Origin of the sequence: Pseudomonas sp. 37 R 15 (assembly GCF_900004865.1) — a bacterium.
GTDB classification, from domain to species: Bacteria; Pseudomonadota; Gammaproteobacteria; order Pseudomonadales; family Pseudomonadaceae; genus Aquipseudomonas; species Aquipseudomonas fluorescens_AM.
The window spans coordinates 1-113588 of record NZ_CVTV01000018.1 but is presented as its reverse complement, the minus strand read 5'-3'; the positions used below and the strand labels follow the sequence as shown (position 1 = coordinate 113588).

109 protein-coding genes, 1 pseudogene and 1 riboswitch (1 of these 111 running past the window's edge) are annotated in these 113588 nt (G+C 61.5%); of the genes and pseudogenes, 81 read left to right on the top strand and 29 right to left on the bottom strand.

Annotated elements, in window-relative coordinates:
- Positions 1-574: the end of a DEAD/DEAH box helicase gene (locus tag BFQ04_RS04410; RefSeq protein WP_065949877.1), read on the top strand. The gene continues 773 nt to the left of window position 1, outside the view; only the last 574 of its 1347 coding nucleotides appear in the window; the start codon falls outside the window, past its left edge; it ends in the stop codon at positions 572-574.
- Between the two features lie 80 nt (positions 575-654).
- Here the strand turns inward: BFQ04_RS04410 and BFQ04_RS04405 are convergent, their stop codons facing one another.
- A complete protein-coding gene (locus BFQ04_RS04405; protein ID WP_065949744.1) occupies positions 655-930 on the bottom strand; it encodes a hypothetical protein in 276 nt (91 codons plus the stop codon).
- A 154-nt stretch (positions 931-1084) separates the two neighbouring features.
- Here BFQ04_RS04405 and BFQ04_RS04400 point away from each other — a divergent pair, with 154 nt between their 5' ends.
- Positions 1085-1486 (top strand): transcriptional regulator, encoded by a 402-nt coding sequence (locus BFQ04_RS04400; protein ID WP_065949743.1) that lies wholly within the window; start codon positions 1085-1087, stop codon positions 1484-1486.
- Positions 1487-1725: 239 nt separating this feature from the next.
- On the opposite strand, the gene BFQ04_RS04395 is transcribed toward BFQ04_RS04400, so the two are convergent.
- The 3 genes from BFQ04_RS04395 to BFQ04_RS04385 form a co-directional block, all read right to left on the bottom strand.
- Complete coding sequence (locus BFQ04_RS04395; RefSeq protein WP_065949742.1) at positions 1726-2592, bottom strand: DUF6279 family lipoprotein; 867 nt, start codon at positions 2590-2592, stop codon at positions 1726-1728.
- Positions 2593-2658: 66 nt separating this feature from the next.
- Entirely contained in the window at positions 2659-3381 is a 723-nt protein-coding gene (locus tag BFQ04_RS04390; protein ID WP_065949741.1) for a TorF family putative porin, read from the bottom strand.
- A gap of 207 nt (positions 3382-3588) precedes the next feature.
- The gene (locus BFQ04_RS04385; RefSeq protein ID WP_003193095.1) at positions 3589-3768 is read right to left on the bottom strand and encodes a hypothetical protein; all 180 of its coding nucleotides are present in this window, start codon (positions 3766-3768) and stop codon (positions 3589-3591) included.
- Between the two features lie 323 nt (positions 3769-4091).
- On the opposite strand from BFQ04_RS04385, the gene BFQ04_RS04380 reads away from it, so the two are divergent.
- The 3 genes from BFQ04_RS04380 (at position 4092) to BFQ04_RS04370 (ending at position 7020) form a co-directional block, all read left to right on the top strand.
- Positions 4092-4928, top strand: coding sequence for a CvfB family protein (locus BFQ04_RS04380; RefSeq protein ID WP_065884480.1), 837 nt, complete (start codon positions 4092-4094; stop codon positions 4926-4928).
- 53 nt (positions 4929-4981) lie between these two features.
- Positions 4982-5380: a DUF2177 family protein gene (locus BFQ04_RS04375; protein ID WP_065949740.1), complete on the top strand. Its 399-nt coding sequence runs from the start codon at positions 4982-4984 to the stop codon at positions 5378-5380.
- 197 nt (positions 5381-5577) lie between these two features.
- Positions 5578-7020, top strand: a complete 1443-nt coding sequence (locus BFQ04_RS04370; protein WP_065949739.1) for an NCS1 family nucleobase:cation symporter-1 — start codon at positions 5578-5580, stop codon at positions 7018-7020.
- On the opposite strand, the gene BFQ04_RS04365 is transcribed toward BFQ04_RS04370, so the two are convergent.
- Positions 6932-8131, bottom strand: coding sequence for an MFS transporter (locus BFQ04_RS04365; protein ID WP_065949738.1), 1200 nt, complete (start codon positions 8129-8131; stop codon positions 6932-6934). The two genes, BFQ04_RS04370 and BFQ04_RS04365, sit on opposite strands and share 89 nt — an antisense overlap.
- 104 nt (positions 8132-8235) lie before the next feature.
- Here BFQ04_RS04365 and BFQ04_RS04360 point away from each other — a divergent pair, with 104 nt between their 5' ends.
- Together BFQ04_RS04360 and BFQ04_RS29895 are read left to right on the top strand one after the other, a co-directional pair.
- Positions 8236-9129: a putrescine utilization regulator PtrR gene (locus BFQ04_RS04360; protein WP_065949737.1), complete on the top strand. Its 894-nt coding sequence runs from the start codon at positions 8236-8238 to the stop codon at positions 9127-9129.
- A 143-nt stretch (positions 9130-9272) separates the two neighbouring features.
- On the top strand, positions 9273-9395 hold the full coding sequence (locus BFQ04_RS29895) for a PA1414 family protein (RefSeq protein WP_017737772.1): 123 nt from the start codon (positions 9273-9275) through the stop codon (positions 9393-9395).
- Positions 9396-9512: 117 nt separating this feature from the next.
- Here the strand turns inward: BFQ04_RS29895 and BFQ04_RS04355 are convergent, their stop codons facing one another.
- Together BFQ04_RS04355 and speB are read right to left on the bottom strand one after the other, a co-directional pair.
- Positions 9513-10895, bottom strand: a complete 1383-nt coding sequence (locus BFQ04_RS04355; protein WP_065949736.1) for a sodium:solute symporter — start codon at positions 10893-10895, stop codon at positions 9513-9515.
- Positions 10896-11061: 166 nt separating this feature from the next.
- Complete coding sequence (gene speB / locus BFQ04_RS04350; RefSeq protein ID WP_065949735.1) at positions 11062-12012, bottom strand: agmatinase; 951 nt, start codon at positions 12010-12012, stop codon at positions 11062-11064.
- A 154-nt stretch (positions 12013-12166) separates the two neighbouring features.
- Between speB and BFQ04_RS04345 the strand changes: the two genes are divergently transcribed.
- The 7 genes from BFQ04_RS04345 to BFQ04_RS04315 all read left to right on the top strand — a co-directional run bounded on the left by BFQ04_RS04345 (position 12167) and on the right by BFQ04_RS04315 (position 20075).
- On the top strand, positions 12167-13060 hold the full coding sequence (locus tag BFQ04_RS04345) for a LysR family transcriptional regulator (protein WP_065949734.1): 894 nt from the start codon (positions 12167-12169) through the stop codon (positions 13058-13060).
- Positions 13061-13068: 8 nt separating this feature from the next.
- Entirely contained in the window at positions 13069-13668 is a 600-nt protein-coding gene (locus BFQ04_RS04340; RefSeq protein WP_065949733.1) for a tRNA-uridine aminocarboxypropyltransferase, read from the top strand.
- Positions 13669-13905: 237 nt separating this feature from the next.
- Complete coding sequence (gene cysM / locus BFQ04_RS04335; protein WP_065949732.1) at positions 13906-14808, top strand: cysteine synthase CysM; 903 nt, start codon at positions 13906-13908, stop codon at positions 14806-14808.
- On the top strand, positions 14808-16160 hold the full coding sequence (rlmD, locus tag BFQ04_RS04330; protein ID WP_065949731.1) for a 23S rRNA (uracil(1939)-C(5))-methyltransferase RlmD: 1353 nt from the start codon (positions 14808-14810) through the stop codon (positions 16158-16160). The genes cysM and rlmD overlap by 1 nt, the downstream gene beginning before the upstream one ends.
- 120 nt (positions 16161-16280) lie before the next feature.
- The gene (gene relA / locus BFQ04_RS04325; protein WP_065893746.1) at positions 16281-18527 is read left to right on the top strand and encodes a GTP diphosphokinase; all 2247 of its coding nucleotides are present in this window, start codon (positions 16281-16283) and stop codon (positions 18525-18527) included.
- A 143-nt stretch (positions 18528-18670) separates the two neighbouring features.
- Positions 18671-19504: a nucleoside triphosphate pyrophosphohydrolase gene (gene mazG / locus BFQ04_RS04320; protein ID WP_065949730.1), complete on the top strand. Its 834-nt coding sequence runs from the start codon at positions 18671-18673 to the stop codon at positions 19502-19504.
- Positions 19505-19529: 25 nt separating this feature from the next.
- The gene (locus BFQ04_RS04315; protein WP_014719402.1) at positions 19530-20075 is read left to right on the top strand and encodes a DUF2058 domain-containing protein; all 546 of its coding nucleotides are present in this window, start codon (positions 19530-19532) and stop codon (positions 20073-20075) included.
- 65 nt (positions 20076-20140) lie between these two features.
- On the opposite strand, the gene BFQ04_RS04310 is transcribed toward BFQ04_RS04315, so the two are convergent.
- The 7 genes from BFQ04_RS04310 to purM form a co-directional block, all read right to left on the bottom strand.
- Complete coding sequence (locus tag BFQ04_RS04310) at positions 20141-22258, bottom strand: TonB-dependent receptor (protein WP_065949729.1); 2118 nt, start codon at positions 22256-22258, stop codon at positions 20141-20143.
- Positions 22255-23481 (bottom strand): MFS transporter, encoded by a 1227-nt coding sequence (locus tag BFQ04_RS04305; protein ID WP_065949728.1) that lies wholly within the window; start codon positions 23479-23481, stop codon positions 22255-22257. Before BFQ04_RS04305 ends, BFQ04_RS04310 begins: the two co-directional genes overlap by 4 nt.
- On the bottom strand, positions 23471-25396 hold the full coding sequence (locus BFQ04_RS04300; RefSeq protein WP_065949727.1) for an IucA/IucC family protein: 1926 nt from the start codon (positions 25394-25396) through the stop codon (positions 23471-23473). The genes BFQ04_RS04305 and BFQ04_RS04300 overlap by 11 nt, the downstream gene beginning before the upstream one ends.
- 215 nt (positions 25397-25611) lie before the next feature.
- Positions 25612-25800, bottom strand: coding sequence for a hypothetical protein (locus BFQ04_RS28255; protein ID WP_083217915.1), 189 nt, complete (start codon positions 25798-25800; stop codon positions 25612-25614).
- Positions 25801-26159: 359 nt separating this feature from the next.
- Complete coding sequence (locus BFQ04_RS04290; RefSeq protein WP_065949725.1) at positions 26160-26873, bottom strand: DUF3108 domain-containing protein; 714 nt, start codon at positions 26871-26873, stop codon at positions 26160-26162.
- Positions 26874-26881: 8 nt separating this feature from the next.
- Complete coding sequence (gene purN, locus BFQ04_RS04285) at positions 26882-27532, bottom strand: phosphoribosylglycinamide formyltransferase (protein ID WP_139111895.1); 651 nt, start codon at positions 27530-27532, stop codon at positions 26882-26884.
- Between the two features lie 11 nt (positions 27533-27543).
- Positions 27544-28602, bottom strand: coding sequence for a phosphoribosylformylglycinamidine cyclo-ligase (purM, locus tag BFQ04_RS04280; RefSeq protein ID WP_065949723.1), 1059 nt, complete (start codon positions 28600-28602; stop codon positions 27544-27546).
- Between the two features lie 338 nt (positions 28603-28940).
- On the opposite strand from purM, the gene BFQ04_RS04275 reads away from it, so the two are divergent.
- The 5 genes from BFQ04_RS04275 to BFQ04_RS04255 all read left to right on the top strand — a co-directional run bounded on the left by BFQ04_RS04275 (position 28941) and on the right by BFQ04_RS04255 (position 33560).
- Entirely contained in the window at positions 28941-29981 is a 1041-nt protein-coding gene (locus BFQ04_RS04275) for a DUF2066 domain-containing protein (RefSeq protein ID WP_065949722.1), read from the top strand.
- A 68-nt stretch (positions 29982-30049) separates the two neighbouring features.
- Positions 30050-31123 (top strand): AI-2E family transporter, encoded by a 1074-nt coding sequence (locus BFQ04_RS04270; protein WP_065949721.1) that lies wholly within the window; start codon positions 30050-30052, stop codon positions 31121-31123.
- Between the two features lie 205 nt (positions 31124-31328).
- Positions 31329-32033 (top strand): DnaA regulatory inactivator Hda, encoded by a 705-nt coding sequence (hda, locus tag BFQ04_RS04265; RefSeq protein ID WP_065884498.1) that lies wholly within the window; start codon positions 31329-31331, stop codon positions 32031-32033.
- Positions 32034-32246: 213 nt separating this feature from the next.
- On the top strand, positions 32247-32876 hold the full coding sequence (locus BFQ04_RS04260) for a C40 family peptidase (protein ID WP_065949720.1): 630 nt from the start codon (positions 32247-32249) through the stop codon (positions 32874-32876).
- A 144-nt stretch (positions 32877-33020) separates the two neighbouring features.
- Positions 33021-33560 (top strand): C40 family peptidase, encoded by a 540-nt coding sequence (locus tag BFQ04_RS04255; protein WP_065892596.1) that lies wholly within the window; start codon positions 33021-33023, stop codon positions 33558-33560.
- Between the two features lie 139 nt (positions 33561-33699).
- On the opposite strand, the gene BFQ04_RS04250 is transcribed toward BFQ04_RS04255, so the two are convergent.
- Positions 33700-35013, bottom strand: a complete 1314-nt coding sequence (locus BFQ04_RS04250; RefSeq protein WP_065949719.1) for a PQQ-dependent sugar dehydrogenase — start codon at positions 35011-35013, stop codon at positions 33700-33702.
- A gap of 99 nt (positions 35014-35112) precedes the next feature.
- A riboswitch (cobalamin riboswitch) is annotated at positions 35113-35370 on the top strand.
- A 79-nt stretch (positions 35371-35449) separates the two neighbouring features.
- On the opposite strand from BFQ04_RS04250, the gene cobO reads away from it, so the two are divergent.
- From cobO to BFQ04_RS04185, 13 genes are all read left to right on the top strand, one after another.
- A complete protein-coding gene (gene cobO / locus BFQ04_RS04245) occupies positions 35450-36061 on the top strand; it encodes a cob(I)yrinic acid a,c-diamide adenosyltransferase (RefSeq protein WP_065949718.1) in 612 nt (203 codons plus the stop codon).
- Positions 36058-37464 carry a cobyrinate a,c-diamide synthase gene (locus tag BFQ04_RS04240; RefSeq protein ID WP_065949717.1) on the top strand — a complete coding sequence of 469 codons (1407 nt, stop codon included), beginning with the start codon at positions 36058-36060 and terminating at the stop codon, positions 37462-37464. Before cobO ends, BFQ04_RS04240 begins: the two co-directional genes overlap by 4 nt.
- Positions 37461-38111 (top strand): 5,6-dimethylbenzimidazole synthase, encoded by a 651-nt coding sequence (gene bluB / locus BFQ04_RS04235; protein ID WP_065949716.1) that lies wholly within the window; start codon positions 37461-37463, stop codon positions 38109-38111. Before BFQ04_RS04240 ends, bluB begins: the two co-directional genes overlap by 4 nt.
- On the top strand, positions 38108-39016 hold the full coding sequence (gene cbiB, locus BFQ04_RS04230) for an adenosylcobinamide-phosphate synthase CbiB (RefSeq protein WP_065949715.1): 909 nt from the start codon (positions 38108-38110) through the stop codon (positions 39014-39016). Before bluB ends, cbiB begins: the two co-directional genes overlap by 4 nt.
- Positions 39009-39998: a threonine-phosphate decarboxylase CobD gene (gene cobD, locus BFQ04_RS04225; protein WP_065949714.1), complete on the top strand. Its 990-nt coding sequence runs from the start codon at positions 39009-39011 to the stop codon at positions 39996-39998. The genes cbiB and cobD overlap by 8 nt, the downstream gene beginning before the upstream one ends.
- Positions 39995-41446: a cobyric acid synthase gene (locus BFQ04_RS04220; protein WP_065949713.1), complete on the top strand. Its 1452-nt coding sequence runs from the start codon at positions 39995-39997 to the stop codon at positions 41444-41446. The genes cobD and BFQ04_RS04220 overlap by 4 nt, the downstream gene beginning before the upstream one ends.
- 592 nt (positions 41447-42038) lie before the next feature.
- A complete protein-coding gene (gene cobU / locus BFQ04_RS04215; protein ID WP_065949712.1) occupies positions 42039-42560 on the top strand; it encodes a bifunctional adenosylcobinamide kinase/adenosylcobinamide-phosphate guanylyltransferase in 522 nt (173 codons plus the stop codon).
- A complete protein-coding gene (gene cobT / locus BFQ04_RS04210; RefSeq protein ID WP_065949711.1) occupies positions 42557-43612 on the top strand; it encodes a nicotinate-nucleotide--dimethylbenzimidazole phosphoribosyltransferase in 1056 nt (351 codons plus the stop codon). The genes cobU and cobT overlap by 4 nt, the downstream gene beginning before the upstream one ends.
- On the top strand, positions 43609-44184 hold the full coding sequence (cobC, locus tag BFQ04_RS04205) for an alpha-ribazole phosphatase family protein (RefSeq protein ID WP_065949710.1): 576 nt from the start codon (positions 43609-43611) through the stop codon (positions 44182-44184). The genes cobT and cobC overlap by 4 nt, the downstream gene beginning before the upstream one ends.
- Positions 44185-44186: 2 nt before the next feature.
- Complete coding sequence (locus BFQ04_RS04200; protein WP_065949709.1) at positions 44187-44915, top strand: adenosylcobinamide-GDP ribazoletransferase; 729 nt, start codon at positions 44187-44189, stop codon at positions 44913-44915.
- Between the two features lie 42 nt (positions 44916-44957).
- Complete coding sequence (locus tag BFQ04_RS04195; protein ID WP_065949708.1) at positions 44958-45362, top strand: MarR family winged helix-turn-helix transcriptional regulator; 405 nt, start codon at positions 44958-44960, stop codon at positions 45360-45362.
- 54 nt (positions 45363-45416) lie between these two features.
- On the top strand, positions 45417-46625 hold the full coding sequence (locus BFQ04_RS04190; protein WP_065949707.1) for an MFS transporter: 1209 nt from the start codon (positions 45417-45419) through the stop codon (positions 46623-46625).
- Positions 46626-46775: 150 nt separating this feature from the next.
- A complete protein-coding gene (locus BFQ04_RS04185) occupies positions 46776-47327 on the top strand; it encodes a glutathione peroxidase (protein ID WP_065949706.1) in 552 nt (183 codons plus the stop codon).
- Positions 47328-47396: 69 nt separating this feature from the next.
- Here BFQ04_RS04185 and BFQ04_RS04180 read toward each other — a convergent pair whose 3' ends face one another.
- The 4 genes and pseudogenes from BFQ04_RS04180 to BFQ04_RS04165 all read right to left on the bottom strand — a co-directional run bounded on the left by BFQ04_RS04180 (position 47397) and on the right by BFQ04_RS04165 (position 50550).
- Entirely contained in the window at positions 47397-48674 is a 1278-nt protein-coding gene (locus BFQ04_RS04180) for an OmpP1/FadL family transporter (RefSeq protein ID WP_065949705.1), read from the bottom strand.
- Positions 48675-48819: 145 nt separating this feature from the next.
- Positions 48820-49302: pseudogene (locus tag BFQ04_RS04175) on the bottom strand (hypothetical protein).
- 275 nt (positions 49303-49577) lie between these two features.
- On the bottom strand, positions 49578-49802 hold the full coding sequence (locus BFQ04_RS04170; protein WP_005790139.1) for a hypothetical protein: 225 nt from the start codon (positions 49800-49802) through the stop codon (positions 49578-49580).
- 442 nt (positions 49803-50244) lie between these two features.
- Positions 50245-50550 (bottom strand): hypothetical protein, encoded by a 306-nt coding sequence (locus tag BFQ04_RS04165; protein ID WP_065949704.1) that lies wholly within the window; start codon positions 50548-50550, stop codon positions 50245-50247.
- Between the two features lie 455 nt (positions 50551-51005).
- Between BFQ04_RS04165 and BFQ04_RS04160 the strand changes: the two genes are divergently transcribed.
- Together BFQ04_RS04160 and rmuC are read left to right on the top strand one after the other, a co-directional pair.
- Entirely contained in the window at positions 51006-51329 is a 324-nt protein-coding gene (locus tag BFQ04_RS04160; RefSeq protein WP_065884517.1) for a hypothetical protein, read from the top strand.
- 175 nt (positions 51330-51504) lie between these two features.
- Complete coding sequence (gene rmuC / locus BFQ04_RS04155; protein WP_175413248.1) at positions 51505-52869, top strand: DNA recombination protein RmuC; 1365 nt, start codon at positions 51505-51507, stop codon at positions 52867-52869.
- A gap of 59 nt (positions 52870-52928) precedes the next feature.
- Here the strand turns inward: rmuC and BFQ04_RS04150 are convergent, their stop codons facing one another.
- The 3 genes from BFQ04_RS04150 to BFQ04_RS04140 form a co-directional block, all read right to left on the bottom strand.
- Complete coding sequence (locus BFQ04_RS04150; protein WP_065949702.1) at positions 52929-56399, bottom strand: hybrid sensor histidine kinase/response regulator; 3471 nt, start codon at positions 56397-56399, stop codon at positions 52929-52931.
- A 114-nt stretch (positions 56400-56513) separates the two neighbouring features.
- Positions 56514-56897, bottom strand: a complete 384-nt coding sequence (locus BFQ04_RS04145; protein ID WP_065949701.1) for a YbaN family protein — start codon at positions 56895-56897, stop codon at positions 56514-56516.
- 20 nt (positions 56898-56917) lie between these two features.
- Positions 56918-57505 (bottom strand): UPF0149 family protein, encoded by a 588-nt coding sequence (locus BFQ04_RS04140; protein ID WP_057721316.1) that lies wholly within the window; start codon positions 57503-57505, stop codon positions 56918-56920.
- A 277-nt stretch (positions 57506-57782) separates the two neighbouring features.
- Here BFQ04_RS04140 and recQ point away from each other — a divergent pair, with 277 nt between their 5' ends.
- Both recQ and BFQ04_RS04130 read left to right on the top strand, forming a co-directional pair.
- The gene (gene recQ, locus BFQ04_RS04135; protein ID WP_065949700.1) at positions 57783-59909 is read left to right on the top strand and encodes a DNA helicase RecQ; all 2127 of its coding nucleotides are present in this window, start codon (positions 57783-57785) and stop codon (positions 59907-59909) included.
- A gap of 121 nt (positions 59910-60030) precedes the next feature.
- Positions 60031-60465 (top strand): MarR family transcriptional regulator, encoded by a 435-nt coding sequence (locus BFQ04_RS04130; RefSeq protein WP_065884521.1) that lies wholly within the window; start codon positions 60031-60033, stop codon positions 60463-60465.
- 132 nt (positions 60466-60597) lie between these two features.
- On the opposite strand, the gene BFQ04_RS04125 is transcribed toward BFQ04_RS04130, so the two are convergent.
- Positions 60598-62787, bottom strand: coding sequence for a patatin-like phospholipase family protein (locus BFQ04_RS04125; RefSeq protein WP_065949699.1), 2190 nt, complete (start codon positions 62785-62787; stop codon positions 60598-60600).
- Between the two features lie 83 nt (positions 62788-62870).
- Between BFQ04_RS04125 and BFQ04_RS04120 the strand changes: the two genes are divergently transcribed.
- The gene (locus BFQ04_RS04120; protein WP_065893778.1) at positions 62871-63158 is read left to right on the top strand and encodes a SelT/SelW/SelH family protein; all 288 of its coding nucleotides are present in this window, start codon (positions 62871-62873) and stop codon (positions 63156-63158) included.
- A gap of 2 nt (positions 63159-63160) precedes the next feature.
- On the opposite strand, the gene BFQ04_RS04115 is transcribed toward BFQ04_RS04120, so the two are convergent.
- Both BFQ04_RS04115 and BFQ04_RS04110 read right to left on the bottom strand, forming a co-directional pair.
- On the bottom strand, positions 63161-64042 hold the full coding sequence (locus tag BFQ04_RS04115; protein WP_065949698.1) for a DMT family transporter: 882 nt from the start codon (positions 64040-64042) through the stop codon (positions 63161-63163).
- Positions 64043-64136: 94 nt separating this feature from the next.
- Complete coding sequence (locus tag BFQ04_RS04110; RefSeq protein ID WP_065893776.1) at positions 64137-64886, bottom strand: AraC family transcriptional regulator; 750 nt, start codon at positions 64884-64886, stop codon at positions 64137-64139.
- A 137-nt stretch (positions 64887-65023) separates the two neighbouring features.
- On the opposite strand from BFQ04_RS04110, the gene BFQ04_RS04105 reads away from it, so the two are divergent.
- On the top strand, positions 65024-65833 hold the full coding sequence (locus BFQ04_RS04105; RefSeq protein WP_065949697.1) for a UDP-2,3-diacylglucosamine diphosphatase: 810 nt from the start codon (positions 65024-65026) through the stop codon (positions 65831-65833).
- Positions 65834-65959: 126 nt separating this feature from the next.
- Here the strand turns inward: BFQ04_RS04105 and BFQ04_RS04100 are convergent, their stop codons facing one another.
- From BFQ04_RS04100 to phhA, 3 genes are all read right to left on the bottom strand, one after another.
- A complete protein-coding gene (locus tag BFQ04_RS04100; RefSeq protein WP_065949696.1) occupies positions 65960-67153 on the bottom strand; it encodes an amino acid aminotransferase in 1194 nt (397 codons plus the stop codon).
- Positions 67153-67509, bottom strand: a complete 357-nt coding sequence (locus BFQ04_RS04095) for a 4a-hydroxytetrahydrobiopterin dehydratase (protein WP_065949695.1) — start codon at positions 67507-67509, stop codon at positions 67153-67155. The genes BFQ04_RS04100 and BFQ04_RS04095 overlap by 1 nt, the downstream gene beginning before the upstream one ends.
- Positions 67510-67607: 98 nt before the next feature.
- On the bottom strand, positions 67608-68399 hold the full coding sequence (gene phhA / locus BFQ04_RS04090) for a phenylalanine 4-monooxygenase (RefSeq protein ID WP_065949694.1): 792 nt from the start codon (positions 68397-68399) through the stop codon (positions 67608-67610).
- Between the two features lie 257 nt (positions 68400-68656).
- Here phhA and BFQ04_RS04085 point away from each other — a divergent pair, with 257 nt between their 5' ends.
- The 36 genes from BFQ04_RS04085 (at position 68657) to BFQ04_RS03910 (ending at position 105234) form a co-directional block, all read left to right on the top strand.
- Positions 68657-70219 carry a sigma-54-dependent transcriptional regulator gene (locus tag BFQ04_RS04085; protein WP_065949693.1) on the top strand — a complete coding sequence of 521 codons (1563 nt, stop codon included), beginning with the start codon at positions 68657-68659 and terminating at the stop codon, positions 70217-70219.
- A gap of 327 nt (positions 70220-70546) precedes the next feature.
- On the top strand, positions 70547-71287 hold the full coding sequence (locus BFQ04_RS04080) for a flagellar basal body rod protein FlgF (protein WP_065949692.1): 741 nt from the start codon (positions 70547-70549) through the stop codon (positions 71285-71287).
- 70 nt (positions 71288-71357) lie between these two features.
- Positions 71358-72143, top strand: coding sequence for a flagellar basal-body rod protein FlgG (gene flgG / locus BFQ04_RS04075; RefSeq protein WP_057721328.1), 786 nt, complete (start codon positions 71358-71360; stop codon positions 72141-72143).
- A gap of 52 nt (positions 72144-72195) precedes the next feature.
- Positions 72196-72891, top strand: coding sequence for a flagellar basal body L-ring protein FlgH (gene flgH, locus BFQ04_RS04070; protein ID WP_065949691.1), 696 nt, complete (start codon positions 72196-72198; stop codon positions 72889-72891).
- Between the two features lie 27 nt (positions 72892-72918).
- Positions 72919-74007: a flagellar basal body P-ring protein FlgI gene (locus BFQ04_RS04065; RefSeq protein ID WP_065949876.1), complete on the top strand. Its 1089-nt coding sequence runs from the start codon at positions 72919-72921 to the stop codon at positions 74005-74007.
- Positions 74008-74011: 4 nt separating this feature from the next.
- Entirely contained in the window at positions 74012-75277 is a 1266-nt protein-coding gene (gene flgJ, locus BFQ04_RS04060) for a flagellar assembly peptidoglycan hydrolase FlgJ (protein ID WP_065949690.1), read from the top strand.
- A 10-nt stretch (positions 75278-75287) separates the two neighbouring features.
- On the top strand, positions 75288-77333 hold the full coding sequence (gene flgK, locus BFQ04_RS04055) for a flagellar hook-associated protein FlgK (protein WP_065949689.1): 2046 nt from the start codon (positions 75288-75290) through the stop codon (positions 77331-77333).
- A 14-nt stretch (positions 77334-77347) separates the two neighbouring features.
- Positions 77348-78949 carry a flagellar hook-associated protein 3 gene (locus BFQ04_RS04050; protein WP_065949688.1) on the top strand — a complete coding sequence of 534 codons (1602 nt, stop codon included), beginning with the start codon at positions 77348-77350 and terminating at the stop codon, positions 78947-78949.
- Between the two features lie 278 nt (positions 78950-79227).
- Complete coding sequence (locus BFQ04_RS04045; RefSeq protein WP_065949687.1) at positions 79228-80157, top strand: ketoacyl-ACP synthase III; 930 nt, start codon at positions 79228-79230, stop codon at positions 80155-80157.
- Between the two features lie 264 nt (positions 80158-80421).
- Positions 80422-81837 carry a flagellin N-terminal helical domain-containing protein gene (locus BFQ04_RS04040; protein ID WP_065949686.1) on the top strand — a complete coding sequence of 472 codons (1416 nt, stop codon included), beginning with the start codon at positions 80422-80424 and terminating at the stop codon, positions 81835-81837.
- Between the two features lie 79 nt (positions 81838-81916).
- Complete coding sequence (locus BFQ04_RS04035) at positions 81917-82267, top strand: flagellar protein FlaG (RefSeq protein WP_065949685.1); 351 nt, start codon at positions 81917-81919, stop codon at positions 82265-82267.
- 81 nt (positions 82268-82348) lie between these two features.
- The gene (fliD, locus tag BFQ04_RS04030) at positions 82349-83758 is read left to right on the top strand and encodes a flagellar filament capping protein FliD (protein WP_065949684.1); all 1410 of its coding nucleotides are present in this window, start codon (positions 82349-82351) and stop codon (positions 83756-83758) included.
- A gap of 140 nt (positions 83759-83898) precedes the next feature.
- The gene (fliS, locus tag BFQ04_RS04025; RefSeq protein WP_065949683.1) at positions 83899-84303 is read left to right on the top strand and encodes a flagellar export chaperone FliS; all 405 of its coding nucleotides are present in this window, start codon (positions 83899-83901) and stop codon (positions 84301-84303) included.
- Between the two features lie 25 nt (positions 84304-84328).
- A complete protein-coding gene (locus BFQ04_RS04020) occupies positions 84329-84625 on the top strand; it encodes a flagellar protein FliT (protein WP_065884542.1) in 297 nt (98 codons plus the stop codon).
- 170 nt (positions 84626-84795) lie between these two features.
- Positions 84796-86271: a sigma-54 dependent transcriptional regulator gene (locus BFQ04_RS04015; protein WP_065949682.1), complete on the top strand. Its 1476-nt coding sequence runs from the start codon at positions 84796-84798 to the stop codon at positions 86269-86271.
- A gap of 110 nt (positions 86272-86381) precedes the next feature.
- Positions 86382-87593, top strand: a complete 1212-nt coding sequence (locus BFQ04_RS04010; protein ID WP_065949681.1) for a sensor histidine kinase — start codon at positions 86382-86384, stop codon at positions 87591-87593.
- Between the two features lie 6 nt (positions 87594-87599).
- Entirely contained in the window at positions 87600-88976 is a 1377-nt protein-coding gene (locus BFQ04_RS04005; protein WP_065949680.1) for a sigma-54-dependent transcriptional regulator, read from the top strand.
- 271 nt (positions 88977-89247) lie between these two features.
- A complete protein-coding gene (gene fliE, locus BFQ04_RS04000) occupies positions 89248-89577 on the top strand; it encodes a flagellar hook-basal body complex protein FliE (protein WP_017134937.1) in 330 nt (109 codons plus the stop codon).
- A 16-nt stretch (positions 89578-89593) separates the two neighbouring features.
- On the top strand, positions 89594-91369 hold the full coding sequence (fliF, locus tag BFQ04_RS03995) for a flagellar basal-body MS-ring/collar protein FliF (protein WP_065949679.1): 1776 nt from the start codon (positions 89594-89596) through the stop codon (positions 91367-91369).
- On the top strand, positions 91362-92378 hold the full coding sequence (fliG, locus tag BFQ04_RS03990) for a flagellar motor switch protein FliG (RefSeq protein WP_057721344.1): 1017 nt from the start codon (positions 91362-91364) through the stop codon (positions 92376-92378). Before fliF ends, fliG begins: the two co-directional genes overlap by 8 nt.
- A 10-nt stretch (positions 92379-92388) precedes the next feature.
- Entirely contained in the window at positions 92389-93153 is a 765-nt protein-coding gene (gene fliH, locus BFQ04_RS03985; RefSeq protein WP_065949678.1) for a flagellar assembly protein FliH, read from the top strand.
- A complete protein-coding gene (gene fliI, locus BFQ04_RS03980) occupies positions 93143-94501 on the top strand; it encodes a flagellar protein export ATPase FliI (protein ID WP_065949677.1) in 1359 nt (452 codons plus the stop codon). The genes fliH and fliI overlap by 11 nt, the downstream gene beginning before the upstream one ends.
- A gap of 3 nt (positions 94502-94504) precedes the next feature.
- The gene (fliJ, locus tag BFQ04_RS03975) at positions 94505-94954 is read left to right on the top strand and encodes a flagellar export protein FliJ (RefSeq protein WP_065949676.1); all 450 of its coding nucleotides are present in this window, start codon (positions 94505-94507) and stop codon (positions 94952-94954) included.
- 184 nt (positions 94955-95138) lie between these two features.
- Positions 95139-95444: an STAS domain-containing protein gene (locus BFQ04_RS03970; protein WP_065884552.1), complete on the top strand. Its 306-nt coding sequence runs from the start codon at positions 95139-95141 to the stop codon at positions 95442-95444.
- Positions 95441-97159: an ATP-binding SpoIIE family protein phosphatase gene (locus BFQ04_RS03965; protein ID WP_065949675.1), complete on the top strand. Its 1719-nt coding sequence runs from the start codon at positions 95441-95443 to the stop codon at positions 97157-97159. The genes BFQ04_RS03970 and BFQ04_RS03965 overlap by 4 nt, the downstream gene beginning before the upstream one ends.
- 30 nt (positions 97160-97189) lie before the next feature.
- Positions 97190-97534: an Hpt domain-containing protein gene (locus BFQ04_RS03960; RefSeq protein WP_065949674.1), complete on the top strand. Its 345-nt coding sequence runs from the start codon at positions 97190-97192 to the stop codon at positions 97532-97534.
- Positions 97535-97617: 83 nt separating this feature from the next.
- The gene (locus BFQ04_RS03955) at positions 97618-98901 is read left to right on the top strand and encodes a flagellar hook-length control protein FliK (RefSeq protein ID WP_065949673.1); all 1284 of its coding nucleotides are present in this window, start codon (positions 97618-97620) and stop codon (positions 98899-98901) included.
- Between the two features lie 212 nt (positions 98902-99113).
- A complete protein-coding gene (fliL, locus tag BFQ04_RS03950) occupies positions 99114-99614 on the top strand; it encodes a flagellar basal body-associated protein FliL (protein ID WP_065949672.1) in 501 nt (166 codons plus the stop codon).
- Between the two features lie 9 nt (positions 99615-99623).
- The gene (gene fliM / locus BFQ04_RS03945) at positions 99624-100592 is read left to right on the top strand and encodes a flagellar motor switch protein FliM (protein WP_010166091.1); all 969 of its coding nucleotides are present in this window, start codon (positions 99624-99626) and stop codon (positions 100590-100592) included.
- Positions 100593-100626: 34 nt separating this feature from the next.
- On the top strand, positions 100627-101094 hold the full coding sequence (gene fliN / locus BFQ04_RS03940) for a flagellar motor switch protein FliN (RefSeq protein ID WP_065949671.1): 468 nt from the start codon (positions 100627-100629) through the stop codon (positions 101092-101094).
- Position 101095: 1 nt separating this feature from the next.
- Positions 101096-101530 (top strand): flagellar biosynthetic protein FliO, encoded by a 435-nt coding sequence (gene fliO, locus BFQ04_RS03935; RefSeq protein WP_065949670.1) that lies wholly within the window; start codon positions 101096-101098, stop codon positions 101528-101530.
- Positions 101530-102273 carry a flagellar type III secretion system pore protein FliP gene (fliP, locus tag BFQ04_RS03930; protein WP_032895954.1) on the top strand — a complete coding sequence of 248 codons (744 nt, stop codon included), beginning with the start codon at positions 101530-101532 and terminating at the stop codon, positions 102271-102273. Before fliO ends, fliP begins: the two co-directional genes overlap by 1 nt.
- Before the next feature lie 4 nt (positions 102274-102277).
- Complete coding sequence (fliQ, locus tag BFQ04_RS03925; protein ID WP_057721355.1) at positions 102278-102547, top strand: flagellar biosynthesis protein FliQ; 270 nt, start codon at positions 102278-102280, stop codon at positions 102545-102547.
- Positions 102548-102551: 4 nt separating this feature from the next.
- Complete coding sequence (gene fliR / locus BFQ04_RS03920) at positions 102552-103337, top strand: flagellar biosynthetic protein FliR (RefSeq protein ID WP_065949669.1); 786 nt, start codon at positions 102552-102554, stop codon at positions 103335-103337.
- A gap of 3 nt (positions 103338-103340) precedes the next feature.
- Complete coding sequence (gene flhB, locus BFQ04_RS03915) at positions 103341-104477, top strand: flagellar biosynthesis protein FlhB (protein ID WP_065949668.1); 1137 nt, start codon at positions 103341-103343, stop codon at positions 104475-104477.
- Positions 104478-105012: 535 nt separating this feature from the next.
- On the top strand, positions 105013-105234 hold the full coding sequence (locus BFQ04_RS03910; protein WP_241669087.1) for a cold-shock protein: 222 nt from the start codon (positions 105013-105015) through the stop codon (positions 105232-105234).
- Between the two features lie 142 nt (positions 105235-105376).
- Here the strand turns inward: BFQ04_RS03910 and BFQ04_RS03905 are convergent, their stop codons facing one another.
- A complete protein-coding gene (locus BFQ04_RS03905) occupies positions 105377-105631 on the bottom strand; it encodes a DUF6124 family protein (RefSeq protein WP_065949666.1) in 255 nt (84 codons plus the stop codon).
- Between the two features lie 581 nt (positions 105632-106212).
- Between BFQ04_RS03905 and flhA the strand changes: the two genes are divergently transcribed.
- The 7 genes from flhA to BFQ04_RS03870 all read left to right on the top strand — a co-directional run.
- A complete protein-coding gene (flhA, locus tag BFQ04_RS03900; protein ID WP_065949665.1) occupies positions 106213-108327 on the top strand; it encodes a flagellar biosynthesis protein FlhA in 2115 nt (704 codons plus the stop codon).
- A gap of 12 nt (positions 108328-108339) precedes the next feature.
- Positions 108340-109656: a flagellar biosynthesis protein FlhF gene (gene flhF / locus BFQ04_RS03895; protein ID WP_065949664.1), complete on the top strand. Its 1317-nt coding sequence runs from the start codon at positions 108340-108342 to the stop codon at positions 109654-109656.
- Positions 109657-109761: 105 nt separating this feature from the next.
- On the top strand, positions 109762-110595 hold the full coding sequence (fleN, locus tag BFQ04_RS03890) for a flagellar synthesis regulator FleN (protein ID WP_003192912.1): 834 nt from the start codon (positions 109762-109764) through the stop codon (positions 110593-110595).
- The gene (fliA, locus tag BFQ04_RS03885; RefSeq protein ID WP_065884564.1) at positions 110592-111332 is read left to right on the top strand and encodes an RNA polymerase sigma factor FliA; all 741 of its coding nucleotides are present in this window, start codon (positions 110592-110594) and stop codon (positions 111330-111332) included. Before fleN ends, fliA begins: the two co-directional genes overlap by 4 nt.
- A gap of 167 nt (positions 111333-111499) precedes the next feature.
- On the top strand, positions 111500-111874 hold the full coding sequence (locus tag BFQ04_RS03880; protein ID WP_015885173.1) for a chemotaxis response regulator CheY: 375 nt from the start codon (positions 111500-111502) through the stop codon (positions 111872-111874).
- 18 nt (positions 111875-111892) lie between these two features.
- Positions 111893-112681 carry a protein phosphatase CheZ gene (locus BFQ04_RS03875; protein ID WP_065949663.1) on the top strand — a complete coding sequence of 263 codons (789 nt, stop codon included), beginning with the start codon at positions 111893-111895 and terminating at the stop codon, positions 112679-112681.
- 11 nt (positions 112682-112692) lie between these two features.
- Positions 112693-113588, top strand: an 896-nt coding sequence (locus tag BFQ04_RS03870; RefSeq protein ID WP_175413245.1) for an Hpt domain-containing protein, incomplete at its 3' end; no start/stop codon positions are given.

Here is a 113588-nt window from a genome sequence, read left to right as displayed (position 1 = left end):
TATCTACGGCCGGCTGGTGGCGCAGGAATACAAGGCGTTCGTGCTGCACGGCGAAAAGGACCAGAAGGATCGCAAACTGGCCATCGACCGCCTCAAGGCCGGCGGCGTGAAGATCCTGGTCGCCACCGACGTCGCCGCGCGCGGTCTGGACGTGGATGGCCTGGACCTGGTGATCAACTTCGACATGCCGCGCAGCGGCGACGAATACGTGCACCGTATCGGCCGTACCGGGCGTGCCGGCAACGATGGCCTGGCCATCTCGCTGATCTGTCACGGCGACTGGAACCTGATGTCGAGCATCGAGCGCTACCTCAAGCAATCATTCGAGCGCCGTACCATCAAGGAAGTCAAAGGCACCTACACCGGGCCGAAGAAGGTCAAGGCCTCGGGCAAGGCGGTTGGGGTGAAGAAGAAAAAGACCGACGCCAAGGGCGACAAGAAGAAAGCCGGCGCCAAGTCGCCGACCAAGCGCAAGATCGCCAACCGGCCGAAGACCGACAACCTGTCGCTCGTCAGCAAGGACGGCATGGCCCCGCTCAAGCGCCGCAAGCCGGAAACGCCGGCTGCCGAATAAGATCGGTTGATATGAAAAAACCGGACGATGTCCGGTTTTTTTTTGACCGTTCCCAGGACGCTCCGCGTCCACTCCTGCATTCAGCTTTTGGCTTTGGCCGCCGCTTCCTTGAGTTCCTTGAGCCGGGCATCGATCAACTGGCACTTGTCGGGGAATTCCGCGCTTTCGGTGTCCAGGTCCATTTTCTGCAACTCGTCGTTCATCTCTTTGGCCTTGGTCGGGTTCTGCTCAGTGAGCTGGGTGACTTCCCGCGCCAGTTGCTCACGCTTGGCGGTGGCTTCTTCCGGCGTGCAGGCCCAGGCGGGCAGCGTGCTCAGCAGCGTGGCGGCGATGGCCAGGTTCATCAGGGTTTTCATCGGGGACCTCCTTGGCGATTGTGTACGGTTGAGGGGGCGAACGTCGGGAAAGTTCAGCGAAATGACAGCCGTCGATCCGGCTGAACGGCGGCCGACCTGGCGTGTCACACCTGCAGACGGGCTACTTTTTCGTGGGCCTGCAGGAGGAATCAGGATGACGACTTACAACTGGGATCTGATCGAACGTCTGCTGCACGAAGTGCAGAATGGTGAGGGCAGCTTTGCCCCGCGCAAGTACGCCGAGCAGGAAGCCGCCGAGAAAGCCACGGCGGGCGAGTCCGTAGGTAACTTGGATACGCTGAAAAAGACTGCTGCCGATTACGAAGCGCTGTTGCTCAAGCGTGGGTTTATCGAATCGCGTCCGCAGGAGGAAGGCGGCAATGGGGAGAACTTCATTTTGACGCCGCGCGGTTCTAGCCTGCTCTCCCTGATCGACAGTTCCATTCCAGGCGAACACCATCCACGCCATGTGCTGGACCAGCAGGAAGATGCGCTGGACGAAGCGACCTTCGATCACGTGGCCTCCAAGGCGGCAATTGCCGGCGGCGCGATCTGAAGACCTCGCACAACCCTGTGGGACGGGGCTTGCCCCAATCCCGGTCAGTGTAGGCGCGAGCTTGCTCGCGAAAAACTCACAGGCGCCGCGCTCATTCAGACAGCACGCGTTATCGTTGACGTTTTTTTCGCGAGCAAGCTCGCTCCTACAGATGGCGGTAGGGCTTGCCCCCGATAGCAGTTTGTCAGTCGCTGAGAAGAATCTGACCCGCTGCTATCGAGAGCACGCCCTTTCCCACATCACGCAGAGGCAGCCTTGAGGCATTTGAGGGCCTGAAAGTCGCTGCGAACCTTGTCGATTTTCTGGCTCAGCTTCATGCGCTGTTGCTCAGTGCTCTGCGCCATCAAATCCACGATCAGGCTACGCGCCGCAGCTTCGGTCTGTGCATAGGCAGCACGGTATTGCGGTGTCCAGAGGCTTTCCCGATCGACCAACAATCGCTGCATTTTTTGCGCAAACTCAGCGCTGTTGCGCTGCTGCACCGCCTCGCTGAACTGCGCCTGCCAGTGGGCACGGTTGCCGATCCACGCGTTGTTCTGATCCCCCAGCGCCACAGACCAGGCCATCACCCGCTGCTGCTGGCTGGCGCTGAGTGGGCCGATCCAGGCGTCCAGACGCTTGCTCATGCGCTCGGCGCGCTCCTTGATCTGCTGGGCCAACGGCGGCTTGAGGTATTCGTCCTGGCGTTTGCGCAGGTCTTTGGCCAGGGCGTCGTTCATCTCCTTGACCTGCTGATCGTCCAGGCCTTGCAGCAGTTGAACCGCAGACGGGGTGATTTCACGCGCGATCTCGGCGATGGCCTGTTTGGCTTCGACGGTGCGGGCCTGCAAGGCGGCGTCGGTGACCTGATTGCTGTCGACCATCTGTTGCAGGCGGTCCAGCCAGTCCAGGTAACCCGGCAATTGCGTGGTGCAGTGCCAGGTCAGGTGCTCCTTGAGTGTGTCGTTGAACCAGCTCTTCTGCCCGGCATTCATCTCCAGATAGTCGCTGAGGGTCCAGGGGATGATCACGTCAAGATTACGGTAGGCCAGGCCCACGCGATTGCAGCCGGCGAGCACCAGGCTCAGGGTCAGCAATAACACCAGAAGTTTGAGCCGACGCAACATGGGCGGTTCCTTGCACGGGTGGGGTTAATGCATGTGAACCTGCACAGGGTGCGACAGTTCAGCCCATCAATAAAACGACCGAACAGCCTTCAAGGTCAACAGACCGTCACATTGCGAATTGTGTCCGGAGTAGGCCGAGCAGTCACCGCCACTGAGGCTGGAGTCGCTGTAGATCAGGTCCAGGTCGACCCCTTTCCAGGCCCGGGAAAGTTGCACCGACCAGTCGCTGAAGCTGCTGATGGCGCCGTTCTCCACCGACACCGGTGTGCCCAGTTGATGGGTGGTGTACTTCATGCTGACGCCGATGCCGAACGGCTGGGTGCCGCCGAGGTCGGCAAACAGCGTGCTGTCCTGGCGGTCGGGGTCGTTGCTGAAGGACACGCCGAAACGGTTGCCCAGCAGGTTGAGGCCACCATAAAACGCCTGGCTGTCGAGGGGGCTGACCTTGGGGTAGCTGTAGTGAATCAACCCCACTTCGTAGCCCAGGGTCTGGTCGAAGGGGTGTTTGAAGCCCATATAGGAGTCGACTTCAAGGGTGCTGGGCGAGGACAACCCCATGTTCGGTGAAAACTGGCCGACGTACAGGCCGCTGTCGTGACTCAGGTCCAGCCCGCCATGGAACGCATCGCTGCCGGGGGAGGTCGGCTTGACCAGGCCCTGTGCCATGCTGCGGCTGGGAGTGGTGCCCAATTTCAGGTCGAAGTCGCCCAATTCGCGCTGAAAAATCTGCGCGTCGGCGAGCGGACAAGCGACAAGCGCGCTGACCAGTAGAATGCAGGATTTGAGCATGCTTCACTCCATGAAAAGCGAGGAGCAGTGACGAAGAAAGACGAGCAGATGCCCGTGCTAGACGTGTGCAAGGATACCGGCGAAAGCTCGCAGGTGAGGCCCGTTCGTCGATTGATGTGAGGATCAAGGTGTTGCGAAGGTGTTTCGGGCTCTAGTCCTAGCGCCTTGAAGGCAAGACGCATAGGGACCAGGTGCGTTGCGCAGGTATTACTTCTTGCCCAGGCTGATCTGCTTGGACGGGCCGAAAGTCTGGCCGCTCACGCCCTTGGCAATTTGCTGGATTTCGCCACCGGACTTGAGGAACGCAGCAATCTGGCTGTTGATCGATTCGCTGGTTTCAACGGCGGGAGCTGGCTTTGCTTTGCTGTTGGATGCTTTTACGCGCATGGCGGCCACTAACCTGTAGAAAATTAACTTGGCCAGGCATCGTACAGGAAATACTTGACAATTGCTTGGCAAATATCCCCGAGGAATTAAATGTCGCGTCTGCAAAAGACCGAACTTGATCAACCCATTAACCCGCTAACTGACTGTTTTAATTCGAAAGCTTGAGACGTACGGATGCTGGCCGCGGGTAAAATTCGCAGGATTGATCAGACGAGCGGGCGGTGCCATTGGCGCGCCACGTCAGCCCGCGGATTTTTCAGGCGCGCGCGCGTGTCTGGCTCAACTCGGGTAGAATGCCGCCCACGCAATGAGGGTATCTGGAAATGGCTTTAGTCGGGCGCTACAACAGCTTGCAAGTGGTTAAACACACTAACTTCGGTTTGTACCTGGATGGTGCGCAGGACGGTGAAATCCTCTTGCCTAATCGGTATATCCCCAAAGACATTCCCAGTGAAGATGAAGACTGGCTCAACGTTTTCATTTATCTGGACAGTGATGACAAACTTATCGCCACCACGGAAAAACCCAAAGTGCAAGTGGGCGAATTTGCCAGTTTGAAAGTGGTGGAAGTCAACAGCATCGGTGTGTTCCTCGATTGGGGGCTGCCCAAGGATCTGTTGCTGCCCTATTCGGAAGAAAAACGTCAGTTGAGCGCCGGTGAATACTGCGTGGTGCATGTCTACCTCGACAAGCACACCCGGCGCATCACCGCCACCGCGCGCCTTGATCGCTACCTGGACAAAACGCCGGCCAATTACCAGGTGGGCCAGGAAGTCGACCTGCTGGTGGCCGAAGCCACGGACATGGGCTTCAAGGCGATCATCAACAACAAGCACTGGGGCCTGATCCACAAGAACGAAGTGTTCAAGTTCCTGCGCCCGGGCAAGGAAGAGAAAGGCTTTATCAAAGAGATCCGCGCCGATGGCAACATCAGCCTGAGCCTGCAGCCGGTTGGCCAGGAAGCGGCTTCGAGCCTCAACTCGAAGATCCTCGCCAAATTGCGTGACAACAACGGCACCTTGCCGGTCAGTGATAAAAGCGATCCCGCCGTCATCAGCAACTTGTTCGGCGTGAGCAAAGGCAACTTCAAAAAGGCTATTGGTGCGCTCTACAAGCAGGGGCAGATTGTGATTCATGCCGATCGCATTGAACTAAGCTGAGTGCGCCTGGCTCTGCTGTAGGAGCATGTTTGCTCCTACAGTGGACCGGTCAAATGTCTAAGAAAACGCTGTTTGCCTACCTCGGCACGCTGGTCGCCTTTCTGGTGCTGGACGGGCTCTGGCTGGGCGTCCTCATGGGCCCTACCTATAAGAGCCTGCTCGGCTCGCTGATGCTCGATCAGCCCCGACTGTTGCCCGCCGTCGTGTTCTATCTGCTGTATGTCCTCGGTTGCGTGATCTTCGTTGTTCTGCCCAGCGCGAGCTGGCAACGCGCTGCGCGTTTGGGCGCCTTGCTTGGGTTGGTGGCCTATGGCACTTACGACCTGAGCAATTGGGCCACACTGCAAGGCTGGTCCGCCGGCTTGGCGGTAATGGACATGGCGTGGGGGACTGTTCTCACAGCGATCTGTTGCACAGTCGGCTACCTCTGTGCACAACGGGTGCGCCAGTGATTGTGTACAGGATTGTCGTGCACCGTTGCTGCGCATAACTGTTTTATCTAAACCATCATAGTGTCTTTGGAGCGCCGTTCCACAGGTATTGTGTGCCGTTGGCACGCATTCTGCTGACTACCTCGTATACAACCCGTATTGCCTACCGTATGCATATCGCTACGGCAGCGCAGGGCGATATTTCGAGGAGTTTCGCGATGACCGACCCATTGCCCAAAGGCTACAGCCCACGCCTGTATAACCAGGACCTGGGTCCACTGCCGCAAAAATGGACCTGGTACAACATCTTCGCCTTCTGGATGAGCGACGTGCACAGCGTCGGCGGGTACGTGTTCGCCGCCAGTCTGTTTGCCCTGGGGCTGGCCAGTTGGCAGGTGTTGATTGCCTTGCTCGCGGGCATTTGCATTGTGCAATTGATCGCCAACCTGGTGGCCAAGCCGAGTCAGCAAGCGGCGGTACCTTATCCCGTGATTTGCCGACTGGCATTTGGTGTATTTGGCGCAAATATTCCTGCGGTGATCCGTGGCCTGATCGCGGTTGCCTGGTACGGGATTCAGACGTACCTGGCGTCGAGTGCCTTGATCATTGTGGTGCTGCGCTTTTTTCCGTCGATGGCCGTGTATGCCGAGCCGCACTTTGCCGGGTTGTCGTACCTGGGCTGGTTCGGCTTTCTTACCCTGTGGGTGCTGCAGGCCGCTGTGTTCTGGGCCGGCATGGAGTCCATCCGCCGCTTTATCGACTGGGCCGGCCCGGTGGTGTACGCGGTGATGTTTGCCCTGGCCGGCTGGATTGTGTGGAAAGCGGGCTGGGCAAATATCAGCTTTACCCTGGTGGAAAAATCGCTGTCGGGCTGGCAGGCGTTCGGCCAGGTGATCGTGGCGACGGCGCTGGTGGTGTCGTACTTCTCCGGGCCTACCCTGAATTTTGGCGATTTCAGCCGCTACTGCCGCAGCATGCAGGACGTGCGCCGGGGCAACTTCTGGGGGCTGCCGGTGAACTTCCTGGCATTCTCCCTGGTAACTGTGGTGATCGTCTCGGGCACCTTGCCAGTATTTGGCGAAATGTTGCACGACCCCATCGCCACCGTGTCGCGTATCGACAACAGCATGGCCGTGTTGCTGGGCGCCTTCGCTTTCGTCACCGCCACTATCGGCATCAATATCGTCGCCAACTTTGTCTCGCCGGCGTTCGACTTCGCCAACATCGCGCCGAATAAAATCAGCTGGCGTGCGGGTGGAATGATCGCGGCCGTGGCGTCGATCTTTATCACGCCATGGAACCTGTTCAATAACCCGCTGATGATTCACTACACCCTGGATATCCTGGCCGCGTTTATCGGGCCGCTGTTCGGCATCCTCCTGGTGGATTTTTACCTGGTCAAAAAGCAGCGCATCGACGTGGATGCGCTGTTCGATGACAGTCCGAGCGGGCGCTATTACTTCGACGGCGGAGTGAACTGGACGGCGGTCAAGGCCCTGGTGCCGGCGACGCTGGTGGGCGTCGCCATCACCTTCACGCCGGCGTTGCAAGGCATGGCCAATTTCGCCTGGTTTACCGGCTGCTTCCTGGGTGGGCTGTTTTTTCTGGTACTGGCGCGGCGTGAGCAGGTGCGTTTGCCCACCCCTGTGGTCGCTGGCTGAGCACTACACCGCCCGCCACCAACAGGCCGCAACCGGCAATCACCAACGCCGGTTGCAGGCCGCCGCTCAAGTGGCTGCTCACCGAGGCCAGCAGCGGCCCGCTCAATTGGCCAATGGCAAAGCTGGCCGTCAACAACCCGGTGCTGCGCTGGTAGCCGTGGGGCGCTATCTCGCGCAGGCGCGCCATGACCAATTGCATGCAGGCCAGAAACGGTGCTCCGCACAGCAACACCCCCAACGCCAGCCCCCAGCCATTGCCCAGCAGGCAAGTGAATACGCCGGCCGCTTGCAGCCACAGCGTGGTCATCAGCCAGCGCCGGGTGGTGTTCGGGTCCTTGCGGCGCAGGCTGGCAATCACCACGCCCATCGCTGCGGCCAGGCCAAAGCACGGCCAGAACACGTCGGCCTGCCAGGCGCCCTTGAACTGCGCACTGGCCATCTGCGACAGGAAGGTCGCTGGAATGATGTAGCCCAGGCCGTACAGGAAGTAGATCCAGCCCAAGTGCGCGATGCTGCCGTTATTGCCGGCGGTGGAGGCGGGTGCAGCCAGTGTGGTCGGCTTCGGCAGGAAGGGCAGGATCGCCAGCAGCATCGCCAGTGCCACCGCGCCATACACCAGCCACAGCGTCGCGGAGCTTTTCCCCAATAGATTGGCGCCCAGCGCCAGCAGTCCGGTGAGCACAATGCCCAAGCCAGGCCCTGCGAACACCAGCGCTCCCAGGCGTGGCCGGCCGGCGGCAATCGCCAGCGGCTGGCTCAGGCTGGTAATCATCACCAGGGCCCAGGCGCTGGCGACACCAGTGCCGAAACGCAGCAGCAGGTGGGGCCAGAAGCCCTCGGCCCAATAGGACGCCAGTGTCAGCAGCACGCACAGCCACAACCCGCCGTACAAGCGGCCTTTGATATGTTGATGACTGCGGGCGAAGATCGAGTCCACCGCACCGACGAAGTAACCCAGGTAATTGGCGGCCGCGATCACCCCGGCGCCGGTCAGGTCGATCTGACCTTCGCTGAGCAAATGCGGCATCTGCGGGGTCAGGGCAAAGCGACCAATGCCCATGGCCATCATCAGGGCGACAAAGCTGGCGGTTAAGCGAATCAACGGTGACATGTTCAAGTGTCCTGCGAGAAAGCGAAGACCTTCAGGCTAAAGCGGATTGACTTTCTGTAAAAATGAATAATAGTGAGTAACTTGTTCAGTTTTGGAGAAAGGCTATGGAGTTCAGTCAACTGCGCATCTTCCAGGCGGTGGCGGAGGAGGGCTCCATTACCCGCGCCGCCGAGCGCTTGCACCGTGTGCCGTCGAACCTGTCGACCCGGCTCAAGCAAATGGAAGAACAGCTTGGCGTCGAGCTGTTTGTGCGTGAACGCCAGCGCTTGCAACTTTCTCCTGCGGGTAAAGTGCTGCTGGACTACAGCACCCGTCTATTGGCGCTGCACGACGAAGCTCACGGCGCCGTGCAGGGCGGGCAACCGGCGGGTGATTTTGTCCTTGGCAGCATGTACAGCACGGCGGCGATTCACTTGCCCACCCTATTGGCGCGTTATCACAAGGCTTACCCGAGGGTGAACCTGCAGGTGCAATCTGCGCCGAGCGGCGAACTGCTGGAAGGCTTGATCACCGGGCGGCTGGATGCGGCGCTGGTGGATGGTCCATTGACGATTGCCACGCTGGACGGCGTGCCGTTGTGCGAAGAGCGCCTGGTGATCATTTGCGAGGCCGACCACCCGCCGGTGCGCGGCCCCCAGGATGTGGCCGGCCGCTCGGTCTTCACGTTCCGCCGCAGTTGCGCCTATCGCACCCGCCTGGAGACGTGGTTTTCCCACGAGCGTGTGGCCATGGGCCGCGCCATCGAGATCGAGTCCTACCAAGGCATGCTCGCCTGTGTCATCGCCGGTTCAGGCGTGGCGTTGATGTCCGAATCCATGCTCGACAGCCTGCCGGGCAGGGACAGCGTGTCCGTTCATCCGCTGACTGGGCCTTTTGCCACTGCCACCACCTGGTTGATGTGGCGAAAGGGTATGCTCGGCGCTAACCTCAATGCATGGATCGAGTTGCAGCAGGCGAGCCAGGCAGACAGCGTGCAAGACAGGCGCGAGATTGCTTGAACGATTCGACAGGATCCTGATCCATTCAGTAATAGTTCGTTGTGGTTTCGCGCAAGCAATACGTAGGACTTAGGGCTACTATCAGTGTAGGAAAGGGCGACAAAACGGGCGCCTACACGCATTACCCTCAAAGGGGGCACATCATGAAAGAGAAAATTCAAACCTGGCTCCATGACCTTGGCGTTGCGCTGGGCTTGATCGAGCCTCCACTGCAGCCGGTGCCGATTCGCACCGATGACGAGCAACGCCGTCCCCGTCGGCGTTGAGCCCCAGCCAACTCGGGATTGAGGTGGGAGCGGGCTTGCTTGCCAATACGTTGAGTCAGTCGATAAATAGTTGACTGATTTACCGCATTCGCGAGCAAGCCCGCTCCCACATTTGTTTCAAGCCACCCGTGCCGCCACCGAGCCCGGTTTACGCGACACCACACTCACCAGCACAAAACTCACCGACGCCACCGCGAGGCTGTAATAAATCGGCGTGTTTGCATCCAGCCCATCCTTGAACATAAATACCAGCGCGGTGAAGAACCCCAGGCCCATCGACGTAATCGCCCCGGCGGTGGTCGCGCGTTTCCACACGATCGCTCCGATCAGCGGGATCAGCATGCCGCCCACCAGCAGGTTATAGGCCAGGGTGAGGGCGCTGATTACATCGTTCACCACCAGTGCGATGCCGAGCACGGCGATGCCGGTCAGCAAGGTGAACAAGCGGTTGACGCCCAGGCTCGACTGCTTGCCGCCGCGCAAACGTGGCAACAGGTCTTCGGTCAGCACGGTGGAGGCGGCGAGCAAGCCGGCGCTGGCCGTGGACATCATCGCCGCCAGGGCAGCAGCAATTACCAGGCCGCGAATGCCGTCCGGCAGCGAGGCTTTGACGATGGCCGCGAACGCGTTGTCGACGTTGTCCAGGTCCGGGATCAGCACATGCGCCGCCATGCCGATCAATGCGCATGCCAGGCCATAAACAATGCAATAGAACCCGGCGAAGGTGCCGGCGTGCCGGGCAACTTTTTCGTCGCGGGCGGTGAATACGCGCTGCCAGATATCCTGGCCGATCAGGATGCCGAAGAAGTAGATCATGAAGTAGGTCATGATCGTGTCCCAACCGATCGCGGTGAAGCTGAAACTCGATGCCGGCAGTTTGGCCACCAGTTCATCCCAGCCGCTGACGCGGTACAGGCAGATCGGCAACAGAATGAACATCAGCCCCACCGTCTTGATCACGAACTGCACGATATCGGTCAGGGTCAGCGACCACATGCCGCCGATGGTCGAATACACGACCACCACGCCACCGCCCAGCAGCACCGAGATCCAGAACGGCATGCCGAACAGCACGTGCAGCACAGTGCCGATGGCCAGGATCGAGGTCACTGCAATCATCAGTGCGTAAGCCAGCATGATCACTGCACTGGCCTGGCGAGCCATGGGGTTGTAGCGTTTCTCCAGGACCTGGGTGACGGTGAATATTTTCAGCTTCAACAGCGGCTTGGCCAGGAACAGGTTCAGCGCAATGATCCCCGCGCCCAGTGCGGCGCACAGCCAGAAACCGGAAATACCATGCACATAACCCAGGCGCACGGTGCCGACGGTGGAGGCGCCGCCCAATACCGTGGCGGCCATGGTGCCCATGTACAGTGAAGGCCCCAGGTTGCGTCCGGCCACCAGGTAATCTTCATGGGTCTTGGCGCGGCGCATGCCGTAGTAGCCGAGCACCAGCATGCCGGCGGTGTAGATGAGTACGACGAATAGATCCAAAGCCATGGCGTTGATTCTCCGATTATATTTTTTATGGACGATCAGGCGGCAGTCGGCTCGGCAAACGTGCGAGCCAAGGTCAGGTACATCAGTGGTTGGGGATCTGTGCGATCCCCTTGACTGTTAGTGTGAAGACACTGTTTTCATTGTTTTTGGAACTGCTCATCGTTCATCAGCGATGTGTCACGCCAGGCAGTACGCAGAGCATTTCATACAGCAGGTTGGCACCCAGCAGCGAGGTGTTGCCGGTGGTGTCATAGGGCGGCGAAACTTCCACCAGATCACAACCGATCAGGTCCAGGCCCTGGCAGCCACGAATGATCTCGATCGCCTGGATGGTGGTCAGCCCGCCGATTTCCGGCGTGCCGGTGCCCGGTGCCCAGGCCGGGTCGATGCCATCGATGTCGAAGCTCAGGTACACCGGGCCGCCGCCGACCTTTTCGCGCACTTCGGCCATCAACGGCGCGAGCGAGTGATGCCAGCATTCTTCGGCCTGGACCACACGGAAACCCTGCTTGCGGCTCCAGTTGAAGTCTTCGGCGGTGTAGCCCTGGGCACGCAGGCCGATCTGCACCACGCGGTCACAATCGAGCAGACCCTCTTCCACGGCGCGGCGGAAGGTAGTGCCGTGGGCGATTTTCTCGCCGAACATATGGTCGTTGACGTCGGCGTGGGCGTCGATATGCACCAGCCCGACCTTGCCGTGTTTCTTGTGGATCGCCCGCAGGATCGGCAGGGTGATGGTGTGATCGCCGCCCAGGGTCATGGGGATGACGTCGTGCTCGAGGATTTCATCGTAGGCGTGTTCGATGATGCGCACGGCGTCGAGGAGATTGAAGGTATTGATCGCCACGTCGCCGATATCCGCAACCGACAGCGAATCGAACGGCGCAGCACCGGTGGCCATGTTGTACGGACGGATCATCACCGATTCGGCGCGAATTTCCCGAGGTCCGAAGCGGGTGCCGGCGCGCAGCGAGGTGCCGATGTCCAGGGGCACGCCGATAAAGGCCGCGTCCAGGCCCTTGGCCGTTTGCAGGTGGGGCAGGCGCATCATGGTGGCGATGCCGGCGAAGCGCGGCATTTCGTTGCCGCCCAGTGGTTGGTGGAAAATCTTGTCCACGGGATTGCCTCATCGTTGTTGTGTTTATCAGGTGGCCGATTCTGTAAAAAGCGAGGGCAGGGAAGAATCGGCAGAGGCAAATACTTAGTTCAGATTTTTCTAAACTAAAGCCTGGGGTAAACTCGGTTCACATGAGAGCGCCTGCGGAGATTTAATGGCCAACGCCTTGCCCGACCTGAAACTGCTGCGCATCTTCGTCAGCGTCGTGCGGCACCAGGGGTTCGCCAACGCCCAGCACGCACTCAACCTGTCGACGTCAGCCATCAGCACCTATATGAGCCAGCTGGAATCGGCGTTGGGCCTGGTGCTGTGCCATCGCGGGCGGGGCGGCTTCAGCCTGACCAGCAAGGGCGAGCTGTTTTATCAGGAAACCTTGCGTTTATTGGCCGAGCTGGAAGGCTTCGAACAATATGCCGCCGCGTTGAAGGGCGAATTGCGCGGCACGCTCAAGCTCGGCGTGCTCGACTCCACCGTCAGCGACAAAGCGCTGCCGTTCGCTGAGGTGATCGGTGCCTACAGCCTCGAACACCCGGCGGTTCATTTGCATCTGTCGGTGATGAGCCCTTATGAACTGCAACTGGGGGTCCAGGACAATCGCCTGGACCTGGCCATCGGCGCGTTTTCCAACCGCATGAGCGGGCTGATCTATATGCCGCTGTACCGCGAACAGCACTGGCTGTATTGCAGCACCCGGCACCCGCTGTTCAATGAACGGCGCATTCCCGAGCAGGTCATCACCCAGCAACGTATGGTCGGACGGGGTTATTGGAGCCAGGCCGAACTGGCGCGCCACGGCTTCAAGCACAGCGCGGCCACCGTGGAAAGCATGGAGGCGCAGCTGATCCTGGTGCTGTCGGGGGCCTACATCGGCTATCTGCCCGAGCACTACGCCCAGGCCTGGGCCGACAAGGGCGACCTGCGCGTGCTGCTGCCGGCCACCTTTGGCTACCAGGCGCCGTTTTCGATGATCATGCGCCGGGGCCGAAGCCGCGAACCGCTGATACAGACCTTTCGCGATCTACTTAAAGCCCAGCTCAACCAGGCCTGAAAAAAAACATGTCCAGACCCCAGTGTCCCCGTTGTCTCAGGCCAGTCAGCCACTGCTTGTGCCCGCTGATTCCCCGTCTCGACAGTCGCACCCGTGTGTTGCTGCTGCAGCATCCGAGCGAGGTCAACCACGCGCTCAACACCGCGCGGCTCGCGGCGTTGGGGTTGAACAATGCGCAGTTGGTGGTGGGCGAGGTGTTCGATGACTTGGCGAACCTGTTGAACCGGCCCGGTTATCAGGCGCGTCTGTTGTTTCCGGCCGACGATGCCCAACCCCTGCAAGCCTACGCACAAAACGATCAGCCGCTGTTGCTGGTGGTGCCCGACGGCACCTGGCGTAAGGCGCGCAAGTTGCTGCATCTGAACCCACTGTTGGCGGCGTTGCCTCGGGTGACGCTGGCCGATGGCGGTGTGTCGCGCTATCGACTGCGCAAGGCACCGGGCCCGGGCGCGTTGTCGACGGTCGAAGCGATCGTGCAAGCGTTGCAGGTACTGGAAGCGCCAGCATCGTTCGAGACGCTGCTCAAACCCTTTGAAGCATTGATCGAGGGGCAGATTGCGGCGATGGGGGAAGAGGTTTTTCAGAGAAATCATGGCGGTGGGGACTAGGGCCAGGCGGATTATCGAGGCGTGGCCATCGGGGGCAAGCCCCCTCCCACAGTTGACAGCGTTCCAACATGAGAATGCGGTCCAGTGTGGGAGGGGGCTTGCCCTCGATGGCGTCCGCCCAGTCTCCACCTCTTTGCCTTATTCCTATAAGCCATAAGCACCACACTTTGCGTGATATGGCCCGCCGACCTTTCCCGGTATGATGTCCGCCCCCGCAGTCTGGATTGCGAATACGCCATGACCTTGCAGTACCCAACAATCGCCGATTGCGTCGGCAACACGCCCCTGGTCCGCTTGCAACGCATGGCGGGTGAAACCAGCAATACCCTGTTGCTCAAGCTTGAAGGCAACAACCCCGCCGGTTCCGTCAAGGACCGTCCGGCGCTGTCGATGATCACCCGCGCCGAACTGCGCGGGCAGATCAAGCCGGGGGACACGCTGATCGAAGCCACCTCGGGTAATACCGGGATCGCCCTGGCCATGGCCGCCGCGATCAAGGGTTACAAGATGGTGCTGATCATGCCCGACAATGGCAGCGCCGAGCGCAAGGCGGCGATGACCGCTTATGGCGCACAGCTGATCCTGGTCACCCAGGAAGAAGGCATGGAGGGCGCGCGCGATCTCGCCGAACGCATGGCCGCCGAAGGCCGTGGCGTGGTGCTGGACCAGTTTGCCAACGGTGATAACCCCGAAGCGCACTACACCAGCACCGGCCCGGAAATCTGGCGCCAGACCCAGGGCACCATCACGCATTTCGTCAGCTCCATGGGCACCACCGGCACCATCATGGGCAATTCGCGCTACCTCAAGGAGCAGAATCCGGCGATTCAGATCGTCGGCCTGCAACCGATGGAAGGCGCGGCCATCCCCGGCATCCGCCGCTGGCCCGAAGAGTATTTGCCCAGGATCTACAACGCCACGCGCGTTGACCGCATCATCGACATGGCCCAGCGTGAAGCCGAAGACACCACCCGCCGCCTGGCCCGTGAAGAGGGCATCTTCTGCGGTGTGTCGTCCGGTGGCGCCGTGGCCGGTATGTTGCGCTTGTCCAAAGAGGTGGAAAACGCGGTGATCGTCGCGATCATCTGTGACCGAGGCGACCGCTACCTGTCGACCGGCATTTTCGACGAACCCAACTGATGGCCAAGCATGAGAGAGGCCTGCGCTTTCAACCGACGGGCGGCAGCCGGGCCCCGCAGATTCCGGTGGGCAAGAAGCAACGCCTGACCATCGAACGCCTGGCCAATGACGGACGCGGCATTGTGTTCTTCGAAGGGCGTACCTGGTTCGTCAACGGTGCGCTGGCCGGCGAAGAGGTGGAAGCGCGGGTGCTCGGCGCCCACGGCAAGGTGGTCGAGGCGCGCACCGAGCGTGTGTTCACGGCCAGCGAACTGCGTCGCCCGGCGCCGTGTGCGCATTTTGGCCGCTGTGGCGGCTGCAGCGTGCAACACCTGCCCCATGCCGAACAACTTGCGCTGAAACAGCGCATGCTCGCCGAGCAATTGTCCCGTGTGGCCGGTGTGGAGCCGCAAGCGTGGGCTGCGCCGTTGAGCGGGCCGGAATTCGGCTACCGTCGCCGCGCCCGCGTGGCCGTGCGTTGGGATGCCAAGGCCAAACACCTGGAGGTCGGTTTTCGTGCCGTGGCCAGCCAGGACATCGTCGCCATCGATGATTGCCCGGTCCTGGTACAGGCCTTGCAGCCGATCATGCAGCGTCTGCCGAACATGCTGCGCCGCTTGAGCAAGCCTCAGGCGTTGGGGCATGTGGAATTGTTCAGTGGAACGTCCATCGCCGTGTTGCTGCGGCATATGGCACCGCTGTCCGAGGCGGACATGCAGGTGTTGAAAGAATTTTGCAGCTTCCATGATGCCCAGTTGTGGCTGCATGGCGAGGGCCAGCCGGAGCCGGTCGAGCCGGGTCGCACGCTCGGTTTCCGCCTGGAGGCATGGGACCTGGAGCTGGCGTACCGGCCGGGTGATTTTGTGCAGGTCAACGCCGGGGTCAACGAGGCGATGGTCGCCCAGGCCCTGGAATGGTTGGCGCCGCAACCCGATGAACGGGTGCTGGATCTGTTTTGCGGGCTGGGCAATTTTGCCCTGCCACTGGCCAGGCAGGTCCGCGAAGTCGTTGCCGTGGAGGGCGTGCAGACCATGGTGGAACGCGCGGCACAGAACGCCGTAAGCAACAATTTGCATAACGCGCGGTTTTTTCAGGCCGATTTGTCCCAGCCCCTGACTGACGCGGAATGGGCCAAACCAGGCTTTTCTGCGGTACTCTTGGACCCACCGCGCGACGGTGCCCAGGAAGTTGTGCGCAGACTTGCCACCCTGGGCGCCAGGCGCCTGGTGTATGTGTCCTGCAATCCGGCGACGCTGGCGCGGGACACGGTTGAATTGGTCAAGCAAGGCTACCGGCTAAAGCGTGCCGGGATCCTCGACATGTTTCCGCAGACAGCGCATGTCGAGGCCATGGCGTTATTTGAAGCGGGCTAGGATGCCCGTTTAATCCGACTGGCCTGCAGTCTCCAGGGCCGTGAACTGCCAGGGAATCTGCAGCAAGGTCGGCGATGATTTTTGGCGCATCCAAGGTGCGTCGTAGGGAAGGTAAGCAAGATGGTACAGGTGAGAGCACACCAGCCGATCAACACCGACGGCAGTATCAATCTCGAGGCATGGCTGGATCATGCCGTCAGTGTCGACCCGGCACTGGACCGTGAAGCCTTGAAAGCAGCCTGCGAGTTCGCTCGTGAGTCTGAACAGCAGGACAATGCGGCCAAGAACCTGTGGGCGGAGGGCACTTCAAGCTTTCGTACCGGGTTGGAAATCGCCGAGATCCTGGCCGATCTCAAGCTGGACCAGGATTCGCTGATCGCCGCCGTGCTCTATCGCGGCGTGCGCGAAGGACATATCCCGTTGCCGACCGTCAGCCAGCGTTTCGGCGCGGTGGTGGCCAAGCTGATCGACGGCGTGCTGCGCATGGCGGCCATCAGTGCCAGCCTCAGCCCGCGCCAGTCCATGGTGCTGGGCACCCAGGGCCAGGTGGAAAACCTGCGCAAGATGCTGGTGGCGATGGTCGACGACGTCCGCGTCGCGCTGATCAAGCTGGCTGAACGTACCTGCGCGATCCGTGCGGTGAAAACCGCCGACGACGAAAAGCGCAACCGCGTTGCCCGCGAAGTCTTCGACATCTACGCGCCGCTGGCGCACCGCCTGGGTATCGGTCATATCAAATGGGAGCTGGAGGACCTGTCCTTCCGCTACCTCGAACCCGATCAATACAAACAGATTGCCACGCTGCTGCATGAGCGGCGGCTCGACCGCGAGCGCTTTATCAGCGACGTGATGGGCCAGTTGCGCGCCGAGTTGCAGGCCACCGGCGTCGATGCCGACATCAGCGGCCGCGCCAAGCACATCTATTCCATCTGGCGCAAAATGCAGCGCAAGGGCCTGGCGTTCAGCCAGATCTACGACGTACGGGCCGTGCGTGTGCTGGTGCCGGAAATGCGCGATTGCTACACCGCGCTGGGGATCGTCCATACCCTGTGGCGTCACATCCCCAAGGAATTTGACGACTACATCGCCAACCCCAAGGAAAACGGCTATCGCTCGCTGCATACGGCGGTGATCGGTCCTGAGGGCAAGGTGCTGGAAGTGCAGATCCGCACCCATGCCATGCATGAAGAGGCGGAGCTGGGCGTCTGCGCGCATTGGCGTTACAAGGGCACCGACGTCAAGGCCGGGTCGAACCAGTACGAAGAGAAGATCTCCTGGCTGCGCCAAGTACTGGAGTGGCACGAAGAACTCGGCGATATCGGCGGCCTGGCCGAACAGCTGCGCGTGGATATCGAACCGGACCGGGTCTACATCTTCACCCCCGACGGTCACGCCATCGACTTGCCCAAGGGCGCCACGCCGCTGGACTTCGCTTACCGCGTGCACACCGAAATCGGCCACAACTGCCGTGGCGCCAAGATCAACGGGCGCATCGTACCGCTCAACTACAGCCTGCAAACCGGTGAGCAGGTCGAGATCATCACCAGCAAGCACGGCACGCCGAGCCGCGACTGGCTGAACCCTAACTTGGGGTATATCACCACCTCACGGGCACGGGCGAAGATCGTCCACTGGTTCAAGCTGCAGGCCCGCGACCAGAACGTCGCCGCCGGCAAGACCCTGCTCGAACGCGAACTGGCACGCCTGGGCCTGCCCCAGGTGGACTTCGACAAGCTGGCCGAAAAGGCCAACATGAAGATTGCCGAAGACATGTTCGCCGCCCTCGGTGCCGGCGACTTGCGTCTGGCCCAATTGGTCAACCTGGCCCAGCAACTGGTGGAGCCGGAGCGTGGCAACGAACAGCTGGAGCTGATCCCGCGCAAGGCCACCGGCTACAAGCCCGGCAAGCGCGGCGATATCCAGATCCAGGGCGTGGGCAACCTGATGACGCAGATGGCCGGTTGCTGCCAGCCGTTGCCGGGCGACGCCATCGTCGGCTACATCACCCAGGGCCGCGGCGTGAGCATTCACCGCCAGGACTGCGCCTCGGTGCTGCAGCTGGGCGGGCGCGAGCCGGAGCGGATCATCCAGGTCAGTTGGGGCCCGGTGCCGGTGCTCACCTACCCGGTGGACATCATCATTCGCGCCTACGACCGTTCCGGTTTGCTGCGTGACGTCTCGCAAGTGCTGCTCAATGAGCGGATCAACGTACTTGCGGTCAACACCCGTTCGAACAAAGAGGACAACACCGCGCTGATGTCCCTGACCATCGAGATTCCGGGGCTGGACGCGCTGGGGCGGTTGCTGGGGCGGATTTCCCAGCTGCCGAACATCATTGAGACGCGGCGTAATCGCACCCCTGGTTGAACGCAGTCAAATAATGTGGGAGGGGGCTTGCCCCCGATAGCGGTGGGTCAGTCAATACAGGTGTCGGCTGATCCTTCCCCATCGGGGGCAAGCCCCCTCCCACATTGGATCGGCGGTGTTCATACCTGATTGGAAAGAGATCGATGTATTCACTAGATGACCTGCTACACCTGATGAACCGCCTGCGCGACCCGCAATACGGGTGCCCGTGGGATATCAAGCAAACCTACGCCAGTATCGTGCCGCATACCCTTGAAGAAGCCTACGAGGTGGCCGATGCCATCGAGCGCGGCGACTTCGATCATCTGCAAGGTGAGCTGGGCGACCTGCTGTTCCAGGTGGTGTATTACAGCCAGCTGGCGCGCGAAGATGGGCGCTTCGAATTTGCCGGCGTGATCGACAGCATCACCCGCAAGTTGATCCGGCGTCATCCCCACGTGTTTCCTACTGGTGAACTGTACGCACCGCTGGATATCCCGCGGTTGAGCGAGGAGCAGGTCAAGCAGCGCTGGGAGCAGATCAAGGCCGAGGAGCGTGCGGAAAAATCCGACGCGCCCGAGCAACTGTCCCTGCTTGATGACGTGCCCACCGCCTTGCCATCGCTGTCCCGCGCCGCGAAATTGCAAAAGCGCGCCAGTCAGGTGGGTTTCGACTGGCCGTCCGCGTTGCCGGTGGTGGATAACGTACGCGAAGAGCTGGATGAAGTGCTCGAAGCCATGGCCGATAACGACTCGGCAGCGATTGCCGATGAGGTCGGCGACCTGCTGTTCGCAGCGGTCAACCTGGCCCGTCACCTCAAGGTCGACCCTGAAACCGCGCTGCGCGGCGCCAATGCCAAGTTCGAGCGACGTTTCCGATTTATCGAACAGGCATTGCGCGATACACAGCAACCCATAGAAGATTGCACCCTCGAAACGTTGGACGCCCTGTGGGGCGAAGCCAAACGCCAGGAAAAGACTATATCCAGCTGCGGTTGAGCAGTTGCCCAAGTGAGTAAGCACCATGAGCCTTTCCCTTCGCGACCAGTTGCTCAAAGCAGGTCTGGTCAACCAAAAGCAGGCCAAGCAGGTCGGCAAAGAGAAGCAGAAACAGCAGCGGCTGGTCCACAAGGGTCAGGCTGAGGTCGATGACACCCAGGCGCGCCTGGCGGCCGAGGCGCATGCCGAGAAGGTCAAGCGCGACCAGGAACTGAACCGCCAGCAGCAGGAAAAAGCCGAGGCCAAGGCCCGTACGGCCCAGGTCAAGCAATTGATCGAAACCTCACGGCTGCCAAAGTTGACCACCGAGGACTATTACAACTTTGTGGATGACAAGAAGGTCAAGCGCCTGTCGGTCAACACGCTGATGCGCAACAAACTGAGCAATGGCTCCCTGGCCATCGTGCACCATGGCGGCGGCTACGAAGTGATCCCGCGCGAAGCCGCGCTGAAGATCCAGGAGCGCGCGCCGGAACGTATCGTGCAGCTCAATATCCTGACCGAAAGCCAGGTGCCGGATGAGGATGATCCGTACGCCGCCTACCAGATCCCGGATGATCTGATGTGGTAAGGCTGTAGAAACGACAAACCCCGCCAACAGGCGGGGTTTGTGTTTTACCGTGCAGCGCCTGCCGGTTACCAATCCACCGCGTAGCTCAAGCTGAAGGTGCGACCTTCGGCATTCGGGTACGGTGCGCGGGCGTTGGCCTGGGCGAACATGTTCTGATAGTTGCGGTTGGTGAGGTTGTACACCGCACCTTCGAGGCGACCGACCGGCAGCCTGACCGAGCCCAGCAGGTCAACCAGGGTGTAGCCCTGGATATCGCGACCGTTGTTGTCCTTGAAGGCCGCGTCGTAATTGGCCAGACGCATGCCCTGCAAACGCAGGCTGTAGTCGTCACGCTGATAGCCGACGAAGGCGGTGGCCTTGGCCGGGGAAATACGCGTGGCGGGCAGGTCGATCCATTTGCCGTTCTGCTGGGTTTCACCTTTGGCGTACGCGTACGTGCCGCCTACCGACCACTGATCGGTGACGTTGTACGTCAGGCTGGTTTCGATACCGCGCACGCGCTCTTTCTGGCTGATCAGGCGCAGTACGCGGTCATTGGCATCGTAGAACTGCGTGACGTCCGAGGTGTTTTCATACGCCGTGACATTGGCCAGCCACTTGTCCCAGTTGCCACGCCAGCCCAGTTCATAGCTGTCGACCTTCAGCGCCTGGGCATTGAGGTCCTGGATGTTGTACGTGCTGTTGACGTCACGCAGGAAACGCTGGATATCCGGCAGGGAGAAGCCCTGGCTGAAGTTGGCGAACACGTCCTGGTTTTCACTCAGGTGGTACACCGCGCCGAGGTTGTAGAGGGTGTCGTCATATTTGAGGGTGCCGCCCGGCAGCGTCGCGCGGTTGCCCGTCTGAACGATTTCGCCGTAGGCGATGCTGTCGTCGACTTCGCTCTGGATCCATTCGCGGCGCACGCCACCGCGCAAGGTCCAGTCGCCGATGTCATAGGACAGTTGGCCGAAGATCGCCTTGGTGGTGGTCTGGATGTCCGGGCCCAACTCGAAGGTGGTACCGGTCTTGGTGTACGTCAGGCCGTTGACCCGGTATTGGTCGCCGCGTTGGCGCGAGGTTTCGTGATCGTAGTCGGCGCCCCACACCAGGTTGCCGGTGGCGGGGCCGATGTCCGGCATCTGTGTGTCGATGGCTGCGCGCAAGCCATACACGTCTTGCACGCTGTTGTTGTCCGAGACGCCTGCCCGGCCCCTGGACAGGTCCGGGAAGAACAACGCATCCGCGCGGCGCCAGTAACTTTCCACCTGCAGGCCCTGGCCGTAGAAGTCCTTGTCGGCGTAATTGAGGTTGACCGCCTGATTGTGGGTGGACGGCTGGTCGTCCAGGTCCAGGCCTTTGACCGCGACGGCCTCGCTGGTGATGCGCGGGTTCTTGGTATAGCGGGTGTCCTGTTCGTCTTTATAGTCCTGCAGCGACAGGCTGATCTTCTTGTCGTCATCGAGCGCGTAGCCGAAGCGACCTTGCAGGTCATAGGTGTCAGTGTCCATGTTGCTGCCCTGGGACGTGTCCTGGGGAATGCGCTTGCCGTTGCCGTCGAACTGGTCGTTGCGTTGCACCGTGTTGCCCGACACATACCAGTCCAGCGGGCCCTGGCGGCCTGTTGCGCTCTGGAAGGCCTGGTAGGAAAAGCCTTTGCGGCTGAGGTTGTCGCCGGCGGTCATGCCGATCTTGCTGCTGAAGGCCAGGTCTTCACCTGTGTTGCGCTTGGTGATGATGTTGATGATGCCGCCCGATGCGCCGGCGCCGTAGACACTGCTGGCGCCGGAAATCACTTCGATGCGCTCGATACTTTCCGGCGCCACGCTGTTGAGCTGGCGGAAGTTGTCGCGCGTGGCGTTCTGGGATACCCCGTCGATCAGGATCAGCGTATTGCGCCCGCGCAGCGTCTGGCCGAAGTTGCTCATGCCGCCGCTGGAGGGGGCGATGCCGGGGACCAGTTGCCCGAGGATATCGGCAACCCGGCGTCCCGCCGACGTCTGCTGGCGGATCTGTTCTTCGTCGATAACCTGCACCGAGCCCGGGATCGCCGCGATGCTGGTTTCACTGCGCGTGGCCGAGACCACCGTGGCCTGTAACTGCAGGTTGTTCGCCGCTGGCGTCTCCTCAGTCTGGTCGGCCCAGACGGGGGCGCTGATCGACCCGAGCAGGGGCAGCAGAATCGCCCATTGTGTTGTATTCATGACCTTGCCTTTGAGTTATTAGAAGTATTGACAGAAAAATCGGACATTTCAGGTGTTCGGGTGAACGAACGAATCGCGCGGATGCCCAGTGCGGCCAGGGCATACGTCAGTGCCACCAGCCAGAAGCTGTGCGCCAGGCCCACCATTGCCATACCGATGCCGCCCAACAGCGCGCCGCACAACGCGCCGGCCTTGGCGGCGCTGTTGCCCATGCCCAAGGCAAATCCCTGCTGGCTGGGGGCAACGGTGTTGGCGATCAAGGTGTAGGCGACAGGCAGCAACGCGCCCTGCCACACGCCCCACAGCAGGCGGCTGGCAAGGAACCCCAGCCATTCGCCGGCCAACGCCGTGAAGGCCAGGGTCAGGGCGCAGAACCAGGTGACCCATTCGATGATGTGCAGCGTGCGTGCGGGTGAGTGCCGGTCAAACAAACGGCCCCACAGCGGCGCGGACAGCGCCAGGGTCAGCGCGCTGGCGGCGTAGCTGGCGCCGATCAGCCATGCGGGCGCATGCAGAACATCGGCAACATACAACGCGTAGAACGGTTGCGGCATCATCTTGGCGGCCTGGATCAATACGATGATTCCCAGCATCGCGCCAAGCCAACCTTTGGGAAGCGCAGCAGGCTTGGACGTGAGTGCGGGTCTCGAGCGTGGTGAGTCGCTGGGTAGGAACACGCTGATTATTGCGCATATCAGGCAGACTGCGGTGGCGCTGTAACACAGCAAAGCGAAACCGGATATATCCATCAGCCAGCCCCCCAACACCGGGCCGGCCAGGGAGCCCACGGCGGTGGCGGATTGCAGCCGGGCCAGAATATGCCCGCGACCGCCGTCGCCGCAGCAGGCCAGTGCATAGGCCTGGGCTGCCGCGATGAAGCCGGCCAACGCGCCTTGCGCCACACGGACGAGCACCAGCAGCCAAGGGTCGTCAGTGACGGCGGCCAGCGCCTGGCATAGCGCCAGCGCCAGCAACGCGCGCAGGATCATTGGCTTGTGACCTGTACGGTCACCCAGACGCCCCCACATGGGCGTGAGGATCATCGCCGCCATCATCGGCCCGGCGTACACCAGCGAAGAAAGCAGGCCGGTGTAGTGGGCGTTCGCAGTGCCAAGCAATTTCTGGATCTGCAAGGGCCAGAACGGCCCGCTCATTTCCATGGCACCCATCGACACCAACTGAATCACCACCAGCAAGCGCAGCGCAGTGCTGTTAGCCGACATGGGCGGCAGGGCTCAACGGGTTGGGCAGACGCCCGACGATGTCGGCATGGCTTTCCATCAGCCGCATGCGCATAAACGACTTGGCCGGCCAGTCCTGTTCCAGCAATGCGGCGCGTTCGCTCAGCCAGCGTTGTGGTTCGACCTGGCCGCGCACGTCATCGAAGCACTGGCTGACTTGCGCTGACAGTTCGTCCCACAGCAGTGCCTGGGCAATCTCGAAGTGGCGCGCGCAGAGCAACACCAACTCGCCCAAATGGCACATGAACACCGTGTGCAGCAACTTGTCACGCACGAAACCCGCATCGTCGTACAAGGTCATCTTCGGGTCATGCAATTCGATGTCCAGGCCTTGGGCGTGCAGGGTTTTGCGGTCGATGCGGATATCGCCGAAATCGCGCAACAGCAGGCGGCTGACGTGCCCGTCTGCGCCCATCACCATAAAGGAGTTCTGTTGATGGGCCTCGAAGGCCACGCCATAGCGCAGGTACATGCCCAGCAGGGCGGGCACTGCGATGGATGCGTAGTCCTTGAAGAATGCGCGGATGGCCTGTGCGTCGTCAGTGCCTTTACTCAGGCGCACCCACTGCCGCAGCAACGGCTGCCCATGTTGGTCGGTGGCAAACAGGCTGCCTACCGGAATGGCCATCTCGCCCGTTTCGAGCAGGCTTTGCGGGTTGTCGCGGTAGAGCACAGCCAGGTGACGGGAGTGCTCGTCATTTACCGGTTGTGGTTTGAAATGCACGCCGAGGCGTTCGGGCACGATGCTGAGCAGGCGCTGGATGTCGGGCTCACGCGCCAGAATGGTCTGCAGCAGATGGCTGATGCGCGGGCCCATGCGCGCCGAGCGTGGTGACACCGTGCGCTGCACGCTGGTCAGGCGCAGTGAAACCGGGAGCTTGACCATTGGCGCGTCGCTGCGGCCTTCAGGCAGGACGGTCCTGAACGACATGGTCGGGTGGGCCGTGAAGGCAACGATGTCGGTCAGCACCAGCAGCCGATCGGCGATCTCATTGGCGAACAGCTGCGGTAACTCCTGGCGAGCTTGCCAGGGATGGGCAGGCAGCGGCAGATAATCGCTGGCCTCAAGGCCCTGGGCGGTCAGGTGCGCCGTCAGTTGGCGGGCAGCCTGTGGGAACTGGTGTTGCCACCACTGCCAGTAGTCCGCGGTACCGCCCAGGCTTTCGACGTGGGCGTACTGGCGGTGCAGGGCACACAGCAATACCGGGAAGCGCGCTTCGAACTCCGGCGAGAAATCGATCACCTGTTCCGTTCCCAGACCCAGCTTCGTCTTGTAGTTCGGGTGCCAGGGATGGCCGAGCGTACCCCATTGCTCAAGCACTGACGTCGGGTTGCCAACGCCAGGGTCATTCTTCAGATAGCCGAGCAGGTTGCCCTGATGCACAGGGTCCATTGCGGCCTGCAACTGGAGCGTCCATTGCTCGTGAAAGGCCAGGCACAGGGTATCGTTGATGAAGCTGTCGTCGATCTCTGTGTTGAGGCGGTCCAGGACCTCTGGCTCGGCAGACGATTGGAGGCGGGTGTTCAGTAAGGTCAGCAACTGCGACGGGAATTGGATTCTCTGTTCGGGCTGCCCAGCCCGCACCACGCTGACCTTGCCGCGCAAATCCCAGCTGGCCATGCGGCCGCGGCGCAGATGCTCGAAGCGCACGCGGGTCTGGTCGGGCAGCGTCAGCCAGCCGTGGCCGTGTTCGTCATGGCTGAGTGTGTCCGGATCAAGCAGGCCTTCACGAAACAGTGCCTGGATCAGGCGCTGGAAACTGCGTTCGCAGGCTGGCGCCAGGGTTGCGACCAGCGTATCGATCGTAATGTGCCTGGCTTGGAATTGACGGGTGGCGAGTGCTTCACCCCAGCGGTCAAGCAGGGATTTTTCCGGTGTGGTGACATGTCCGTGCATCAAGTCAAACTCCGTTTCCGTGGGGTCGAGTAAAAGCGCAGCGATACTATCGAGAATCATTACCAAATGTCTATTTGTTGTTACGCTTTTTGCGGAAACGATTATTCAGGGCGGCGAGGGCGTTTTCTAAAAACGAAAACCCCGCTCAAAAGGCGGGGTTTTCGTTTGCAGGCGGCGCGGCTGCGTGGGCCGGGCGTCTACGCGATTTCGGAATTTCAGGAGCCTTGTGCCTGGCGTTTCATCTCAAGCGATTCAAGTTCGGTTTTATAATTATGAGCATCGCTCTCGTTGTGAAACATGCCGACCAGCAAATCTTGTTGATGTACATCCCAGATGTGAATCCCGTGGCCTACCGCTTCATGGGACATATGTTCATCGTCGCGTTCAGTTACTTTTACAGTCATCTGCTTGCTCCAATCTCTGGTTGATCTGCGGCAAGTCGTCGCAGGTCTTTGTTATATGATTTGTTAGCTTGCTAAGTAAACCGGTTTTGCATGCAACAATTCATTGCAGGAAACGCAACAGTGCTGCAGGCCGTGTAAACCGTGGCATTTGGTCGCGGTGGTGGGGGGCAGATGACAAAAGTTTCATGTTTGGGGGCAGACACTGACGCCATCGGGGGCAAGCCCCCTCCCACCTTTGAAATGCATTCCAACGTGGGAGGGGGCTTGCCCCCGATGGCTGTGGATGCTTCAACACCAATACCTGCAGGCGAAAAAAAGCCCCGCATTCAGCGAGGCTCTCTTCAAGCACATCCGTGCAATCAGCTTCCTTTAACGGCCTTACCGTCAACGGTGCCATCCTGCAGCATGATGTTGTATTCCTTGCCATCGGTCTCAACCTGGCGCAAGGCAACCAGAATGCCGCCCTGGTCCTTGGCAAACCACATCTGCGTGATGCGCTTGCTCTGGGAGGGGTCACGCACGCGTTCAACCTTGATCGCGTCGATGGCGCCCACTTTGGTCTGGACCTTTTCCGCGCCAATGACGCGGAAATCGTAGGTATCGACGTCCGTGCCTTCGGCCACTCGGTAGCTCATGCTTTTCTTGCCGGCAGCCACGTCACGCTGCAGGGCGAGTTGATAGGTGGACTTGTCGAGCATGCCGCTTTCGAGGGTGACGTTAACCGGGTCCTTGTTTTCAAAGCCGGTGATTTTCTTGGTCGCCTGGTCGAAATCCAGGTTGACCTTCTTCGCTTTGCCCAGGCCGCCGCGCTCGAAGCTGTAGCTCTTGGGTTGCAGGGTGTCCTTGTCGAACAGGATCACGCTGGTTTCGGTCAGGCTGGCAATCATCATCGAGGCCTTGAAGTTCAAGGTCCACGTGCCATCGCCGTTTTTGGTCAGGCTGCGTTCAGCCGAACCGCTCATGGGCAATTGCTTCCAGTCGGCGGTATAGCTGACGGAGAAGGGGTGAAGGTCTGCCGCTTGCACGGCAGGCAGAGCGAACAGCGCAAAAGCGAAAAGCAGGGCGCGACGCATAAAATCTCCTAGGTTCGAATCAAGTGGCCGCTGGCCGCGAGTAACTGACCGTCCAATAATGCACCCTGTTCACCAAGAATCAACCGACCCTCGGCAAACCAGCGAACGGCCAGCGGGTAAATCCTGTGTTCCTGGGTATGAACCCGTTGCGCAAGCGTCTGCGCCGAGTCGCCTGACTCTACCGGAACCACTGCCTGTACGACCAGAGGCCCACCATCGAGTTCCTCGGTGACAAAGTGCACGCTGCAGCCGTGCTCGCTGTCACCGGCATCGAGGGCGCGCTGATGGGTATGCATGCCTTTGTACTTGGGCAGCAGGGACGGGTGGACATTGAGCAGGCGACCTTGGTAATGGCGCACGAAATCTGCGCTGAGAATGCGCATGAAGCCGGCGAGCACCACGAGCTTGGGGTCGAAGGCGTCGATCAGCTCGATCAAGGCCTGGTCGAAGGCCTCGCGACCTTCGAACGCCTTGTGATCGAGCGAGCGGGTCTCGATACTCGCGTCCTTGGCACGCTGCAAGCCATAGGCGTCGCTGCGGTTGGAAATCACCGCAGCGATGCGCACCGGGCTGTCGCCGGCACGCGTGCTGTCGATCAGGGCCTGCAAGTTACTGCCGGTGCCGGAAAGCAGCACCACGACATTACAGGTAGCGGGCATCCGCTCTTGCATCAATGAGCCTTAAGGTTTTTCAGTTCAACCGAAGCGGCGCCTTCGGCAGCCGTGGCGATCTGGCCGATGACCCAAGGTTGTTCGCCGGCTTCACGCAAGACGTTCAGCGCAGTTTCAACGTGTTCCTGTGCCACGCAGATGACCATGCCCACGCCGCAGTTGAGCACGCGGTGCATCTCGGTCTCGTTGACGTTGCCGTTCTCTTGCAGCCAGTCGAAGACTGCAGGGCGCTGCCAGCTGGCCACGTCGACGATCGCCTGGGCGCCTTTTGGCAGCACGCGAGGGATGTTGTCCAGCAAGCCGCCGCCGGTGATGTGGGCCATGGCCTTGACGGCGCCGGTGTCCTTGATCAGCTTGAGCAGCGGCTTGACGTAAATGCGCGTCGGGGCCATCAGCAGGTCGGTCAGTGGCTTGCCGTCGAGCTGGATGGTCTCGATGTCGGCGCCGGACACTTCGATGATCTTGCGGATCAGCGAGTAGCCGTTGGAGTGCGGGCCGGAGGATGGCAGGGCAAGCAGGGCGTCGCCGGCAGCCACTTTGGAGCCGTCGATGATCTCGGCTTTTTCCACCACGCCGACGCAGAAGCCTGCCAGGTCGTAGTCTTCGCCTTCGTACATGCCTGGCATTTCAGCGGTTTCGCCGCCCACCAGGGAGCAACCCGACAGTTCGCAGCCGGCGCCGATGCCGGTGACCACCTGGGTCGCGGTCTCGACATTGAGCTTGCCGGTGGCGTAGTAGTCGAGGAAGAACAACGGCTCGGCGCCGCACACCACCAGGTCGTTGACGCACATGGCAACCAGGTCGATGCCGATGCTGTCGTGCTTGTTCAGGTTCAGCGCCAGGCGCAGCTTGGTGCCCACGCCGTCGGTGCCGGAGACCAGTACAGGCTGCTTGTAGCCGGCCGGGATTTCGCAGAGGGCGCCAAAACCGCCCAGGCCGCCCATGACTTCGGGGCGCGCGGTGCGCTTGGCGACGCTCTTGATGCGTTCGACCAATGCTTCACCGGCGTCGATGTCTACACCGGCGTCCTTGTAGCTCAGGGAGGGTTGCTTGCTCATGATCCAGGCCTTTAGGGGGGATTTCTGGGTAACGACCGGGCGGGCGGGCACTTTGGGAAGGCCCAGCCGTTGACGGTCTGCGAAGGCGCGCGATTTTATCAGGCTTGAGGGGCAGCGGCCATCCTCGGGCCGACGGGCAGGGCATATGAGCTTAAAAAAACCGGAATCGGCGCGGTAATGGAGCGTATTAAGGTATAGCCTTGAACCCGCTATCGTTATGACAGTATGAAAACTTACCGAGACCCGTGAATGTTTTAGCGGTCGCTGTGTCACAGCCTTGCCAAACCGAGATCACGCGGTCTGTTCCAACCGCTAAATTTGTCGTTCGGGAATCTTCCATGCGTCTGTGTAAATTCTTTTTTGTAGGCTGCTTGTCATGGGTCAGCCTGGCGAGTCATGCCGAAACCCTCAATGGCCTCTATCAAGTCCTCGAACCGGTCAGCAGCCAGTCGCCCCAAGAGCGCGACCAGGCCACCCAGCGCGCCGTGCAGACCCTGGTCATCCGCCTGACCGGCGATGCCAAGGCCGCCGAGGGCCCGGGCCTGGCGGCGATCCGCAAGGACCCGCAGCAAATCATCAGCCAATACGGCTACGACGCCGGCCCGCCGGAAAGCCTGCAAGTGGATTTCGACCCGGTCAGCACCGATCGCGCCTTGCGCGACGCCGGGTTGGCGATCTGGGGCAGCAATCGACCCTCGATCCTCGGCTGGTGGCTGAACGACTCCACCGACGGCAGCAGCCTGGTCGGCGACGGCCAGGCGGTGGCTCAGGCGCTACGCCGGGCGGCCCAGCACCGTGGTTTGCCGCTGCGTCTGCCGTTGGGTGATTTGGACGAGCAGGTCGTCGCCACCGCACCGAATCTGGAAAGCGCAGACGCCACACCGCTGCGCGCCGCCTCCGAACGTTATGGCGCCGATGCGCTGCTGGCGGTTCATGCGCGCCAGGAAGGCAGCCAGTGGCAGGCCAAATGGCGTCTGTGGCTGGGCGACAAGACCGAGCAGGGCAGCGTCCAGGGGGCTGACACCGCCGCGGTCGCCGACGCTGTATTGCTCGCCGTCAGCCAGACGCTGGCACCGCGCTTTGCGGTCAAGCCGGGGGTCAGCTCCGAGCAGTTGCTTGAGGTGCAAGGCATGAACCTGGAGCGCTATGCCGCGCTGGGTCGTTTGCTGGAGCCCTTTGGTGGTCAGCCGCAGCGGGTGGATGGCGATCGTATTGTGTATCGCGTCAATGGCAGCGCCGACCAGTTGCGTACCCAGCTGAGCCTGGCCAAGTTGCAGGAAGTGCCGGCCGGTGATGTTTCCGTCCAGCAACCACCGGCTGACGGCGCACAACCGGCCGTCGCGCCTGAGCCTCAGGCGCAGTTACGTTTTCATTGGTAAATGAATAAGTGGGTAAGCGGTCTTCCTTCTATATAGAAGAGGGAAGCCAATAACAGAGGAAGTGGTATATGGCAGATACGCGTCGTTGGGTGTGGCTTGGCGGGATTGTCCTGCTGTGCGTTTTTGTGTTCTTGCTGCATTCGATCCTGACGCCATTTCTGGTGGCGTTGTTGCTCGCCTATCTGTTCGATCCCGTGGTGGATCGCCTGGAGAAGGCCGGCCTGTCGCGAACCTGGGGTGTGATTGCGGTATTTGCCTTGTTTACCCTGATCGTCACCGCGCTGGTGCTGGTGCTGGTGCCGATGCTGGCCAAGCAGCTGTATCGGCTTTACGAACTGGCGCCGCAGATGCTCGACTGGTTGCAGCACACGGCCATGCCGTGGGCCCAGGCCAAACTGGGGCTGTCGGACGGGTTCTGGAAGTTCGACAAGGTCAAGGCGGCAATCAGTGAGCACATGGACAAGACCACCGATATCGTCAGTATGGTGCTCAGCCAGGCAACCGCTTCCAGCCTTGCGCTGATCGGCTGGCTGACCAACCTGGTGCTGATCCCGGTGGTGGCGTTCTATCTGCTGCGTGACTGGGACATCATGATGGCCAAGATCCGCAGCCTGCTGCCGCGCGACCGCGAGGAACGCATCGTGTCGCTGGCCGGCGAGTGTCATGAAGTACTCGGCGCGTTCGTACGTGGGCAACTGCTGGTGATGTTGGCGCTGGGTATCATCTACGCCGCCGGCTTGATGGCGATCGGCCTTGAGCTGGGCCTGTTGATCGGCCTGATCGCCGGCCTGGCCGCGATCGTGCCGTACATGGGGTTCGTCATCGGTATCGGTGCGGCGCTGGTGGCGGGGTTGTTCCAGTTTGGTGGCGACCTGTACCCGATGCTCGGGATCGTCGCGGTATTCATGGTCGGTCAGGCGCTGGAAGGCATGGTATTGACGCCGCTGCTGGTGGGCGATCGCATCGGCCTGCATCCCGTGGCGGTGATCTTTGCGATCCTCGCGGGCGGTGAGCTGTTCGGCTTTACCGGCATCCTGCTGGCGCTGCCGGTGGCGGCGGTGATCATGGTACTGGTGCGGCATGTTCACGATCTGTACAAGGATTCGGACGTGTACACGGGGGTTGAAGACCCCGATCTGTAATCGAGGTATCACAAACCCGGCTCATCGCCGGGTTTGTTGTTTACGGGGGTGGAGGCGTCAAACAATTCGCATAAAACCAACAGGTTAACGCAAACCTTTGATTTTGCTTATGGTCTGCTGCATTGTGCGCTCGGCGCCACGCGTATAAACTTTGCAAACTTTACACAGAGGCCACTAACGGTTCGATGGGAGCCGTTCAGTCAGCATGAAACCGATTCAGCTGCCCCTAGGTGTGCGTCTGCGTGACGACGCTACCTTTATCAATTACTACCCAGGCGCCAATGCCGCTGCACTCGGCTATGTCGAGCGCCTCTGCGAAGCCGACGCCGGGTGGACTGAAAGCCTGATCTATCTGTGGGGCAAACATGGGGTAGGGCGAACCCACTTGCTGCAGGCCGCGTGCCTGCGCTTCGAGCAGATGGGCGAGCCGGCGGTCTACCTGCCTTTGGCCGAGCTGATGGACCATGGGGTCGGGATCTTCGACAACCTCGAACAATATGAACTGGTGTGTCTGGACGACTTGCAGGCCATTGCGGGCAAGGCGGACTGGGAAGAGGCGCTGTTTCATCTGTTCAACCGCCTGCGCGACAGCGGCCGGCGCCTGTTGATCGCCGCGTCCACCTCGCCACGTGAGTTGCCGGTGAAGCTGGCCGACCTCAAGTCGCGCCTGACGCTGGCGTTGATCTTCCAGATGCGCCCCTTGTCCGACGAGGACAAATTGCGCGCCCTGCAACTGCGCGCTTCGCGTCGCGGCTTGCACCTGACCGACGAGGTCGGGCACTTTATCCTCACCCGTGGCACACGCAGCATGAGTGCCCTGTTCGATCTGCTCGAACAGCTCGACCAGGCCTCGCTGCAGGCCCAGCGCAAGCTCACCATTCCGTTCCTCAAGGAAACCCTCGGCTGGTAGCCAGCCCGTGTGTTTCCAGGCTTTCGGCAAATTCCAGGCGCCAGAAAACCTGCGTTTGAGCCGGTTTGGCCACGCTAAAGACAGGCATGAGGGATCAAGGGCTTAGATGGCATAGTCCAAACAAGAAGTCACAAAGAACTCGATTGAATTTGCAAATCGATGTGATAGCGGGCATAGTCTCGCCTTCTTTACACATCAGCCACGGTCGTGCCCATGCTAAATCGCTTCGCACCCCTCGTGCCTCTCGCACTCGTTACCCTGTTGTTTGGTTGCGCCTCCCACCCTCAGCAGGTGGCAGAACAGCAAAAACCACAGGTTCAAAATCAGGCTAAATTCGTTGCTGCACAGTCTGCTTCTGTTTATGAAGAAGAGCTGGCAACCGAAAAAGAACTCGCCAACTTCTCCGGCAGCAAGCCTTACCAGCTTCCCGTTCTGGCAGATAGCATTCTCGAACGCGGCATGTCCCTGATCGGTACCCGTTACCGTTTCGGCGGCACTTCCGAAGCCGGTTTCGACTGCAGCGGTTTTATCGGCTACCTGTTTCGTGAAGAAGCCGGCATGAATCTGCCGCGCTCCACCCGCGAAATGATCAACGTGAATGCACCGTTGGTCGCTCGCAACAACCTCAAGCCCGGTGATCTGCTTTTCTTCAGTACAGCCGGTCGCGGTCGTGTCAGTCACGCCGGTATCTACCTGGGGGATAACCAGTTTATCCACTCCAGCAGCCGCCGTAGCGGTGGGGTGCGGGTCGATAACCTGGGCGACAGCTACTGGAGCAAAACCTTCATCGAAGCCAAGCGCGCACTTGCCATGGCCCCGTCTACGGTTACCGCCAGTAAGTAAAGTTAAAGTGATACTTGAAGTTTGACACGTAAGCGCTAGAATCCCTGGACATTGTTGTAATCCGTTCGCGCGAGCCCTGCTTGCGCGTTCTGGTTTTCAACGTTCGGCAGCGAAAGCCGCATCCAGTCCAGGATTGTTCTGCACATGTCGACCTCGGCCCGCCTCATTCTGCTTGTTTGCGCCGCGCTCCTCAGCGCCTGCGCGAACCGTCCACCGCCGCCCGCGCCCGTAGCGGTCAAGCCCAAGCCGGTGTTCAACTATTCCACCCAGAATTTCTCGCCTGCCGCCGAAGACGTGCTCTTCCGCGCGCTGGGGCTGGTGGGCACGCCCTATCGTTGGGGCGGCAATACGCCGGACTCGGGGTTTGATTGCAGCGGCCTGATCGGCTTCGTCTATCGCGATGCGGCCGGTATTTCCCTGCCGCGTACCACCCGCGAACTGATCGTGATGCGCGCCCAGGACGTCAGCGAGCAAAACCTGCAAACCGGTGACCTGCTGTTCTTTGCCACCGGTGGTGGCTCGCGGGTGAGCCACGCCGGAATCTATGTGGGCGAGGGCCGTTTTGTGCACGCGCCGCAGACCGGCGGTACGGTGAAGCTCGATACCTTGTCCAAGGCGTATTGGCAGAATGCCTACCTGAGCGCCAAGCGCGTGCTGCCGGCAAACCTGGCACGCAATCCCTGAGTCAGACACAGACCTGATTTAAATGTGGGAGGGGGCTTGCCCCCGATGAGGGAGGGTCAGTTGATAAAATTTCAGTTGACCCACCGCCATCGGGGGCAAGCCCCCTCCCACATTGGTTTTGTATCTGTCTCGGAAATATTTATTTGGCAGCAGACACCCGCCACACCTTATTGCCCACATCATCAGCCACCAGCAATGCACCTTGCTGATCGATCACCACGCCCACCGGCCGGCCCAGGGCGTTCTCGTCCTTATCCAGGAACCCGGTCAGCACATCCACCGGCTTGCCTTTCGGTTGCCCACCCTCGAACGGCACGAAGATCACCTTGTAGCCGCTGTGCGGCTTGCGATTCCACGAGCCATGCTGGCCGATGAACGCGCCGTTGCTGAACTGGGCAGGGAGTTTGTTGCCGGTGGCGAAGGTCAGCCCCAGCGACGCGGTATGCGGGCCTACCGCATAGTCCGGCGCGATGGCTTTGGCCACCAACTGCGGGTTCTGCGGCGTGACGCGCACATCCACATGCTGCCCGTAATAGCTGAAAGGCCAGCCGTAGAAGGCGCCGTCCTTGACCGAAGTGATGTAGTCCGGCACCAAATCACTGCCGATCTCATCGCGCTCGTTCACCGCCGTCCATAGTTTGCCGCTCTGGGGTTCCCAGGCCATGCCGTTGGGATTGCGCAGGCCGGAGGCGAAAATACGATGCTGGCCCGTGGCGCGGTCGACCTCCCAGATCGCCGCCCGGCCTTCTTCGGCTTCCAGGCCGTTCTCGCCGACGTTGCTGTTGGAGCCGACGCTGACATACAGCTTGCTGCCATCCTGGCTGGCCACCACGTTTTTGGTCCAGTGATGGTTGAGGCTGCCGCCCGGTAGATCGACGACCTTGGTGCCGGCCGCCTTGATCGCGGTTTCGCCAGGCTGATAGGGGAAGCGCAGCAACTTGTCCGAGTCGGCCACGTACAGGTCGTTGCCGACCAGGGCCATGCCGAACGGCGAGTTGAGGTTTTCCAGGAACACCGTGCGCGTTTCGGCGACGCCGTCATGGTCGGCGTCGCGCAGCAGGGTGATGCGGTTCGGGCTCGGCACACCAGCGCCGGCGCGGCCCATGACTTTTTCCATGACCCAGCCGCGAATGCCTTTGGTGTCATCCGGCTTGGGCGGTGCGTTGGTCTCGGCCACCAGTATGTCGCCGTTGGGCAGCACATAGAGCCAGCGCGGATGCTCCAGGCCCTCGGCGAATGCGGCCACTTGCGTGCCGGCAGCGGCGGTTGGCCTGGCGCCGTCGGGCCAGCCGACAGCTGGTGCGATGTTCACGGTAGGGATCAGCGTCTTGTTTGGTTCCGGCAGCTTGGGCGAGGGCCCGGTGCCATCCGTCACCTGCAGGGTAGAGCTTTCTCCGCAGGCGGCGAGGGTGCCGGCCAGCATGATCAGTAAGGCAAGTCTGGTTTTATGCATGGTGTTCTCCTGAATACCTGTAAGGGTAGAGAAGCACATCACCTTGATGGTTCAAGTACAGGACCAGCTTTAATTGACGCTCCACCCCCAACCCACTAACCTTCGCGGCTTGTTTCAGGTGCTCCGTGGCGTACGCGTCGACAGAGTGAAACAGGGAAGCCGGTGAGTGAGCGCACTTGTACACAGTGCTGCCGCAATTCCGGCGCTGCCCCCGCAACGGTAAATGAGTCAAGACGGCGCTGTTGGCCACTGTATCGCAGGCGATATGGGAAGGCGCGCCGTCGGCCTGCACGGTCTTTTACACAGACCGAGTGCCACTCATGAGCCCGGAGACCGGCCTGAAACATTCAACAGCATCACGGTGGGCGATGCTTGGCTGTCTGTTTTGTTTTTTTCCTGCCCGCCGTTTTTTGTCCAGCCCCAACGGAGAGCTGCCATGACCGATACCCCCGACCGCGACGAACGCCACCTGGCGCGCATGCTGCGCAAAAAAGCCGTGATCGATGAACGCATCGCCAATTCGCCCAATGAGTGCGGTTTGCTGCTGGTGCTGACCGGCAACGGCAAGGGCAAGAGCAGCTCGGCCTTCGGCATGCTGGCCCGGGCCATGGGCCATGGCATGCAGTGCGGCGTGGTGCAGTTTATCAAGGGGCGCAACAGTACCGGCGAAGAGATGTTCTTCCGCCGTTTCCCCGAGCAAGTGCGCTTCCATGTGATGGGCGAGGGCTTTACCTGGGAAACCCAGGATCGCCAGCGCGATATCGCCGCCGCCGAAGCGGCCTGGGCGGTATCCAGGGCGATGCTGAATGACCCCTCCATCGGCCTGGTGGTGCTGGACGAGTTGAACATCGCCCTCAAGCACGGCTACCTTGACCTGGACCAGGTGCTCGGCGACCTGCAAGCCCGCCCGCCGATGCAGCACGTGGTGGTCACCGGCCGGGGTGCCAAGCCGGAACTGATCGAAATGGCCGATACCGTCACCGACATGGGCATGCTCAAGCACGCGTTCCAGGCCGGTATCAAGGCTCAGAAAGGCGTCGAACTTTGAATCAGCCCCGTCATTGCCCGGCCGTATTGATCGCCGCACCGGCGTCCGGCCAGGGCAAAACCACGGTCACCGCCGCGTTGGCGCGTTTGCACCGCAACCTGGGGCGCAAGGTTCGCGTATTCAAATGCGGGCCGGACTTCCTTGACCCGATGATTCACGAACGCGCCAGTGGCGCGCCGGTGTATCAATTGGACATGTGGATGGTCGGCGAGCAGGAAAGTCGTCGCTTGTTGTGGGAAGCGGCGGGTGAGGCCGACCTGATCCTGATCGAAGGCGTGATGGGCCTGTTCGACGGCACCCCTTCCAGCGCCGACCTGGCGCGGCATTTCGGGGTGCCGGTGCTGGGCGTGATCGACGGCACGGCCATGGCGCAGACCTTCGGCGCGCTCGCGTTAGGCCTGGCACGCTACCAGCCGGACCTGCCCTTCGCCGGGGTGCTCGCCAACCGCGTCGGCACACTGCGCCATGCGCAGTTGCTGGAGGGCAGCCTGACCGAAGGCTTGCGTTGGTACGGCGCGCTGTCGCGCGAAACCGGCATCGAATTGCCCAGCCGTCACCTGGGCCTGGTGCAAGCCAGCGAACTGAATGACCTCGACGCGCGCCTGGACGCCGCCGCCCAAGCGCTGGGCAGCAGTTGCGAAGTGGCCGTGCCGCCGCCGGTAATGTTTGCCGCGCCCGAAGTCATCGAGGCCGAGCCCTTGCTCGCCGGGGTACGCATTGCGGTAGCCCGCGACGAAGCCTTCGCCTTTACCTACGGCGCCAGCCTCGACCTGCTGCGGGCCATGGGCGCGCAGCTCACGTTTTTCTCGCCCCTTCACGATCATGCGTTGCCTGACGCCGACAGCCTGTACCTGCCAGGTGGCTACCCGGAACTGCATCACCTGGCGCTGTCGCAAAATACTGCAATGCTTGAGGCGATCCGCGCCCATCATGCCGCCGGCAAGCCATTGCTCGCCGAGTGTGGCGGCATGCTGTATTTGCTCGACTCGCTGACCGATGTCGACGGCAACCGCGCCGAACTGCTCGGTCTGCTGCAGGGCGATGCAGTGATGCAAAAGAAATTGGCCGCCCTGGCGCTGCAAATCGTGGAGCTGCCCGAGGGCACGTTGCGCGGGCATACCTATCATCACTCCTTGACCAGCACAGCGTTGGAGCCGATCGCCCGCGGGCTTAGCCCCAATGGTGGGCGCGGGGCCGAGGCGGTCTATCGGCAGGGGCGGATGACAGCCTCCTATGTGCACTTTTACTTTCCGTCGAACCCGGCGGCGGTGGCCGCATTGTTTGCGCCAGGTCCCGACACCGCTATCGGGGGCAAGTCGAATCGTCGCACCGCCCCTCCCACAATTGACCGAGTTGAAACCCCATCCAATGTGGGAGGGGGCTTGCCCCCGATGAGGCCATGACTGACCACGCCTTCCCCGAAGCCGACCGCCAAGCCGTCTACCGCGCCATCGCCGAACGCCGCGACATGCGCCACTTCAGCGGTGGCACCGTCGCGCCTGAATTACTGCAGCGCCTGCTCCAGGCCGCCCACCAGGCGCCGAGCGTCGGCCTGATGCAGCCGTGGCGCTTTATCCGCATCAGTGACCGTCAATTGCGGGGCCGGATTCAACAACTGGTGGAAGCAGAACGCATCCGCACCGCCGAGGCCCTGGGCGAGCGCTCCGACGACTTCATGAAGCTCAAGGTCGAAGGCATCCACGACTGCGCCGAAGTGCTGGTGGCGGCACTGATGGACGATCGCGAGCGGCACATCTTCGGCCGACGCACCTTGCCGGAAATGGACATGGCGTCCTTGTCCTGCGCGATTCAGAACCTGTGGCTGGCCGCCCGCGTCGAGGGCTTGGGCATGGGCTGGGTCTCGCTGTTCGAACCCCAGGCACTGGCCGACCTGCTGGGTTTGCCGGCGGGCGCCAAACCCCTGGCGGTACTGTGCCTGGGACCGGTCGCGCAGTTCTATCCGGCACCGATGCTGCAACTTGAAGGCTGGACCGAACCTCGGCCATTGAGTGACATGCTGTATGAAAACCTGTGGGGAGTGAGTCAATGAGTGTGGCCTTGCTGTGTGTCGCCGCAGTGGCGCTGGATGCGCTGCTGGGCGAGCCCAGGCGCTGGCATCCGCTGGTGGCGTTCGGCAATTTTGCCGGGCGGATCGAGCAACGTTTCAACCCGGGGGGCCGGGGCTGGCGCAGCCATGGCGTGACCGCGTGGTTTATCGCGGTGGTGCCGCTGACCCTGCTGGCCACCGCATTATCCTGGGCGCCTTATATCGGTTGGGTGTTGGAAATCCTGGCGCTGTATTGCGCCCTGGGCATGCGCAGCCTGGGGGAGCATGTGATCCCGGTTGCCCAGGCCCTGCGCAGCGATGATCTGGACGAGGCGCGCAAACGCGTGAGCTATCTGGTCAGCCGCCAGACCAGCGAGTTGGATCGCACTGAAGTTGCCCGCGCCGCCACCGAGTCGGTGCTCGAAAACGGCAGCGACGCCGTGTTCGCCGCACTGTTCTGGTTTGTGGTGGCCGGCGTGCCGGGCGTGGTGCTCTATCGCCTGAGCAACACCCTCGACGCCATGTGGGGCTATCGCAATGAACGCTTCGAGCGCTTTGGCTGGGCGGCGGCGAAGATCGACGATGGGCTCAACTATATTCCTGCACGTCTGGTGGCATTAACCTACGCGTTGCTGGGCAAGACGCGGCTGGCGCTCACATGCTGGCGCACCCAGGGGCCGACCTGGGACAGCCCCAATGCCGGCCCGGTGATGGCCGCTGGCGCTGGCGCGTTGGGCGTCGAACTGGGGGGCGCGGCGATTTATCACGGCGAGGTGCACCAGCGCCCGCCGTTGGGCGAAGGCCCGCCGGCCGACGCTGACGCCATCGACCGCGGCTGGCAACTGGTGCAGCGCGGCGTATGGTTATGGCTGCTGATCCTGTGCGCGGGGGCGCAATTTTATGCTTGAACACGGTGGTCGGCTGCGTAAGGCCGCGATCGAGTACGGGATCGCCGAAGCGGATTGGCTCGATTTGTCCAGTGGCCTGGCGCCCTGGCCATGGCCGATTCCCGAGATTCCGTTGCGCGCCTGGGCGCGGTTGCCCGAAGTCGATGACGGCCTGGAGAAAGCGGCCAGCGACTACTACGGCGCCGCTCAAGTGTTGCCGGTGCCAGGCTCCCAGGCCGCGATCCAGTTACTGCCGCGCCTGCGCCGTTCGGGCAAGGTGGGGGTGCTGTCGCCGTGTTATGCCGAGCACGCCGAGGCCTGGCGGCGGGCCGGTTATGTCGTACGCGAAGTGCAGGAGCAGGAAGTCGACTTCTTTCTCGACGGCCTCGACGTGCTGGTGGTGGTCAACCCCAACAACCCCACCGGCTTGAGCCTGGCCCCGGAACGCCTGCTCGACTGGCATACGCGGCTGGCCCAGCGCGGCGGCTGGCTGGTGGTGGACGAGGCCTTCATGGACGTTACCCCGCACTTGAGCCTGGCCGGCCACACCCATCAGGTCGGCTTGATCGTGTTGCGCTCGTTCGGCAAGTTCTTCGGCCTGGCCGGGGTGCGCCTGGGTTTTGTGCTGGCCGAGCGCAAGTTGCTCAGGTTGCTGGCCGAGCAGGTCGGGCCCTGGGCGGTCAGCGGGCCGACACGGGTGATTGGTCAGCACTGCCTGCGCGACAGCGCCGGGCACACCCGCCAGCGCACCCGTTGCATCGAGGCCGGCCAGCGCTTGTTCGACCTGCTGGAGCGCCAGGGCTTTGAACCCCAGGGAGGCTGCGCCCTGTTCCAGTGGCTGATCACCCCGCATGCCGAACGCTTGCACGAATTCATGGCCCAGCGCGGCATCCTGCTGCGCCTGTTCGTGCACAACAGCAGCGTGCGTTTCGGCCTGCCCGACAGCGAGGCCGATTGGCAGCGCCTCGAGACGGCCCTGGCCGCCTATAAGGAAGCGACATGACTACGCTGATGGTGCAGGGCACCACCTCCGACGCCGGCAAAAGCACGCTGGTGACCGCGCTGTGTCGCTGGCTGGTGCGCCAGGGGGTCGCGGTCGCACCGTTCAAGCCACAGAACATGGCGCTCAATAGTGCGGTGACCGCCGAAGGCGGCGAGATCGGCCGCGCCCAGGCGGTACAGGCGCAGGCCGCCCACCTGGCGCCCCACACCGACATGAACCCGGTGTTGCTCAAGCCCAACAGCGACACCGGCTCCCAAGTGATCATCCATGGCCGCGCCGTGACCAGCATGAATGCCGTCGCCTACCACGACTACAAGGCCATCGCGATGCAGGCGGTGCTCGCCTCCCATGCGCGGTTGAGCCAGGCCTATGCGGTGGTCATGGTCGAAGGCGCGGGCTCGCCGGCCGAAATCAACCTGCGCGCCAATGACATCGCCAATATGGGCTTCGCCGAGGCCGTGGACTGCCCGGTGCTGTTGATCGCCGACATCAATCGCGGCGGGGTGTTCGCCCATCTGGTCGGCACCCTGGAGTTGTTGTCTGCCAGCGAACAGGCACGGGTCCAGGGGTTCATCATCAACCGTTTTCGCGGTGATATTGCGCTGCTGCAACCGGGGCTCGATTGGCTGGAGGCGCGCACCGGCAAGCCGGTGGTGGGCGTGCTGCCCTATGTGATGGACCTGCACCTGGAGGCCGAAGACGGCATCGATCGGCGCCAGATCGACAAGGCCGCCCAGGTGCTCAAGGTGGTAGTGCCGGTGCTGCCGCGCATCAGCAACCACACGGATTTTGACCCGCTGCGCCTGCATCCCCAGGTGGACCTGCAATTCGTCGGGCCGGGCCAGTCGATCCCGGCTGCCGACCTGGTGATCCTGCCGGGGTCGAAAAGCGTGCGCAGTGATCTGGCGTATTTGCGTGCCAATGGCTGGGATACGGCCGTGGCGCGGCATTTGCGTTATGGCGGCAAGGTGCTGGGCATTTGTGGCGGGTTGCAGATGCTCGGCGAGCAGGTGCATGACCCGCTGGGTCTGGAAGGCGCTGCCGGCTCCAGCGATGGTCTGGGTTTGCTGGCGTTCAGTACCACGCTTGCGCAGGAGAAGCAGCTGCGCAATGTGCGCGGGCGCTTGTTGCTGGAGGATGTCGAGGTCAGTGGGTATGAGATCCATGCCGGTGTGACGAGCGGCGAGGCGCTGGCGAATGCCGCCGTGCTGCTCGATGATGGGCGCAGTGAGGGTGCGCAGAGTGCCGATGGGCAGATTCTCGGGACGTATCTGCATGGGTTGTTCGAAACGCCGGCCGCGTGCAGTGCGTTGCTGCGCTGGGCGGGGTTGCAGGACGTGCAGGAGGTGGATTATCACGCCCTGCGTGAACGGGATATCGAGCGGTTGGCGGATTTGGTGGAGAACCATCTGGATACGGACTTGTTGCGCAAACTGTGCGGGCTTTGACGGTGTGTACGCGGACAACATGTGGGAGGGGGCTTGCTCTCGATGGCGGCCTCTGGGCCGACCAGGATGTTGGATTGGACGGAGTACATATCCGTTTCTGCGGTAACGGCTGCTTAGGGTTCCGCCCTTACGGCGGCTCACTTTTGAAAAGCGCAAAAGTAAGCAAAACGCTCTTGCCCCACCACTCGGCACCTCGCCTAGGCTCGGTGTGCCCTCTCTCCGGCTTGAATCCGTGGGCCGCCGCAATGGGCCATCCATGGCCCAGTGCGGCTAACCCGGCGTCCTGCCGGGTTACCCACGGATTCAAGCCTGCGTTCGGCCAGCGTGGTTTAACGGGGCGCCTGAGATCAAGATCAAGATCAAGATCAAGAGCGACTCGCTGCGCATCGTGGTTAGGCTTGGGCGCTACTGAGTTGTGTAGACAGCCGCGGACGAATTGTGGGAGGGGGCTTGCCCCCGATAGCGGTGGGTCAGTTATCGATGTATTCACTGTTACTCCATCATCGGGGGCAAGTCGAATCGTCGCACGGCCCCTCCCACATTGTTCGGCGGCGGCCTCAACCGGTCGGCGGGACTTGGAAGGTATGTGCTCATGCATCAATTGATCCTTGGCGGCGCTCGTTCGGGCAAGAGTCGCCTGGCTGAAAAGCTTGCCGGCGACAGCGGTCTGTCCGTGATTTATATCGCCACCAGCCAACCGCTGGACGGTGAGATGAACCAGCGCGTTGCCCTGCACCGTGAGCGTCGTCCCGACCACTGGGGCCTGATTGAAGAACCCGTCGAACTGGCGCATGTGTTGCGCGAAAACGCCGCTGCCGATCATTGCCTGTTGGTCGACTGCCTGACCTTGTGGCTGACCAACCTGTTGATGCTCGAGGATGCCGAGCGCCTGGCATTCGAGCGCGATCAACTGCTGCACAGCCTGGCGTCGCTGCCGGGTGAAATCATTTTTGTCAGCAACGAGACCGGACTGGGTGTCGTGCCGCTGGGCGAATTGACTCGCCGTTATGTGGATGAAGCCGGTTGGCTGCATCAAGCCTTGGCCGAGCGGTGTCAGCGTGTGGTGCTGACGGTGGCCGGCCTGCCCCTGACTTTGAAAGGTACTGCGTTATGACCGATTCCTGGTGGCTCAACCCCTGCAAGGCCAACGATGCTTCTGCGCAGGAACAGGCGCGGGACCGTCAGCAGCAGTTGACCAAACCCGCCGGCTCCCTCGGCCAGTTGGAAGCGCTGGCGGTGCAATTGGCCGGTTTGCAGGGCCGGGTCAAGCCGTCGGTGGATCAACTGTGGATCGCGATTTTTGCCGGCGACCATGGGGTGGTCGCGGAAGGCGTGTCGGCGTTTCCCAAGGAAGTGACCGGGCAGATGCTGCATAACTTTGTCACCGGTGGCGCGGCCATCAGCGTCTTGGCTCGGCAACTGGACGCACAGTTGGAGGTGGTCGACCTCGGCACGGTGACGCCATCCCTGGCGTTGCCCGGCGTGCGTCACCTGAATATCGGCGCGGGCACGGCCAACTTCGTCAACGGCCCGGCGATGACCCAGGCTCAGGGCAATCAGGCCCTGCAGGCCGGGCGAGACAGCGCACACCGCGCCCTGGAAAACGGCGCACAGCTGTTTATCGGTGGCGAGATGGGCATCGGCAACACCACCGCCGCCAGTGCGTTGGCCTGTGGGCTGCTCGATTGCCCGGTGAGTGACCTGACCGGGCCAGGCACGGGGTTGAATGCCCAGGGTGTCAGTCACAAGGTGGCGGTCATCGAGCGCGGCCTGGAACGGCACGCGGCCCAGCGCGACGACGCGTTGCAGACGCTGTTCAACCTCGGGGGCTTTGAAATCGCCGCGCTGGTCGGTGCCTACCTGGCCTGTGCCCAGGCGGGCATCGTGGTGCTGGTGGACGGGTTCATCTGCAGCGTCGCCGCACTGGTTGCCACGCGCCTGAACCCGGCATGCCGCGACTGGCTGGTGTTCGGCCATCGTGGCGCCGAGCCGGGTCATCGTCACGTGCTGCACAGCCTTGACGCGCAGCCTCTGCTCGACCTGGGCCTGCGCCTGGGCGAAGGCAGCGGTGCGGCGTTGGCGGTGCCGCTGTTGCGCCTGGCCTGTGCGCTGCACGGGCAGATGGCGACCTTCGCCGAAGCGGCCGTGGCGGACCGCCCCGCATGACCTTGCACCTGGATTTGCTGCGCCACGGTGAAACCGAACTGGGCGGCGGCCTGCGCGGCAGCCTGGATGACGCCCTGACGGCCAAGGGTTGGGAACAGATGCGCGCCGCTGTCGCAGGGCGGGGGCCGTGGGACCGGCTGATCAGTTCGCCGTTGCAACGCTGCGCGCGCTTTGCCCAGGAACTGGGCGAGCGTCTCGACCTTCCGGTCAGCCTGGAAAAAGACCTGCAGGAGCTGCACTTCGGCGCCTGGGAAGGACAGAGCGCGGCGGCGTTGATGCAGACCGATGCCGAGGCCTTGGGCTTGTTCTGGGCGGACCCGTACAGTTTTACCCCGCCGGAAGGCGAACCGGTGGGCGCGTTTTCCGAGCGGGTGCTTGGCGCTGTCTCACGTCTGCGCCAGGCCTATGCCGGTGAGCGTGTGCTGTTGATCAGCCACGGTGGTGTGATGCGCCTGCTGTTGGCGCGCGCGCGCGGCTTGCCCCGTGAACAATTGCTGAATGTCGAAGTCGGCCACGGCGGGCTGTTCAACTTGCAAGTCGCGACCGATGGCACGTTGAAGGAAGGGGGCTGAGCATGCTGCCATTCTGGATCGCCCTGCAGTTCCTGAGCAGCCTGCCGATTCGCCTGCCGGGCATGCCGCAACCGCAGGAACTGGGGCGTTCGTTGTTGTTTTATCCGCTGGTGGGCGTGCTGTTCGGCTTGCTCCTGTGGGGCCTGAACGCTTTGTTGACGGGCGCGCCCCTGTTGCTGCACGCCGCGCTGCTGTTGAGCGCCTGGGTGCTGCTCAGTGGTGGCCTGCACCTGGACGGCCTGGCCGACAGTGCCGACGCTTGGCTGGGTGGCTTCGGCGACCTTGAACGCACCCTCACCATCATGAAGGACCCACGCAGCGGGCCCATCGCCGTGGTCACCGTGGGCCTGGTGCTGCTGCTCAAGTTCACCGCGCTGGTGGCGCTGATCGAGCAGCACAATGGCGCTGCGCTGATTCTTGCGCCGTTGATCGGCCGGGCGTCGATGCTGGCGCTGTTTCTCACCACGCGTTACGTGCGCGCGGGCGGATTAGGTCAGGCGCTGTCGGATCATTTGCCCAGGGTTGTCGGTCAGCAAGTGCTGATCCTCAGCGGACTGGCCTGCATCCTGATCGGCGGCTTCGGCGGTGGGCTGGCGGTGTTGTTCGCCGCAGCTTGTTTTATCGGCTTGCGCCAGGTGATGATCAAGCGCCTCGGTGGCACCACCGGCGATACTGCGGGCGCACTGCTGGAACTGCTGGAAACGGTGGTGCTGATTGGACTGGCGTTGTAACACTTTCTTGCATTTCCACAACTCCGGGTATATACACGCTCCATGCTTGCCTCCCAATGTTTATGCACCAACCTGCGACGTGCCGCCCGTGGCGTCAGCAGGCATTACGACGGCGCCCTCGATGGCTTCGGGATCAACGTTGCGCAGTATTCCTTGCTGTGCAACCTGCAACGTCTCGATCAGCCGAGCATTTCCAGCCTGGCAGAAGCCATGGGCCTGGACCGCAGCACCCTGGGGCGCAATTTGCGCGTACTCGAAGGGGAGGGCCTGGTGCGGTTGGTCGAGGGTGACGACCTGCGCAATCGCCTGGTGGTATTGACCGAGGCGGGCCAGCAGCGCCTGGCGGCGGCCCTGCCGGCGTGGGAAGCGGCGCAACAGACATTGATCGATCAGCTTGGCGCGCAAAAGCGCGAAACCCTGTTGGCCTTGCTGGATGAACTTGCCTGAGCGGCGGTTTGTTCGGCTACAAGCGGGTATATACCCGCGAACGGAGAATAAGAAATGACCTCGATGTGGCGCACCAGTGGCTGGGTTCTTTTGGGGGGTGCGCTGATCCTGGCGTTGTCCCTGGGCGTGCGGCACGGCTTTGGGCTGTTCCTGGCGCCGATGAGCAGCGAATTCGGCTGGGGCCGTGAAACGTTCGCTTTTGCCATTGCCTTGCAGAACCTGATCTGGGGCCTGGCACAGCCGTTCACCGGGGCGCTGGCCGACCGCTTCGGCGCGACCAGGGCGGTGTTCGTCGGCGGCGTGTTGTACGCCGTGGGCCTGGTGCTGATGGGTATGTCGGACTCGGCGTGGTCATTGTCCCTGAGTGCCGGGTTGCTGATTGGCATCGGTCTGTCCGGCACGTCGTTTTCAGTGATTCTCGGCGTGGTCGGCCGCGCCGTAGCACCGGAGAAACGCAGCATGGCCATGGGGATCGCCAGCGCCGCCGGCTCTTTTGGCCAATTCGCCATGGTGCCTGGCACCCTCGGCTTGATTGGTTGGCTGGGCTGGTCGGCGGCGCTGCTGGCGCTGGGCTTGATGGTGGCGTTGATCCTGCCGCTGGTGGCCATGCTCAAGGATAAACCGCTGCCGGTGACGGTCGGTCAACAAACCCTGCGCGAAGCGTTGAAGGAGGCCTGTTCCCATAGCGGGTTCTGGTTGCTGGCCTTCGGCTTTTTCGTCTGCGGATTCCAAGTGGTATTTATCGGTGTGCATCTGCCGGCGTACCTGGTGGACCAGCATCTGCCGGCCACAGTGGGCACCACGGTGCTGGCCTTGATCGGCTTGTTCAATGTGTTCGGCACCTACACCGCCGGCTGGCTGGGTGGGCGCATGTCCAAGCCGCGCTTGCTCACCGGCTTGTACCTGCTGCGGGCAGTGGTGATCGTGCTGTTCCTGTGGGCGCCGGTCACCGAGGTCACGGCTTACGTGTTTGGCATGGCGATGGGGTTCCTCTGGTTGTCCACCGTACCGCTGACCAACGGCACCGTCGCCACCTTGTTCGGCGTGCGAAACCTTTCGATGCTGGGTGGGATTGTGTTCCTGTTCCACCAGCTCGGCTCGTTCCTCGGTGGCTGGTTGGGCGGGGTGGTCTATGATCGAACCGGTAGCTATGACCTGATCTGGCAAGTGGCAATTCTGCTCAGCCTGCTCGCGGCGGCCTTGAACTGGCCGGTGCGTGAACGGCCGGTGGCGCGTGTGCAGGCGCAAATGGAGGCGGCATGAGTGCAGCGCTGCGGTGCGTGATCCTGGCGGCGACGCTGGTGTTGCTGCTGCTGGCCTGGTGGGGCTGGCAGCAAGGCGGCCTGGCATTGATGCAGTTGGGCATGGCGATCTGTTAAGTTCTCTGTCTGAACCGAATCGAGGACCTTTGATATGTTGATGCGCTGGCTCGCTCTACCCGTCCTGATGGCTGCTGGCAGCGTGGCCCTGGCCGCCGGATGCCCGCCGTTGCTGGAAGGCCAATTGCCCAAGTTGCGGGCCAAGGAATCCATTGACCTGTGCCAGCGCTTTGCAGGCAAGCCTCTGGTGATCGTCAATACGGCGAGCTTCTGCGGCTTCGCTCCTCAATTCAAAGGCCTCGAAGCTTTGTATCAGCGCTATAAGGGTGAAGGTCTGGAGGTGATTGGCGTGCCTTCGGACGACTTCAAGCAGGAGGCCAAGACCGGCGAGGAGACTGCCAAGGTCTGCTACGTCAATTATGGCGTGACCTTCACCATGACCGAACCGCAGAAGGTCAAGGGGCCGGATGCGGTGCACCTGTTCAAGAGCCTGGCGCAGCAGACCGACACGCCGCCGAAGTGGAATTTCTACAAGTATGTGGTGGATCGCCAGGGCAAGGTGATTGCCAATTTTTCCAGCCTGACCAAGCCTGACAGCCCCGAGCTGATCAAGGCGGTGGAGCAGGCGATAGCTTCCAAGCCCTGATACATGATCGTCCATTAAAAAGCCCCGCCTCCTTTTCAGGAGAGCGGGGCTTTTTTAGACCGCGATGAATCAGAAGCGGTAGGTCATGCCCAGGCCGAAACCGTTGGCGCTGTTCTCATACTTGGCGTTGTAGCTGGCCAGTTGATTGGAGCGTGCAACCTTGACGTCCTCTTCCTTCAGGTAGGAGTAAGCCACGTCGACGGTCATGTTCGGCATGACCTCGTAGCCCAGGCCCAGACTGAAGATGGTGCGGTCGCCGGTAGGAATGCGCGGCGAGCGATCCGTGTTGTTGGTCGGCGACTGGTCGAATGTCAGGCCGGTACGCAGCACCACTTGCTTGGTCAACTGATACGAAGTACCCAAGGCGTACGCCCAGGTGTCGTGCCAGTTCTGGTCTTCCTTGATGGTGCTGACCAGGCCGGGGGCCAGCGCGCCACCCGCTGCGGCCGTCACGCCTTCGTTCTTGACGGTGATGTCTTTCAGGCGGCTCCAGCGGGTCCAGGTTGCACCGGCGTAGAGCTTCCAGGCGTCGGTCAGGTCCTGGGTCACCGACAGGTCGTAGGACTCAGGCGTGTCGATCTTCAGCGAAGCGTCGTAGCGATTGCTGCGCAGGAACGGGGAAGTTGCGGTCGGCGCGGTGACTTCGGTGTGGCCGTCCAGCTTGTAGCTGACCTTGGAGTGATAGGTCAGGCCGACGCGGGTGGTATCGGTGGCTTGTACCAGCACGCCGATATTGAAGCCCAGCGCGGTGTCGTCACCCTTGATCTTGATGTTGGTGTCCGGCGCGCGAGGGTTCAGCGTGAGGTCCGATTCCAGGGTGCCGGCAATGCGGTTGATGGTCGGGCCAAAACCCACGGAAACGCGATCATTGAAGGCGTAACTGACCGTCGGTTGCAAGGTCATGACTTTCACTTCGCTTTTGCTGCCGAAGCCACGGCCCTGGAAGCCGCTTTCGTAGTCAGTTATCAGGCCGAACGGAGCATAGACGCCGAAACCCACAGACCACTGATCGTTGAGTTTATTGGTGTAGAAACCGAAAGGGACGGCGGTGAACGGCACCATATCGCCCTTGTTGCTGCCACTGGAGCGACCGCTGGTATCGCTCAGATCGGTGGACGCATCGATGGCTGCGACACCGCCGGTGATCTGCTGGCCGTTCAGGCGAGCCATACCGGCAGGGTTGCCATAGACAGTGCTTGCGTCATCGGCAGAAGATGAGCGACCCGCAAAACCGGTGCCCATTCCGCTGACGCTCTGTTCGTTCAGGGCGAAGCCGCTGGCGAACAGTTGGGAAGAGGCCATGGCAACGGCGAGGCTAAGTGTGGTCTTGAGCATTACTTTTTTCATTATTAGAACTCCGTGTGATCACCGCTGCGGAAAGTATCAATAAATTTCACATCGCGCTATAGGCTGTAATGCAGGAGATAGAGCGGTTTTGTAGGACAATCCGACCAGATTTGCGGTTTTTTGGCGAATCTTGCAAATTGCCCGGTCAGCAGGCCACCTGTTTCATGGGGGAGACACAGGTTTGCCAGGCCTGGGAGAAATCTCGCAGGCGACCCTGAGGGTGAAATATTTCTTTCCAGATACGCGCCATGCCCAGTACATCGCCCGGCGCGGGCAGGGCGGGACGCTGTTGTTAGACCAGCAGCCACGCGATCGCCGTGGCGTAACGCAGGTTCACCGTCAATTCCAGTTGTGGCGCACTGAGAAAAGCATGTTGGCTGGCCAACCCGCGCACCAGGCTCGCACGCTCGGGATCGAGCGCCAGGTAGGTATCCCAGAGGGCGCGGTGGCGGGGTTCGGTGATGCTGTAGAGGCCATGGCCGCGACGATCATGCAAGGCCGAGCCCAGCTCCGACTGGCTGGCGGCAATGCCCAGCAGCAGGGCTTCGGCGGTCGGATTATGGCACCCGAGGTACTTCAGGGTCGGCCTGATCACATAACGACACAATTCGCTGGCGGCAATACCCATAAGAGCCTCATCGCGAGAAAATGAATGACGGGCCCGAGAAGGAGGGCTTGGCAGCGGTGAATCGGATCTCAGGCCCGTCGCAAGCGGATCATGCCGCTTGAGTTGAAGTGTAGTGTCATATTCGTCTTGTAAAGGACTGTTTTTAAAACATCTTTGTTATCCGGTTATAACGTTTATATCTATTTGTGATTAGTAAAAAGTCTTCGGCTAAATTTCAGGCAATAAAAAACCCTGCTTTTCAGACAGGGTTTTTGTGTTTCAGCGACTCGGGTCGATCAGGCAGTCAATGCCTGACGGGTACGCTCGATCACGGCCTGCAGCGGTTCTGCGCTGGAGTATTGATCGGGGTACAGGCGTTCGCTGTGACGCGCGATGCCGTGTTCGTTGACCAGGGTGAAGCTGAAGCAGCCTTTGCGAGCGGCCATGATCAGGCAGTTCATTGGGGCAAAAGCGTTGGTGAGGGTGCGGATGGCATCCTGAGTATGGATTTGAGCGTTCATATTATGGGTGTTCCTACAAATGACACAGATAAGAACCGTGCCGTATTAAAACGTTCCAGTGACGTTGATCACCATTGATCAAACGAAGAACCCGACTGGAACAAAGCAGCCAGTTTGAAGCGCTATTGAATTAGGCGCGCTTGGGCTGGCAGGTAGGTACTTAGGAGGGCAGGCAACACAACAGGGGCAAAGGTTCTGGGCCCGGGGTGAAGATCCTGATCAATTTGCAGGTTGGTTCGGTCAGAGTATGGAGACTTCGCGACACCCTTTGCTTGTTCAAAGGCCGTGTCGTCGCAAGTGATACCTGGAAACCATCGAGGTGGTCGATCCCATGTGGTTCAGGGGATATGTTCGACCAGAATTGACTTTCAGCTTGGTACTAACGCTGCGGATAGTAACGGATCGAAACAAGGAAGGGAAGGGGTCCCTTAAAAAATCCCGATCAGCCCCCCAGCAGCCCGCGATAGACCAGCACGGTGATCGACGCGGCCAACGTACAACCAAGCCCGTAGGCGGCGAGTGTCAGCCTTACGGACTTGCCGGTCTCGATGACTCGCACGACATCACGCATGTCGTCGATCCCGCCTTCTCCCAGTTCGATGCACAGACTTGACGCGGTCAGAGCGGCGGATACCAGGATAGCGATGGCAAACAGCGCGCCGTCCGGGGACGGTAACAGCGCGTTGATGCCCAGTGCCGTCGCGCAAATGGCCAGCAGCAACGCGGCGAATAACAGAATTCCTTTCATCGGCCCTGCACGGTTGCGTTTTCGGGGGGGGGAGTGTGGCGAGCCGCGACAGCTTTGAAAAGTCCCCAGGCTTGCCGGCAGTAACATTTTCCCAGTCTGTCGGATCCAAAAAGCTGGCGATATAACCATTGGCTGGTGAGTTGTGCACATTAGTCGCAGCCTGTGTAACCTCATGGGCAGCAGCCCCGGAGCCCGCTCATTTGCCTGCAATCAAAATTTAAGTCAATGAAAAATCTGGCTTTTTTTTATTGGTGAAAAAATCGTCAGTTTGACTGCAGCCCCCGCTCCATGGGCCTTTGCGCGGGTTAAAGCGGGGTTGTCCACTGAGTTATCCACAGCTTCTGTGGATTGTCCCAAGCGCTTGCTCTAGAACGGGCGTGCAGCGTTTTTTCAGCTTTACCTGTACGAAAAAAAGAGTAGAGTGGCGCGCCTTCCGTTCTGTCCCACAGTGCTTTATGAAGTTTCGCTCAGTATCACCTTCTGTTACCGACACTCCTCAAACTGTTACCGCGCCCAAGCGCTTCTCTTTGAAAGTTGCCTTGTGGCTGCTCGACAGCCCGCGCCTGGGGCAGAGTACCAACATCAAGCACTTGGCTGGCCGCCTGCTCAAGCAGCCTGCCCGCGAAGGCGTGGTGGCCGCGCAGAGCCGCCTGGGCCAGCTGATGTGCCGTGAATGCGGAAATGCCCGCGACCGGCGTATCGGCCAGGACCTGCTGCGTTCGGCGGCTCGTGCCGGTGATCGCCGCGCCCAGCGCGAATTGGGCCAGGTCGAAGACTGAGCTGTCCTCCCGTGCCTTGCTTGGTTAACCTTGCTGTTTTTGGGTGAAGGCAGAAATGACTATGGTGTTCGACTGGACCAGTGTCGCCCTTGGCCTTGCAGGCGCAGCGCTGCCTTTATTGGCGTGGTGCTGGCAGATTCAACGGCGGCTGACCGCGCGCACCACCGGCTGGGAATTGCTGGAAGAGCGCCTGGCCACCGCGCAACTGGCCCAGGAAGGGCTTGCTGCGCAGTTGGACGCCAGCCGTGACGAGATCAGCGATCTGAGCCAGGCCAACGCCGCCAAGCAGGCCGACCTGGCTGCGGTACGCCGCGAAGTCGAGCTGTTGCAGATCGACCGCGATAACGCCCGCGACGCGGCCCACGCGTGGAATATTGACCGCAGCGCCAAGGAAACCGAACTGCGCCGCCTCGACGCCTTGGCTGCAGCCCTGCGCGCCGAGCTGCGGGAACAGCAGGAGAGCCATCAACAACGTCTCGCCGACCTGCAAGGTTCCCGGGATGAACTGCGCGCGCAGTTCGCCGAACTCGCCGGGAAGATTTTCGACGAGCGCGAACAACGCTTTGCCGAAACCAGCCAGGAGCGTCTCGGGCAGTTACTGGACCCGCTCAAGGAGCGCATCCAGTCCTTCGAGAAGCGCGTTGAAGAAAGCTACCAGAACGAGGCCCGCGAACGCTTTTCCCTGGCCAAGGAGCTTGAGCGCCTGCAGCAACTGAACCTGCGCCTGTCGGACGAAGCCACCAACCTGACCCGCGCCCTTAAAGGCCAGAAAACCCAGGGTAACTGGGGCGAGCTGATCCTCGAGCGGGTGCTGGAACATGCGGGCCTGGAAAAAGGTCGCGAGTATCAGACGCAGGTCAGCCTCAAGGGCCCGGATGGCGAACGCTTCCAGCCGGACGTGCTGATCATGTTGCCGGGCGACAAGCAGGTGGTGGTGGACTCCAAGGTCAGCCTGACCGCCTACCAGCAGTACGTGGCGGCGGACGACGAGGTGATTGGCCAGGCGGCGTTGAAGCAGCATGTGCTGTCCTTGCGCAATCACGTCAAGGGCTTGGCCGGCAAGGATTACAAGCGCCTGGAAGGCCTGCACAGCCTGGATTTCGTGCTGTTGTTCGTGCCGATCGAAGCGGCGTTTTCCGCAGCGCTGCAAGCGGAGCCGAACCTGTTCCAGGAAGCCTTTGATCGCCATATCGTGATTGTCAGCCCTACCACTTTGCTGGCCACCCTGCGGGTGATCGACAGCCTGTGGAAGCAGGAGCGTCAGAGCCAGAACGCGCGGGAAATCGCCGAGCGCGCGGGTTGGCTGTATGACAAGTTCGTGCTGTTTATCCAGGATCTGGACGAAGTGGGTAATCGCCTGCAACAGTTGGATAAGGCTTACAGCGCAGCGCGCAACAAGCTGACGGACGGACGCGGGAATCTGGTCAGCCGTACCGAGCAGTTAAGATTGCTCGGCGCCCGAGCCAGCAAAAGCCTGCCGGCGGATTTGCTCGAGCGCGCGATGACGGATGCTGACGGTGTAGCGCATCTTCCTGAATAAACACAGGCCAAAATTGGGAGGGGCAAGCCCCCTCCCACACTTGACCGAGTACGAGCCTTTTAGAGCGGCAAATGCCGGCTCAACAGCGCCCGCAACGCCGCCGGTTTCACCGGCTTGGCCAGGTAATCCAGCCCCGCCGCATGCACTTTGGCCACCATCTCCGCACGGCCATCGGCACTGATCACCACGCCGGGAATCGGCTCGGCCAATTGGGCGCGCAGCCAGCCCATCAATTCAGTACCGGTCTCGCCGTGGTCCAGGTGGTAATCCACCAACGCGAGTTGCGGGCGCATGCCTTCAGCCAGCAGGACCGCGCATTGCGCCTGGTCAGTGGCGGTCCACACCTCGCAACCCCAGCGCGTCAGCAAACTGCGCATGCCGATCAGGATGCTTTCTTCGTTATCCACGCACAGTATTTGCGCGCCGCTGAGTGGCAGGCCATTTTCCTGCGCGGCCTTGACCGGTGCAGCGGTCTGGTTACGCGCCAGCGGCACACGCACACTGAACACGCTGCCCTTGCCCGGCCACGAGCTTACGCTCAGGCGATGGCCCAGCACGCGGCACAGGCCGTCGGCAATCGCCAGGCCCAGGCCTAGGCCCTTTTCGGCGCGGGTCTGGTGACTGTCCAGGCGCTTGAACTCTTCGAAAATCACTTTCTGTTTATCCAACGGGATGCCAGGGCCACGGTCCCAGACCTCCAGGCACAACTGGCCCTGGCGGCGACGTACGCCCAGCAGCACCGGCCCATCGGCATAACGAAAGGCGTTGGTGAGGAAATTCTGCAGGATCCGCCGCAGCAACTTGATGTCGCTGTCCACCCGCAGGCGACTGCCGCGCAAACGGAAGCGCAAGCCCTGATCATGGGCCAAGGCCTTGAATTCGGCGCCCAGGGTGTCGAATAACTCGTTGAGGACAAACGGCTGGCGTTGTGGATTGATCTTGCCGTTTTCCAGGCGCGAGATATCCAGCAAGTCGCTGATCAAATCCTCGGCCGAGCGCAACGAACTGTCCAAATGCTGCACCAGTTGCCGGGCCTCGCTGGAAAGGCCTTCATGCTGATGGGACAGGGCGGCGGAGAACAGGCGTGCGGCGTTCAACGGTTGCATCAAGTCATGGCTGACGGCCGCCAGGAAACGGGTCTTCGACTGGCTGGCGGATTCGGCCACGCCCTTGGCCTCGGTCAACGCGAGGTTGAGCTGCGACAGTTCATGGGTGCGTTCGGTCACCCGTTGTTCCAGACCTTCGTTGGCCTCGGTCAGCGCCTGTTCGGCTTCGCGGAACGCGGTGATGTCGGTGAAACTCATGACAAAACCGCCGCCGGGCATCGGGTTGCCGATCAGTTCGATCACCCGTCCGTTGGGAAACAGCCGCTCTGACGTGTGCGCACGGCCCTGGCGCATCCAGTGCAGGCGTCGCGCCACGTGCACTTGCGCCTCGCCAGGGCCGCACAGGCCGCGCTCGGCGTTGTAGCGGATGATGTCGGCAATTGGCCGGCCGACACTGATCAAGCCGTCGGGGTAGTTGAACAGCTCCAGGTAGCGCCGGTTCCAGGCCACCAGCTTGAGCGACTGATCCACCACGCTGATGCCCTGGGTGATGTTTTCGATCGCACCCTGCAGCAGGGCGCGGTTGAACTGCAGCACCTCGGACGCTTCGTCGGCGATCCGTACCACGTCCTCCAGTTGCATGTCCCGCCCTTCAATGGCGGCTTTGACCACGGCGCGCGTGGAGGAGGCACCGAGTACGCCCGCCAGCAAGCGCTCGGTGTGGGCGATCCAGTCGTTGTCGGCATTCTGGTTGGGGTTGAAGCCTTTGCCCTGGCGATAGGCAAAACGGATAAAGCTCTGCTGGGCCCGTTCTTCACCGACAAAGCGCGCCGACAGGCTGAGCAGATCGCTGATCTGTACCGACAACATGGAGCGGGCGCTGGCGCGCTGGCTGATTTCCTGGCCGATAAAGCGGCCGGCCTGCCAATGCTCGGAGACCCGAGTGCGCGACAGCATCGATACCCATACGAACAGCGTGAAATTACCGGCCAGGGAGAACACGGTGCCCAAGGTCAGTGAGGTCACGGAAAAGCCGAACGGGTGCGAGTGCATCCAGGTCAGGCCGGGGAAAAGGCTCAGCGACCAGCCCAGGCTTTTCGCGGTAACCGGCAGGACCAGGGTGTAGAACCACAGGAACGTCCCCGCCGCCAAGCCTGCAAATACCCCGCGCCGGTTGGCCTGTTTCCAGTACAGCGCACCGAGCATCGCCGGTGCCAGCTGGGTCACGGCGGCAAACGCGATCTGGCCGATGGTGGCCAGGCTCGCGGTGGAACCCAGCAGTCGGTAGCTCACATAGGCCAGCAGCAGGATGATCACGATGCTGACCCGGCGCACCGACAGCATCCAGTGGCGGAACACTTCGAAGGGGCGTTCGGCGCTGGAGCGGCGCAACAGCCAGGGCAGCAGCATGTCGTTGGAGACCATGGTCGACAAGGCAATGCTGGCCACGATCACCATGCCGGTGGCCGCCGAGGCGCCGCCGATGAAGGCCAGTACGGCGAGGGCCGGGTGGGCTTCGGCCATCGGCAGGCTGATCACGTAGGAATCCGGCAGTACCGAACCGGGCAACAGCATCTTGCCGCCGAGGGCGATGGGGATCACGAACAGCGCGGCAAGGATCAAATAAGCCGGGAACACCCACTTGGCCAGGCGCAAGTCCTGCGGGTCGATATTCTCCACCACCGTCACATGAAATTGCCGGGGCAGGCAGATGATCGCCATCATCGCGACGCCGGTCTGCACCACCATCGACGGCCAGTTGATGGTCTCCTTCCAGTATTCCTCCAGGCGCGGTGCGAGCATCGCCTGGCTGAACAGATCGCCGAAACCGTCGTAGAGCCCGTAGGTTACAAACACGCCGACCGCCAGAAACGCGAACAGCTTGACCAGCGCTTCAAAGGCAATCGCCAGCACCATGCCCCGGTGGTGTTCGGTAGCGTCGAGGTTGCGCGTGCCGAACACGATGGTGAACAGCGCCAGCACCAGCGACACCACCAATGCGGTGTCCTGGGCTCGCGTGCCCGTGGTGTCGGGCCCGGAGCCGATCAACAGGTTCACGCCGAGCACGATGCCTTTGAGCTGCAGGGCGATATAAGGCAATACGCCGACCAGGCAGATCAACGCGACCACCACTGCCAGGGACTGGGATTTGCCGTAGCGTGCGGCGATAAAGTCGGCGATGGACGTGATGTTTTCCTGCTTGCTGATCAGAATCATCTTCTGCAGCACCCAGGGCGCCAGCACCAGCAACAGCACCGGCCCCAGGTAGATCGGCAAGAATGCCCAAAGCTGTTCGGCCGCCTGGCCCACGGCGCCGAAGAACGTCCAGCTGGTGCAATACACCGCCAGCGACAAGCTATACACCCACGCACGCACACGCGGCGGCAACGGCGCGTGGCGGCGGTCACCGTAAAAGGCGATGGCGAACATAATGGCCATATAGGCCAGGGCAACGGCGGCGATCAGCCCGCTGGACAGCGTCATGGTAACTCCGAGCATAGGAACACCCGGGCAGTGCGGGCCCGGTCGGACAGTCTCGCATGATGCTTGGGGTTAGTCAGTGTCGACCAAGGTCTGAGCGCGACTTGATGTCGCGGCTTAGCGAGGGGGCAGGGTTTTCTGGCGCAGGATGTAAATCGTCACCAGCACCGCGCTGGTCAGCATGAACCCGCGTGCCCACGGCAACGGCACCAGGTAGCAGGACAGGGTGATGCTCAGCCACATCAAGCCGATGGCGTAGACCTTGCCCTTGAGCGGGATGCCATTACCGTCCAGGTAATCACGAATCCAGGGGCCCAGGCGCGGGTGTTCGACCAGCCAGTGGTAAAAACGCGGGGAGCTTCGAGCGAAGCAGGCGGCGGCCAGCAGGAGAAAGGGGGTCGTCGGCAATACCGGTAGGAAAATGCCGATCGCCCCGAGCGCTACGCTCAGCCAGCCGATGGCCAGCAGCGCGTAACGCAGGAGCGGCGAGCGCTTGCCCATGGGGTCCACGGGCAAGCGACTCAGTGGTGACGTGGCTTGAGGATCGCCGGTTTTTCGTCAGGCGCGTTGCACAGCAGGTACAGCGCGGTGAGGGCTTCCGGGATCTGTACGATCATGTCGTCCATCAGGTTGGCGTCGGCGGCGATATCGGAAAATTCAGCTTCTTCTTCAAAAAGCCCCGAACCGACCATGATCGGCAGCAGCATTTCGCTGACTTCTTCCTCGGCGGTTTCGAACCAGGCGGCTTCGCGCAGGAACACGCCTTCCATGAAGCCGATGCACCAGCCGCGCAGGTCGGAGTCGTCCGGATCGTCGCCCAGGTCCAGTTCGCACGGCAGCTCGAACTCTTCATCGGAAGCCAGTTGGCGACTGATGTGGGCCTTGAGGGCCAGCAGAGTGGCTTCGATTTCTTCGCGCTGGGCGTCGTCGGCGTAATGAGGTTCTTCGGCGAACAGCGCGTCGATCCACTCACGGTCGGGTACGACTTCGGAGCAGATAGACAACGCGGTCAGGTAGCCGTGGGCGGCCACATAGTCCAGCGCCTCGTCATGCAGCTCATCGGCGTCGAGGAAGGCTTGCAGGCGGGTTAGTTGCTCAGCGAAGGACATTGAAGAATTACCTTGGGAATAAACGATGCGGGAATTCTAGGCGTTCTTGAGCGCCCAGGCCAGCCGCACGGCATATTTGCCCGGTTTTAGACAGCGGTGTCTATTCGTCAGTCTCGCCCTTTGCCGGTGAACGCTCGGGTATACTGCCGCGTTTTGTGATGCCCCTGCAGGCCATGCGGCACTCCGGGAAAACTTCGCTTACGGATTATTTTCCGTGAAAACGGTTTTTTTCGGCCAGCCTGTACAGAGGGATTTGCGCACCATTTTGGAGTTTTACATGCTCGAGCAGGCTCAACGCGTCCTCAAGGACATCTTCGGCTACGACAGTTTTCGTGGCCGCCAGGGTGCGATCATTGAGCGCGTGGCCAGTGGCGGCGATGCCCTGGTCCTGATGCCTACGGGCGGCGGCAAGTCGTTGTGCTTCCAGGTGCCGGCGCTGTTGCGCAATGGCCTGGCCGTGGTGGTGTCGCCGCTCATCGCATTGATGGACGATCAGGTCGCCACCCTGGAAGAACTGGGTGTCGCCGCCGCTGCCTTGAACTCCACCCTCAGCGCCGAGCAGCAGCGCGACCTGGCCGCGCGGATCAAGCGCGGCGAAGTGAAGATGCTCTACCTGGCGCCGGAGCGGCTGGTGCAGCCGCGCATGCTGGCGTTCCTGCAGAGCCTGGAAATTGCCCTGTTCGCCATCGACGAAGCCCACTGTGTGTCGCAGTGGGGCCATGATTTCCGCCGCGAATACCTGCAGCTTGGCCAACTGGCGGAACTGTTCCCCGACGTGCCGCGTATTGCCCTGACCGCGACCGCCGACAAGCGTACCCGCGAAGAGATCGTCGAGCGCCTGCATTTGCAGGGCGCCGAGCGTTTCCTGTCGAGCTTCGACCGACCGAATATTTTCTACCGCATCGTGCCCAAGGAGCAGCCACGCAAGCAGTTGCTCGCGTTTCTCTCCGAGCGGCGCAGCGATGCGGGTATCGTCTATTGCCTGTCACGCAAGAAGGTCGATGAAGTCGCCGCGTTCCTCTGTGAGCAAGGTTATCCGGCGCTGCCTTATCACGCCGGCTTGCCCAATGAAACACGCTCGGCGCACCAGAAGCGCTTCCTCAACGAGGAAGGCCTGATCATGGTGGCGACCATCGCCTTCGGCATGGGGATCGACAAATCCAACGTGCGTTTCGTGGCGCACATGGACCTGCCCAAGTCCCTCGAGGCTTATTACCAGGAAACCGGCCGCGCCGGCCGTGATGGCCTGCCGGCGGATGCCTGGATGGTCTACGGCCTGCAGGATGTGGTGATGCTCAAGCAGATGCTGCAGAACTCCGAAGGCGATGAGCGCCACAAGCGTCTGGAGCAGCACAAACTCGACGCCATGCTCTCGCTGTGTGAAGAGACCCGCTGCCGCCGCCAGACGCTGCTGGCGTATTTCGATGAAGACATGCCTCAACCCTGCGGCCACTGCGATAACTGCATCGACGGCGTGCAGACCTGGGACGCTACCGAGCCGGCGCGCCAGGCGTTGTCGACGATCTACCGCACCGGCCAGCGCTATGGCGTCGGTCACCTGGTGGATGTATTGCTGGGCAAGGACAACGAAAAGGTCCGCAGCTTCGGCCATGAAAAACTCTCGGTCTATGGCGTCGGCAAGGCCCGTGCAGAAGGCGAGTGGCGTTCGCTGTTCCGCCAGATGGTCGCGCGCGGGCTGGTCGACATCGATATCGAAGGCTACGGCGGCCTGCGCCTTAACGACAGCTGCCGGCCCTTGCTCAAGGGCGAGGTCAGCCTGGAGCTGCGCCGCGACCTCAAGCCGCAGACCACCGCCAAGAGCAGCACCAGCCAGGCCAGCCAGCTGGTGCGTGGCGAGGAGCGCGAACAGTGGGAGGCCTTGCGTACCCTGCGGCGCAAACTGGCGCAGGAACACAGCGTGCCGCCCTACGTCATCTTCCCCGACTCGACCTTGCTCGAGATGCTTCGCGAGCAGCCCACCAGCATGGCCGAAATGGCCAGGGTCAGCGGCGTGGGCGCACGCAAGCTGGAGCGTTATGGCCAGGCCTTCCTCGAGGTGCTCGGCGGCCAGGCCGAAGCACCGAAGGAAATCGCCGATATCCGCCACGAACTGATCAGCCTGGCCCGCGCCGGCATGACCCCGATCCAGATCGCCGGCCAGCTGCAATGCTCGGAAAAAAATGTGTACACGTTGCTGGCCGAAGCCATCGGCAAGCAGCAGTTGTCCCTGGAGCAGGCCCTTGATTTGCCGGAGGATTTGCTCGGTGAAATCCAGGATGCCTTTCTCGACGGGGAGGGCGAATTGCCACCTGTTGCGGAGATCGCGCCGCTGTTTGCAGGGCGGGTTCCCGAAGGTGTTTTGTACTGCGTGCGTGCCGCTTTGCAGTCGGAATTCGAAATTTAGTGTGGCAATTACGACAATGTAACGAATCAGTACATACCGGGCCTTGCCTCCTGGCATGGCTCATGCTTAGCTGACTAATAATTAGCCACACTTTATTTTCAGTCTAAACCATGAGTTTTTTATGCCGTTAACCGATCAACACCGTTTTGGCATGCAGTTGGCGCAAATGTCCCGAGGTTGGCGCGCCGAGCTGGACCGCCGCCTGGCGGGGCTGGGCTTGTCCCAGGCGCGATGGCTGGTGCTGCTGCACCTGGCCCGTTTTACCGAAGCACCTACCCAGCGTGAATTGGCACAAAGTGTCGGCGTGGAAGGGCCGACCCTGGCGCGTCTGCTCGACAGCCTGGAAGGCCAGGGCCTGGTGCAACGCCAGGCCGTAGTGGAAGATCGCCGCGCCAAACGTATCCTGCTGTGTGACACGGCGCGCCCGCTGATCGACCAGATCGAGACCATCGCCACGGCGTTGCGCCATGAACTGTTCGTTGGGGTGGACGAAGAGGATCTGCGCGTGTGCATGCGCGTCCATGGGCATATCCTGGCGAATCTGGAAAAGTCCTGATTCCCCAGTGTTCCGAAGATCAAGAAATGTGGGAGGGGGCTTGCCCCCGATGGCGGTGAGTCAGCTAAATACAAGCTGGCTGATCCACTGCTATCGGGGGCAAGCCCCCTCCCACATTTATTCTGCGCTGTGTCAGAAAGTCTGGCCCAGGTTCAGGTAGACCGCCTTCTGGTTATCATCATTGAACCCATAGCTGAAATTCAACGGCCCCAGCGGCGTATCGAAGCCGAGGAAAATGCTCGCCGCGTTGATGTAGCCGCTGTCGAACTCATTGTCATTGTTCCACGCCCGGCCCCGCTCCAGCGAGGCCCCGAGGTACAGCGGAAAATCCAGCGGCAGGTACGAGCGCGGCGTCAGGCGGCGGTAGTACACCGCGCGCATCAGGCTGATGTTCTGGGCCGAGATCGCGTCCTGGCGAAAGCCTGACAATTGTCGCGCACCGCCCAGCAGGAAGCTGGACACCACCACATCCGAATCATCCAGGGTGCGTCCGTAGCGACCGCCGAGGATCAGGGTGTCGGGCCCGTGGCTCATGGCTTTGTCCAGCTTGAACTCCCATTGGCGGTAGCGCTGGTCCGAACCCAGTCCAGGTGCGAACTCACGGAAGGCCAGACCGATGTCTTCGCCGGTGTGCGGGAAGTAGACGTTATCGAAAGAGTCGAACGAGTATTTCAACTCATAGAAACCCTCGCTGAAGCTCATGCTCGGCAGGTCGCGATCGCCGATGCGCACGTCCGCCTTGCCCCAGGCTTCTCCCACGCCGAAGCGGATTTCACCGCTGTTGCCGATCTGCCGTCCGACGTTCAGGCCGAAACCGTAGCGCTCCAGCCGGTATTCGGAAACGGGGTCGTTGTCCAGGGTCAGCTCGACGTTCTGCGCCTGAGCCCTGATATAGGGCGCGACAAAATAGCGCGAGCCGGTGTCCATCGGTTGATAGAACTCGCTGTACAGCTCCTGGCGGTCACCGATCTGCACCCGCGTCAGCCATTCGGCGCCGAGGCGGTTGATCCCGTTCACCCGGTAGCTGGCGCCAAGGTTGAAGGCGCTGTCGCCGCGCATGTCATCGGACAGGTTCAGCCCCAGGCGCAGGTAGTCGGTGCCGCTGCGTTTGCCGCGCGCGCTGATGACCAGGGTATTGTCCTTGCCCTTTTTCACCACGCGGTATTGCACCTGCTCGAAGTAGTCCAGGCCGTACAGCGTGCCCATGTCCGATTGCAGGCGGCCAAGGTTGAGCGGTTCGCCCAACGTCTGGCGGATGTAGTAGCGGATCACGTCATCGCTGACCTTGGAGTCGTTTTCCACGTCGATCGCGGTAATGATCGGGGTGCGCTCGCCCGGCGTGCGGGCGGCGGTCAGTTGTGGGTCGACAGGCTCAGCGGGGCGCAAGTGCGCCAGACGCAGGTCGAGGGCGCGGGTGGCGCGGTAGCCGGCGTCGATCATGTCCCTGGCGCGTCCGAAGTCCGTCACGCCGTAGGCTGCCAGGGGCGGCTGGATCAAGACGTCCCTCGCGTGCAAGGCTTTGAGTTGTTCCTCGGAGTTGCGCCGGGTCATCAGGGTGATGGACTGGTTGAGCACATCGACCACGGTCGCCAACTGCTTGCGTGAGCGCAGCGGTGTGCCGATGTCCACCACGATGGCGATGTCCACGCCCATGTCCCGTGCCACGTCCAGGGGAATGTTGTCGGTCATGCCGCCGTCGACCAGCAGGCGCCCATCCAGCTCCACCGGAGCGAACACCGCGGGGATCGACATGCTGGCGCGTATCACCTGGGGCAGGTGGCCCTTGCTGAACACGACTTTTTCGCCGGTGGTGATGTCGGTGGCCACGGCGCGGAACGGAATCGGCAGCTTGTCGAAGTTACGCGTGTTGCTGCTGTGGGCGAACATGCTTTCCAGCAGCAGCGCCAGGTTCTGGCCCTGGATCACGCCCAGCGGCAGGCCGAGGCTGCCGTCGTCGCGAAAGCTGAGTTTCTGCTTGACCAGGAAATCGCGGTCATCCTGCTTGCGCCTGAACGGCACGTCTTCGCGCGGCGGTGCGTCGGACAAGGCCTGTTGCCAGTCGATACTGAGGGCGAGCTTTTCCAGCTCGTCGATCTTGTAGCCCGAGGCGTACAGCCCGCCAATCACCGCGCCCATGCTGGTGCCGGCAATCGCGTCGACCTGGATACCTTGTTCTTCCAGCGCCTTGAGCACGCCGATATGCGCCAGGCCACGGGCGGCGCCGCCGGACAGCACCAGGCCGATTTTCGGGCGTGGGCTTTCAACGGCGTCGGCGAGCAGGGGAAGCAGGCACAGGAACAGGCAGGACAACAAGCGGCGCATCATGAATCTCGAGGCTGGGCGATAAAGGCCGCTATTATAGCCGCTCGATCCGCCCAAGCCTTCACCCAGGAGCCTTTCACGTTATGTCCGCCAGCAAACCCGAGATCGTGATCACCTATTGCACCCAGTGCCAGTGGCTGTTGCGTGCCGCGTGGCTGGCCCAGGAATTGTTGAGTACCTTTGCCGAGGATCTGGGCAGAGTGTCGCTGGAGCCGTCGACCGGCGGCGCGTTTCGCATCACCTGCGACGCTGTACAGATCTGGGAGCGCAAGGCCGATGGCGGTTTCCCGGAGGCCAAGGTGCTCAAGCAGCGCGTGCGCGATCAGATCGATCCGCAGCGCGACCTGGGGCATAACGACCGCACGCAGTGACGTCAGGCCGCCTGCGGCTGCCTGGCCTTGCTGGCGCTGCCCATCAGGCCGGACAGCACGATGGCGACGATGATCAACGCGCCACCCAGCAGCATGCGCAGGGTGGGCGTTTCGGCAAACAGCAGCCAGGCCACGGTGATGCCATAGACCGGTTCCATGGCAAACACCACCGAGGCGGTGCGCGCCTTGATCACGGCCAGGCTGGCGACGAACAGGCTGTGGGCAAGGCCGGTACAGAACACCCCGAGCAGGCCGATCCACAGCCAGTCCAGGGCGCGCACATCCGCCAGCCCCGGTGCCGCCACGGGCAACAGGCAGACCGCGACCACCACGTTCTGGCACAGCGCGGCCTGTACCGCAGGAATGCGTCCGGAGCTGGCGCGGTTGTTCAGTGACAACAAGGCGAACAGCAGCCCCGATGCGATGCCCCAGAGCAAGCCGCCCGTGGCGTCGCTGGCCAGGTTGAAGTCCGGGGTCACCAGCACCAGGCCGATGCTGACCAGCGCTACCAGCACCATTTCATTGGCGCGAATCCGCTCGCGGAAGATCAACCCCTCAAGGATCACCGTAAAGGCCGGGAAGGCGGCGAACCCCAGGGTTGCCACCGCCACCCCGGCGACCTTGACGGCGATGAAGAAGGTCACCCAGTGCGCGGCAAGCAGCACGCCGCTGACCAGCAGGCGGCGCCAGTCGCGCATCTGCAGGTGTTTCCACGGCGCATTGCTGGCAAAGCGCGCGAACACCGCCAGGGCAATCACCGCAAACGCGGCACGCCCGAATACGATGATGGACGGTGAGGCGGCCGCCAGTTTGCCGAACACGCCGGTAAGGCCGAACATCAATGCGCCGATATGCAGGGCGCCGAGGGCTGAGCGGGGAGTCATTACGATGCCTACCAACGAAAGTGACCACCAGTCTAGAGGTTGGGTGAAAGGGATGTCTGTCGTGCGGTTCGCGATTTTTAGCGCGAAACTCTTCCTATGACGTTCGCCGCATTGTGCCCGGCGAGGCGCCAAACTCGCGCAACATGGCGGCAGCGAAGGCACTTTGCGAGCGGTAGCCCACGCGTGCGGCGATCTCACCCACGGGCAGCGGCGTCTCGCGCAGCAGCGTCAATGCCATTTGCAGGCGCTGGTGGCGCACGTAATCCATGGGGGTCTGCCCGCATTCAAGCATGAAGCGCGCGTGCAGGCGCGCCACTGACAGGCAGGCAATCCGTGCCAGGTCCGCGACATGCAGCGGGTGAGCGGCGTGGCGTTCGATATGCGCGTTGAACGCGGCATAAGGCAGGCGCCGCCCCGGCGGTGGCATCGCCTGCGGATGATTGAGGCTGGCGAGCAGCAGCAGCGCGCCTTGCCGGGCGATCAATGGATCCTGTATCGGGCTGCCGGCCAGCCATTGCACCAACTGGTGCTGGCGCGAATCCAGCGCCAGCCGGGCCGGCCGGTCGAGCAGGCGGCGACTGGCATCGGCGTGGTCACCCAGTGTCTGCAGCAGCCAATGCTCGGTTGGCACATCCAGCACCAGGCAGCGGCTACCGTCGCGGCTGCCGCAGGCGTGGTGAGCGGCAAACGGCAGGATCATCACGCTGCTTTCCTGCACCTGATCAGCACAGCCATCCACTTCGAAATCCAGGCGCCCGGACAGGCCAAACACCAATTGTGCATGGTCATGGCTGTGGGCGATGGGGGCATCGGTGTACTGGCGAAGCGTAAGACTGGGGCTCATTGCGCTCTCCTGGGCGGCAAGTCCCCAGTCTACATCGCTTAGGGGCGGCCAAGCGTTGTCATCAGACTGACGCGCAGTTGTCATGGGCTATTAACCACCAGGGCGCAAGCTCGCGAAAACAGCGTCGAGGGACCCCCATGACCCGTGCCGAATTCGCCAAACCCAGCCGCAAGCAACGGGTGCGAACCCTGTGGATTTCCGACGTGCATCTGGGCACCCGGGACTGCCAGGCCGAGCATCTATCGCAGTTTCTCAAGGGTTATCACGCCGACAAGGTGTACCTGGTGGGCGACATTATCGATGGTTGGAAAATGCGTGGCGGCATGTATTGGCCCCAGGCCCACACCAACGTGATCCGCCGCCTGCTGACCATGGCCAAGCGCGGCACCGAGGTGATTTATGTCACCGGTAACCATGACGAATTTCTACGGCGCTATTCCAAGCTGATCCTGGGCAATATCCAACTGGTGGACGAGGCGGTGCATGTCACGGCAGATGGTCGTCATCTGCTGGTGATTCATGGCGATCAGTTCGACGTGATCACCCGTTACCACCGCTGGCTTGCCTTCCTGGGTGACTCGGCCTACGAATTTACCCTGACGCTGAACCGCTGGCTCAATCACTGGCGAGCGCGCTATGGCTACGGTTATTGGTCGCTGTCGGCGTACTTGAAGCACAAGGTAAAAACCGCCGTGAGTTTTATCAGCGATTTCGAAGAGGCCATCGCCCACGAGGTGACCAAGCGTGAGTTGCATGGGGTGGTGTGCGGGCATATCCATCATGCCGAGATCCGCAAGGTGGGCGAGGTGGATTACCTGAACTGCGGGGACTGGGTGGAATCGTGCACGGCGTTGATCGAGCACTGGGATGGGCATATCGAGTTGTATCGATTGGCGGATGCGCAAGCCAAAGACGCGCTGCTTAAGGCTGAGATGGTCACAACCTGAAGTCTTGACTGGGCCAAATGTGGGAGGGGGCTTGCCCCCGATGGCGGTGGGTCAGCTAAATATAAGCTGGCTGATCCACTGCTATCGGGGGCAAGCCCCCTCCCACATTTTTTAATCCCGGTGTCTTCAGTTGGAAACGTCGGCGATGGCTTGGGCCAGTAGCGTCAGCCGTGTCGCATCAACCCCGGCCACATTCGCCCGGCCGGAACTGACCATGTACACACTGTGCTTTTCACGCAGCTGCCTGACCTGCTCGGCACTCAGACCGGTATAGGAAAACATCCCACGCTGTGTGCCGATATGGGCAAACCGCTCGGCCAGGCCGTGGGGCGCCAGTGCTTCCACCAGCCCGGCGCGCAGTTGCGCAATGCGTGAACGCATGGCTTCGACTTCGTCGCTCCACTGCCGTTTGAGCTCGGCATCGCCAAGGATGGTCGCAACCACGGCGGCACCATGGTCCGGCGGTGTCGACCACAGGTTGCGCGCCGTATTGGCGAGCTGGCTGCGCACATCCATGAGCTTCTCGGCATCTGCTGCACACACGATCAATGCGCCAACGCGGTCGCGATACAAACCGAAGTTCTTCGAGCACGAACTGGTGATCAATACTTCCGGCAGTTCAGCGGCAAACAGGCGCACCGCCCAGGCGTCCTGCTCCAGGCCGTCGCCAAAGCCCTGGTAGGCGAAGTCGATCAACGGCAGCAATTGGCGCTCGCGCACAATCTGCAACACCTGGCGCCAGTCATCCCGGGACAGGTCGAACCCGGTCGGGTTGTGGCAGCAGGCATGCAGCAGCACCACATCACCCTTGGGCACGTTGGACAGGGTGGCGAGCATCGCCGCCACATCCAGGCGATTGTCGCTGCTTACGTACGGGTAATGACTGACCTTGAGCCCGGCCTTGGCGAAAATGGTTTCGTGGATCGGCCAGGTCGGATTGCTCAGCCACACACCACGGCCAGGCAGGCTGTGGGCGATAAAGTCGGCGCTCAGGCGCAGGGCGCCGGTGCCCCCCGGCGTCTGGGTGGCGCCGGCACGGCGTTCGGCGATCAACGCCGAACCGGCGCCCAGCACCAGTTCGCTGATCAGTGCGCCGAAGACGGCATCGCCGTGCCCGCCGATGTAAGTCTTGGTGGCCTGGGTATCGACCAGGCGCTGCTCGGCACGTTTTACCGAGTCCGGGATCGGCGTCAGGCCCTGGTCGTCCTTGTAGACGCCCACGCCCAGGTCGAACTTGTCCGGGTTGGCATCCTGGGCGTACAGGTCCATCAGCCCGAGAATCGGGTCGCCGGGCACGCGGCCAATCGCATCGAAGTGCATTACTTGCGGCCCTCGGCGCGCTTGGCCACTTCATCGGTACGCGCGGCCATGATGAAGTCGTTGCGGTGCAGGCCCTTGATGGAGTGGCTCCACCAGGTCACGGTGACTTTGCCCCATTCGGTGAGCAGGCCAGGGTGATGGCCTTCGGCTTCGGAGATTTCACCCATGGCGTTGGTGAAGGCCAGGGCGAACTTGAAGTTCTTGAACAGGAAAACCTTTTCCAATTGCATCACGCCATCGCGCACTTCGATGTTCCAGTCCGGGATCTGTTTGATCAGCTCCGGCAGTTCTTCATCGCTGACTTGCGGGGCGTCGGCGCGGCAGGCTTCGCAGTGGGCTTGGTTCAAGGTGGTCATGGGCGGTGTCCTGAATTCGAATGTTTGAAGGTCAGTGGCGTTACCCTAAAGCAACGCGGGGCCAGGGAACAGACTCACCTGGCCTTATAACGTAAGGTTCAAGCGGCTTTTGGTTTGGGTGGAAACTTTGGCGCGTGCAGGCCCAACTCCATACCACGCTCGACCATGCCCATGATGTCTTCCTGCGCCACGTCGAACAGGCGCTTGAGCTCGGGCAATACGAAGTACAGCGGCTGCAGAATGTCGATGCGATACGGCGTGCGCATGGCTTCCAGCGGATCGAACGCCTGATGTTCGGGCTCGTCCGACAGGCAATACACACTTTCTTTAGGCGAAGACAGAATGCCGCCACCGTAGATGCGCCGGCCTTCAGGGGTATCCACCAGGCCAAACTCGATGGTCATCCAGTACAGGCGCGCCAGGTACACCCGTTGCTCCTTGGTGGCCGCCAGGCCGAGCTTGCCGTAGGTGTGGGTGAATTCGGCGAACCAGGGGTTGGTCAGCAGCGGGCAGTGACCAAAGATCTCGTGGAAAATATCCGGCTCTTGCAGGTAGTCCAGTTCTTCGCGGGTACGAATAAAGGTCGCCACCGGAAACTGCTTGCTGGCGAGCAATTCGAAGAAGGTCTGGAAGGGGATCAGCGCCGGCACGCGAGCGACTTGCCAGCCGGTAGTCTCGGCCAGTACTTGGTTGATCTCGCCCAGTTGCGGGATGCGATCCAGGGGCAGGCCGAGCTTGTCGATGCCGTCCAGGTATTCCTGGCAGGCACGGCCCTCGATCACCTTCAACTGGCGCGTGATCAGGGTATTCCACACCGCGTGTTCTTCCGGCGGGTAGTGGATAAAACCTTGCGCATCGGGCTCGCGGGCCACGTAGTGCGTCTGCTTCATACGGCTCTCCTGCTAGGCATTCGTTCTTGTTATGTCCTGCTGTGTGTCTATTGATAACCCGGGCGCGGCGGGTTTCCACCCGGTTCAAAAGCCTTTGCGTAGGAAAAGTTACTGTATTTCGTAAACTATTCGTTACGTATGCAGGACTGGTCGCGACCATGGGCTGGGAAAAGCCCGTCTACTGTCACATAATCTTGACGACTTTCTGCGCCAAGCGGCAAATAGACGCGGCGCCTTACCCACTTTCGGACCTTTTCATGCGTATCAAAGTGCATTGCCAGAACCGCATCGGCATCCTGCGGGACATCCTCAACCTGCTGGTGGAGTACGGCGTGAACGTCGCCAAGGGCGAGGTCGGCGGCGAGCATGGCAACGCCATCTACCTGTTCTGCCCGAACCTGGTGAACATGCAGTTCCAGGCGTTGCGCCCGCAATTCGAGGCGATAGCCGGGGTGTTCGGCGTGAAAAGGGTAGGGCTGATGCCCAGCGAGCGTCGGCACATGGAGCTCAATGCGCTGCTGGGTGCCCTTGAGTTTCCGGTGCTGTCCATCGACATGGGTGGCTCGATCGTCGCCGCTAACCGTGCGGCGGCGCAGTTGCTGGGTGTGCGCGTGGACGAAGTGCCGGGCATTCCGCTGTCGCGCTACGCCGAAGACTTCGACTTGCCGGAGCTGGTGCGCGCGAGCAAATCGCGGATCAACGGCCTGCGGGTCAAGGTCAAGGGCGATGTGTTCCTGGCCGATATCGCGCCGCTGCAGTCGTCCGAACACGACGACAGCGAAGCCATGGCCGGCGCGGTGTTGACCCTGCACCGCGCCGACCGCGTAGGTGAGCGCATCTACAATGTACGCAAGCAGGAACTGCGCGGCTTCGACAGCATTTTTCAAAGCTCCAAAGTCATGGCGGCGGTGGTGCGTGAGGCGCGGCGCATGGCGCCGTTGGATGCGCCTCTATTAATAGAAGGCGAAACCGGCACCGGCAAAGAGTTGCTGGCGCGGGCCTGTCACCTCGCCAGCCCGCGTGGGCAATCGCCTTTGATGGCGCTCAACTGCGCCGGTCTGCCTGAGTCGATGGCCGAGACCGAGCTGTTCGGCTACGGCCCCGGCGCATTCGAAGGGGCCCGCGCCGAAGGCAAGCTGGGGCTGTTGGAGCTGACGGCGGGCGGTACGTTGTTTCTCGACGGCGTAGGGGAAATGAGTGCACGCCTGCAGGTGAAGCTGCTGCGCTTTTTGCAGGACGGTTGCTTTCGTCGTGTCGGCAGCGACGAAGAGGTGTATCTCGATGTGCGGGTGATCTGTGCGACCCAGGTCGATTTGTCCGAACTGTGCGCGCGCGGCGAATTTCGTCAGGACCTCTATCACCGCCTCAATGTACTGTCGCTGCATATCCCGCCGTTGCGCGAATGCCTTGATGGGCTGGCGCCCCTGGTCGAGCATTTTCTCGATCAAGCCAGCCGACAGATTGGTTGCCCGCTGCCCAAACTGGCGCCTGCCGCAATGGACAAGCTCAGCCACTACCACTGGCCGGGCAATGTGCGGCAGTTGGAGAACGTGCTGTTCCAGGCGGTTTCACTGTGCGAGGGCGGGACGGTGAAGGTTGAGCATATTCGCTTGCCCGATTATGGCGTGCGCCAGCCGCTTGGGGATTTCTCGCTGGAGGGCGGGCTGGAGGAGATTGTCGGTCGGTTCGAAAAGGCCGTTCTGGAAAGTCTCTATGCCGAGCATCCGAGCAGTCGGCAATTGGGCAAGCGCCTGGACGTATCCCACACCACTATCGCCAACAAACTGCGTGATTACGAAATCCTCAAGGCCGGGAAATAATCCGCTGACACACTGCGGTTAAAATGTGGGAGGGGGCTTGCTCCCGATAGCGGTGTGTCAGCCACAGATTGATCGACTGACCCACCGCTATCGGGAGCAAGCCCCCTCCCACATTTGATTTGCGTCGCCTACAAGACCGAGGCTTGCCGTGAGCGGCAGTAGTCCGCCGTTTTTTCGACTCTCGCCCATGCTCGAAATCTTGCTGCTCACCCGAAACCCCCCGCCCCGCCTGCACTTCAGCCATTTTTAAAAAGTTGGTTCGCAAATTGCTTAAGCCTCCTCAGTACAACGGTGGGCGGCAAGCGTCCGTCAGAAAGAGGATAGAGCGTGGACAAGTACCTTTATGTGGCAATGACCGGCGCCAGCCAGAATGCTCTGGCGCAGAAGGCCCATGCCAACAATCTGGCGAACATTTCCACCAATGGTTTCCAGCGCGACCTGGAGCAGGCGCGGTCGATGCCGGTGTTCGGTGACAGCTTTCCGGCGCGGGCCTTTGCCCTGACCGAGCGGCCGGCTACCGACTTCACCCCCGGCGCGATGATCGAAACCGGGCGTGACCTGGACGTGGCCGTCAGCGGCGACGGCTGGATGGCCGTGCAAACCCCGGATGGCGGCGAAGCCTACGTGCGCAGCGCCAGCATGAACGTGGACGCACTGGGCGTACTGCGGGCCGGCAACGGTATGCCGATCATGGGTAATGGCGGCCCGATTGCCGTACCGCCCCAGCAGAAAATCGAAGTGGGTTCGGACGGCACCATCAGCATCCGCGCCATGGGCGAAGGCCCGCGGGTGATGGCGGAAGTGGACCGCATCAAGATGGTCCAGCCCGACCTCAAGAACATGACCAAAGGCCTGGACGGCACCATTCACACCAAGGATGGCCAGCCGGCCCAGGCCGACGCGAACGTCAAGCTGACCTCGGGCTTCCTGCAGGCGAGCAACGTCAATGCCGTTGAGGAAATGACCGCGGTATTGGCGCTTTCCAAGCAGTTCGAGCTGCACGTCAAGATGATGAACAGCGCCAAAGAAGACGACCAGGCCATGACCCGCGTCATGCAGATGAGCTAATCGCCTTAGCGGGCGTTTAAATAAACAGTGCAGCACGGCGCCAACAAACAGGCGCACAGAGGAGAACAGCATGCTTCCGGCTCTATGGGTTGCCAAGACAGGCCTGTCCGCCCAGGACACCAACCTGACGACCATTTCCAACAACCTGGCGAACGTGTCGACCACGGGTTTCAAACGTGATCGCGCCGAGTTCCAGGACTTGCTCTACCAGATCAAGCGCCAGCCAGGCGCCCAGTCGACCCAGGACAGCGAATTGCCGTCGGGTCTGCAACTGGGTACCGGTGTGCAGATCGTCGGCACCCAGAAAAACTTCAGCGCCGGTAACCTGCAACAGACCGGTCAGCCGCTGGACATGGCAATCAACGGCCGTGGCTTCTTCCAGATCCTGCAACCGGATGGGACCACGTCCTACACCCGTGACGGCACCTTCCACCTGGACTCCAACGGCCAGATCGTGACCGCCAACGGTTTCGCCCTGGAACCTGCCGTCGTGGTTCCGGCAGACGCCAAGACCTTTACCGTCGGCAACGACGGCACCGTGTCCATCACCGTGGCCGGCAACCCGGCGTCGCAAGTGATCGGCAACCTGCAAACCGCCGACTTCATCAACCCGGCCGGCCTGCAGGCCATGGGCAACAACCTGTTCCTCGAAACCGCCTCCAGCGGCGCGCCGCAAATCGGCACCCCAGGCCTGAACGGTTTCGGCACCACGCTGCAGAGCACCCTGGAAACGTCCAACGTCAGCACGGTCGAGGAGATGGTCAACATGATCACCACCCAGCGCGCCTACGAGATGAACTCCAAGGTGATCTCCACCGCCGACCAGATGCTCTCGTTCGTTACGCAGAATCTGTAATCAGTCTATGGGGCGCCGTCGAAAGCGCCTGCAACACCGTGAGGTTAGGGTCATGAATCGCTTTGTTTCTGTTCTGGCATTGAGTGGGATCGCCGTACTTACGGGCTGTGTCGCCCCGTCGCCGAAACCCAATGACCCGTACTATGCGCCGGTGTTGCCGCGCACGCCGTTGCCGGCGGCGGCCAACAATGGCTCGATCTACCAGGCCGGTTTCGAGCAGAACCTGTACAGCGACCGCAAGGCGTTCCGGGTCGGGGACATCATTACCATCACCCTGAACGAGCGCACCCAGGCCAGCAAGAACGCCAACTCGCAGATCGGCAAGACCAGCAAAGCCAGCCTGGGCCTGACGTCGTTGTTCGGTGGCGTACCCAACACCAACAACCCGCTGGGCAGTGGTGACCTGAGCCTTGACGCCGGTTACAGCGGCGACCGTGCCACCAACGGCAAAAGTGCGGCGGCCCAGGGCAACACGCTGACCGGTTCGATCACCGTGACCGTGGCTGACGTATTGCCCAACGGCATCATTGCTGTACGCGGTGAAAAGTGGATGACCCTCAATACTGGCGACGAGCTGGTGCGCATTGCGGGCATGGTGCGCGCCGATGACATTGCCACCGACAACACCGTGCCCTCGACGCGGATTGCCGATGCGCGCATCACCTACTCGGGTACGGGTTCGTTTGCCGATGCAAGCCAGCCGGGCTGGTTCGACCGTTTCTTCCTCAGCCCGCTGTTCCCTTTCTAGGTGGCCATTTTGAACGTCAAGCAACTGATGGCGGCGGTAGTGTTGCTGTCCCTGAGCGCCGTCTCCCAGGCCGAACGCCTGAAAGACATCGCCAGCATTTCCGGCGTGCGCTCCAACCAGTTGATCGGCTACGGGTTGGTGGTCGGTCTCAGTGGCACGGGTGACCAGACCACCCAGACCCCGTTCACCCTGCAAACCTTCAACAACATGCTGTCGCAGTTCGGCATCAAAGTGCCGGCGGGTTCGGGCAACGTGCAACTGAAAAACGTCGCGGCGGTGTCGATCAGTGCCGACTTGCCGGCGTTTTCCAAGCCGGGGCAGGTGGTGGACATCACCGTTTCGTCCATCGGTAACTCGAAAAGCCTGCGTGGCGGTACCTTGCTGATGACGCCGCTCAAAGGTATCGACGGCAACGTCTATGCCATCGCCCAGGGCAACCTGGTGGTGGGCGGGTTCGACGCCGAAGGCCGCGACGGATCGAAGATCACCGTCAACGTGCCGTCGGCCGGGCGCATTCCGGGTGGCGCCACGGTTGAACGCACCGTGCCGAGCGGGTTCAACCAGGGCAACAGCCTGACCCTGAACCTCAACCGTTCCGACTTCACCACTGCCAAGCGCGTGGTCGACAAGATCAACGACATGCTCGGCCCAGGCGTGGCCCAGGCCATCGATGGCGGCTCGGTGCGCGTGACCGCGCCTCTGGACCCAAGCCAGCGTGTGGACTACCTGTCGATCCTGGAAAACCTTGAGGTGGACCCCGGCCAGGCGGTGGCCAAAGTCATCATCAACTCGCGCACCGGCACCATCGTGATCGGCCAGAACGTCAAGGTCTCGCCGGCGGCGGTGACCCACGGCAGCCTGACCGTGACCATCACCGAAGACCCGATCGTCAGCCAGCCCGGGCCACTGTCCAACGGCCAGACTGCCGTGGTCCCGCGTTCGCGGGTCAATGCCCAGCAGGAAGCCAAGCCGATGTTCAAGTTCGGCCCCGGTACCACCCTGGACGAAATTGTCCGCGCGGTGAACCAGGTGGGCGCGGCCCCCGGCGACTTGATGGCGATCCTCGAAGCCCTGAAACAGGCCGGCGCCCTGCAAGCCGACCTGATCGTGATCTGAGGCCATGGTCATGGATATGCGCAAGAGCGGTCTTACCAGCACGGCGGACTCGGGGTCTTACTCCGACCTGAACCGGCTTAACCAGCTCAAGGTCGGCGACGACAAGAACAGCGAAGGCAACATGCGCAAGGTTGCGCAGGAGTTCGAGTCGTTGTTCTTGAGCGAAATGCTCAAATCCATGCGTTCGGCCACCGAGGCCCTGGGCAAGGACAACCCGATGAACACGCCGGCGGCCAAGCAGTACCAGGAAATGTATGACCAGCAATTGGCGGTGTCTATGTCCCGCGAAGGCGGGGGGATCGGCCTGGCCGACGTGCTGATGCGCCAGATGCAGAAGAACAAGCCGGTGGACGCCCAGGCCGCCACCTTGCAGGGCCCCGCCACGGCCGAGACGGTGAAGAAGGTCGATGTGCCGACTGAAATCGCCGCCGGCACCCAGGCCGAGGGACCGTTGGGGCGCTCCAATGGCCAGCGTCCGTTGTGGGCCTACCGCGTCGCCGAGCCACAGGCCGGTGCCGCTGCGTCCCACAGCAACGACATGGAGCTGATGAACCAGCGCCGTATCGCCTTGCCAAGCAAACTGACCGACCGCCTGCTCGCGGGGATCGTGCCGAGTACCCAGGTCGAGGCCAAGGTCGCGCCGCTGCGCAACAGCGCCGCCGATGACAATGTGATCAATAGCGGTGCGCGCAGCGTTGCTGTGCCGAGCGCGAAGATGCAGGTCTACGGTCGCGCCATTGCCCAGCCACCGCTGGCACCGGCGAAGAAGGCCTTCAGCTCGCAGGATGAGTTCGTCGCCACCATGTTGCCGATGGCCAAGGCCGCCGCCGCGCGCATCGGTATCGATCCGAAGTACCTGGTGGCCCAGGCCGCCCTGGAAACCGGTTGGGGTAAATCGGTGATGCGTGCCGAAGACGGCAGCAGCAGCCACAACCTGTTCGGCATCAAGGCCGGCCAGAGCTGGCAGGGCGGCCAGGCGCGGGCGATCACCAGCGAGTTTCGTGACGGCGCGATGGTCAAGGAGACGGCGCAGTTCCGCTCCTACAGCTCCTACCAGGACAGCTTCCATGACCTCGTGACACTGCTGCAAAGCAATGATCGCTATAAAGAAGTTGTGAAATCAGCCGATAACCCGGAACAGTTTGTACGCGAGTTGCAAAAAGCCGGTTATGCAACCGATCCGGCCTACGCCAGCAAGATTTCGCAGATCGCCAAAAACATGAACAGTTACCAGAATTACGCTGCCGCTGGCGCAACCACACATTTATAAGGTCTGAACCATGAGTTTGCTCAGTATCGGGATGTCAGGGCTCAATGCCGCTCAAGGATCGCTGTCGGTCTTGAGTAATAACATTGCCAACGCCAACACCTCGGGTTATTCGCGTCAGCAGACCACGCAGAATGCCAATGCCAACAACCCCTACGGCGGTGTGTATATCGGCAGCGGCACGACCCTGGCGGATGTGCGCCGGGTGTATAACGAATTCCTCGATGCGGCCTACCAGAACAGCACCGCGCTGAGCAACGACGCCAAGGCGTATGCCAGCCAGGCCAGCGCCATCGATAAGACCCTGTCGGACAAGACCACCGGCATGTCCTCGGTACTGAGCGGTTTTTTCGCCGCTGTGCAGACTGCGGCGGCCAACCCCAGCGATGTGTCCGCCCGGCAAGTGCTGCTGACCAGTGCCCAGACCCTGAGCAACCGTTTCAATTCGATCTCCGGCCAGTTGAACGAGCAAAAACAGTCGATCAATGGCCAGCTCGGCACCATGAGTGATCAAGTCAACCAGTTGACCTCGTCGATTGCGTCGCTCAACAAGCAGATCACCCTGGCCCAGGGCTCCGCCAGCAGCGCCCCGGCCAATCTGCTGGATGCACGCAACGAAGCGGTGCGTTCGCTCAATGAACTGGTGGGCGTGACCACCAGTGAAAAAAACGGCGTGTTCAGCGTCAGCACCGGCACCGGCCAATCTCTGGTACTGGGCGATCAGTCCAATACGATTTCGGCGGTCCCGAGCAACAGCGATCCGAGCCAGTACACCATTCAACTCAATGCTGGTGGCGGCACGGCAATCGACCTGGGCAATGTGCTCAGCGGCGGCAGCATCGGCGGCCTGCTGCGCTATCGCAGTGACGCACTGATGCCGGCCATCAATGACCTGGGGCGAATTGCCCTGGCCACCGCCGATACCGTCAACAGCCAGCTGGGCCAGGGCCTGGACCTGAACGGCGACTTTGGTTCGTCGCTGTTCAAGGACATCAACAGCGCGGCCGCCATCGCCCAGCGCAGTCAGGGCGCGATGGGCAACAGCAGCGGCTCCGGCAACTTGAACGTGAGCATCAGCGACACCAGCAAGCTGTCGACCTACGACTACAAAGTGACCTTTACCAGCGCCAACAACTACACCGTCGTGCGTTCCGACGGCAAGGCCATGGGCGCGTTCGACACCAACACCGCGCCGCCGCCGGTCATCGAAGGTTTCACGCTGGCCCTGGATGGCAAAGGCCCGATGGCAGCCGGTGACAGCTTCAAGGTCAGCCCCACCGCCAACGGTGCCAGTGGTATCGGCACCGGACTGACGGACGCCAATAAAATTGCATTCGCGGGGCCCTTGCTGGGTGAAAGCAGCAAGACCAATCAGGGCACCGGCACATTTACGCCGCCGTCCCTGACGCAGCCTATCGATATTCATGGCGGCGCCGACACCGCTCAACTGCGTACCGGCATTGAACACTCCATGCCGGTGAAGATGGTCTTCGGCAAGCCTGCGGCAGACGGCACCCAGGGCTACACCCTCAATGATGCCCAGGGTAAACCGATCGGCACCGGCACTATCGTTCCGGGCCAGGGCAACAAGATCACCGTCGACGTCCCGATGCGCGATGCCAATGGCGCACTGCTGGTGCCGGCCAAGAGCTTCAAGTTCGATACCACCGTCGGCGGTTCGCCCGCTGACGGCGACAGCACCACGTTTTCCTTCAACGCCTCGGGCAAGTCGGATAACCGCAACGCCCAGGCGATGCTCGACCTGCAAACCAAGGCCACGGTCGGCCTGTCCGATGGCAGTGGCGGCGGCGTGAGCCTGGTGACGGCCAACAGCCGCCTGGTCTCGACCGTCGGCGCCAAGGCTGCCTCCGCCGCCACCGACACCACCGCCACCGGTGCACTGCTCAAGGCCAACCAGGATGCGCGCAACTCGGTGTCCCAGGTCAACCTGGATGAAGAGGCGGGCGATATGATCAAGTTCCAGCAGTACTACACCGCGTCGTCGCAGATCATCAAGGCTGCGCAAGAAACCTTCAGCACGCTGATCAATAGTCTTTAAGGGAGTCTGGGACGATGCGTATTTCCACTGCTCAATATTTCGAAACCAGCTCGACCAAGTATTCGGATAATTACTCCGGCGTGGTCAAGGCCCAGGAACAAGCCAGTTCCGGCGTGCGCGTGCAAACCGCGGCAGATGATCCGGTGGCGGCGGCGCGCTTGTTGCTGCTGCAACAGCAGAAAGACATGCTGGGGCAGTTCAACGGCAACATCACCAGCCTGAAGAATTCGCTGACCAACGAAGAAAGCGTGTTGGCCTCGATCGACGATGCCTTGCAGCGTGCCACGCAACTGGCCCTGCGTGCCGGCGGCTCGGTGAGCGATGCCGATCGACGCTCGATTGCCAGTGAAGTCGGCGCGATTGAGGATCAAGTCCTGGGCTTGCTCAACAGCAAGGACTCTTCCGGTAACTACCTGTTTTCCGGGTCCAAGACCCAGACCCCGCCCTACAGCCGCAACAACGATGGCACTTACAGCTATCAGGGCGACGAAACGCCGCTGAGCCTGCAGGTTTCCAATACCCTGAGAGTCAGCGCAGGCGATACCGGCAAGACCATCCTGGAGGGCGCGGCCAACTCCAGCCGTACCCAGGCCACGTGGCTGGCGCCCGTGCCGCAGACAGTGCCGCCGACGGCCAACGACAACAAAGTGGCGCTGTCGGCCGGGTTGGTGACGTCGAGCAGCGACTACGCCGGCAAGTTCGCTGACGGCCAGCCGTACAAACTGACCTTTACCAGCAGCACGCAATATAAAGTCGCCGATAAGAACGGCAACGATGTGACCTCGGAGATTGCCGGCAACGGTACCTTCGACGCCGCCAAGGAAGGCAGCTCCAGCGTGGCCTTGCGCGGGGTGAAGTTCGACATAACCCTCAACCTGGGGGACGTCACGCCAGGCGCCAACGCCGATGCGCTGGTCAAGGACCGTTCCTTCAGCCTGGAGGCCAAGCCGGACACGTTCAGCGTCTCGCGTACACCCAGCAATGCTTCCACTGCGCAGCTGACCGGGGCCCGCGTATCCAGCCAGGCGGACTACACCAGCACGTTTCCGACCAATAGCGGCGCACTGATCAAGTTCACCAGTGCGACCGCCTATGAGGTGTATGCGCAGCCCTACTCGAGCGACAGCAAGTCCATCGCCACGGGCGATACCGGCGGCGGCACCACGGTAACGGCCGCTGGCGTGACATTTGATGTCAGTGCCGGGCCGCCGCAACCGGGCGACCAGTTTTCCGTTGGGGCCAATACCCAGAAGACCCAGAATGCGCTCGATACCCTCGGCCAACTGCGCAAAGCGCTGGAGCTGCCGGCTGACGGCAATCCTGCGGCAACCATCAAGCTCAAGGACGTGCTGGACGCTGCCATTGGCAACCTCGCCAACTCCAGTTCCCAGATCACCAACGTACGCGGCTCCATCGGTGCGCGGGGCAATGCCCTGGATATCCAGGCCAGCGAAAACACCAGCGTGGGTATCGCCAATACCAGCACCATGAGCGACCTGGCCAACATCGATATGGGCGAGGCGGCGATCAACCTGACCCTGCAACAGACCATGCTGCAGGCTTCCCAGTTGGCGTTTGTGAAGATTTCCCAACTGAGCCTGTTCAGCCGCATGTAATGGGCGCGCTCGGCAAGCGGCCTCCCCTGGCGACAGGGGAGGCCGTTGTCGTTTCTGGCCGCACAAATGTTGCGGCGTTTTACATAAAGCGCGCAAAATTGAGTGACCTGTGAGTCATAAAGCGCATCTTCACTGTATCGTGTGAAAAGGATAAGTCGTCACAGGGGTCCTTGCGGGGCGGCTTTCAGCGAATTTTTTGGGGTTATCCCCTTTTATTGTCAGCACTTCGGGCGCAGGCCCTGGGGTGTTCTCCAGCTATTTAGTATTGGGAAGCCACAATGATTGGCATAAAAAGCATCGCCAGTTACGTGCCGGCGGACGGTATCGATAACTACGCCCAGGGTGCCAAATTCGCCAAGGATGAGGAATTCATCATTGGCAAGATCGGGTCGGCCTTCCTGCCGCGCAAGGAAGCCGCGCAGGAAACCTCCGATCTGTGTGTCGAAGCGGTCAACGCTTTGTTTGCCAGCAACCCGGACTTGAAGCGCGAGTCCATCGACGCGTTGATTGTCGTCACTCAGAACGGCGACGAAGAAGGGCTGCCCCACACCGCAGCCATCGTCCAGGACAAACTGGGCCTGCCAACCCACGTGGCCGCCTTCGATATTTCCCTGGGTTGTTCCGGTTACGTGTACGGCATCTACGCAATGAAGGGCTTCATGGAAGCCACCGGCCTGAAAAACGGCCTGCTCATTACCGCCGACCCGTATTCGAAAATCGTCGACCCGCAAGACCGCAACACCACCATGCTGTTCGGCGACGCCGCCACCGCCACCTGGATGGGCGAAGACGCGCCGTGGTTGCTGGGCAAGTCCAAGTTCGGTACCGACGGTTCCGGCGCACCGCACCTGAAGGTCAGCGACGGCGTGTTCTTCATGAATGGCCGCCAGGTGTTCAACTTCGCCTTGCTCAAGGTGCCGGCGCATTTGCACGAGCTGCTCGATGAGTCGGACCTCAAGGCCGATGACATCGATGCATTCTGCATTCACCAGGGCAGTGCGGCCATCGTTGACGCCGTGGCGCGACGCTTTGAAGATGCGCCGGTGGACAAGTTCATCAAAGACATGGTCGAGACCGGCAATACCGTGTCGTCGAGCATTCCGTTGCTGCTGGAAAAGCATGTGATGAATGCGGCCTGGCAGCGCGTGGCCATCAGCGGTTTTGGTGTGGGCCTGTCCTGGGGCTCGGCGATTCTGTATCGCCCATGACCCTTTGAGGGGTGCGTAAAAAAACGCCGATGATCGAACGATCATCGGCGTTTTTTATTTGGCGCCAGAAAAGCCAACAAAACCGGGGGTTTTAATCTCGGTAACTGCTTGAATTGCAAGGGCTGGCACAGGGCTAGTAAAAAAAATCAAAAAAACCCTCAAGCAACCGGCTACCACGACGATAACTATTACGTAGGTTCTCAGGCCACACCCGGCGGTTGCCAGGGCCGGAAGCCGCAGTATCCATCCATCGAGGATTTCGTCATGGCTTTAACAGTAAACACCAACATTGCTTCGATCACTACTCAGGGCAACCTGAACAAAGCTGGCGGCGCCCTGGCCACTTCCATGCAGCGCCTGTCTTCCGGCCTGCGTATCAACAGCGCTAAAGACGACGCAGCCGGCCTGGGTATCTCCAACCGTATGACCAGCCAGATCAATGGCCTGGGTCAAGCAGTGAAGAACGCCAACGATGGTATCTCCATCGCGCAGACCGCTGAAGGCGCAATGCAGGCTTCGACCGACATTCTGCAAAAAATGCGTACCCTGGCTCTGTCCTCGGCTACCGGCTCCCTGAGCACCGACGACCGTAAGTCGAACAACGACGAATACCAGGCTCTGACTTCGGAACTGACCCGTATCTCGCAAACCACCACTTTCGGTGGCCAGAAGCTGCTGGACGGTTCTTACGGTACCAAAGCTATCCAGGTTGGCGCCAACGCTAACGAAACCATCAACCTGAGCCTGGACAACGTTGCAGCCAACAACATTGGTTCGCAGCAGATCAAAAGCTTGGGCGTCGCTCCAGGTGCTGGTGTTGCAGGTGGCGACATTGCTGTCACCGGTAACGGCGAGACCAAAACCGTCAACATCGGCGCTGCTGCTTCCGCCAAAGCCATCGCTGCACAGCTCAATGGCGCCGTTGGTGGCCTGAGCGCTACTGCCAGCACCGAAGCTCAGTTCACTGTTGCTGCAGGCGCAGCGGCTGCTCCAGCTTCGTTCACCATGACCGTTGGCGGCCAAGCCACCACGTTCATTGGCGTAACCAGCACTTCCAACCTGGCTGACCAACTGAAGTCGAACTCCGCCAAACTGGGTATCAGCGTTAACTACGACGAATCCAAAGGCACACTGTCGGTTAAATCCGATACCGGTGAAAACCTGGCATTCAGCGCTTCGACCGCTGCCGGCACCATCACCGTTGCCACCAAAGATGGCGCAGGCGCTTACGGTGCCGGTGTTGCCCTGGCCGATGGCATTATCGCTACCGGTGCTGTGACCTTGAACTCTTCCAAGGGCTACTCCCTGGAAGGTGCCGGTGTGACTGGCGTGTTCGGTGCCGCGACTTCCGCTGCCTCGCTCAAGACCTCCGTATCGCAGACCGACGTGACCGACGCCACCAAGGCTCAGAACGCCGTTTCCGTGATCGACCAGGCTATCGCTACCATCTCCAGCTCCCGTTCGGGCCTGGGCGCTGTACAGAACCGTCTGACCAGCACTGTAGACAACCTGTCCAACATCCAGAAAAACACCACCGCTGCTCGTAGCACCATCCAGGACGTCGACTTCGCTTCCGAAGCCGCTGAACTGACCAAGCAGCAAACCCTGCAGTCGGCTTCCACTGCGATCCTGTCGCAGGCTAACCAACTGCCATCGGCTGTACTGAAGCTGCTTCAGTAATCACGGCGCTGGGTAACTGACGGAAGGGCGCGTTTACGTGCCCTTTCGTCTTTTCCAGTCCAGTCAGAGGAGATTGAACGTGGACATGAATGTGAAGCTGAACCTGTCTTATCCGCCTCAGGCCGTTCAAGCCTCCATGGCGCCTGTGATTGCTGACAAAGACAAGAGCAAGGTTGAGCCGGCCGCGCCAGCCGCAGATAAGTCCCAAACGGGCGATCTGGAAAAAGCGGTCACTGATATTAAAGAATTCGTACAAGCGGCCCAGCGCAATCTGGACTTTTCCATTGACGATTCCACCCACAGGGTTGTGGTCAAGGTCATTGCCACCGATACCGGTGAAGTGATCCGCCAGATCCCCTCGGAAACTGCGTTGAAGCTGGCGCAGAGTTTGTCCAGCGCCAGTCATGTGTTGTTTGACGACAAGGCTTGAGCTGGCACGAAACTTGTTGCTGTCAGGTCTTGAAGCGTTGTTCGTCAAGATAACGGCAGCCACCGCAACAGGAGAATGATGATGGCGGGTACAACGATTACTGGCGTGGGGTCGGGCTTCGACACCCAGGCGATTGTGAAATCCCTGGTGGATGCCGAGCGCGCGCCGAAGCAGGCGCAGATCAACCTCCAGTCGCAGAAGGCCACCACTCAGCTTTCGTCGATCGGCAAGATCCAGGCTGCCCTGGACGCCTTTCGCGGTGCGCTGACCAGCATGAGCACCGACAACAGCTTTACTGGCTTGAGCGGTAGCTCTTCGGATGAAAAGGTCGCCACCATGACGGCCAACCCAGGCGCCGCCAACGGCAGCTTCTCGCTGGTGGTCAATCAGTTGGCAACGCCTTCGAAGCTGTCGACCAAAAGTTTCGCCGGTGGCGCGTCGACGGTGGTGAATAACACCACCAGTGCAACGAAGCTGACGATCTCCCAATCGGGCAAGAACTTCGACCTTAGTGTGCCGGCGGGTGCGACCCTGCAACAGGTGCGTGACTCGATCAACTCACAGTTCGGTACCGCCGGCTTGAGTGCGAACATCCTGACTGACTCCAACGGTTCGCGCCTGATCCTGACCTCCACCAATGCCGGGGTCGGTTCGGATTTGACCCTGTCGGGTGACTCGGGGGTGGACACTGGCTACACCGTGGTGACTCCGCCTCAGAATGCCAAGTACACCATCGATGGTATTGCTGCCGAATCCAAGACCAACAGCATTACCGATGCGGTGAGCGGCGTGAGTATCAAGTTGCTCACCGTCTCGCCTACCGTTATTGCCAACGATCCGAATAAAGACAATCCGGTTCGTACGGCCCTGACCATTTCCGTGTCCACCAGCGCCACCTCCCTGAAATCCGGGGTCAAGGGCTTCGTCGACACCTATAACGCTTTGCTCAAGGCCATGAACGCCGAGACCAAGGTGACCAAGGATGCCGCCGGCAACTCCATCGCGGCGACCTTGACCGGCGACTCGACCATGCGCACCTTGCAGGGGGCGATCCGCAACGAGTTCAACGCGCTGTCCGGTAACGGCACCTTGAAGTCCCTGGCGCAGTTTGGCATCACGACCGACCAGGACACCGGTGCGCTGAGCATCGACAGCAAGCAGTGGGACAAGGCGGTACTGAGCAATCCCGCGGATATCAACAGCATCTTCAGCGGCAAGACCGGCCTGCTGGCGCGCTTGACGGCGGCGACCGACGCCTATGCCAAGCCCACCACCGGGATCCTGGCGACGCGCACCACGTCGTTGGCCGACAGCCTGAAGAACCTGACCAAGCAACAGACCTCGCTGGATGAGCGCCTGACCACCATGCAGGATGCGCTGACGCGCAAATACACCGCCATGGACACCCTGGTCGCGCAGCTGCGCCAACAGAGCAACAGCATCCTCGGTACGCTGAGTGCGATCAGTAAATCGCAAAGCAGCGAAAGCTGATTGAATGCGCATGAAAAAGCCCGGGTCCGTTGACCTGGGCTTTGTTTTTTCCGAGGCCGGCGGGTTAAAGTTTTTTGCAATCCCGTCGACATAATGGTTACTGCAACCCTTCTCGCTGTTGCCTGTCACGAGGTAGAAACATGAATCCCATGAGAGCCCTTCGCCAATACCAGAAGGTCAATTCCCATGCGCAAATCTCCGAAGCCAGCCCGCACCGTCTGGTGCAGATGCTGATGGAAGGCGGCCTGGACCGTATGGCGCAAGCCAAGGGTGCACTGGCACGCGGAGACATCGCTCAGAAGGGCCTGATGCTTGGCAAGGCGACTGATATTCTTATCGGTCTTCGCGATGGTCTGGATGCGGAGAAAAGTGACAACAAGGCTTATGTCCAGCAGTTGGAAGGCCTGTACGTATACATGACCAATCGTTTGATGGAGGCCAATCTGCACAATGATGCCGACATGATCGACGAAGTCGCTCGTCTGTTGATCACCGTGAAAGAAGGCTGGGATGCCATCGCTGCACCCCAAGGCGCCGCACAGTAAGGCCACCGGCCTTGAGGAACACGTCATGAGCCACGCACTGCAACGCATAGATGAAACCCGTGAAGCCCTGGTCGACGCACTCGCTGCGCGCAACTGGGACGCCATCGGCGAACTGGACCTGGGCTGTCGCAACGTGATCGATGACGTGCTCAGCCAGGCGCCGGTGGACGAGGATGCGCTGCGCGAAAAACTGGAGAGTCTGTTGGCGGTGTACCAGCAGTTGCTTGAGGTGACCACCGGCGAGCGCCAGGCGATTTTCGAAGAGATGTCGCAGATCAACCAAGCGAAAAATGCGTCAAAGGTCTACCATCTGTTCGGCTGATAGACGCTCAGTTGGTCCGAACGGCGCGTCATATATTTGACTGTGCCAGCATTTTTGACTTAACTAGTGCTGTTTTCAGATTTCAGACGTCTAGTAGGTAATAAGTCTTACAGGCGTCTTGATTGCCCTGATTCCGGGGCAGGAAGTTTTACTAGGGAAGTTGCTATTGCATGTGGCGTGAAACCAAAATTCTGCTGATCGATGACGATAGCGTCCGCCGCCGCGATTTAGCGGTGATTTTGAATTTTCTTGGTGAAGAAAATTTGCCCTGCGGTAGCCATGATTGGCAGCAGGCTATCAGCTCGCTGGCATCGAGCCGTGAAGTCATTTGTGTGCTGATCGGGACGGTAAACGCTCCTGGCGCTCTTTTGGGCTTGTTAAAGACACTGTCAACCTGGGATGAGTTCCTTCCCGTGTTGCTGATGGGCGATATTTCTTCCGTGGACCTGCCGGAAGACCAGCGCCGCCGCGTGCTTTCCACCCTGGAAATGCCACCCAGCTACAGCAAATTGCTCGATTCCCTGCACCGTGCCCAGGTCTATCGCGAGATGTACGACCAGGCCCGTGAACGCGGTCGCCATCGTGAACCCAACCTGTTCCGCAGCCTGGTCGGCACCAGCCGGGCGATCCAGCACGTACGCCAGATGATGCAGCAAGTGGCCGACACCGATGCCAGCGTGTTGATCCTCGGCGAGTCGGGCACCGGCAAGGAAGTGGTCGCGCGCAACCTGCACTATCACTCCAAGCGCCGCGACGGGCCGTTCGTGCCGGTCAACTGCGGGGCGATCCCGGCAGAGCTGCTGGAAAGCGAATTGTTCGGCCACGAGAAGGGCGCCTTTACCGGGGCAATCACCAGCCGTGCCGGGCGTTTCGAGCTGGCCAACGGCGGCACGCTGTTTCTCGACGAAATCGGCGATATGCCGCTGCCGATGCAAGTCAAATTGCTGCGCGTGTTGCAGGAGCGCACCTTCGAGCGCGTGGGCAGTAACAAGACCCAGAGCGTGGACGTGCGCATTATCGCCGCCACCCACAAGAACCTCGAAAGCATGATCGAGGTCGGCAGCTTCCGCGAAGACCTGTACTACCGCCTCAACGTCTTCCCGATCGAGATGGCGCCGCTGCGTGAGCGCGTGGAAGACATCCCGTTGCTGATGAACGAATTGATTTCGCGCATGGAGCACGAAAAACGCGGCTCCATCCGTTTCAACTCCGCCGCCATCATGTCGCTGTGCCGCCACGGCTGGCCGGGCAACGTGCGCGAGCTGGCCAACCTGGTGGAGCGCATGGCGATCATGCACCCCTACGGTGTGATCGGCGTGGTCGAGTTGCCGAAGAAATTCCGCTACGTCGACGATGAAGACGAGCAGATGGTCGACAGCCTGCGCAGTGACATGGAAGAGCGCGTGGCGATCAACGGCCATACGCCGGACTTCGGCGCCACGGCCATGCTGCCGCCCGAAGGCCTTGACCTTAAGGACTACCTCGGCAACCTGGAACAAGGCCTGATCCAGCAGGCCCTGGACGATGCCAACGGCATCGTCGCCCGCGCCGCCGAGCGCCTGCGCATTCGCCGAACCACCCTGGTGGAGAAGATGCGCAAGTACGGTATGAGCCGCAAAGAGGGTGATGAACAGGCGGATGATTGACGCGTGTTTTTCAGCGTATTGATTTATAAGTAGTTTTTTTTCGGCACGGGTATTGCTATAGCCCTCGCAACGTTCCGTTTAACTGACGGTCAGCCAAGCGAGAGAGCACGATGCCCCACGCCGCCCAACTATCTGCAGCCCCTGCCATCCCGGGGCTGGTTTCGCCTGTAGAGCCGCCGACCCGCCAGGGTCTTGAACAGGCGTTCTCGCAGTTCAACCAGATGTCGAGCCAGCTGACCGATTCCTACAGTCTGCTTGAAGCCCGGGTGTCCGAGCTCAAAGGCGAACTGGCGGTGGTCAGCGCCCAGCGCATGCAGGAGTTGGCGGAAAAAGAACGTCTGGCCAACCGCCTGCAGAACCTGCTCTCGCTGTTGCCCGGTGGCGTGATCGTCATCGACGACCAGGGCCGCGTGCGCGAAGCCAACCCGGCGGCCTGCGACCTGCTCGGCCTGCCGCTGGAAGGCGAGCTGTGGCGCCACGTCATCACCCGCTGCTTCGCGCCGCGTGACGATGACGGCCACGAAGTGTCCCTCAAGGATGGGCGTCGCCTGTCCATCGCCACCCGTTCCCTGGATGCCGAGCCGGGCCAGTTGGTGCTGCTCAACGACCTGACGGAAACCCGTCACCTGCAGGATCAACTGGCGCGTCATGAGCGTTTGTCGTCGTTGGGGCGGATGGTCGCTTCCCTGGCGCATCAGATCCGTACACCGCTGTCGGCGGCATTGATCTACGCCAGTCATTTGACTGATGAGCAATTGCCGGCGGCCACCCACCAGCGCTTTGCCGGACGCCTCAAGGAGCGCCTGCACGAGCTGGAGCACCAGGTGCGCGACATGCTGGTGTTTGCCCGTGGCGAACTGCCGTTGACCGACCGCGTGACCCCGGCCGGGTTGATGCAAGCCCTGCAGGCAGCGGCGGCCACGCATACCGAGGGCGCCAGCCTGCGCTGGCAATGCGACAGCCATCAGGGTGAGTTGCTGTGCAATCGCGACACCCTGGTCGGCGCGCTGCTCAACCTGATCGAAAACGCCACCCAGGCCAGCGGCCCGGGTGCGCGCCTCAAGGTGCACCTGTACCGCCGCGAGCAAACCCTGCGCCTGTGCATCAGCGACAGCGGCAGCGGTATAGCGCCGGCCGTGCTGCAACGCCTGGGCGAGCCCTTTTTTACCACCAAGACCAACGGCACGGGCCTGGGCCTGACCGTGGTCAAGGCAGTGGCACGTGCGCATCAGGGAGAATTGCAGCTGCGTTCCCGGTTGGGGCGCGGCACCTGTGCATTGATGACCTTGCCGCTGTTTTCCAGCGCGGCAAGCGCGGAGTAAAGGATCATGACTATCAAGGTTTTGTTGGTTGAGGACGATCGCGCCCTGCGTGAAGCATTGGCAGACACGCTGCTGTTGGCGGGCCATGACTACCGCGCGGTCGGCTCTGCCGAGGAAGCCTTGGAGGCGGTGGAGCAAGAAACTTTCAGCCTGGTGGTCAGCGACGTGAACATGCCCGGCATGGACGGCCATCAGTTGCTCGGCCTGCTGCGCGCGCGCCAGCCGCAATTGCCGGTGCTGCTGATGACCGCCCATGGCGCCGTGGAGCGGGCCGTGGACGCCATGCGCCAGGGCGCGGCGGATTATCTGGTCAAGCCGTTCGAGCCCAAGGCGTTGATCGAGCTGGTGGCGCGGCATGCGCTTGGCGTGATTTCGACAGTGGAGGGTGATGGCCCGATTGCCTTCGAACCGGCCAGCGCGCAATTGCTCGAGCTGGCGGCCCGCGTGGCGCGCAGCGATTCCACCGTATTGATCTCGGGCGAGTCCGGCACCGGCAAGGAAGTGTTGGCGCGCTATATCCACCAGCAGTCCAGTCGGGCCCGGCAACCCTTCATCGCGATCAACTGTGCGGCGATTCCGGACAACATGCTCGAAGCGACCCTGTTCGGCCATGAAAAGGGCTCGTTCACCGGCGCCATCGCGGCCCAGGCCGGCAAGTTCGAACAGGCCGACGGCGGCACCATTCTGCTCGACGAAATCTCGGAAATGCCCCTGGGCCTGCAAGCCAAGTTGCTGCGCGTGTTGCAGGAGCGCGAAGTGGAGCGGGTGGGCGCACGCAAGCCGATCCAGCTGGATATCCGCGTGGTCGCCACCACCAACCGCGACCTGGCGGGCGAAGTAGCGGCGGGGCGCTTTCGCGAAGACTTGTTCTACCGCCTGTCGGTGTTTCCGCTGGCCTGGCGCCCGTTGCGCGAACGCCCGGCCGATATCATTCCCCTGGCCGAGCGCCTGCTGAACAATCACGTCAAAAAAATGAAGCACGCCCAGGCGCGGCTGTCGGCCGAGGCCCAGGCTTGCCTGGTCGCTTATCCATGGCCCGGCAATGTGCGCGAGCTGGACAACGCGATCCAGCGTGCGCTGATCCTGCAGCAAGGCGGCTTGATCCAGCCCCAGGATTTTTGCCTGGCCATGGGCAATGGCGTGGCGCCGTTGCCAAGCCTCGCGCCGGCACCGCTCGTCGCCGAAACGGAGTCGGCCGGCGCCCTGGGCGATGACCTGCGCCGCCGCGAGTTCCAGATGATCATCGACACCCTGCGCGCCGAGCGCGGCCGTCGCAAGGAAGCGGCTGAACGGCTCGGCATCAGCCCGCGCACCCTGCGCTACAAGCTGGCACAGATGCGCGACGCCGGGATGGATGTGGAAGCGTATCTTTTCGCGACCTGACTTCGCGCCAATGCCGTTTGTAGGCGCGAGCTTGCTCGCGAAGCACTCATGGACGCCGCGTACATCCAGGAAGCACGCGTTATCGTTGACGTGTTTCGCGAGCAAGAACTAGGCGTCCCCCTCGCTCCTACAAAAAACGTGCGGTAACGAATTCGACAAGCTTTGTCGCCTTTTCTTACGAGTCGCAACGAAGCTGGCACCCTTGTTGCACCTCCCCCTGGTAACCGCTGCGTAGTGTCAAAAAATTGCGGGTCGTCGGAGAGAGAAGTTCATGAGCCAGGGTATTGAGTTCAATCGGTTGATGTTGGATATGCGCTCCATGCAAATGGATGCCATGGCTCAACCGAAATCCGTCGCGCCAGCGCCGGAATTGGGCCAAAGCAGTTTTGCCGACATGCTCGGTCAGGCAATCAATAAAGTCAGTGATACCCAGCAGGCTTCCAGCCAGTTGGCGACGGCGTTCGAGATCGGTAAAAGCGGCGTGGACCTCACCGATGTGATGGTCGCCTCGCAGAAGGCCAGTGTGTCCTTCCAGGCCTTGACCCAAGTGCGTAACAAACTGGTCCAGGCTTATCAAGACATCATGCAGATGCCGGTTTAAGGGCGAGATTTAACTCATGGCAGAAGCAATCGACAACGTACCCGCCAAGATAGACGGCAAACCACCGCTGTTTGGCCTGTCGTTCCTGGAAAATCTCTCCGAAATGACCATGTTGCGTCAGGTGGGCCTGATGGTCGGCCTGGCTGCCAGCGTGGCGATTGGTTTTGCCGTGGTGTTGTGGTCGCAGCAACCTGATTACCGGCCACTGTACGGCAGCCTGGCGGGCATGGATTCCAAGCAGATCATGGAAACCCTCGCCGCCGCCGACATCGCCTACACCGTGGAGCCCAACTCCGGCGCCTTGCTGGTCAAGGCCGACGATGTGGCGCGTGCACGGATGAAACTGGCAGCCGCCGGCGTGACGCCGTCCGACAGCAATATCGGCTTTGAAATCCTCGACAAGGACCAGGGCCTGGGCACCAGCCAGTTCATGGAAGCCACCCGCTACCGTCGGGGCCTGGAAGGCGAACTGGCGCGCACCATCTCCAGCCTGAACAACGTCAAGGGTGCCCGTGTGCACCTGGCGATTCCGAAAAGCTCGGTGTTCGTGCGTGACGAACGCAAGCCCAGCGCCTCGGTACTGGTCGAGCTGTTTTCCGGCCGTTCCCTGGAGCCTGGCCAGGTGCTGGCGATCGTCAACCTGGTGGCCACCAGTGTTCCCGAACTGAGCAAGTCGCAGATCACCGTCGTCGACCAAAAGGGCAACCTGCTCTCCGACATGGCCGAAAACTCCGCGCTGAGCCAGGCCGGCAAGCAGTTCGATTACAGCCGCCGCATGGAAAGCATGCTCACCCAGCGCGTGCACAACATCCTGCAACCGGTGCTGGGCAACGACCGTTACAAGGCTGAAGTGTCCGCCGACGTGGATTTCAGCGCCGTAGAGTCGACGTCCGAGCAGTTCAATCCGGACCAGCCCGCCCTGCGCAGCGAGCAGTCGACCAGCGAACAACGCACTGCCAGCAATGGTCCGCAAGGCGTGCCGGGGGCCCTGAGCAACCAGCCGCCGGCCCCGGCGTCCGCACCGCAAACCACCGGTGGCGCCGCTGCCACTGCTGGCGCGATTGCGGCCGGCCAACCGCTGCTGGACGCCAACGGTCAGCAGATCATGGACCCGGCCACCGGCCAGCCGATGCTCGCGCCTTACCCGGCGGACAAGCGTAACCAGTCCACCAAGAACTTCGAGCTCGACCGTTCCATCAGCCACACCAAACAGCAGCAGGGCAAGATCAATCGCCTGTCGGTGTCGGTGGTGGTCGATGACCAGGTCAAGGTCAACGCCGCCGACGGTGCCGTTACCCGCGCGCCGTGGAGCGCCGACGAATTGGCGCGCTTTACCCGCCTGGTGCAGGACGCCGTCGGTTTCGACGCCAGCCGTGGCGACAGCGTCAGCGTGATCAACATGCCGTTCTCCGCCGAGCGCGGCGAAGTGATCGCCGACCCGGCGTTCTACACCCAGCCGTGGTTCTGGGACATCGTCAAGCAAGTGCTGGGGGTGTTGTTCATCCTGGTGCTGGTGTTCGGCGTGCTGCGCCCGGTGCTCAACAACATCACCGGTGGGGGCAAGAAACAATTGGCGCCTTTTGCTGGCGGCGACGTCGAATTGGGCGGCATGGGCGGCCTGGACGGCGAGTTGGCCAACGACCGCGTCAGCCTGGGCGGCCCGCAAAGCATCCTGTTGCCAAGCCCGAGCGAAGGCTATGACGCTCAGTTGAACGCAATCAAGAGTCTGGTGGCAGAAGACCCGGGCCGTGTGGCCCAGGTCGTGAAAGAGTGGATTAACGCTGATGAATGATCGAGTCGCTGTGGCCAAGCTTTCCCGGGTCGACAAAGCCGCCGTGTTGCTGCTGTCGCTGGGCGAAACCGATGCTGCCCAAGTGCTGCGCCACATGGGCCCCAAAGAGGTCCAGCGCGTGGGCGTAGCCATGGCGCAGATGCGCAATGTGCACCGCGAGCAAGTCGAGCAGGTGATGAGCGAGTTCGTCGAGATCGTCGGCGACCAGACCAGCCTGGGCGTCGGCTCCGACAGCTACATCCGTAAAATGCTCACCTCGGCCCTGGGCGAAGACAAGGCCAACGGCCTGATCGACCGCATCCTGCTGGGCGGCAACACCAGCGGTCTGGACAGCCTCAAATGGATGGAGCCGCGCGCCGTCGCCGACGTGATCCGCTACGAGCACCCGCAGATCCAGGCCATCGTCGTCGCCTATCTGGACCCGGACCAGGCCGGTGAAGTGCTTGGCCACTTCGACCATAAAGTGCGCCTGGACATCATCCTGCGCGTGTCGTCGCTGAACACCGTGCAGCCGGCGGCGCTGAAAGAACTCAACACGATTCTCGAGAAACAGTTCTCTGGCAACTCGAATGCCTCGCGCACCACCCTGGGTGGTATCAAGCGGGCGGCCGACATCATGAACTTCCTCGACAGCTCGGTCGAAGGCCAGTTGATGGACTCGATTCGCGAGATCGACGACACCCTGTCCGGCCAGATCGAAGACCTGATGTTCGTGTTCAACAACCTGGCCGATGTCGACGACCGTGGCATCCAGGCGTTGCTGCGCGAAGTGTCGTCCGACGTACTGGTGCTGGCGCTCAAGGGCTCGGACGAGGGCGTCAAGGAAAAGATCTTCAAGAACATGTCCAAGCGTGCCTCCGAACTGTTGCGCGACGACCTCGAAGCCAAGGGCCCGGTACGCGTCAGCGACGTGGAAACCGCGCAGAAAGAAATCCTCACCATTGCCCGCCGTATGGCCGAAGCCGGAGAAATCGTTCTCGGCGGGAAGGGCGGCGAAGAAATGATCTAAGGCGCCCCACATGTCGAACAAAGATGAGACGCCCAGCGATCTGATTCGCGCGCGGGATGTCGGCGGGTTCGACATCTGGTCGTTGCCCAGCTTCGACCCCCACGTGCCGGAGCCAGAGCCTGAGCCGGTGGCGGAACCGCCGGCGCAGATGGAAGAAGTGCCGCTGGAAGAAGTCCAGCCACTGACCCTTGAAGAATTGGAAACCATCCGTCAGGAGGCTTACAACGAAGGCTTCGCGGCGGGTGAGAAAGATGGTTTTCGCAGCACCACCCTCAAGGTCCGTCAGGAGGCCGAAGAGGCCCTCAGCGTCAAGCTGGGCAGCCTGGAGCGCTTGATGGGCAGCCTGTTCGACCCCATCGCCGAACAGGACTCGCAGCTGGAAAAATCCATGGTCGGCCTGGTGCAACACATCACGCGCCAGGTGATTCAGCGCGAACTGGCGCTGGATTCCAGCCAGATCGAAAGTGTGATGCGCGAAGCCCTCAAGCTGCTGCCCTTGGGCGTGGGCAATGTGCGGCTGTACATCAATCCGCAGGATTTCGAGCAGGTCAAAGCCTTGCGCGAGCGTCATGAAGAAACCTGGCGCATCGTCGAGGATGCCGCGCTGCAGCCCGGCGGCTGCCGCGTCGAGACCGAGCACAGCCGCATCGATGCCACGGTGGAAACCCGCATCAGCCAGATCATGGCCAAGCTGCTCGACCAGGCGCACGAACAGGCGCTGCACCCGGCCGAGCCTGACCTGAGCGTTGACCTGGACGCCACCGATGCGCCTTGATCGCACCAGCTTCGCCAAGCGCCTGGGCACCTACGCCGAGGCCACTCAATTGCCCGGCCAGCCGATCCTCGAAGGGCGCCTGTTGCGCATGGTCGGCCTGACGCTTGAGGCCGAGGGCTTGCGCGCCGCCATGGGCAGCCGCTGCATGGTGATCAACGACGACAGCTACCACCCGGTGCAGGTCGAAGCCGAAGTGATGGGCTTTTCCGGCAACAAGATTTTCCTGATGCCAGTAGGCAGCCTCGCCGGTATTGCCCCGGGCGCCCGTGTGGTGCCCCTGGCCGACACCGGGCGCTTGCCGATGGGCATGAGCATGCTTGGCCGTGTACTCGATGGCGCCGGGCGCGCGCTGGATGGCAAGGGCGGGATGAAGGCCGAGGACTGGGTGCCGATGGACGGCCCCACCATCAACCCGCTCAACCGCAACCCCATCAGCGTGCCGCTGGACGTGGGCATTCGCAGCATCAACGGTTTATTGACGGTCGGTCGCGGCCAGCGCCTGGGCCTGTTCGCCGGTACCGGTGTGGGTAAGTCAGTGTTGCTGGGCATGATGACGCGCTTTACCGAGGCCGACATCATCGTGGTCGGGTTGATCGGCGAGCGCGGCCGTGAGGTCAAGGAATTCATCGAGCACAGCCTGGGTGAAGAAGGCCTCAAGCGCTCGGTGGTGGTTGCCTCCCCGGCGGATGACGCACCGCTGATGCGCCTGCGCGCCGCCATGTACTGCACGCGCATCGCCGAATATTTTCGCGACAAGGGCAAGAATGTCCTGTTGCTGATGGACTCGCTCACGCGTTTCGCCCAGGCCCAGCGTGAGATCGCCCTGGCCATCGGCGAGCCACCGGCGACCAAGGGTTATCCGCCGTCGGTGTTCGCCAAACTGCCCAAGCTGGTGGAGCGTGCCGGTAACGCCGAGGCTGGCGGGGGCTCGATCACCGCGTTCTACACGGTGTTGTCCGAAGGTGATGACCAGCAGGACCCGATTGCCGACTCGGCGCGGGGCGTGCTCGATGGGCACATCGTGTTGTCACGACGCCTGGCGGAAGAAGGGCACTACCCGGCCATCGATATCGAAGCGTCCATCAGCCGGGTGATGCCGGCGGTGGTCACGCCGGAGCACATGGCCCGCGCGCAGTACTTCAAGCAGCTGTGGTCGCGTTATCAGCAGAGTCGCGACCTGATCAGCGTCGGCGCCTACGTGGCCGGTGGCGATCGCGAGACCGACCTGGCCATTGCCCTGCAACCGCAACTGGTGACCTACCTGCGCCAGGGCCTCAACGACAAGATCAGCATGGGCGAAAGCGAAGCGCATCTGCAGTCCATCTTCGCCCCCGCGCCGGGCGGCTAACCCATGGCCAACAGCCGCGCCGCGCGCCTGGCCCCGGTGGTGGAAATGGCCGAAAAGGCCGAAAAAGCCGCCGTGCAGCGCCTGGGGTATTTCCAGGGCCAGGTGCGCCTGGCGGAGAGCAAGCTGGGCGACCTGGAGCGCTTTCGCCTTGAGTACCAACAGCAGTGGATAGAGCGCGGCAGCAAGGGCGTGTCGGGCCAGTGGCTGATGGGGTACCAGGGCTTTCTCAATCAGCTGGAAACCGCCGTCGGCCAACAGCGCCAGAGCCTGGCCTGGCATCAGAACAACCTCGACAAGGCCCGTGAAAGCTGGCAACAGGCGTTTGCCCGCGTCGAAGGGTTGCGCAAGCTGGTGCAGCGCTATATCGATGAAGCACGAGCCATCGAAGACAAGCGCGAGCAGAAACTGCTGGATGAACTGTCCCAGCGCCTTCCCCGCCAGGAACAGTTCTAACTAGCGAAGCATTACAAATGTGGGAGGGGGCTTGCCCCCGATAGCAGAGTGTCAGTCAAGAAATCCTTGGCTGACACACCGCAATCGGGGGCAAGCCCCCTCCCACATTTGATTTGCTGTGTTGCTCAGATCGGGTTCGCCTGCTACACCTTGTTGCACAGACCCATGACAAGGAAGCAGTCACATGTCAATCGAGTCAGAAGTATCCCTGGACGGGAAGAAGTTGACGATCGCAATCAAGGGCCGGTTCGATTTCGGCAGCCACCAGGCATTTCGCGATGCCTACGAGCGTTACTACAAGGTGCCCGAGTTGTATGTGGTCGATCTTAAAGAAACCACCTACATGGACAGCTCAGCCCTGGGCATGCTCCTGCTGCTCAGGGACCATGCCGGTGGCGATGAGTCTCAAGTGCACGTCAGCAACAGCAGTCACGACGTGCGCAAAATCCTCGCCATTTCCAATTTCGACAAGCTGTTCGATATATCGTGAGAGTCCTGGCCCCCTTATCCGAGCCGCTGACCATCCTGATTGCCGAAGACAGTGCCGCCGACTTGCTGTTGTTGTCGACCATCGTGCGGCGTCAGGGCCACCATGTGCTCACCGCGACCAATGGCGAGCAAGCCGTTGAAGTGTTTGCACGCGAGCGCCCGCAGCTGGTGCTGATGGACGCGATCATGCCGGTGATGGATGGCTTTCTCGCCGCGCGCTGGATCAAGCAATTGGCGGGCGAGCAGTTGGTCCCCATCATCTTCCTGACTTCGCTGCGCGAAAGCGCTGCACTGGCCGAGTGCCTTGACGCCGGCGGCGACGATTTCCTGCCCAAGCCCTATAACCAGTTGATTCTGGCCGCCAAGATCAATGCCATGGACCGCCTGCGGCGGTTACAAGCCACGGTGCTGCAGCAGCGTGACCAGATCGCCCGGCACAACGACTACTTGCTACATGAGCAGCGCGCCGCCAAGGCCGTGTTCGACAAGGTCGCGCATTCGGGGTGCATCAACGCGGCGCCGAATATCCGCTACCTGCAATCGCCCTATGCACTGTTCAACGGCGACCTGTTGCTGGCGGCCTATACGCCGTCCGGCGACATGCACGTGCTGCTTGGCGATTTCACCGGCCACGGCCTGCCGGCGGCCATCGGTGCCATGCCCCTGGCCGAAGTGTTCTACGGCATGACCGCCAAGGGCTATGGGCTGACGCAAACCCTGCGCGAGATGAACGCCAAGCTCAAGCGCATCCTGCCGGTGGACATGTTCTGCTGCGCCACACTGTTGTGCCTGAGCACCGAGCGGCGCGTGGTGGAGGTGTGGAACGGCGGCATGCCCGAAGGCTATGTGCATGAGGTCGCCACCGGCAAGCGCACGGCGTTGATGTCGCGGCATCTGCCGTTGGGCGTGCTGCCGGCCCAGGCATTCGATGACAGCACCGAAGTCTGGCCCATGGCTCTGGGCGATCGGGTGTTCCTGCTCTCCGATGGGGTGCTGGACACTGCCGACGCCAATGACCAGTTGTTCGGCGCCGAGCGTTTGCAGCAGGTGTTTGCCGCCAACCGCGAGCCCGACCGCTTGTTCGAGGATATCGAGCAGGCGCTGGCGGCCTTTCGCGGTGAGGCACGGGACGACGTCAGCATGGTTGAAATCACGTTGCTGCCCGGCCAACCGGTCCGTGTGGCCGAGCCGATGTATTCCGACAGTGGCCAGTCGTGCCCGCTGAATTGGTCGGTGAGTTTCGAATTTCGCGCGCAGACCCTCAGGCGCTACAACCCATTGCCGTATCTGCTGCAATTGCTGCTGGAGGTCCACGGCCTGCGTGAGCAGAGCGGCGCGCTCTACACGGTGATGGCCGAGTTGTATGCCAATGCCCTCGAACATGGCGTACTGGGGCTGGATTCACAGCTCAAGCGCGATGCCGATGGGTTTGCGCAGTACTACCGCCTGCGCAATGAGCGGCTGGCGCACTTGAACAGCGGCCATATCCGGGTGCATGTGCAGGTGTCCCCGACTGCGCAGGGCGGCAAAATGACGCTACGTGTCGAGGACAGCGGACCTGGCTTCGATGTTGACGAGGTGCTGGCGCGGCCGCAGGATGCTGACCGTCTGTCCGGCCGCGGCTTGAACCTGGTGCGTCAACTGAGCGGCGACGTACGCTGGTCCGATGGCGGGCGCTGCGTCTGCGTGGAGTTTTGCTGGAAGGCTCTGGCATAATCCGTCAATTCTTGATCAAGGAGCGAGCAAGTGGTCGATATACATCTGGACCCGGACGTGTTGTCGGGTTTGAAGGAGGTGATGGAGGGCGAATACCCGAAATTGCTGGATACCTTCCTTCATGATTCTCAGGAGCGTGTCACCGCGTTGCGCAAGGCGCGTGACGATGCCAAGGCGCTGGGGCACATAGCGCATAGCTTCAAGGGTAGCAGTGGCAACCTGGGCGCGGTGCGGTTGGCGCAGTTGTGCCAGCGATTGGAGGCTGAGTCCGCTGAGCCCGCATCGGATCTCGGTGCGTTGGTTGATCAGATTGACCGTGAGTTCGCGCTGGTCAAGCCGATGTACGAATCGGAGCGCCAGCGTTTCACTTTATAAGTCGTCGCTGCCAACCTGGCCCGACTCTTGCTCTATCTCCCGATACTGCATCCCCGACCCCCATGCAGTGGAGACCTTTAACTATGCCAGTCGCCCCCAATTCGCTCCTTCAGGCTGCCCCCGCGGCCAAGCCTCAAGCGCCTGCCGCCACCCTTGCGGTGGCGGCTGCGGACCCACGGGACAAGGGCCCTGGCTTCGCTCAAGTGTTCGCCAACCAGGGCGCCAAACCGACGCTGAAAACCGACAGCGCCCCGGGCAAATCGTCGCCGGCAACAGCCGACAACCCGTCTGCCGCCAGTACGCCTGCGGTTGCCGATAGCGGCAATTCCTTGCCTGCCAAGCCGTCGGATACCGACAAAGCGGCCGAGGACACACCCGCCGATCCGTCCCTGGCGCAACAGCCCGCGTCCGATACACCGGTGGATCCGGCCTTGATCGCCACGGTCACACCCGTCGCCGTCCCGGTGCCAACCCCGGCCTCTGCGGTGGCTGTGGAGGATGACACGCCCCAACCGGTGGCGGCCGCCGTCACCGTGATCGATGAGGCCAGCCAGCCGGCCTTCGACCCCGAAGCCGACCCCCTGGACGCCATGCCTGCCGTGCGCCTGGCGATGGAGCAGGGCGGTCATGTGTCGGCCGGCAGCCAGGCGCCGCAGAAAGCGGCGCCTGGCACGGCCCTGGATCAGCCGACCGCCGCGCAGAATTTTGCGGCGGGCCTGGCCACGATGGTCGATCAACAAGCCACCAAGGACAGCACCGACACCGGCGGCGACAAAGCCTTTGGCGCGCTGATCGATGACGGCCTCAAGGACCTCAAGGATGCCGGCAGCGACACCCGCGTGGATGACTTCGCCAACCGCCTGGCCGCGCTGACCCAGGCCGCCACGCCAAAAACCGCCAATGCCTTGCCGCCAGTGGTCAACGCCCCGCTGGCCATGCACCAGAGCGGCTGGACCGAAGAAGTGGTCAACCGCGTGATGTACCTCTCCAGCGCCAGCCTCAAGTCGGCCGAAATCCAATTGCAGCCGGCCGAACTGGGCCGCCTGGATATCAAGGTCAACATGACGCCCGACCAGCAGGCCCAAGTCAGTTTCATGAGCGGCCATGCCGTGGTGCGTGAAGCGCTGGAAAGCCAGTCCGGGCGCTTGCGCGAGATGTTCGCCCAGCAGGGCATGGGGCAGGTGGATGTAAATGTGTCCGACCAGTCCCGGGGGCAGGAGCAGCAGCAACAGCAGAGCCAGGCGCGGGGTGTGGGCGCCAGCGTCGGACGCGGTGGCGACAGCGCCGGCCAAGTGGATGTGGCTGAGGCTGTGGCGCCGGTGACTCAGACCGTGATCGGCTCCAGCGCCGTCGACTACTACGCCTGACCTGAATCAGATAGAGATCCAAAATGTGGGAGGGGGCTTGCCACCGATTGCGCTGTATCAGCGACAGATTTGTTGACTGACACACTGCTGTCGGGGGCAAGCCTCCTCCCACATTGGTTTGTGTTGCTGGCTTTCTCAGACAACTCTGGCATAACACTTGCTCTTGCCTATCCGTAGATCTATGAATCCCCGAATAGTGACGGATTATTGGCATGGCGAAGAGCGACGACGCAGCAACTCCCCCCGCAGGCAAAGGCAAGCTCAAGCTGATCCTGCTGATTGTGCTGGGCCTGCTCCTGGCCATTGGCGCCTCGATTGGCGGCACCTGGTACATCATGCACAGCAACGCAAGCAAACCGGCTCCCGCCGCCGACACCGCCACTAACGTCAAGCAACCGGCAATCTTCGAACCGATGCTGCCGGCCTTTGTCGCCAACTACAACCAGAACGGTCGCCAACGCTACTTGCAGGTGAGCATCACCTTGCTGGCGCGCAACCAGGCGGACCTGGACGCGCTCAAAGTGCACATGCCGGTGATCCGCAACAACCTGGTGATGCTGTTCTCGGGCCAGAGCTTCGACAGCCTGGCCACGCCGGTGGGCCAGGAGATGCTGCGCCAGAAGGTCACTGCCAGCGTGCAGGAAGTGGCCCAGAAAGAGCTCGGCAAAGTCGTAGTCGAGCAGGCGCTCTTCACTAACTTCGTATTGCAGTAGGATCACGACATGGCCGTGCAAGACCTGCTGTCCCAGGATGAAATCGACGCGCTGTTGCATGGCGTGGACGATGGTCTGGTACAGACCGAAATGGCTGCCGAGCCCGGCAGTGTCAAAAGTTATGACCTGACCAGCCAGGATCGCATCGTCCGTGGACGCATGCCGACCCTGGAAATGATCAACGAACGTTTCGCCCGCTACACCCGCATCAGCATGTTCAACATGCTGCGCCGCTCCGCGGACGTGGCGGTGGGCGGCGTGCAGGTGATGAAGTTCGGTGAATACGTCCACTCGCTGTACGTGCCCACCAGCCTCAACCTGGTCAAGATCAAGCCGTTGCGCGGCACCGCGCTGTTCATCCTTGACGCCAAGCTGGTGTTCAAACTGGTGGACAACTTCTTCGGCGGCGACGGCCGTCACGCCAAGATCGAAGGCCGTGAATTCACCCCCACTGAGCTGCGCGTGGTGCGCATGGTGCTGGAGCAGGCCTTCATCGACTTGAAGGAAGCCTGGCAGGCGATCATGGAAGTCAATTTCGAGTACATCAACTCGGAAGTGAACCCGGCCATGGCCAACATCGTCGGGCCGAGCGAAGCCATTGTGGTGTCCACGTTCCACATCGAACTCGATGGCGGCGGCGGCGACCTGCACGTGACCATGCCGTACTCGATGATCGAGCCGGTGCGCGAAATGCTCGACGCCGGTTTCCAGTCGGATCTCGACGACCAGGACGAACGCTGGGTCAAGGCCCTGCGCGAAGACCTGCTGGACGTCGACGTGCCCCTGAGCGCCACCGTGGCCCGTCGCCAGCTGCGCCTGCGCGACATTCTGCACATGCAGCCGGGGGACGTGATCCCCGTCGAATTGCCGGAAGAACTGATCATGCGCGCCAACGGCGTGCCGTCGTTCAAGGTCAAGCTCGGCTCTCACAAAGGCAACCTGGCGTTGCAAGTGATCGAACCGATCAACCGCCGCTGATCAACATTCATTTTTGCTACGCCGAGGACATGTAATGGCTACCGAACACGAAAACACTTCCGCCGAAGACCAGGCCCTGGCTGACGAGTGGGCTGCGGCCCTGGAAGAAACCGGCGATGTCGGCCAGGACGACATCGACGCGCTGCTGGCCGCCGACGCCGCGTCTGCACCGGCCGGCAAGCGCCTGGCGATGGAAGAATTCGGCAGCGTGCCGAAAAACAATGAGCCGGTGAGCCTCGACGGCCCCAACCTGGATGTGATCCTGGACATTCCGGTGTCGATTTCCATGGAAGTGGGCAGCACCGAAATCAATATCCGCAACCTGCTGCAGCTCAACCAGGGCTCGGTGATCGAGCTGGACCGTCTGGCCGGCGAGCCGTTGGACGTGCTGGTCAACGGCACGCTGATCGCCCATGGCGAAGTGGTGGTGGTCAACGAAAAGTTCGGCATCCGCCTGACCGACGTGATCAGCCCGAGCGAACGCATCAAGAAGTTGCGCTGAAATGAAGTACTCGATGGCGGGACTGTGGCTGGCGCTGCCATTGAGCGCGCTGGCGGCCGAGCCGGTCGCGCAAGCGGCGGCGGCACCGGCGGTCGGCAGCGTCGGCGGGCAGTTGACGCAGTTGCTGCTCGGCCTGTTGCTGGTGATCGGCTTGATCTTCGTGCTGGCCTGGCTGATGCGCCGCGTGCAGCGCATCGGCCCGGGCAATGCCCAGGTGATCGAGCTGGTCGGCTCGCGTGCCCTCGGCCCGCGGGATCGGCTGGTGCTGGTGCAGGTGGGCGAGGAGCAGATCCTGCTCGGCATCACCCCTGGCCGCATCACCCCGTTGCACGTACTCAAGACCCCGGTGGACGCGGCCAGCACCGAGACCGCCACGCCAGAATTCGCCCAGCGCCTGATGGAATTGCTGGGCAAGGATCAGAAGGATAAGAAGTAATGCGCGTGTTCCTGACGCTCATGCTGTTGCTGGCCGCGCCGATGGCACTGGGCGCCGACCCGTTGTCGATCCCGGCGATTACCCTGGGCACCAATGCGGCCGGCGCGCAGGAATACTCGGTCAGCCTGCAGATCCTGCTGATCATGACCGCGCTGAGTTTTATCCCGGCGTTCGTCATGCTGATGACCAGCTTTACGCGGATCATCATCGTGTTCTCGATCCTGCGCCAGGCCCTGGGCCTGCAGCAGACGCCGTCGAACCAGATCCTCACCGGCATGGCGCTGTTTTTGACGCTGTTCATCATGGCGCCGGTATTTGACAAGGTGAACCAGCAAGCCCTGCAGCCTTACCTTGCGGAAAAGCTCACGGCCCAGGACGCGATCGACAAGGCCCAGGGCCCGATCAAGGACTTCATGCTGTCGCAGACCCGCTCCAGCGACCTTGAGTTGTTCATGCGCCTGTCCAAGCGTACCGACATTGCCACCCCGGACCAGGCGCCGCTGACGATTCTGGTGCCGGCCTTCGTCACCTCGGAATTGAAGACCGCGTTCCAGATCGGCTTTATGATCTTCATCCCGTTCCTGATCATCGACCTGGTGGTGGCGAGCGTGCTGATGGCAATGGGTATGATGATGCTGTCGCCACTGATCATCTCGCTGCCGTTCAAGATCATGCTGTTTGTGCTGGTGGACGGCTGGGCGCTGATTATCGGCACGCTGGCCGGCAGTTTCGGGGGGGTATAGGGCTATGACCCCTGAAGTTGCCGTCGACCTGTTCCGTGAAGCGCTGTGGCTGACCACGCTGATGGTCGCCGTGCTGGTGGTGCCGAGCCTGCTGGTCGGCCTGCTGGTGGCGATGTTCCAGGCCGCCACCCAGATCAACGAACAGACCCTGAGCTTCCTGCCACGCCTGCTGGTGATGCTGATCACCCTGATCGTCGCCGGCCCGTGGCTGGTGCAAACCTTCATGGAATACATCCTGCAGCTGTACGGCAGTATTCCGCAGTTGATCGGCTGAGCCGATGCAGTCCTTGTTGGCCTTGACCGACACCCAGATCAGTACCTGGGTGGCCTCGTTCATCCTGCCGCTGTTTCGCGTCACGGCCATGTTGATGGCCATGCCGGTGTTCGGCACCACCCTCGTACCACGGCGTGTGCGCCTGTATTTCGCGGTGGCCATTACGGTAGTGATCGTGCCTGGCCTGCCGCCGATGCCGCCGGTCAGCGCGCTCGACCTCAGTGCGCTGCTGCTGATTGCCGAACAGGTCCTGATCGGCGCCATGCTGGGCTTTTCCCTGAGCCTGTTCTTCCAGGCGTTTGTGGTGGCCGGGCAAATCATCTCGATCCAGATGGGCATGGGCTTCGCGTCCATGGTCGACCCCACCAACGGCGTGTCGGCGGCGGTGATCGGGCAATTTTTGACCATGTTGGTAACCTTGCTGTTCCTGGCCATGAACGGCCATCTGGTGGCGTTCGAGGTGCTGACCGAAAGCTTTACCACTTTGCCAGTGGGCTCGGGGCTGGTGGTCAACCATTTCTGGGAGCTGGTGGGGCGCCTCGGCTGGGTGCTGGGCGCGTCCTTGCTGCTGGTGCTGCCGGCGATCACCGCGCTGCTGGTGGTCAACATCGCGTTTGGCGTGATGACCCGCGCGGCGCCGCAGCTGAACATTTTCTCGATTGGCTTTCCCTTGACCCTGGTGATGGGCATGGGGATTTTCTGGATCGGCCTGGCTGACATTCTCAATCAGTATCAACCGCTGGCGACCGAAGCCCTGCAGTTCTTACGTGACCTGGCACGGGCGCGCTGAGCCATGGCCGAGAGCGAGAGTGGTCAGGACAAGACAGAAGACCCCACGGAGAAACGTAAAAAGGACTCCAGGGAAAAGGGCGAGATCGCGCGCTCCAAAGAGCTCAATACCGTTGCGACCATGATGGCCGGCGCCGGTGCCTTGCTGATCTACGGCGGTGGCTTGGCGCTGGACTTGCTGGAGCTGATGAAGCACAACTTCAGTCTGCCCCGGGAGGTGTTGCTCAACCCCGATTCCATGGGCCAGTACCTGCTGCATTCAGGCAAGATCGCGCTGCTGGCGGTGCAGCCGATTCTCATCACCTTGCTGCTGGCCGCGTTGATCGGCCCGGTCGCCCTCGGCGGCTGGCTGTTCGCCGCCGGCAGCATGGCGCCCAAGTTCAGCCGTATGAACCCGGGCGCCGGGCTCAAACGCATGTTTTCCACCAAGGCCCTGGTGGAGCTGCTCAAGGCCCTGGCCAAATTCATCCTGATCCTGTTCGTGGCGTTGGCGGTGTTGTCGTCCGACATCGACGACCTGCTGCGCATCGCCCATGAGCCGCTGGAGTCGGCGATCATTCACAGCCTGCAAGTGGTGGGGTGGAGCGCGTTGTGGATGTCCGCCGGGTTGATCATCATCGCGGCAGTGGACGCGCCGATCCAGTTGTGGGAAAGCCACAAGAAACTGCTGATGACCAAGCAGGAAGTGCGCGACGAACACAAGGACCAGGAAGGGCGCCCGGAGGTCAAGCAACGCATCCGCCAATTGCAGCGGGAAATGTCCCAGCGCAAGATGATGGCCTCGGTGCCCGACGCCGACGTGATCATCACCAACCCGACCCACTATGCCGTGGCTCTCAAGTACGACCCGGAGAAGGGCGGCGCGCCGATGCTGCTGGCCAAGGGCAGCGACTTTACTGCGTTGAAGATCCGTGAGATCGCCGTGGCCAACGACATTCTGCTGCTGGAATCCCCGGCGCTGGCACGCTCGATCTTCTACTCCACGGATCTGGACCAGGAAATCCCCGCCGGGTTGTACCTGGCGGTGGCGCAGGTGCTGGCTTACGTCTACCAGATCCGCCAATACCGGGCGGGCAAGGGCAAGCGGCCTGATCCGCTCAAGGACCTGCCGATTCCGCCAGACCTGCGCCGCGATTCCTGAACGCTGCTGCTCACTGTAGGAGCGAGCTTGCTCGCGAAAAACTCACGGTCGCCGCGTTCATCCTGACGCCCCGCGTTATCGTTACCCACCTTCGCGAGCCAGCTCGCTCCTACAGGAGGGTGCCCATTACCTGTCAACTTTGACAGTAGCCATTACGCCGCCTTCACTGTTTGATACAGCGATGAGCCACGCAGCCATGCGCGGCTCGGGAGGCGATGATGAGCAGGGGCACGGTCAGGTGGTGCGATGCGGTCAAGGGCATTGGCTTCAAGGCTCTGGATCGCGATGGCAATGAGGTTGGCGTTCAGTCGACAAGCGTTAAGAGCGCTGACGTCCCCCTAGCCCCTCCCAAGCTGCGAAAACCCCACACGCAAAAAAAAGCACCGGATGCATGATTCGCCAGCTCTAGCACCTAACGGCGACCCCCGTCTACCTGTCAACTTTGACAGTAGCCACAGGGCGCTTCCCGTTGTTTATTACATACCTGGCACTTCGCGCATGTAGTAAACCAGATGCAGGGAGAGCGGTATTGAAGGTGGCGACGGGTACTGTCAAATCCTATGAGTTGACCCGCGGCGAGTGGTTGATTGCGTTGGACGACGGGGAAGAAAACATCTTCATCGATTGGAGCGATTGGCATTGGACTGCACTGTCGATTGGTGAGCAGATAACGTTTCAGATGATCCATAAACCCAACGGCGTCTATGCACTCCCCATCAGTGCGAGTAATGACACCGAGGCGGGACCCGATGGGTAAAGGAGAGCGGCAATGGCAACGGGCACGGTGAGGTCCGCAGGCTGAGAATGTGCGTACGGTTGACTCAACCGAATAGCCGTTTATTTCAAGGCAGAACACAGCTCAAATGTAGGAGGGGGCTTGCTCCCACAGTTGGACCGCGTTATGCGCTGCTTGCGGTATCCGTCATTCCGGTGTCGGCGTGCACACGGTCAGCCAGTAACTGCGCCAGTTCGATCAACTGTGCAACGCCAAGCAGTTCTTCTCGTTTCGAGCCTTCCAGGTCAAAGGCCAGGTCGCAGCTCAGCGCATTGGCCGAGGCGAGGGTTTCGCTGAGGTTAACCAGCAGGTCTTCGCTGCTGATGCCGTCGGCGATGGTAAACAGCCGGATGGGGGGATTTGGGGCGGGTTTGATCACTGTGAATATCCTCGGTAAAGGTGGAGCTGCCACTGATCGCCGCGATGCGATGGAGGGTGGCAGCTGTGCGCAGGTTCGCGGACCGGTTACCAAGGAACCCGGCATACCCGAAGGTATCCCGCGCACAGCCACCATAAGGGCCGCACAGTAAACGACAAAAAATCGCTGACTGAAAGCGGACAATGGTGCTTTTGCGCATTGGTAAATCGGACCGCGACGCCCGTCCGCTGCGTTTGCAGCGGTGTACGGAGACTAGAGCGGTTTTCCTAGGGGCAACCCCAAATCCTTGTCGGAAATTTCCTGGGCATTACCTGGCTGCACACAAAACCAAATGTGGGAGGGGGCTTGCCTCCGATCGCTGTGTGTCAGTCAACAAATCCATAGCTGATACCCCGCTATCGGGGGCAAGCCCCCTCCCACATTTGAATGGATTCAGGCCCGATGGCCTCGGGCGCTTGGCAGGTTGTCAGAGCCCGAAAGCAAAGTTGGAAGGCTTCTTGCAATACCGCCTTCAGGACGCCTCCCAGCGTCAAAACTTTGCTTCAAGGACACGAGGAATACCGGTGGTAGATCGCTCTCAAATGCTCAGCACGGCCCGTGGCACCCTGACTGACCTGTCGCGGGGCAATCTGGGTGTGCCGTTGTTGTTGCTGGTGATGCTGGCAATGATGATGTTGCCGATGCCGCCGTTCCTGCTCGATGTGTTTTTCACCTTCAACATTGCTTTGTCGGTGGTGGTGCTGCTGGTCTGTGTGTACGCCCTGCGGCCACTGGATTTTGCGGTGTTCCCCACCATCCTGCTGGTGGCGACCCTGCTGCGCCTGGCGCTGAACGTGGCGTCCACCCGCGTGGTGATGCTCCATGGCCAGGACGGTCACGCCGCCGCCGGTAAGGTGATCCAGGCCTTCGGTGAGGTGGTGATCGGCGGTAACTACGTGGTCGGTATCGTGGTGTTCGCGATCCTGATGATTATCAACTTCGTGGTGGTGACCAAGGGTGCCGGGCGGATTTCCGAGGTGAGCGCGCGGTTTACCCTGGATGCGATGCCCGGCAAGCAGATGGCCATCGACGCCGACCTCAATGCCGGCCTGATTGATCAGAACCAGGCCAAGTCACGCCGGGCCGAAGTCGCCCAGGAGGCCGAGTTCTACGGTTCCATGGACGGCGCCAGCAAATTCGTGCGCGGTGATGCCATCGCCGGCCTGTTGATCCTGTTCATCAACCTGATCGGCGGCATCGCCGTGGGGATCTTCCAGCACGGCATGACGTTCGGCGACGCAGGCAAGGTGTACGCCTTGCTGACCATCGGTGACGGTTTAGTGGCGCAATTGCCATCACTGTTGTTATCTACAGCGGCAGCGATCATGGTGACCCGTGCTTCGGGCTCCGAAGACATGGGCAAGCAGATCAGCCGCCAGATGTTCGCATCCCCCAAGGCGTTGGCCGTGGCCGCCGGCATCATGGCCGTCATGGGCATCGTGCCGGGCATGCCTCACGTTTCGTTCCTGAGCATGGCGGCCATGGCCGGCGGCGCGGCCTATCTGTTCTGGAAAAAGCAGAATGCAGTCAAGGTCCAGGCCCAGCAGGAAATCGCACGCCAGCAGGAATTGCTGCCATCCCCGGCCCGCGCCCAGGAAACCAAGGAGTTGGGCTGGGACGACGTGACCCCGATCGACATGATCGGCCTGGAAGTGGGTTACCGCCTGATTCCGCTGGTGGACCGCAACCAGGGCGGCCAGTTGCTGGCGCGGATCAAGGGTGTGCGCAAGAAGTTGTCCCAGGACCTGGGCTTTCTGATGCCCACCGTGCATATCCGCGACAACCTCGACCTGGCCCCCAGCGCTTACCGCCTGACCTTGATGGGCGTGATCCTGGCCGAAGCCGAGATCTACCCGGACCGCGAACTCGCGATCAACCCCGGCCAGGTGTTCGGTACGCTCAACGGCATTACCGCCAAAGATCCGGCTTTCGGCCTGGAGGCGGTGTGGATCGAAGTCAGCCAGCGCAGCCAGGCGCAATCGCTGGGTTACACCGTGGTCGACGCCAGCACCGTGGTCGCCACTCACCTCAATCAGATTCTCTACAAGCACTCCCACGAGCTGATCGGCCACGAGGAAGTCCAGCAATTGATGGGTTTGCTGGCCAAGGCCTCGCCGAAACTGGCCGAAGAGCTGGTGCCGGGCGTGCTGTCGCTGTCGCAGTTGCTCAAGGTGCTGCAGGCCTTGCTCGCCGAACAAGTGCCGGTACGGGACATTCGCAGCATTGCCGAGGCCATCGCCAACAACGCCGCCAAGAGTCAAGATACTGCCGCGCTGGTGGCGGCGGTGCGCGTCGGTTTGTCCCGCGCAATCGTGCAAAGCATTGTAGGCGTTGAGTCTGAGCTGCCTGTTATCACCTTGGAGCCAAGGTTGGAACAGATATTGCTCAATAGTATTCAGAAGGCAGGGCAAGGCCAGGAAGAAGGTGTGTTGCTGGAGCCAAGCATGGCTGAAAAGCTGCAGCGTTCGTTGATCGAAGCCGCGCAGCGCCAGGAGATGCAGGGCCAGCCGGTGATTTTGCTGGTGGCCGGTCCGGTCCGCGCGATGTTGTCGCGCTTTGGACGCCTGGCAGTACCGAATTTGCACGTGTTGGCTTACCAGGAAATTCCTGACAATAAGCAAGTGACTATCGTCGCGACAGTAGGGCCCAACGGCTGAGGGTAGTGGGTTATGCAAGTTAAGCGTTTTTTCGCCGCCGATATGCGTCAGGCCATGAAGTTGGTCCGCGATGAGCTGGGCGCCGATGCCGCGATTATCGGTAACCGTCGTATTGCCGGCGGTGTCGAGCTGACGGCTGCCCTGGATTACACCCCCCAGGCCCTGGCGCCGCGCGTGCCGAACATGGAGCTTGAAGACGAGCTGCGCAAGACCGCTTCGCGCATCGTCTCGGCCCAGGCCGAACTGAGCATGCGCGGCGACAGCGACGCTACCACCAATCGCCAGTTGTTCGCCGGCCTGCCGCTGACCGCTTCCGAGCCGCTGGTGGAACCTACGTTTGTCGAACCGCCGCGTCCCGCCGCGCCAGCCCCGGCCGCCGCGGTCGATCAGCGTGCGTTCGATTCGATGCGCTTTGAACTCAACGGCCTGCGCGAGCTGCTCGAAGTGCAACTCGGCTCTTTGGCCTGGACGCAACTGCAAGGCAGCAAGCCGCAACAGGCCAACCTGTGGCGTCGCCTGCAACGCATCGGCCTGTCCGGCCCGTTGTCCCGTGACCTGCTGGCGCTGACCTCCGAAGTCGAAGAGCCGCGCCAGGCCTGGCGCATGCTGCTGGCGCACCTGGCACGCATGATTGCCACCCCGGAAATCGAACCCCTGGAAGAGGGCGGTGTGATCGCCATGGTCGGCCCCGCCGGCATGGGCAAGACCACCACCCTGGCCAAGCTGGCAGCGCGCTACGTGCTCAAGTACGGCGCGCAAAACATCGCGCTGGTGAGCATGGACAGTTACCGCATCGGCGCCCAGGAACAGCTCAAGACCCTGGGCCGCATCCTCAATGTGCCGGTGACCCATGTCGACCCGGGCCAGTCCCTGGCCAACGCCCTCGACCCGCTGCTGCGCAAGCGCGTGGTGTTGATCGATACCGCCGGCCTGCAAGCCAGCGACCCGGCCCTGCGCATGCAGCTCGAAAGCCTGGCCGGGCGTGGCATCAAGTCAAAAAATTACCTGGTGCTTGCAACCACCAGCCAGAAACAGGTTCTTACCGCTGCCTACCACAGCTATAAACGCTGCGGGCTGGCCGGTTGTATCCTGACCAAACTGGATGAAACTGCCAGCCTGGGCGAAGTGTTGAGCCTGGCAATCAGTCATGAACTACCGGTCGCCTACCTGACCGACGGGCCGCGGATCCCGGATGATTTGCATCTGCCGCGCCGTCATCAGTTGGTCAGCCGTGCTGTCAGCGTGCAAATGCAAGACGAGCCTAGCGAGGAAGCGATGGCCGATATGTTCGCCGACCTTTATCACAACCCGGCAAAACGGGTGGGATGAGGCAGGATGAACACCGTGAAATGTACCTACATCGATGGCCTGCAAGCGATACACGCGGCCAAGCCATGTAGCCTGCGTCTAAGCAAGACAAGGTAAAGAAATAAAATGGGCAGCATGCATCCCGTACAGGTGATCGCGGTGACCGGCGGCAAAGGTGGCGTCGGCAAAACTAACGTGTCAGTGAATTTGTCCCTGGCCCTGGCAGAGCTTGGCCGTCGCGTCATGCTGCTGGATGCTGACCTGGGCCTGGCCAACGTGGACGTTCTGTTGGGGCTGACCCCCAAACACACGCTGGCCGATGTGATCGAAGGCCGCTGTGAGCTGCGCGATGTGCTGCTGCAGGGGCCCGGTGGGATCCGCATCGTGCCGGCCGCCTCCGGCACCCAGAGCATGGTGCACCTGAGCCCGGCGCAGCACGCCGGCCTGATCCAGGCCTTCAGCGATATCGGCGACAACCTCGACGTGCTGGTGATCGACACCGCCGCCGGGATCGGCGAGTCGGTGGTCAGCTTTGTACGCGCAGCGCAAGAAGTCCTGCTGGTGGTGTGCGACGAACCCACCTCGATCACCGATGCCTACGCCCTGATCAAACTGCTTAACCGTGACTACGGCATGAACCGCTTCCGCGTGCTGGCCAACATGGCCCAGAGCCCGCAGGAAGGGCGCAACCTGTTCGCCAAGTTGACCAAGGTCACGGATCGTTTCCTCGATGTGGCGTTACAATACGTCGGCGCAGTTCCCTATGACGAGTGTGTGCGCAAGGCCGTGCAAAAGCAGCGTGCGGTCTACGAAGCGTTCCCTCGTTCGAAGTGCGCACTGGCGTTCAAGGCCATTGCCCAGAAGGTCGATACCTGGCCGCTGCCTGCCAACCCTCGGGGGCATCTGGAGTTTTTCGTCGAGCGACTGGTGCATCAGACGAGCGCGGGACCTGTGCTATGACATCAAGCGGCTACAACCTTTACAAAAAGTCGGCACGTGACAGCCAGGGCGAATTGATCGAGCGCTATGCGCCCCTGGTCAAGCGCATTGCCTATCACCTGTTGGCGCGCCTGCCCGCCAGCGTGCAGGTGGAAGACCTGATCCAGGCCGGCATGATCGGCCTGCTCGAAGTGTCGACCAAATATGACGCGAGCAAGGGCGCGAGTTTCGAGACGTATGCGGGTATCCGTATCCGTGGCGCGATGCTCGATGAGGTGCGTAAAGGCGACTGGGCGCCGCGTTCGGTACACCGCAATACGCGCATGGTCAGTGACGCAATTCGTGCAATTGAAGCAAAAACCGGTCGTGACGCTAAAGATCATGAAGTTGCGGCCGAACTCCAATTGAGTCTCGACGATTATTACGGGATTTTGAACGATACCTTGGGCAGCCGCCTGTTCAGTTTCGACGACCTGTTGCAGGACGGCGAACACGAAGGGCTGCACGAGGACGGCGCGAGTGCGCATATGGAACCGTCACGCGATCTGGAAGATGAGCGTTTCCAGGGCGCGTTGGCGGACGCCATTGCCAATTTGCCGGAGCGTGAGCGCCTGGTGCTGGCGCTGTACTACGACGAAGAGCTGAACCTCAAGGAAATCGGTGAGGTCCTGGGGGTCAGCGAATCGCGTGTCAGCCAGTTGCATAGCCAGTGCGCGGCCCGCTTGCGGGGACGGTTGGGAGAGTGGCGCGCGCGCTGACAGGCAGTGTGGGGACACTGCAGATGCTACCGCGAAGGCTTCGGCCTTCGCGGGATCGCTCCGTGGTGCCCTGGGCAGTCCTTTTTGTGTAACGCCTGTTGATTGAAGTGGCGCGTCCAGGTGCTGGGCGCGTTTAAGACTGCTTGGAGGTCGAATTGGACAAGAACATGAAAATCCTCATCGTTGATGACTTCTCAACGATGCGGCGGATCATAAAAAACCTGTTGCGTGACCTTGGGTTCACTAACACGGTCGAGGCGGATGACGGCATTACGGCGATTCCGATCCTCAACAGCGGCAGCATCGACTTTCTGGTAACCGACTGGAACATGCCGGGCATGACCGGTATCGATTTGCTGCGCCATGTGCGCGCCGATGAAAAACTGCGCAGCCTGCCGGTGTTGATGGTGACCGCCGAAGCCAAGCGTGAACAGATCATCGAAGCCGCCCAAGCCGGGGTCAACGGTTACGTGGTCAAGCCATTCACAGCATTGGCCTTGAAAGAGAAGATCGAAAAAATCTTCGAACGCATCCACGGCTAATGCCATCGCGGGGGAGCTATGGAGCATAAAGAAACGTCACAGGGCGACTTTGAGTCGACCCTGAAAAAGCATGCTCACCAGTTGGTCGACAGCCTGGAAAAAGGCCAGTTCGCCGACGCGGTGCAGTTGATCCATGAGCTTAACCAGACCCGTGACCGCGGCCTGTACCAGGAAGTGGGCAAGCTCACACGCGAGCTGCACAGTGCGATCGTCAATTTCCAGATTGACCCGCGCATGCCCCAGGCCGAAGAGATTTCGCAGATCACCGATGCCACTGAACGCCTGTCCTATGTGGTCAGGCTGACCGAGGCGGCGGCCAACCGCACCATGGACCTGGTGGAAAACGCCACGCCCCTGGTCAACGGCATGGCCAGCGAAGCCCACGCCCTGAGCGTGGACTGGGGCCGTTTCATGCGCCGCGAAGTAGGGGCTGAAGAGTTCCGTGAGCTGGCGCGTCGGGTTGACGGTTTTCTGTCGCGCAGCGAACAGGAAAATCGCACGGTGGCCAGCAACCTCAACGATATTCTGCTGGCCCAGGATTACCAGGACCTCACAGGCCAGGTGATCAAGCGGGTGACCCAACTGGTCACCGAAGTGGAAAGCAACCTGCTCAAACTGGTGCTCATGGCCGGCCAGGTCGACCGTTTTGCCGGCATCGAACATGACCGTGAAGCGATCCTCTCGGAAAAAGATCCACAAAAACATCTCGCCAAGGGTGAAGGTCCGCAGATTCATGCCGATAAACGTGAAGACGTCGTATCCGGTCAAGATGACGTAGACGATTTGCTGTCCAGTTTAGGCTTCTAAGGAGCACCCACATGAGCTTCGGCGCCGATGAAGAAATCCTTCAGGATTTCCTTGTAGAGGCCGGCGAAATTTTAGAGCAACTGTCCGAACAACTGGTCGAGCTGGAAAGCCGCCCGGATGATGCGAACCTGCTCAATGCAATTTTTCGCGGTTTTCACACTGTAAAAGGGGGCGCCGGCTTCCTCCAGCTCCATGAGCTGGTGGAGTGCTGTCACATCGCCGAGAACGTGTTCGACATCCTGCGTAAGGGTGAGCGTCAGGTTGACTCGGAATTGATGGACGTGATTCTCGAAGCACTGGATGCGGTCAACGGCATGTTCAGCGAAGTGCGCGAACGTGCGCCGATCACGGCCGCCACCCCGGAACTGCTGGCCGCCCTGGCGCGCCTGGCCGAACCGGCTGCCGAAGCACCTGCGGTGCAAGCCGAGCCTGAACCGGTGGCGCAAGCCGAGCCGGACGTGACCGACAGCGAGTTCGAGCAACTGCTCGACTCGCTCAATGCGGTCAAGGCTCAAGCTGAAGCGCCGGTTGCGGCTGCGCCGGTCGCCACGCCGACCAGCGAAGACATTACCGACGCCGAATTCGAATCCCTGCTCGACCAGTTGCATGGCAAAGGCCAGTTCGCAGCCGACGCCGTGGCCCCGGCTCCGTCGGATGCCGCGCCCGCTACGCCGGCAGCGCCGGCAGCCAATGCCAGCACCGATATTACCGACGACGAGTTCGAGGCACTGCTCGACCAACTGCATGGCAAAGGCACGTTTGTCGCCGAAGCCTTGCCGCAAGTCGCGGCCACCGCCGCCGCCCCAGCCACCCCAGCCGCCAAGGCTGAACCGGCCGGCGACGGGCTGATCTCCGACCACGAATTCGAAGCGTTACTCGACGAGTTGCACGGCAAGGGCAAATTCAC

Excerpts from the sequence above, each read along its gene's own strand:
- BFQ04_RS04380 (WP_065884480.1), top strand. The coding sequence starts at position 4,092 with ATGGCTTTAGTCGGGCGCTACAACAGCTTGCAAGTGGTTAAACACACT.
- cobU (WP_065949712.1), top strand. The coding sequence starts at position 42,039 with ATGCATCAATTGATCCTTGGCGGCGCTCGTTCGGGCAAGAGTCGCCTG.
- BFQ04_RS04095 (WP_065949695.1), bottom strand. The coding sequence starts at position 67,509 with ATGACCACCTTGAACCAAGCCCACTGCGAAGCCTGCCGCGCCGACGCC.
- fliL (WP_065949672.1), top strand. The coding sequence starts at position 99,114 with ATGGCGAAGAGCGACGACGCAGCAACTCCCCCCGCAGGCAAAGGCAAG.
- cbiB (WP_065949715.1), top strand. The coding sequence starts at position 38,108 with ATGAGTGTGGCCTTGCTGTGTGTCGCCGCAGTGGCGCTGGATGCGCTG.
- BFQ04_RS04190 (WP_065949707.1), top strand. The coding sequence starts at position 45,417 with ATGACCTCGATGTGGCGCACCAGTGGCTGGGTTCTTTTGGGGGGTGCG.
- BFQ04_RS03880 (WP_015885173.1), top strand. The coding sequence starts at position 111,500 with ATGAAAATCCTCATCGTTGATGACTTCTCAACGATGCGGCGGATCATA.
- BFQ04_RS04045 (WP_065949687.1), top strand. The coding sequence starts at position 79,228 with ATGATTGGCATAAAAAGCATCGCCAGTTACGTGCCGGCGGACGGTATC.
- phhA (WP_065949694.1), bottom strand. The coding sequence starts at position 68,399 with ATGAAGCAGACGCACTACGTGGCCCGCGAGCCCGATGCGCAAGGTTTT.
- flgJ (WP_065949690.1), top strand. The coding sequence starts at position 74,012 with ATGGTCATGGATATGCGCAAGAGCGGTCTTACCAGCACGGCGGACTCG.
- BFQ04_RS04300 (WP_065949727.1), bottom strand. The coding sequence starts at position 25,396 with ATGCACGGACATGTCACCACACCGGAAAAATCCCTGCTTGACCGCTGG.
- fliM (WP_010166091.1), top strand. The coding sequence starts at position 99,624 with ATGGCCGTGCAAGACCTGCTGTCCCAGGATGAAATCGACGCGCTGTTG.
- BFQ04_RS04085 (WP_065949693.1), top strand. The coding sequence starts at position 68,657 with ATGCGTATCAAAGTGCATTGCCAGAACCGCATCGGCATCCTGCGGGAC.
- BFQ04_RS04180 (WP_065949705.1), bottom strand. The coding sequence starts at position 48,674 with ATGAAAAAAGTAATGCTCAAGACCACACTTAGCCTCGCCGTTGCCATG.
- BFQ04_RS04400 (WP_065949743.1), top strand. The coding sequence starts at position 1,085 with ATGACGACTTACAACTGGGATCTGATCGAACGTCTGCTGCACGAAGTG.
- BFQ04_RS04355 (WP_065949736.1), bottom strand. The coding sequence starts at position 10,895 with ATGGCTTTGGATCTATTCGTCGTACTCATCTACACCGCCGGCATGCTG.
- flhB (WP_065949668.1), top strand. The coding sequence starts at position 103,341 with ATGGCCGAGAGCGAGAGTGGTCAGGACAAGACAGAAGACCCCACGGAG.
- BFQ04_RS04390 (WP_065949741.1), bottom strand. The coding sequence starts at position 3,381 with ATGCTCAAATCCTGCATTCTACTGGTCAGCGCGCTTGTCGCTTGTCCG.
- fliD (WP_065949684.1), top strand. The coding sequence starts at position 82,349 with ATGGCGGGTACAACGATTACTGGCGTGGGGTCGGGCTTCGACACCCAG.
- BFQ04_RS04385 (WP_003193095.1), bottom strand. The coding sequence starts at position 3,768 with ATGCGCGTAAAAGCATCCAACAGCAAAGCAAAGCCAGCTCCCGCCGTT.
- fliP (WP_032895954.1), top strand. The coding sequence starts at position 101,530 with ATGCGCGTGTTCCTGACGCTCATGCTGTTGCTGGCCGCGCCGATGGCA.
- fliR (WP_065949669.1), top strand. The coding sequence starts at position 102,552 with ATGCAGTCCTTGTTGGCCTTGACCGACACCCAGATCAGTACCTGGGTG.
- BFQ04_RS04405 (WP_065949744.1), bottom strand. The coding sequence starts at position 930 with ATGAAAACCCTGATGAACCTGGCCATCGCCGCCACGCTGCTGAGCACG.
- hda (WP_065884498.1), top strand. The coding sequence starts at position 31,329 with ATGAAACCGATTCAGCTGCCCCTAGGTGTGCGTCTGCGTGACGACGCT.
- relA (WP_065893746.1), top strand. The coding sequence starts at position 16,281 with ATGGTACAGGTGAGAGCACACCAGCCGATCAACACCGACGGCAGTATC.
- BFQ04_RS04050 (WP_065949688.1), top strand. The coding sequence starts at position 77,348 with ATGCGTATTTCCACTGCTCAATATTTCGAAACCAGCTCGACCAAGTAT.
- BFQ04_RS04110 (WP_065893776.1), bottom strand. The coding sequence starts at position 64,886 with ATGAGCCCCAGTCTTACGCTTCGCCAGTACACCGATGCCCCCATCGCC.
- BFQ04_RS04200 (WP_065949709.1), top strand. The coding sequence starts at position 44,187 with ATGCTGCCATTCTGGATCGCCCTGCAGTTCCTGAGCAGCCTGCCGATT.
- BFQ04_RS04275 (WP_065949722.1), top strand. The coding sequence starts at position 28,941 with ATGCGTCTGTGTAAATTCTTTTTTGTAGGCTGCTTGTCATGGGTCAGC.
- BFQ04_RS04040 (WP_065949686.1), top strand. The coding sequence starts at position 80,422 with ATGGCTTTAACAGTAAACACCAACATTGCTTCGATCACTACTCAGGGC.
- BFQ04_RS04105 (WP_065949697.1), top strand. The coding sequence starts at position 65,024 with ATGACCCGTGCCGAATTCGCCAAACCCAGCCGCAAGCAACGGGTGCGA.
- BFQ04_RS04220 (WP_065949713.1), top strand. The coding sequence starts at position 39,995 with ATGACTACGCTGATGGTGCAGGGCACCACCTCCGACGCCGGCAAAAGC.
- BFQ04_RS04345 (WP_065949734.1), top strand. The coding sequence starts at position 12,167 with ATGGCCAACGCCTTGCCCGACCTGAAACTGCTGCGCATCTTCGTCAGC.
- BFQ04_RS04395 (WP_065949742.1), bottom strand. The coding sequence starts at position 2,592 with ATGTTGCGTCGGCTCAAACTTCTGGTGTTATTGCTGACCCTGAGCCTG.
- flgG (WP_057721328.1), top strand. The coding sequence starts at position 71,358 with ATGCTTCCGGCTCTATGGGTTGCCAAGACAGGCCTGTCCGCCCAGGAC.
- BFQ04_RS04305 (WP_065949728.1), bottom strand. The coding sequence starts at position 23,481 with ATGTCGGCTAACAGCACTGCGCTGCGCTTGCTGGTGGTGATTCAGTTG.
- BFQ04_RS04370 (WP_065949739.1), top strand. The coding sequence starts at position 5,578 with ATGACCGACCCATTGCCCAAAGGCTACAGCCCACGCCTGTATAACCAG.
- flgH (WP_065949691.1), top strand. The coding sequence starts at position 72,196 with ATGAATCGCTTTGTTTCTGTTCTGGCATTGAGTGGGATCGCCGTACTT.
- cobT (WP_065949711.1), top strand. The coding sequence starts at position 42,557 with ATGACCGATTCCTGGTGGCTCAACCCCTGCAAGGCCAACGATGCTTCT.
- BFQ04_RS03955 (WP_065949673.1), top strand. The coding sequence starts at position 97,618 with ATGCCAGTCGCCCCCAATTCGCTCCTTCAGGCTGCCCCCGCGGCCAAG.
- BFQ04_RS04160 (WP_065884517.1), top strand. The coding sequence starts at position 51,006 with ATGAAGTTTCGCTCAGTATCACCTTCTGTTACCGACACTCCTCAAACT.
- BFQ04_RS04100 (WP_065949696.1), bottom strand. The coding sequence starts at position 67,153 with ATGCACTTCGATGCGATTGGCCGCGTGCCCGGCGACCCGATTCTCGGG.
- recQ (WP_065949700.1), top strand. The coding sequence starts at position 57,783 with ATGCTCGAGCAGGCTCAACGCGTCCTCAAGGACATCTTCGGCTACGAC.
- flhA (WP_065949665.1), top strand. The coding sequence starts at position 106,213 with ATGCTCAGCACGGCCCGTGGCACCCTGACTGACCTGTCGCGGGGCAAT.
- fliI (WP_065949677.1), top strand. The coding sequence starts at position 93,143 with ATGCGCCTTGATCGCACCAGCTTCGCCAAGCGCCTGGGCACCTACGCC.
- BFQ04_RS28255 (WP_083217915.1), bottom strand. The coding sequence starts at position 25,800 with ATGACTGTAAAAGTAACTGAACGCGACGATGAACATATGTCCCATGAA.
- BFQ04_RS04065 (WP_065949876.1), top strand. The coding sequence starts at position 72,919 with ATGGCGGCGGTAGTGTTGCTGTCCCTGAGCGCCGTCTCCCAGGCCGAA.
- purM (WP_065949723.1), bottom strand. The coding sequence starts at position 28,602 with ATGAGCAAGCAACCCTCCCTGAGCTACAAGGACGCCGGTGTAGACATC.
- fliN (WP_065949671.1), top strand. The coding sequence starts at position 100,627 with ATGGCTACCGAACACGAAAACACTTCCGCCGAAGACCAGGCCCTGGCT.
- BFQ04_RS04310 (WP_065949729.1), bottom strand. The coding sequence starts at position 22,258 with ATGAATACAACACAATGGGCGATTCTGCTGCCCCTGCTCGGGTCGATC.
- BFQ04_RS04015 (WP_065949682.1), top strand. The coding sequence starts at position 84,796 with ATGTGGCGTGAAACCAAAATTCTGCTGATCGATGACGATAGCGTCCGC.
- mazG (WP_065949730.1), top strand. The coding sequence starts at position 18,671 with ATGTATTCACTAGATGACCTGCTACACCTGATGAACCGCCTGCGCGAC.
- fliO (WP_065949670.1), top strand. The coding sequence starts at position 101,096 with ATGAAGTACTCGATGGCGGGACTGTGGCTGGCGCTGCCATTGAGCGCG.
- BFQ04_RS04130 (WP_065884521.1), top strand. The coding sequence starts at position 60,031 with ATGCCGTTAACCGATCAACACCGTTTTGGCATGCAGTTGGCGCAAATG.
- BFQ04_RS04195 (WP_065949708.1), top strand. The coding sequence starts at position 44,958 with ATGCTTGCCTCCCAATGTTTATGCACCAACCTGCGACGTGCCGCCCGT.
- BFQ04_RS04260 (WP_065949720.1), top strand. The coding sequence starts at position 32,247 with ATGCTAAATCGCTTCGCACCCCTCGTGCCTCTCGCACTCGTTACCCTG.
- fliS (WP_065949683.1), top strand. The coding sequence starts at position 83,899 with ATGAATCCCATGAGAGCCCTTCGCCAATACCAGAAGGTCAATTCCCAT.
- fliE (WP_017134937.1), top strand. The coding sequence starts at position 89,248 with ATGAGCCAGGGTATTGAGTTCAATCGGTTGATGTTGGATATGCGCTCC.
- fliJ (WP_065949676.1), top strand. The coding sequence starts at position 94,505 with ATGGCCAACAGCCGCGCCGCGCGCCTGGCCCCGGTGGTGGAAATGGCC.
- BFQ04_RS04010 (WP_065949681.1), top strand. The coding sequence starts at position 86,382 with ATGCCCCACGCCGCCCAACTATCTGCAGCCCCTGCCATCCCGGGGCTG.
- BFQ04_RS04270 (WP_065949721.1), top strand. The coding sequence starts at position 30,050 with ATGGCAGATACGCGTCGTTGGGTGTGGCTTGGCGGGATTGTCCTGCTG.
- cysM (WP_065949732.1), top strand. The coding sequence starts at position 13,906 with ATGACCTTGCAGTACCCAACAATCGCCGATTGCGTCGGCAACACGCCC.
- BFQ04_RS04185 (WP_065949706.1), top strand. The coding sequence starts at position 46,776 with ATGTTGATGCGCTGGCTCGCTCTACCCGTCCTGATGGCTGCTGGCAGC.
- BFQ04_RS04360 (WP_065949737.1), top strand. The coding sequence starts at position 8,236 with ATGGAGTTCAGTCAACTGCGCATCTTCCAGGCGGTGGCGGAGGAGGGC.
- BFQ04_RS04120 (WP_065893778.1), top strand. The coding sequence starts at position 62,871 with ATGTCCGCCAGCAAACCCGAGATCGTGATCACCTATTGCACCCAGTGC.
- BFQ04_RS04290 (WP_065949725.1), bottom strand. The coding sequence starts at position 26,873 with ATGCGTCGCGCCCTGCTTTTCGCTTTTGCGCTGTTCGCTCTGCCTGCC.
- BFQ04_RS04255 (WP_065892596.1), top strand. The coding sequence starts at position 33,021 with ATGTCGACCTCGGCCCGCCTCATTCTGCTTGTTTGCGCCGCGCTCCTC.
- BFQ04_RS04145 (WP_065949701.1), bottom strand. The coding sequence starts at position 56,897 with ATGGGCAAGCGCTCGCCGCTCCTGCGTTACGCGCTGCTGGCCATCGGC.
- BFQ04_RS04140 (WP_057721316.1), bottom strand. The coding sequence starts at position 57,505 with ATGTCCTTCGCTGAGCAACTAACCCGCCTGCAAGCCTTCCTCGACGCC.
- BFQ04_RS04165 (WP_065949704.1), bottom strand. The coding sequence starts at position 50,550 with ATGAAAGGAATTCTGTTATTCGCCGCGTTGCTGCTGGCCATTTGCGCG.
- fliQ (WP_057721355.1), top strand. The coding sequence starts at position 102,278 with ATGACCCCTGAAGTTGCCGTCGACCTGTTCCGTGAAGCGCTGTGGCTG.
- BFQ04_RS04115 (WP_065949698.1), bottom strand. The coding sequence starts at position 64,042 with ATGACTCCCCGCTCAGCCCTCGGCGCCCTGCATATCGGCGCATTGATG.
- BFQ04_RS03970 (WP_065884552.1), top strand. The coding sequence starts at position 95,139 with ATGTCAATCGAGTCAGAAGTATCCCTGGACGGGAAGAAGTTGACGATC.
- purN (WP_139111895.1), bottom strand. The coding sequence starts at position 27,532 with ATGCCCGCTACCTGTAATGTCGTGGTGCTGCTTTCCGGCACCGGCAGT.
- rlmD (WP_065949731.1), top strand. The coding sequence starts at position 14,808 with ATGGCCAAGCATGAGAGAGGCCTGCGCTTTCAACCGACGGGCGGCAGC.
- BFQ04_RS04150 (WP_065949702.1), bottom strand. The coding sequence starts at position 56,399 with ATGACGCTGTCCAGCGGGCTGATCGCCGCCGTTGCCCTGGCCTATATG.
- fliA (WP_065884564.1), top strand. The coding sequence starts at position 110,592 with ATGACATCAAGCGGCTACAACCTTTACAAAAAGTCGGCACGTGACAGC.
- fliF (WP_065949679.1), top strand. The coding sequence starts at position 89,594 with ATGGCAGAAGCAATCGACAACGTACCCGCCAAGATAGACGGCAAACCA.
- BFQ04_RS29895 (WP_017737772.1), top strand. The coding sequence starts at position 9,273 with ATGAAAGAGAAAATTCAAACCTGGCTCCATGACCTTGGCGTTGCGCTG.
- BFQ04_RS04315 (WP_014719402.1), top strand. The coding sequence starts at position 19,530 with ATGAGCCTTTCCCTTCGCGACCAGTTGCTCAAAGCAGGTCTGGTCAAC.
- BFQ04_RS04365 (WP_065949738.1), bottom strand. The coding sequence starts at position 8,131 with ATGTCACCGTTGATTCGCTTAACCGCCAGCTTTGTCGCCCTGATGATG.
- flhF (WP_065949664.1), top strand. The coding sequence starts at position 108,340 with ATGCAAGTTAAGCGTTTTTTCGCCGCCGATATGCGTCAGGCCATGAAG.
- fliH (WP_065949678.1), top strand. The coding sequence starts at position 92,389 with ATGTCGAACAAAGATGAGACGCCCAGCGATCTGATTCGCGCGCGGGAT.
- bluB (WP_065949716.1), top strand. The coding sequence starts at position 37,461 with ATGACTGACCACGCCTTCCCCGAAGCCGACCGCCAAGCCGTCTACCGC.
- BFQ04_RS04020 (WP_065884542.1), top strand. The coding sequence starts at position 84,329 with ATGAGCCACGCACTGCAACGCATAGATGAAACCCGTGAAGCCCTGGTC.
- BFQ04_RS03875 (WP_065949663.1), top strand. The coding sequence starts at position 111,893 with ATGGAGCATAAAGAAACGTCACAGGGCGACTTTGAGTCGACCCTGAAA.
- flgK (WP_065949689.1), top strand. The coding sequence starts at position 75,288 with ATGAGTTTGCTCAGTATCGGGATGTCAGGGCTCAATGCCGCTCAAGGA.
- cobD (WP_065949714.1), top strand. The coding sequence starts at position 39,009 with ATGCTTGAACACGGTGGTCGGCTGCGTAAGGCCGCGATCGAGTACGGG.
- BFQ04_RS04125 (WP_065949699.1), bottom strand. The coding sequence starts at position 62,787 with ATGCGCCGCTTGTTGTCCTGCCTGTTCCTGTGCCTGCTTCCCCTGCTC.
- BFQ04_RS04170 (WP_005790139.1), bottom strand. The coding sequence starts at position 49,802 with ATGAACGCTCAAATCCATACTCAGGATGCCATCCGCACCCTCACCAAC.
- BFQ04_RS04375 (WP_065949740.1), top strand. The coding sequence starts at position 4,982 with ATGTCTAAGAAAACGCTGTTTGCCTACCTCGGCACGCTGGTCGCCTTT.
- fleN (WP_003192912.1), top strand. The coding sequence starts at position 109,762 with ATGGGCAGCATGCATCCCGTACAGGTGATCGCGGTGACCGGCGGCAAA.
- cobO (WP_065949718.1), top strand. The coding sequence starts at position 35,450 with ATGACCGATACCCCCGACCGCGACGAACGCCACCTGGCGCGCATGCTG.
- fliG (WP_057721344.1), top strand. The coding sequence starts at position 91,362 with ATGAATGATCGAGTCGCTGTGGCCAAGCTTTCCCGGGTCGACAAAGCC.
- BFQ04_RS04340 (WP_065949733.1), top strand. The coding sequence starts at position 13,069 with ATGTCCAGACCCCAGTGTCCCCGTTGTCTCAGGCCAGTCAGCCACTGC.
- BFQ04_RS04250 (WP_065949719.1), bottom strand. The coding sequence starts at position 35,013 with ATGCATAAAACCAGACTTGCCTTACTGATCATGCTGGCCGGCACCCTC.
- cobC (WP_065949710.1), top strand. The coding sequence starts at position 43,609 with ATGACCTTGCACCTGGATTTGCTGCGCCACGGTGAAACCGAACTGGGC.
- BFQ04_RS04005 (WP_065949680.1), top strand. The coding sequence starts at position 87,600 with ATGACTATCAAGGTTTTGTTGGTTGAGGACGATCGCGCCCTGCGTGAA.